Annotated in this window: 85 protein-coding genes (1 of these 85 running past the window's edge); 51 read left to right on the forward strand and 34 right to left on the reverse strand. The window is 72.0% G+C overall.

What is annotated here, in order from left to right; genetic code table 11:
* The coding region (locus ACFPQ9_RS21565) for a maltotransferase domain-containing protein (RefSeq protein WP_380855425.1) at positions 1–689 on the reverse strand (689 nt) is incomplete at its 3' end.
* A 70-nt stretch (positions 690–759) separates the two neighbouring features.
* Positions 760–1065, reverse strand: coding sequence for a DUF5133 domain-containing protein (locus ACFPQ9_RS21570; RefSeq protein WP_380855428.1), 306 nt, complete (start codon positions 1063–1065; stop codon positions 760–762).
* 295 nt (positions 1066–1360) lie between these two features.
* Between ACFPQ9_RS21570 and ACFPQ9_RS21575 the strand changes: the two genes are divergently transcribed.
* Both ACFPQ9_RS21575 and glgX read left to right on the forward strand, forming a co-directional pair.
* Complete coding sequence (locus tag ACFPQ9_RS21575; RefSeq protein WP_380855431.1) at positions 1361–1873, forward strand: pep a2; 513 nt, start codon at positions 1361–1363, stop codon at positions 1871–1873.
* Complete coding sequence (gene glgX / locus ACFPQ9_RS21580) at positions 1870–4026, forward strand: glycogen debranching protein GlgX (protein WP_380855434.1); 2157 nt, start codon at positions 1870–1872, stop codon at positions 4024–4026. The genes ACFPQ9_RS21575 and glgX overlap by 4 nt, the downstream gene beginning before the upstream one ends.
* A 3-nt stretch (positions 4027–4029) precedes the next feature.
* Here glgX and ACFPQ9_RS21585 read toward each other — a convergent pair whose 3' ends face one another.
* Positions 4030–4830, reverse strand: coding sequence for a VOC family protein (locus tag ACFPQ9_RS21585; RefSeq protein ID WP_380855437.1), 801 nt, complete (start codon positions 4828–4830; stop codon positions 4030–4032).
* A gap of 167 nt (positions 4831–4997) precedes the next feature.
* On the opposite strand from ACFPQ9_RS21585, the gene ACFPQ9_RS21590 reads away from it, so the two are divergent.
* The gene (locus tag ACFPQ9_RS21590; protein WP_380855440.1) at positions 4998–5330 is read left to right on the forward strand and encodes an ANTAR domain-containing protein; all 333 of its coding nucleotides are present in this window, start codon (positions 4998–5000) and stop codon (positions 5328–5330) included.
* A 3-nt stretch (positions 5331–5333) separates the two neighbouring features.
* Here ACFPQ9_RS21590 and ACFPQ9_RS21595 read toward each other — a convergent pair whose 3' ends face one another.
* Positions 5334–6125, reverse strand: a complete 792-nt coding sequence (locus ACFPQ9_RS21595) for a SigB/SigF/SigG family RNA polymerase sigma factor (protein WP_380855443.1) — start codon at positions 6123–6125, stop codon at positions 5334–5336.
* A gap of 437 nt (positions 6126–6562) precedes the next feature.
* Here ACFPQ9_RS21595 and ACFPQ9_RS21600 point away from each other — a divergent pair, with 437 nt between their 5' ends.
* On the forward strand, positions 6563–7084 hold the full coding sequence (locus ACFPQ9_RS21600; protein WP_380855446.1) for a hypothetical protein: 522 nt from the start codon (positions 6563–6565) through the stop codon (positions 7082–7084).
* A gap of 27 nt (positions 7085–7111) precedes the next feature.
* On the opposite strand, the gene hemC is transcribed toward ACFPQ9_RS21600, so the two are convergent.
* Entirely contained in the window at positions 7112–8047 is a 936-nt protein-coding gene (hemC, locus tag ACFPQ9_RS21605) for a hydroxymethylbilane synthase (protein ID WP_380855449.1), read from the reverse strand.
* A 17-nt stretch (positions 8048–8064) separates the two neighbouring features.
* Positions 8065–9273 (reverse strand): MFS transporter, encoded by a 1209-nt coding sequence (locus ACFPQ9_RS21610; protein WP_380855452.1) that lies wholly within the window; start codon positions 9271–9273, stop codon positions 8065–8067.
* Positions 9274–9420: 147 nt separating this feature from the next.
* On the opposite strand from ACFPQ9_RS21610, the gene ACFPQ9_RS21615 reads away from it, so the two are divergent.
* On the forward strand, positions 9421–10428 hold the full coding sequence (locus tag ACFPQ9_RS21615; RefSeq protein WP_380855455.1) for an ArsR/SmtB family transcription factor: 1008 nt from the start codon (positions 9421–9423) through the stop codon (positions 10426–10428).
* A gap of 16 nt (positions 10429–10444) precedes the next feature.
* On the opposite strand, the gene ACFPQ9_RS21620 is transcribed toward ACFPQ9_RS21615, so the two are convergent.
* The 4 genes from ACFPQ9_RS21620 to ACFPQ9_RS21635 all read right to left on the reverse strand — a co-directional run bounded on the left by ACFPQ9_RS21620 (position 10445) and on the right by ACFPQ9_RS21635 (position 13892).
* Entirely contained in the window at positions 10445–11221 is a 777-nt protein-coding gene (locus ACFPQ9_RS21620; protein ID WP_380855458.1) for an NPP1 family protein, read from the reverse strand.
* 164 nt (positions 11222–11385) lie between these two features.
* Positions 11386–12369, reverse strand: a complete 984-nt coding sequence (ligD, locus tag ACFPQ9_RS21625; protein WP_380855461.1) for a non-homologous end-joining DNA ligase — start codon at positions 12367–12369, stop codon at positions 11386–11388.
* A gap of 74 nt (positions 12370–12443) precedes the next feature.
* The gene (locus tag ACFPQ9_RS21630; protein WP_380855464.1) at positions 12444–13130 is read right to left on the reverse strand and encodes a response regulator transcription factor; all 687 of its coding nucleotides are present in this window, start codon (positions 13128–13130) and stop codon (positions 12444–12446) included.
* A gap of 159 nt (positions 13131–13289) precedes the next feature.
* Entirely contained in the window at positions 13290–13892 is a 603-nt protein-coding gene (locus tag ACFPQ9_RS21635; protein ID WP_380855467.1) for a hypothetical protein, read from the reverse strand.
* Positions 13893–13980: 88 nt separating this feature from the next.
* On the opposite strand from ACFPQ9_RS21635, the gene ACFPQ9_RS21640 reads away from it, so the two are divergent.
* The 6 genes from ACFPQ9_RS21640 to ACFPQ9_RS21665 all read left to right on the forward strand — a co-directional run bounded on the left by ACFPQ9_RS21640 (position 13981) and on the right by ACFPQ9_RS21665 (position 18862).
* On the forward strand, positions 13981–14637 hold the full coding sequence (locus ACFPQ9_RS21640; protein WP_380855470.1) for a TetR/AcrR family transcriptional regulator: 657 nt from the start codon (positions 13981–13983) through the stop codon (positions 14635–14637).
* A 134-nt stretch (positions 14638–14771) separates the two neighbouring features.
* Positions 14772–15503, forward strand: a complete 732-nt coding sequence (locus ACFPQ9_RS21645; protein WP_380855473.1) for a response regulator transcription factor — start codon at positions 14772–14774, stop codon at positions 15501–15503.
* A gap of 136 nt (positions 15504–15639) precedes the next feature.
* A complete protein-coding gene (locus ACFPQ9_RS21650; RefSeq protein WP_380855476.1) occupies positions 15640–16872 on the forward strand; it encodes a cytochrome P450 in 1233 nt (410 codons plus the stop codon).
* A 58-nt stretch (positions 16873–16930) separates the two neighbouring features.
* Entirely contained in the window at positions 16931–17125 is a 195-nt protein-coding gene (locus ACFPQ9_RS21655) for a ferredoxin (RefSeq protein WP_380855479.1), read from the forward strand.
* Positions 17122–18300: an NAD(P)/FAD-dependent oxidoreductase gene (locus ACFPQ9_RS21660; RefSeq protein ID WP_380855482.1), complete on the forward strand. Its 1179-nt coding sequence runs from the start codon at positions 17122–17124 to the stop codon at positions 18298–18300. The genes ACFPQ9_RS21655 and ACFPQ9_RS21660 overlap by 4 nt, the downstream gene beginning before the upstream one ends.
* A 34-nt stretch (positions 18301–18334) precedes the next feature.
* Positions 18335–18862: a MarR family winged helix-turn-helix transcriptional regulator gene (locus ACFPQ9_RS21665; protein WP_380855485.1), complete on the forward strand. Its 528-nt coding sequence runs from the start codon at positions 18335–18337 to the stop codon at positions 18860–18862.
* Between the two features lie 57 nt (positions 18863–18919).
* Here ACFPQ9_RS21665 and ACFPQ9_RS21670 read toward each other — a convergent pair whose 3' ends face one another.
* On the reverse strand, positions 18920–20080 hold the full coding sequence (locus tag ACFPQ9_RS21670) for an MFS transporter (RefSeq protein ID WP_380856262.1): 1161 nt from the start codon (positions 20078–20080) through the stop codon (positions 18920–18922).
* Positions 20081–20167: 87 nt separating this feature from the next.
* On the opposite strand from ACFPQ9_RS21670, the gene ACFPQ9_RS21675 reads away from it, so the two are divergent.
* The 4 genes from ACFPQ9_RS21675 (at position 20168) to ACFPQ9_RS21690 (ending at position 24241) form a co-directional block, all read left to right on the forward strand.
* Positions 20168–20914 (forward strand): AraC family transcriptional regulator, encoded by a 747-nt coding sequence (locus ACFPQ9_RS21675; protein WP_380855488.1) that lies wholly within the window; start codon positions 20168–20170, stop codon positions 20912–20914.
* Positions 20915–21000: 86 nt separating this feature from the next.
* On the forward strand, positions 21001–21381 hold the full coding sequence (locus tag ACFPQ9_RS21680) for a DoxX family protein (RefSeq protein ID WP_380855491.1): 381 nt from the start codon (positions 21001–21003) through the stop codon (positions 21379–21381).
* Complete coding sequence (locus ACFPQ9_RS21685; protein WP_380855494.1) at positions 21378–21836, forward strand: peroxiredoxin; 459 nt, start codon at positions 21378–21380, stop codon at positions 21834–21836. The genes ACFPQ9_RS21680 and ACFPQ9_RS21685 overlap by 4 nt, the downstream gene beginning before the upstream one ends.
* Positions 21837–21904: 68 nt before the next feature.
* Entirely contained in the window at positions 21905–24241 is a 2337-nt protein-coding gene (locus ACFPQ9_RS21690; RefSeq protein WP_380855497.1) for a SpoIIE family protein phosphatase, read from the forward strand.
* 80 nt (positions 24242–24321) lie between these two features.
* On the opposite strand, the gene ACFPQ9_RS21695 is transcribed toward ACFPQ9_RS21690, so the two are convergent.
* Entirely contained in the window at positions 24322–24933 is a 612-nt protein-coding gene (locus ACFPQ9_RS21695; RefSeq protein ID WP_380855500.1) for a DNA polymerase ligase N-terminal domain-containing protein, read from the reverse strand.
* Positions 24934–25025: 92 nt separating this feature from the next.
* Positions 25026–25856: an aldo/keto reductase gene (locus tag ACFPQ9_RS21700; protein ID WP_380855503.1), complete on the reverse strand. Its 831-nt coding sequence runs from the start codon at positions 25854–25856 to the stop codon at positions 25026–25028.
* A 96-nt stretch (positions 25857–25952) separates the two neighbouring features.
* On the opposite strand from ACFPQ9_RS21700, the gene ACFPQ9_RS21705 reads away from it, so the two are divergent.
* Positions 25953–27017, forward strand: a complete 1065-nt coding sequence (locus ACFPQ9_RS21705) for a LacI family DNA-binding transcriptional regulator (protein ID WP_380856265.1) — start codon at positions 25953–25955, stop codon at positions 27015–27017.
* On the opposite strand, the gene ACFPQ9_RS21710 is transcribed toward ACFPQ9_RS21705, so the two are convergent.
* Genes ACFPQ9_RS21710 through ACFPQ9_RS21725 form a run of 4 tightly spaced genes read right to left on the reverse strand, consistent with a single transcriptional unit; the run spans position 26980 to position 31606 of the window.
* The gene (locus ACFPQ9_RS21710; RefSeq protein WP_380855506.1) at positions 26980–28380 is read right to left on the reverse strand and encodes a glycoside hydrolase family 32 protein; all 1401 of its coding nucleotides are present in this window, start codon (positions 28378–28380) and stop codon (positions 26980–26982) included. The genes ACFPQ9_RS21705 and ACFPQ9_RS21710 overlap by 38 nt on opposite strands.
* Positions 28377–29231 carry a carbohydrate ABC transporter permease gene (locus tag ACFPQ9_RS21715; RefSeq protein WP_030950959.1) on the reverse strand — a complete coding sequence of 285 codons (855 nt, stop codon included), beginning with the start codon at positions 29229–29231 and terminating at the stop codon, positions 28377–28379. The genes ACFPQ9_RS21710 and ACFPQ9_RS21715 overlap by 4 nt, the downstream gene beginning before the upstream one ends.
* A gap of 15 nt (positions 29232–29246) precedes the next feature.
* A complete protein-coding gene (locus tag ACFPQ9_RS21720; protein WP_380855511.1) occupies positions 29247–30200 on the reverse strand; it encodes a carbohydrate ABC transporter permease in 954 nt (317 codons plus the stop codon).
* On the reverse strand, positions 30197–31606 hold the full coding sequence (locus ACFPQ9_RS21725; RefSeq protein ID WP_380855514.1) for an extracellular solute-binding protein: 1410 nt from the start codon (positions 31604–31606) through the stop codon (positions 30197–30199). Before ACFPQ9_RS21725 ends, ACFPQ9_RS21720 begins: the two co-directional genes overlap by 4 nt.
* A gap of 175 nt (positions 31607–31781) precedes the next feature.
* On the opposite strand from ACFPQ9_RS21725, the gene ACFPQ9_RS21730 reads away from it, so the two are divergent.
* Positions 31782–33332, forward strand: a complete 1551-nt coding sequence (locus ACFPQ9_RS21730) for a glycoside hydrolase family 32 protein (protein ID WP_380855517.1) — start codon at positions 31782–31784, stop codon at positions 33330–33332.
* A gap of 127 nt (positions 33333–33459) precedes the next feature.
* Positions 33460–34434, forward strand: a complete 975-nt coding sequence (locus ACFPQ9_RS21735) for a TauD/TfdA dioxygenase family protein (protein WP_380855520.1) — start codon at positions 33460–33462, stop codon at positions 34432–34434.
* 20 nt (positions 34435–34454) lie between these two features.
* Here ACFPQ9_RS21735 and ACFPQ9_RS21740 read toward each other — a convergent pair whose 3' ends face one another.
* Entirely contained in the window at positions 34455–35333 is an 879-nt protein-coding gene (locus tag ACFPQ9_RS21740; RefSeq protein ID WP_380855523.1) for an alpha/beta fold hydrolase, read from the reverse strand.
* A gap of 354 nt (positions 35334–35687) precedes the next feature.
* Between ACFPQ9_RS21740 and ACFPQ9_RS21745 the strand changes: the two genes are divergently transcribed.
* Positions 35688–38375 (forward strand): AfsR/SARP family transcriptional regulator, encoded by a 2688-nt coding sequence (locus ACFPQ9_RS21745; protein WP_380856268.1) that lies wholly within the window; start codon positions 35688–35690, stop codon positions 38373–38375.
* Here the strand turns inward: ACFPQ9_RS21745 and ACFPQ9_RS21750 are convergent.
* A complete protein-coding gene (locus ACFPQ9_RS21750) occupies positions 38372–40648 on the reverse strand; it encodes a polyprenyl synthetase family protein (RefSeq protein ID WP_380855526.1) in 2277 nt (758 codons plus the stop codon). The two genes, ACFPQ9_RS21745 and ACFPQ9_RS21750, sit on opposite strands and share 4 nt — an antisense overlap.
* Positions 40649–40950: 302 nt before the next feature.
* On the opposite strand from ACFPQ9_RS21750, the gene ACFPQ9_RS21755 reads away from it, so the two are divergent.
* Positions 40951–52995: an amino acid adenylation domain-containing protein gene (locus ACFPQ9_RS21755; protein WP_380855529.1), complete on the forward strand. Its 12045-nt coding sequence runs from the start codon at positions 40951–40953 to the stop codon at positions 52993–52995.
* 29 nt (positions 52996–53024) lie between these two features.
* Here ACFPQ9_RS21755 and ACFPQ9_RS21760 read toward each other — a convergent pair whose 3' ends face one another.
* Positions 53025–54527, reverse strand: a complete 1503-nt coding sequence (locus tag ACFPQ9_RS21760) for a metallophosphoesterase family protein (RefSeq protein ID WP_380855532.1) — start codon at positions 54525–54527, stop codon at positions 53025–53027.
* A gap of 84 nt (positions 54528–54611) precedes the next feature.
* Positions 54612–55478: an MHYT domain-containing protein gene (locus ACFPQ9_RS21765; RefSeq protein WP_380855535.1), complete on the reverse strand. Its 867-nt coding sequence runs from the start codon at positions 55476–55478 to the stop codon at positions 54612–54614.
* A 261-nt stretch (positions 55479–55739) separates the two neighbouring features.
* On the opposite strand from ACFPQ9_RS21765, the gene ACFPQ9_RS21770 reads away from it, so the two are divergent.
* Positions 55740–56657 carry an arginase family protein gene (locus ACFPQ9_RS21770; RefSeq protein WP_380855538.1) on the forward strand — a complete coding sequence of 306 codons (918 nt, stop codon included), beginning with the start codon at positions 55740–55742 and terminating at the stop codon, positions 56655–56657.
* Positions 56658–56756: 99 nt separating this feature from the next.
* The gene (locus ACFPQ9_RS21775; protein ID WP_380855541.1) at positions 56757–57755 is read left to right on the forward strand and encodes an alpha/beta fold hydrolase; all 999 of its coding nucleotides are present in this window, start codon (positions 56757–56759) and stop codon (positions 57753–57755) included.
* Between the two features lie 12 nt (positions 57756–57767).
* Here the strand turns inward: ACFPQ9_RS21775 and ACFPQ9_RS21780 are convergent, their stop codons facing one another.
* The 4 genes from ACFPQ9_RS21780 to ACFPQ9_RS21795 all read right to left on the reverse strand — a co-directional run bounded on the left by ACFPQ9_RS21780 (position 57768) and on the right by ACFPQ9_RS21795 (position 61686).
* A complete protein-coding gene (locus ACFPQ9_RS21780) occupies positions 57768–58988 on the reverse strand; it encodes an MFS transporter (RefSeq protein ID WP_380855544.1) in 1221 nt (406 codons plus the stop codon).
* 2 nt (positions 58989–58990) lie between these two features.
* Positions 58991–59791: a DUF899 domain-containing protein gene (locus ACFPQ9_RS21785; RefSeq protein ID WP_380855547.1), complete on the reverse strand. Its 801-nt coding sequence runs from the start codon at positions 59789–59791 to the stop codon at positions 58991–58993.
* A 396-nt stretch (positions 59792–60187) separates the two neighbouring features.
* On the reverse strand, positions 60188–60943 hold the full coding sequence (locus tag ACFPQ9_RS21790) for a dienelactone hydrolase family protein (RefSeq protein WP_380855550.1): 756 nt from the start codon (positions 60941–60943) through the stop codon (positions 60188–60190).
* Positions 60944–61065: 122 nt separating this feature from the next.
* Positions 61066–61686, reverse strand: a complete 621-nt coding sequence (locus ACFPQ9_RS21795; protein ID WP_380855553.1) for an L-threonylcarbamoyladenylate synthase — start codon at positions 61684–61686, stop codon at positions 61066–61068.
* A 135-nt stretch (positions 61687–61821) separates the two neighbouring features.
* On the opposite strand from ACFPQ9_RS21795, the gene ACFPQ9_RS21800 reads away from it, so the two are divergent.
* Together ACFPQ9_RS21800 and ACFPQ9_RS21805 are read left to right on the forward strand one after the other, a co-directional pair.
* Positions 61822–63201, forward strand: a complete 1380-nt coding sequence (locus ACFPQ9_RS21800; RefSeq protein ID WP_380855556.1) for a DUF2716 domain-containing protein — start codon at positions 61822–61824, stop codon at positions 63199–63201.
* A 56-nt stretch (positions 63202–63257) separates the two neighbouring features.
* A complete protein-coding gene (locus tag ACFPQ9_RS21805; protein WP_380855559.1) occupies positions 63258–64790 on the forward strand; it encodes a helix-turn-helix domain-containing protein in 1533 nt (510 codons plus the stop codon).
* Positions 64791–64934: 144 nt separating this feature from the next.
* Here ACFPQ9_RS21805 and ACFPQ9_RS21810 read toward each other — a convergent pair whose 3' ends face one another.
* The 6 genes from ACFPQ9_RS21810 to ACFPQ9_RS21835 are packed head-to-tail and all read right to left on the reverse strand — an operon-like array spanning position 64935 to position 70388.
* Positions 64935–66167: a cytochrome P450 family protein gene (locus ACFPQ9_RS21810; protein WP_380855562.1), complete on the reverse strand. Its 1233-nt coding sequence runs from the start codon at positions 66165–66167 to the stop codon at positions 64935–64937.
* Complete coding sequence (locus ACFPQ9_RS21815) at positions 66164–67402, reverse strand: cytochrome P450 family protein (RefSeq protein WP_380855565.1); 1239 nt, start codon at positions 67400–67402, stop codon at positions 66164–66166. The genes ACFPQ9_RS21810 and ACFPQ9_RS21815 overlap by 4 nt, the downstream gene beginning before the upstream one ends.
* A 5-nt stretch (positions 67403–67407) precedes the next feature.
* Entirely contained in the window at positions 67408–68046 is a 639-nt protein-coding gene (locus tag ACFPQ9_RS21820; protein ID WP_380855568.1) for a GTP-binding protein, read from the reverse strand.
* Positions 68018–68380 carry a DUF742 domain-containing protein gene (locus tag ACFPQ9_RS21825; RefSeq protein ID WP_380855571.1) on the reverse strand — a complete coding sequence of 121 codons (363 nt, stop codon included), beginning with the start codon at positions 68378–68380 and terminating at the stop codon, positions 68018–68020. The genes ACFPQ9_RS21820 and ACFPQ9_RS21825 overlap by 29 nt, the downstream gene beginning before the upstream one ends.
* A complete protein-coding gene (locus ACFPQ9_RS21830) occupies positions 68377–68799 on the reverse strand; it encodes a roadblock/LC7 domain-containing protein (RefSeq protein WP_380855574.1) in 423 nt (140 codons plus the stop codon). Before ACFPQ9_RS21830 ends, ACFPQ9_RS21825 begins: the two co-directional genes overlap by 4 nt.
* A complete protein-coding gene (locus ACFPQ9_RS21835; RefSeq protein ID WP_380855577.1) occupies positions 68796–70388 on the reverse strand; it encodes an ATP-binding protein in 1593 nt (530 codons plus the stop codon). Before ACFPQ9_RS21835 ends, ACFPQ9_RS21830 begins: the two co-directional genes overlap by 4 nt.
* 322 nt (positions 70389–70710) lie before the next feature.
* Here ACFPQ9_RS21835 and ACFPQ9_RS21840 point away from each other — a divergent pair, with 322 nt between their 5' ends.
* From ACFPQ9_RS21840 to ACFPQ9_RS21880, 9 genes are all read left to right on the forward strand, one after another.
* Positions 70711–70947 (forward strand): hypothetical protein, encoded by a 237-nt coding sequence (locus ACFPQ9_RS21840; RefSeq protein ID WP_380855579.1) that lies wholly within the window; start codon positions 70711–70713, stop codon positions 70945–70947.
* 362 nt (positions 70948–71309) lie between these two features.
* The gene (locus ACFPQ9_RS21845) at positions 71310–73070 is read left to right on the forward strand and encodes a fatty acyl-AMP ligase (protein ID WP_380855582.1); all 1761 of its coding nucleotides are present in this window, start codon (positions 71310–71312) and stop codon (positions 73068–73070) included.
* Positions 73071–73296: 226 nt separating this feature from the next.
* Complete coding sequence (locus ACFPQ9_RS21850) at positions 73297–86946, forward strand: SDR family NAD(P)-dependent oxidoreductase (protein ID WP_380855585.1); 13650 nt, start codon at positions 73297–73299, stop codon at positions 86944–86946.
* Between the two features lie 60 nt (positions 86947–87006).
* Positions 87007–89376 carry a thioester reductase domain-containing protein gene (locus tag ACFPQ9_RS21855; RefSeq protein WP_380855588.1) on the forward strand — a complete coding sequence of 790 codons (2370 nt, stop codon included), beginning with the start codon at positions 87007–87009 and terminating at the stop codon, positions 89374–89376.
* Positions 89373–90512, forward strand: coding sequence for an alpha/beta hydrolase (locus ACFPQ9_RS21860; RefSeq protein WP_380855590.1), 1140 nt, complete (start codon positions 89373–89375; stop codon positions 90510–90512). The genes ACFPQ9_RS21855 and ACFPQ9_RS21860 overlap by 4 nt, the downstream gene beginning before the upstream one ends.
* Positions 90513–90576: 64 nt before the next feature.
* Positions 90577–91356 (forward strand): alpha/beta fold hydrolase, encoded by a 780-nt coding sequence (locus ACFPQ9_RS21865; RefSeq protein WP_380855593.1) that lies wholly within the window; start codon positions 90577–90579, stop codon positions 91354–91356.
* Between the two features lie 83 nt (positions 91357–91439).
* On the forward strand, positions 91440–91802 hold the full coding sequence (locus ACFPQ9_RS21870) for an ArsR/SmtB family transcription factor (RefSeq protein ID WP_380855596.1): 363 nt from the start codon (positions 91440–91442) through the stop codon (positions 91800–91802).
* A complete protein-coding gene (locus tag ACFPQ9_RS21875) occupies positions 91795–92451 on the forward strand; it encodes an SRPBCC family protein (RefSeq protein WP_380855599.1) in 657 nt (218 codons plus the stop codon). The genes ACFPQ9_RS21870 and ACFPQ9_RS21875 overlap by 8 nt, the downstream gene beginning before the upstream one ends.
* A gap of 167 nt (positions 92452–92618) precedes the next feature.
* Complete coding sequence (locus tag ACFPQ9_RS21880; protein WP_380855602.1) at positions 92619–94001, forward strand: glycoside hydrolase family 10 protein; 1383 nt, start codon at positions 92619–92621, stop codon at positions 93999–94001.
* Positions 94002–94057: 56 nt separating this feature from the next.
* Here the strand turns inward: ACFPQ9_RS21880 and ACFPQ9_RS21885 are convergent, their stop codons facing one another.
* On the reverse strand, positions 94058–94747 hold the full coding sequence (locus ACFPQ9_RS21885) for a lipoprotein (protein ID WP_380855605.1): 690 nt from the start codon (positions 94745–94747) through the stop codon (positions 94058–94060).
* A 93-nt stretch (positions 94748–94840) separates the two neighbouring features.
* On the opposite strand from ACFPQ9_RS21885, the gene ACFPQ9_RS21890 reads away from it, so the two are divergent.
* Positions 94841–95632, forward strand: a complete 792-nt coding sequence (locus ACFPQ9_RS21890) for a maleylpyruvate isomerase family mycothiol-dependent enzyme (protein ID WP_380855608.1) — start codon at positions 94841–94843, stop codon at positions 95630–95632.
* Between the two features lies 1 nt (position 95633).
* Here the strand turns inward: ACFPQ9_RS21890 and ACFPQ9_RS21895 are convergent, their stop codons facing one another.
* Positions 95634–96260 carry an NADPH-dependent F420 reductase gene (locus ACFPQ9_RS21895; RefSeq protein WP_380855611.1) on the reverse strand — a complete coding sequence of 209 codons (627 nt, stop codon included), beginning with the start codon at positions 96258–96260 and terminating at the stop codon, positions 95634–95636.
* Positions 96261–96546: 286 nt separating this feature from the next.
* Here ACFPQ9_RS21895 and ACFPQ9_RS21900 point away from each other — a divergent pair, with 286 nt between their 5' ends.
* On the forward strand, positions 96547–97185 hold the full coding sequence (locus ACFPQ9_RS21900) for a class I SAM-dependent methyltransferase (protein WP_380855614.1): 639 nt from the start codon (positions 96547–96549) through the stop codon (positions 97183–97185).
* A gap of 709 nt (positions 97186–97894) precedes the next feature.
* Positions 97895–98587 (forward strand): ScbR family autoregulator-binding transcription factor, encoded by a 693-nt coding sequence (locus ACFPQ9_RS21905; protein WP_380855617.1) that lies wholly within the window; start codon positions 97895–97897, stop codon positions 98585–98587.
* Between the two features lie 144 nt (positions 98588–98731).
* Here ACFPQ9_RS21905 and ACFPQ9_RS21910 read toward each other — a convergent pair whose 3' ends face one another.
* Positions 98732–99298 carry a TetR family transcriptional regulator gene (locus ACFPQ9_RS21910; RefSeq protein ID WP_380855620.1) on the reverse strand — a complete coding sequence of 189 codons (567 nt, stop codon included), beginning with the start codon at positions 99296–99298 and terminating at the stop codon, positions 98732–98734.
* A 471-nt stretch (positions 99299–99769) separates the two neighbouring features.
* Here ACFPQ9_RS21910 and ACFPQ9_RS21915 point away from each other — a divergent pair, with 471 nt between their 5' ends.
* The 15 genes from ACFPQ9_RS21915 to ACFPQ9_RS21985 form a co-directional block, all read left to right on the forward strand.
* A complete protein-coding gene (locus ACFPQ9_RS21915; RefSeq protein ID WP_380855622.1) occupies positions 99770–100426 on the forward strand; it encodes a response regulator transcription factor in 657 nt (218 codons plus the stop codon).
* 138 nt (positions 100427–100564) lie between these two features.
* Complete coding sequence (locus tag ACFPQ9_RS21920) at positions 100565–101029, forward strand: nuclear transport factor 2 family protein (RefSeq protein ID WP_380855625.1); 465 nt, start codon at positions 100565–100567, stop codon at positions 101027–101029.
* Positions 101030–101218: 189 nt separating this feature from the next.
* On the forward strand, positions 101219–101803 hold the full coding sequence (locus ACFPQ9_RS21925) for an NADPH-dependent FMN reductase (protein WP_380855628.1): 585 nt from the start codon (positions 101219–101221) through the stop codon (positions 101801–101803).
* A gap of 43 nt (positions 101804–101846) precedes the next feature.
* Positions 101847–103004: an acyl-CoA dehydrogenase family protein gene (locus ACFPQ9_RS21930; protein ID WP_380855631.1), complete on the forward strand. Its 1158-nt coding sequence runs from the start codon at positions 101847–101849 to the stop codon at positions 103002–103004.
* Between the two features lie 2 nt (positions 103005–103006).
* A complete protein-coding gene (locus ACFPQ9_RS21935; RefSeq protein ID WP_380855634.1) occupies positions 103007–103984 on the forward strand; it encodes a DUF6081 family protein in 978 nt (325 codons plus the stop codon).
* A gap of 70 nt (positions 103985–104054) precedes the next feature.
* Complete coding sequence (locus tag ACFPQ9_RS21940) at positions 104055–105638, forward strand: MFS transporter (RefSeq protein WP_380855637.1); 1584 nt, start codon at positions 104055–104057, stop codon at positions 105636–105638.
* Positions 105639–105751: 113 nt separating this feature from the next.
* Complete coding sequence (locus ACFPQ9_RS21945) at positions 105752–106402, forward strand: antibiotic biosynthesis monooxygenase family protein (RefSeq protein ID WP_380855640.1); 651 nt, start codon at positions 105752–105754, stop codon at positions 106400–106402.
* Positions 106403–106802: 400 nt separating this feature from the next.
* Complete coding sequence (locus ACFPQ9_RS21950; protein ID WP_380855643.1) at positions 106803–108899, forward strand: hypothetical protein; 2097 nt, start codon at positions 106803–106805, stop codon at positions 108897–108899.
* Positions 108896–109600 carry an O-methyltransferase gene (locus tag ACFPQ9_RS21955; RefSeq protein ID WP_380855646.1) on the forward strand — a complete coding sequence of 235 codons (705 nt, stop codon included), beginning with the start codon at positions 108896–108898 and terminating at the stop codon, positions 109598–109600. Before ACFPQ9_RS21950 ends, ACFPQ9_RS21955 begins: the two co-directional genes overlap by 4 nt.
* A 305-nt stretch (positions 109601–109905) precedes the next feature.
* Entirely contained in the window at positions 109906–111396 is a 1491-nt protein-coding gene (locus tag ACFPQ9_RS21960; protein ID WP_380855649.1) for an FAD-dependent monooxygenase, read from the forward strand.
* Between the two features lie 73 nt (positions 111397–111469).
* Entirely contained in the window at positions 111470–111799 is a 330-nt protein-coding gene (locus tag ACFPQ9_RS21965) for a TcmI family type II polyketide cyclase (RefSeq protein WP_380855652.1), read from the forward strand.
* A complete protein-coding gene (locus tag ACFPQ9_RS21970; RefSeq protein WP_380855655.1) occupies positions 111796–113067 on the forward strand; it encodes a beta-ketoacyl-[acyl-carrier-protein] synthase family protein in 1272 nt (423 codons plus the stop codon). Before ACFPQ9_RS21965 ends, ACFPQ9_RS21970 begins: the two co-directional genes overlap by 4 nt.
* Entirely contained in the window at positions 113064–114278 is a 1215-nt protein-coding gene (locus ACFPQ9_RS21975) for a ketosynthase chain-length factor (protein WP_380855658.1), read from the forward strand. Before ACFPQ9_RS21970 ends, ACFPQ9_RS21975 begins: the two co-directional genes overlap by 4 nt.
* Positions 114279–114354: 76 nt before the next feature.
* Positions 114355–114624, forward strand: a complete 270-nt coding sequence (locus ACFPQ9_RS21980; RefSeq protein WP_380855661.1) for an acyl carrier protein — start codon at positions 114355–114357, stop codon at positions 114622–114624.
* Positions 114625–114840: 216 nt separating this feature from the next.
* Positions 114841–115343, forward strand: partial view of an SDR family NAD(P)-dependent oxidoreductase gene (locus ACFPQ9_RS21985; protein WP_380855664.1) — the 5' portion only. The gene runs 283 nt beyond the window's last position; 503 of the gene's 786 nt are visible here — the first part of the coding sequence; the start codon lies at positions 114841–114843; the stop codon falls past the right edge of the window.

Here is a 115343-nt window from a genome sequence, read left to right on the forward strand (position 1 = left end):
TCGAAGGTGCCGTGCGGCCGTTCCGCGGTCCCCTCGGAGCGGGGGAAGAACTCGTACCAGGAGCCGTACAGGGCCCGCTCCCGCTCCACCAGCAGCGGCAGCGGATCCGACGCGGTGACCAGATCCCGCAACGGATAACGCCCCAGCACCGCGTCCACGTTCGCCGCGAACGCCGCCGCGAGCCGTGACACGGGCGGCAGCGAGTCGTCGCGCAGCGCTTCCGAGGCGGCCAGCACGGTCGCCCGCTCCGTCTCGTCGGGCACACCGGCGGCGGCACGCTCGTACAGTTCGCCGCCCTCCTCCAGCACCAGCCCGACGTCGATCCCGGCCGGCACCTTGATGCGGGCGGTGCGCCGCCACGTGGCCACCGGATCGCTCCAGGCCTCCACATGGAAGGTCCAGCGGCCCATCGCGGACGGGGTCACCTTGGCGCCCCAGCGGTCGATGCCGGGGGCCAGTTCGTGCATGGGTGTCCAGGGGCCGGGACGGCCGTCCGGGTCGGTCAGCACGACATTGGCGGCCACGGAGTCATGGCCCTCGCGGAACACGGTGGCGGTGACCTCGAAGGTCTCGCCCACGACCGACTTCGCCGGATGCCTGCCGCACTCCACGGCCGGGCGTACGTCCCGTACCGGGATACGGCCGATGGTCCCGGTGCCGGCAACGGCTTTGCTCTTGGTCCTGCCCATGGTTCACCTCCACCGTGCTCGAGGCCGGGCACAAGGCCCGGCCGGGGGTTCGATCTTCGCCGGAAGCCGACTACCTTCCGGCATGGAAACGCCGCCGCCGCGATCTCGGCGGTCCTCTCCGGGCGGAGACGCTCGCCGTGCGGGGCCGTTCGTCCTGCTCCCGGAGATAGGCGGCCGGTGTGATCCGCAGAAACCGCTCGGCGGCGTCCACGGCCTCGCGGGCGCAGCGCTTCCCCATCAGCACACAGAGGGTGTAGCCGGTGTCCTCGAAGGTGGCACGCACCGTGAGGTCGGCCGGGGCCGCGAGCATGGCTCGTTCCCAGGCCCGGTATCGCCGCAGTTGCCGGGCGACTTCGGCTTTGGCCGGTAGCAGCATTGGCCCGTTCACCTTCCGGGCTCGATGAGCGTTTCCCGTCCGTCGGGCGGAAACCCGTGCGCGCATACGCACGGGTTCCGTTACGGGCATCGAGGTCTTCACACATGGTGCACGGTTGACGACGCAGCGTCCTGTTGGATCTTCAACTACCTCAGGTGTGTGCTCCTGTTGCACGAATGGCGTACCGCCCCCACCCTGGAGTGACTCAGAAGCGATCAGCGCTCACGCTCCGTCATCGGGGCCCCGTCCCGCAGGGGCGAGGAGAGCGGGAGCTTTCGCGGTGAGGAGGTAAACGGTGAAGACCGCAGTGCCCTGCTACTACCACCTCGACGTGGAAGTCAGCCCCGAACGGGTGGGTCAGGTCAGCCGAATTCTGGCAGCCCACCTCCGGTACTGGGACCTGGAGACGCTTGTCGAGCCCGTCCGCAACGGCGCGGAGATGCTGCTGCGGGCCATCGACGAGCACGCTACGGACAAGAACATCTCGATCGAGATGTGGTGGAACGGCCAGCACCTCATCACGGCCGTCGGCGACAACGACCGCGCCCTGCGCCCGGACCACGAGCTGCGCGCCTGCCTGCGGCACATCGCCCTGGTCAGTGACGGGTGGGGCTGCTGCGCCACCGAGTCCGGCAGCAAGGTCATCTGGTTCTCGCAGCGTGCCCGCGCCGGCGAACGCGCCCCGCTCGTACCCACCGCCCCCGCGCCCAGTCTGCGCGAGGCCCGCGGCGTCCCCCGCGACGTGCCCGCCACAGCCGTCGCGCCCGCGGCGGGCATCCGGGACGGCGTCCTGGAGGAGGCTCGGTGACCGGACGTCGGCGCCGCGACGACAAGAGCCGAGGGGTGTCCGCCTGGAGCGGGCACCCCTACCCGCTGGGAGCCGCCCACGACGGCCGGGGCACCAACTTCGCCCTGTTCAGCGAGGTCGCCGAACGCGTCGAGCTCGTCCTCGTCGACGACAAGGGCCGGCACAGCGCGGTTCCGCTGACCGAGGTCGACGGCTTCGTCTGGCACGGCTATCTGCCCGGCGTCGGCCCGGGGCAGCGCTACGGCTACCGGGTGCACGGCCCCTGGGACCCGGGCCTGGGCCACCGGTGCAATCCGGCGAAGCTGCTGCTCGACCCGTACAGCCGGGCCGTGGACGGCCAGGTCGACAACCACGCCTCCCTCTTCGAGCGCGCCCCGGGCGCCCCGTCCCCGGCGGACAGCGCCGGGCACACCATGCTCGGCGTGGTCACCGAGCCGTACTTCGACTGGGGCGACGACAGCCCGCCGAGACGGCCGTACGCCGACACCGTCATCTACGAGGCGCACGTGCGCGGTCTGACCCGCACTCACCCCGACGTCCCGCCGGAGCTGCGCGGCACCTACGCCGGGCTGGCGCACCCCGCGATCGTCGAGCACCTCACCTCCCTCGGCGTGACCGCCGTGGAGCTGATGCCGGTGCACCAGTACGTCCAGGACGGCGTACTGCTCGACCGCGGTCTGTCCAACTACTGGGGCTACAACACGATCGGCTTCTTCGCCCCGCACAACGCGTACGCCGCCCACGGCACCCGCGGCCAGCAGGTCGACGAGTTCAAGACGATGGTGAAGGCGCTGCACGCGGCCGGCCTGGAAGTGATCCTGGACGTGGTCTACAACCACACCGCCGAGGGCAACGAGCGCGGCCCGACGCTGTCCTTCAGGGGGATCGACAACGCCTCGTACTACCGTCTGGTGGACGGCGACTGGGCGCACTACTACGACACCACCGGCACCGGCAACAGCCTGCTGATGCGCCACCCCTACGTGCTCCAGCTGATCATGGACTCACTGCGCTACTGGGTCACCGAGATGCACGTCGACGGCTTCCGCTTCGACCTCGCGGCGACCCTGGCCCGGCAGTTCCACGAGGTGGACCGGCTCTCGGCGTTCTTCGACCTGATCCAGCAGGACCCGGTGATCAGCCGCGTCAAGCTGATCGCGGAGCCCTGGGACGTGGGGGAGGGCGGCTACCAGGTCGGCAACTTCCCGCCGCTGTGGTCGGAGTGGAACGGCAAGTACCGGGACGCCGTACGGGACTTCTGGCGCGCCGAGCCCGGCTCGCTCGGTGAGTTCGCCTCCCGCCTGACCGGCTCCTCCGACCTGTACGCGCACAGCCGGCGCCGCCCGCGCGCCAGCGTCAACTTCGTGACCGCGCACGACGGGTTCACGCTGCGCGACCTCGTCTCGTACAACGACAAGCACAACCACGACAACGGCGAGAACAACCGGGACGGCGAGAGCCACAACCGGTCCTGGAACTGCGGTGCGGAGGGCGAGACGCGCGATCCGGCGGTACTCGGGCTGCGCGCCCGTCAGCAGCGCAACTTCCTCGCCACGCTGCTGCTGTCGCAGGGCATCCCGATGCTCTGCCACGGCGACGAACTCGGCCGCACCCAGCGCGGCAACAACAACGCCTACTGCCAGGACAACGAGGTCTCCTGGGTGGACTGGCGGCTCACCGACGACCAGCGCGCGCTCGCCGACTTCACCCGCCACGTCATCGGCCTGCGCGCCGCCCACCCCGTCCTGCGCCGCCGGCGCTTCTTCCAGGGGGAGACCCCGACCCACCCCGACCAGCCGCTGCCCGACCTGGTCTGGTTCCTCCCCGACGGACGCGAGATGACCCCGAACGACTGGCGCCGACCCGACGCCCACGCGGTCGCCGCCTTCCTCAACGGAGACGCGATCGCCGAGCCCGACTCGTGCGGGCGGCCGGTCGTGGACGACTCGTTCCTGATGCTGCTCAATTCCTACTGGGAGCCGGTCGAGTTCCAGCTACCGGACGAGACGTACGGAGAACGGTGGACGACCCTGATCGACACCTCGGAACAGCAGGGCACCTCGGACGAGGCCGAACACAAGGCAGGCACGGCGTTGTTGATCGAACGGCGAAGCCTGGTTCTGCTGTCCAGGCCCTCGCGCCAACGCCGCTGACCGTCACCTCTCACGGCGGGACGTGACCGTGAACTGCGCCCCGTCCGGATCCCGCAGCACGGCCTCGTCACTGCCCATCGACAACACACTGCCCCCGTTCAGCTCGGCGGTCCGCGCGCACTCCGCCACATCCGCCACCGCGAAGTGGACCTGCCAATGCGGACGGATCGTCGGATCGGGCGCGGACCCCACCGCCCCCGATTCGATGCGCGCCACCGCGTCACCCCCGCTGCGCAGCACGACCTCGCCGCCCTCGTAGTGGACCTCGCAGTAGCCGGGCCCCTCGGTGGCCCAGTCGAGGACCTCGCCGTAGAACATGGCGGCGTCGAACGCGTCGCGGGTGTGCAGGCGGATGAACGTCGGCGCGGCCCGCCGCCAGGTCTCCCAGTTGGAGATGAGCTCCCCCTCCCAGATACCGAACGTCGCGCCGTCGCGGTCCGCGAGCAGCGCCGCCCGCCCCGGCGGCAGGGAGAGCGGCCCGACGGCCGCGGTGCCGCCGCGTTCCTGCACGCGGGCGACGGCCTCGTCCGCGCTGGGTACGGCGAAATAGGGAGTCCAGGCCACGGCCATCTGCCACATCGAGGCGACCGCGGCGATCCCGGCCACCGGCACGTTCTGCACCAGCGCGACACGGAAGCGGTCACCCAGCTTGGCCGGCCGCCAGCGCCACCCCAGCACGGCCGTGTAGAACGTCTGGGTGGCCTCCAGGTCACGGCTGGTCAGGCTCACCCAGCAGGGTGCTCCGAACACGGAGTGTGTGGACACGACCTCGGCCGTGCTCCTGGGGGTTTTCGTGTTGTTCATGGCAGTCGCGTCCTGGTCTCGCCGCACCGGCGGCCACCGGTCTGCTCCCAGTGTCCGACCGGAACCGCTCCCGGGCCTGTCGAGTACCCCCGCCGGAGTGCCGAAACGGCCGATGTCCGTCCATGGGTTCACTGGCACCCGACCGGCGAAGAGACGAGGATGGAGCCGTGGTACCGGTACCGAGCGAGCCCGCCGACGAGACCGACCGGATTCTCGAACTGGAAGAGGAAGTCGACCAGCTCAAGGAAGCGGTGGTCTCGCACGCCGTCGTCGACCAGGCGATCGGCATGATCGTCGCGCTGGGACGGGTGTCGCCGGACGCGGGCTGGGCGGTGCTGAAGGACGTCTCCCAGCACACCAACATCAAGCTCCGCCGGGTCGCGGAACTTATTCTGGTCTGGGGCAGGGAGGGCGAGATGCCGCCCGAGATCCGCTTCGAGCTCGAGGAAGCCCTGGAGCGGCACGGCCCGACGCAGATCCCGGGGACGGCACAGGAGTAGGGCTCACCGGGCCTCGGCGAGCAGTTCGTCACGCAGATGCGCGAAGCAGCCGCTGAGCAGCCGGGACACATGCATCTGCGAGATCCCGAGCTGGAGGGCGATGCGGCTCTGCGTCATCCCGCCGAAGAACCGCAGGTAGAGGATCGTCCGCTCGCGCTCCGGGAGCCGTTGCAGGCACGGCTGGACGGAGACACGGTCGACGACCACCTCGTACGCCGGATCCGGGCCGCCGATCGCGTCCCCCAGCGCATAGCCGTCCGTCCCGGGCATCTCCGCCTCCAGCGACAGCGCGGAGAAGCAGTCCAGGGCCTCCATCCCGGTGCGCACCTCGTCCTCGCTCAGCTGCGCGTGTTCCGCTATCTCGGGAACCGTCGGAGCCCGCCCCGGGGTCTGCTGCGACAGCTCCTTGGTGGAGCTGCGCACCCGGTTGCGCAGGTCCTGGACCCGGCGCGGCACATGCAGCGTCCACATGTGGTCGCGGAAGTGCCGCTTGATCTCACCGGTGATGGTGGGCACCGCGTACGCCTCGAAGGCATGGCCGCGGGCCGGGTCGTAGTGGTCGACGGCCTTCACCAGGCCCAGGGCGGCCACCTGGTACAGATCCTCCAGGGTCTCGCCGCGGCCCTTGAACCGGACGGCGATCCGCTCGGCCATGGGCAACCAGGCCTGAATCAGTTCGTCCTTGAGTACCTTGCGCTCCGGCCCTTCGGGGAGTCCCACGAGCCGGGCGAACGCTTCGGCGGTGTCGGGGGCGTCGTCGTGCGGGTGCTGCTTCGTTCTGGTGGTGGCACTCATCCGTGCGCACCTCCCTCAGCAGGTGCTGGCTGGACAGCCATGGGAGGCGCGCACTCGGACCTCGTGGAGGACACCCCAGGGGCCTGGTGGGCCGGCTCCCACGGACGTGCCTCCTGTCCGAAGCACATAAAAACGTATGCCCGCCCGGTCGGAACCTGAAACACATTTCGTGAATGCGACTACGTGTTACAAGGCCAACCCGCTCAGCTACCCCCGCCCATTTCGCGCTCGGCTTCGCCGGCGCGGAACAAGGTGCGCGGAACGTGATGTGCGGCACGTGGGAGACCGCCCGCGCACGTCCCGGAGGGCGATTGTTCCTGCCCACGGCTTGATCGGTGATCAAGAGGGCGAATGGGCTGGCCACAGCGCATTCTGCTCATTTGACAGTGCACTGAGCGCAAAGATAGGAAGCAGCTCTCTGGGTCGAGAGGTGGATTGTGTACGAGCCGAACGTGGTCGGGGACTGGCACGAGTACGACGAGCATGCCGGTCTGCGTGTCCGCGTCCACTGCCTGGAGGCCGCCGAGCCGCCGCGGGGACGGGACGACGCCGCCGAGGGGCTGTCGTACTTCAGGGTTCGGGTCACCGTCGAGAACCGCGGCGACCGGCACCTCGGCATCCACCTCGAGGACGGCCAGATCGACGTGCGGATCGGCCGCGACGGCGAGGCCGCGTTCATGGACTGGCGCAACTCGCAGTTCATCGAGGGCTTCGACGTCTACCCGCTGCGCCGGGCCACCGCCGTGCTCTACGCGGCCGGCCCCGAGGCGAGCCTGAGCCAGGTCGACGTGCAGATCCAGCTGCGGGTCGAGGAGGAGTGGGCGGACCGCCGGCTGTGGACCGGCGGCGTCGGCCTCCAGGAGGGCTCGGCCGGCGCCCACGCCGCCACCCTGCGCGACGGCCTCGCGCTCCAGGTCAGCAACTTCCTGCGGGAGCAGGCCGAGGAAGGCACCGCCTGACGGACGTCAGGTCGGTGCCCGCCCGGCTCAGTGCGGGATGCCGTCGATGATCTCGCGGGCGCCCTGACGCAGCAGCGCGACCGCGACCGACGTGCCCAGCGTGGCCGGATCCAGTCGGCCGGCCCACTCGTGCGCGTTCAGCCGCGTCTTGCCGTCCGGGGTGAACACACAGGCCCGCAGGGACAGTTCACCACCGCGGTCCACGCGCGCGTACCCGGCGATCGGGCTGTTGCAGTGGCCCTGCAGGACATGCAGGAACATGCGCTCCGCGGTGGCCTCGCGGAACGTGTCCGGGTCGCCGAGGCCGCTGACGACGTCGATGAGTTCGGCGTCGTCCTCCCGGCACTGGAGCGCGAGGATGCCGGCGCCGATGGGCGGCATCATCACCTCGGGGGAGAGGGTGTCGCTGATCACGTCGGTGCGGCCGATGCGCTCCAGGCCGGCCACCGCGAGCAGCAGCGCGTCCGCCTCGCCGGCCGCGAGCTTCTCGAGGCGCCGGTTGGCGTTGCCGCGGAACGGCACGCACTCCAGGTGCGGGTGGGTGGCGGCCAGCTGCGCGACCCGGCGAACCGAGGAGGTGCCGATCCGGGTTCCGGCCGGCAGCTCGTCCAGCGTGAGCCCGCCGGGGTGGATCAGCGCGTCGCGGACGTCGTCCCGCTTCAGGAACGCGGCGAACGTGGTGCCGGCCGGCAGCGGCCGGTCGGCGGGGATGTCCTTCACGCAGTGCACGGCGAGATCGGCCTCGCCCGCCAGCAGGGCGGCGTCCACCTCCTTGGTGAACACGCCCTTGCCCTCGACCTGGGCCAGGTCGCCCATCCACTTGTCACCGGTCGTCTTCACGGGCACGACCTCGGTGCGCAGGCCGGGGTGCAGGGCCGCCAACTCGGCGCGGACACGCTCCACTTGGGCGAGCGCCATCGGCGAGTCGCGGGAGACGATACGGATCAGTTCAGGGGCGGACATGCCGCCACGATAGACCTTCACACGTCCGCACTCGTACGGCACCGCCCGATTCGCGCCCGGCTGAGAGCCCGCGCTCGTGCCGGCCGCGCCTGCACCACCAGCGCGGCCAGCGTGAACAGCCCTCCGGCCAGGAAGGTGCCGCGCACCCCGGCCACGGGAAGCAGCGCGCCCCCGAGCAGAGCACCGGCGGCGATGCCCACGTTGTAGGCGGCCGAGTTGGCGGCGAGTGCGGTCTCGGTCCGGCCCGGCGCGACCCTCAGCGCCTGGTTCTGCGTCGCCATGAAGACGGTCGAGACCGAAGCGCCCAGCACCATGATCAGCACCACGCTCGCCGCCGGGACATGGCCCGTCGCCCACAGCCCGAGCAGCGCCACCGTCTGGGCCGCCACCGGCACGGTCAGCGTGGCCCGCGGGAACCGGTCGAGGAGCGGCCCGGTCACCGCGACGCCCGCCAGCGCCGCCCCGCCGAACGCGAACAGCACCGCACTCACCGCGCCCGCGCCGAACCCGCTCACCTCGTGGAGGAACGCGACGACATAGGTGAACCCGGCGAAGGCACCGGTCACCGACAGCGCGGTCACCGCGAGCACGACACGGAACCCGCGCCGGTCGGGAGCGGCACCGTACGCGGCATGACCGTCCTGCGGACGGGACGTCGGCAGCAGCGCGGCGATCGTCACCAGGGAGACGAGCGCGAGCACCCCGAGCAGGACGAAGGGGGTGCGCCAGCCGGTGTGCCCGCCCAGCCAGGTTCCGGCCGGAACGCCGGCCACCGTGGCAAGGGAACCGCCGACGGACAGTGCCCCGATCACACGCCCCCGGCGCTCGGGCGGGAACATGCCGACCGCGACCGGCCCCATCACCGACCAGAACACCGCCTGCGCCAGCGCCGTCGCGACGCGCGCGGACAGCAGCACCCCGTACGACACTCCGCTCAGCGCCGACACCCAGCTCGCCACGGCGAGCAGCCCCAGGATTGCGGCCAGCAGATGGCGGCGCGGCACCGAGCGGGTGACCTGGACGAGCGGCAGCGAGGCGGCCGCCACGGTCAGGCCGTACCCGGTGACCAGGGCGCCCACGGCGGCGAGCGACACCCGCAGATCGTCCGCCATCAGCGCGAGCAGCCCGACCGGCAGGTTCTCGGTGGTGTTGAAGGTGAACGCCGCCAGCATCAGCGCCGCGACGACGGCAGCGCGCCGCCACGGAGCCGGAGATGTGCCGCCCATCCGACCGCCTTTCCGACAGGGGGAGTCGGGGGTCAGCGTGCGGGGCCGCGACCGGCGCGCTCTACTCTTTCGGTCCAGGACGAATCCCTTTCGGTCCCGAGACTCTCTTTCGGTCCGGGACGAATCGCCGCTCACGACGGGGGTCGCATGCCGCTCGCCCTGCACCTCGGCACCGACGACCTGACGCGCTGCCGGTTCGCGATCTCGCCGCTCTGCCAGACCCATGAGGTGCTGCGGATGCTGCGCCGGCCGGCCCGGCACGGCTACCACCGCACCTGGCTGCGCCGTATGCGCCGTACCCTCGCCGGCCTCGACCTGACACCCCTGTGGCTGTTCGTCCCACCCGTCCGCGGCTACACCCCCGACTTCCTGGGCGCGCCCCCGGACGACCCGTACCCGTCCTTCGACGACGAGCTGGCACGGATGCGCGCCACCGACCCGGCCCTGGCCCATGCGGAGATGACCCGTTCCCTGGCCTGCGTCCCCGGCCTCGCCGACTCACCCGCGGGGCGCGCCGCGCTCGACGACCCCGCCGCCACCGTACGGCGCCTGGCCGACCTCACCGAACGGGCCTGGCACGCGCTGCTCGCCCCGGACTGGCCGCGGCACCGCTCGGTGCTGGAGGCGGACATCGCGCACCGCTCGCGCCGGGCGGCCGACGGCGGCCTGGATGCGCTGCTCACCGGCCTGCACCCGGCCGTCGACTGGACCGACCACACGCTCACCCTGCGCCGCTACGGCGAACTCGCCGACGCCCAGCGCCCGGACGGCAGGGGAGTGCTGCTGATGCCGAGCGTGTTCGTGTGGCCGGACGTGGTGAGCGGCTTCGCCCGGCCCTGGCAGCCGACGGTCATCTACCCGGCCCGTGGCATGGGCCGCCTGCACGACGCCCCGGCACCGCGCCCGGCGGGGGCGCTCGCCCGGCTGCTCGGCCACCAGCGAGCGGCCGTCCTCACGGGTCTCGCCGTACCCGCCACGACGACGGATCTGGCCCGCCGTCACGGCCTGGCCCCGTCCACCGTGTCGGCCCACCTGTCGACGCTGCGGGACGCCGGGCTGCTGGAGTCCCGCCGCCAGGGCAACCACGTCCTCTACGCACGGACGCCCCTGGGCGACACCCTCGTGGAGGGGGACGTCGGCCCAGGGGTGCGGTGACCGGGACGCCCGGGGATCAGGCGTTCGGGTCGAAGGAGATGCCGGACGGCTTCGCCGACGACAGATGGGACGCGAAACTGCCGTCCTTCAGGCCGAAGTTGGCGCTGCCGAAGTTGTACGCGACGAGCTTGTCGCGTACGCCCGCCGGGTAGCCGTTCCAGCCGACCAGCGGCGTGTACTGCCAGGTGCCCTTGTGGTTCTCCGGCGGCTCGTCGTTCGAGTTCGCCAGCCGGAAGCAGTGCGTGCTGATGCCGTCCTTGTGGTAAACGATCTTGGCGTGTGTGCCGTCGAAGCGCACCGAGGACGCGGCGTGCACCGTGAACGAGCCGTGGTTCGACGTCGACACGTACTGGACCGCGTTGTTCTGCACCCACACCACGACGTGCTCCCAGTCGTGCCGGTGCCCGCCGATGCTGCTGCCCGCTATCGCCTGGTCCTTCTCGAAGTACAGGCCGTAGAGGTACGCGCACCAGCCGTTGTTGCACTTGTAGCGCGAGTAGCTGTTGGTGTTGTCGAGGTCCGAGGCGTCACGGCACTGGCCGTTGAGTGCGCCGGTCGGGTTGAGGCCGCCGTTGACGGTGCCGTCCGGGCCGATGGCCGGGGTGGAGTAGCACCCGTCGGTGTCGTAGTCGAAGGCCGGCTGATACGTCCGCTCGGCCGACTCGGCGTTGCCGGGCAGGGCACCGGGCGGTGCGGCGAAGGCGGCGCTGGGGAAAGCGATGACAAGGGCGGCGGCACCGGCGAGCCCGGTGAGCCATCTCTTGCTGTGGGTGCGGAACGACTGTGACGCCACTGCGTCCTCCTCCTGGAACGGCGCAGCCCAACGGCTATGGGGGGATGGGGAGTTCAGGATCCCGGCGTTTCACATCGGTGCCAAGAGGCACGGGCGTACCGCTGGTAACGATCAGCACAACAATTGGCGCCCGGCACAGGTGCCTTGGCCGGCGAGGCACACCGTCAGGCGCTGTCCTCCGGCAGCCAGGCCGCCGACTTCTCCGGCGTCAGGTCCGGTCGCAGCCGTAGCCAGGACGGCTGGCGCAGCAGCCCCGACCGGGTACGGACGCTGTAGCGCACCTCGCCGACCAGCCGGGGCAGCACCCAGTACGCGCCCGCCACCCGGGGCACCGGATCGAAGGGGCACTCGTCCGTCGCCACGGCCCGCATCAGCTCGGCCAGCTCGGTCCGCTCCGCCTCGCTCCAGCCGGTGCCCACCCCGCCGACGTACCGCAGCCGACGGTCGGCCGCGAACTGCCCGACCAGCAGGGCGCCCGGCAGACCCGTGAGCCGGCCCTTGCCGGGCAGCCAGCCGCCCACGACGACGTCCTCGCTGTGCATGTTGCGGATCTTCACCCAGGCGCGGGAACGCACCCCGGGCTCGTACAGCGAATCCAGCCGCTTGCACACCAGCCCCTCCAGGCCGTGCTCCCGGGTGGCCTCCAGCGCCTCCGCCCCATGTCCCACCACGGCACCCGGCGTCGACCAGAACGGCCCGTTCAGATCGAGGTCCTCCAGCCGCCCGCGCCGCCGGGAGTAGGGGACCTTCAGCAGGGAGCGGCCCGCCAGGTGCATCACGTCGAACAGCACAAGATGCGCGGGCGTCTGCGCGGCCATCCGGGCGGCCCGGGCGGGCGAGTGCGCCAGCCCCATCCGGGACTGGAGCAACTGGAAGTCGGCGCGCCCCTGTTCGTCCAGGGCCAGGATCTCCCCGTCCAGCACGGCGGGTGAGCTCCCGAGGCTGTCGCCCAGCGCCCGCAGTTCGGGGTAGGCGGCCGTGATGTCCTCGCCGGAGCGGGCGCGCAGCAGCAGGGTGCCGTCACCCGCCAGATAGACCACCGCGCGCTGGCCGTCCTGCTTGGTCTCGTAGGCCCAGCGCGCGTCCTGGGAGGTGGGCGGGAGTTTGCCGGAAGTGGCGAGCATGGGAGGGATCAGCGGCAGGCTCACGGGTCAGTTCTCGACACGCCCGCCCGCCGCCACGCGCACCGGCCGCCGATTTCCCCTGAACGGCGGGCGTGGCGTCACTCGCCCCCGTTCGGCGGAACGGCCCGCACCAGACCCGACTGATAGGCCATGACGACGAGTTGGGCACGGTCGCGGGCGCCCAGCTTCGTCATGGCGCGATGCACATGGGTGCGTACGGTCAGCGGGCTGACGTAGAGCTTCCCGGCGATCTCCTCGTTGGAGTGGCCCTCGGCCACCCAGGCCATGACCTCCCGCTCGCGGGCGGTGAGGGCGGCCAGGTGCTCCGGAGCGGCCGACTGGGCGCTCTCGGCGGGCGAGGACAGGAACCGGGCGATCAGGGTGCGGGTCGCGGTCGCGGAGAGCAGGGACTCGCCGGCGGCCACGGTGCGGATGCCGGCGAGCAGCACGTCCGCGGTGACGTCCTTGCCGAGGAAGCCGCTCGCCCCGGCCCGCAGCGCCTGCGCCACGTACTCGTCGATCTCGAACGTCGTCAGGATCAGCACCCGTACCGCCGTGAGGTCCGGGTCGGCGCAGATCGCCGAGGTGGCCGCGAGCCCGTCGGTGCCGGGCATCCGGATGTCCATCAGGACCAGGTCGGGGCGGTGGACCCGGGCGAGCTCGACGGCCTCGGTGCCGTCGGTGGCCTCGGCGACCACCTCCATGTCCGGGCAGGAGTCGATCAGGATCCGGAAGGTGGCCCGCAGCAGGGCCTGGTCGTCGGCGAGCAGTACACGGATGGTCATGGGTGGTGCTTCTTCCGGCTCCGGATCATGGGTCGGCCCTCAGCCTCGCGCCGGCGGCCCGCCGTGTCGTCGTCCGTCCGCCGACAATCGCCCATACTCGGAACGCAGTATGCGCCCGGTCCGGGTCATCCCCGAGCAGGACGGCCGGTGGCCCGGCGCTCACCACACGCACGGCAGCTCCACGTCGATCACCGTCGGTCGGCCGGCCGGATTCGACACCCGTACGGTCCCGTCGAGCGCCGCGCCCCTCCGCCGCACCCGAGCAGACCCGAGCCACCGGACTCGTCCACCCCGCCCCGGCCGTCGTCGGTGACACGGATCCGCAGTCCTCTCCTGCCGGCGCAGCTCGGCGCCGTGCGCGGCGATCGCCTCGGCCCGGGTCACGGTCAGCTGCTCGACCCGCGCCGCCGGCAGCGCATGCGGAGACGGCCGCAGCACCGTCGTCGACCAGTTCGCCGCCAGATCCGCCAGGCGCACGATCCACGGCAGGACGACGGCCCGCCGGTGCAGCAGCCCACAGCCCACGCCGTCCACGACCAGGGCGACGGGCCACAGCGGCAGCGCGAACAGGACCAGAGCGCCGTAGACGTAGTAGGCGGCCATCCAGCGCAGATCGGTGAGCATGCCGGGATCGCGCACGGCGGTGCGCAGCCGCTCGGTCAGCGGGCCGTCGATGGTGCGGTGGGCCTCGGTCTTCGGCAGCAGCCGGCAGTCGACCACGGCGAGGGTACCGACGGCGGTGCCCGCATCCCGTTCAATCAAGTGACTTAGATTGTACGGAGACGAAACCGCGGCGGCCCGAGGGACTGGTCGCCGAAGCGCGGTGCCCAGTCCCGGTGCGGTGGTGATCATGGCAGGCAGGACACTGCGGGAGGAGCAGGCGGGCGCGACCCGAGAGCTGCTCCTGACCGCGGCCGAGCGGCTCTTCGCCGAACACGGTGTGTACGCGGTGTCCAACCGCCAGGTCAGCGAGGCCGCCGGACAGGGCAACAACACCGCCGTCGGCTACCACTTCGGCACCAAGACCGACCTCGTCCGCGCCATCGTCCGCAGACACTCGACGCCTATCGAGGAGATCCGCGCACGCCTGGTCGCCGACCTGACGGACGCGGACGACGTGCGCGGCTGGGTGGACTGTCTGGTCCGCCCCTCCCTCGAACACCTCGCCGCGCTCGGCAGCCCCACCTGGTACGCGCGGTTCTGCGCGCAGGTCGCCGCCGACCCGGCGCTGCACCGGATCATGGTCGAGGAGGCCCTCACCTCCCCGTCCCTGCAGACGATCATCGACGGCCTCAACCGGTGCCTGCCCGACCTTCCGTCCGAGGTCCGCGCCGAACGCGGCGAGATGGTCCGCCATCTGATCGTCCACGTGGCCGCCGAGCGCGAACGCGCCCTCGCCGAGCACACCCCCACGCCCCGGGCCACCTGGGACGACGCCGCCACGGGCCTCACCGACGCGGTCGTCGGCATGTGGCTGGCCCCCGCGACCCCCGGAGCACAACCGTGAAACCGACCCTCGACGGACGGAGCGGGTTAAACACCGGTTCGGCAGCGCCCCCAGGGGGCGCGGGGCTGTATCGAACTGCGGCTCCGCCGCGGGGCGCGACCAGCCACGACCGCCCCGCAGACCACCGACAACCCATGGCGGCACTGCCGGCGGAGCGCCCAGCGGAGCGTCTCGCCCGGGGCGCCGGCCAACATCTCCTTGTCGTCGCCGGCGAAGCCGACCTCGCCGAACTCCTCACGACCACACTGGAGTTGGCGGGCTACCGGATCAGTCTCACCGGCACCGGCGCCGATGCAGTCGCGCGCGTCGCCGCACGCCGCTTCGACCTGGTCGTCTTCGACACCGACGTATCGGACCACGGGCACTTCGACCGGGAGCGCCGGCCCGAGCTGCCGTACCGTCCGCCCGTCCTGCTGCTCGCCGAGTGCGACTCCCTGGACCGGCTCGTGCCCGAACTCGGCCCGGGGAGACGCGACTACGTCACCAAGCCGTTCCGGGTGGCCGAGGTCCTGGCCCGGATCCAGGTCCTGCTGCGCGACGCCCGTCCCGGCCGGGCCAGGGGCAATCCACTGCGCCACGGCGACCTCGTCCTGGACGACACCGTGTGCCGGGCACGACGGGGCACGCGGGCGCTGGACCTCACGCCCGCGGAGTACCGGCTGCTGCGCCATCTCCTGGTCAACTCCCACCGGGTGCTGTCCAAGGAGCAGATCGGCCGTTATGTGTGGGGCGACCATCGCGGCGACAACGCGATCGAGCAGCTCGTGTCCCGACTGCGCCGCAAGGTGGACCGGGACGCCCCGGCACTGATCCACACACGCCGCGGCTTCGGCTACTGGCTGGGTGGCGCCGACGCAGCCTCCTGAGCCGGTGGCGATCGTGTGATCCGGGCCACGTCAGCCTCCTGTCAGGGAACTGACCGGAACGCGTCAGACCGCTCTGTTTGCATGTGCTCATCGAAGCCCCCCACAGCCATCGAAGCCCCCACAGCCGAGGTGAACCATGGCCGACACCCTCACCGGTCGCACGTCCGAGGCGCCGGACGCCGTTCCCGAGTTCCCCATGCCCAGGCAGTCCCGCTGTCCCTTCGACCCGCCGCCCGCGCTGAAGGACCTTCAGCGGGAGGGCCCGCTCGCCAAGGTGCGGCTGTGGGACGGCAGCGAGTCCTGGCTCGTGACCCGGTACGCCGAGCAGCGCGCCCTGCTGGGCGACCCGCGCGTCAGCGCCGACACCGACCGGCCGGGCTACCCGACCAAGGCCAGTCCCGAGGGCGGCGAGGGCAAGCTCAGCTTCATCATGATGGACGACCCCGAACACGCGAGGCTGCGCCGGATGGTCACCGCGCCGTTCGCCGTCAAGAAGGTCGAGGCGCTGCGGCCGGCCGTGCAGCGCATCGTGGACGGCCTGATCGACGACATGCTGGCAGGACCCGCCCCGGTCGACCTGGTGGACGCGTTCGCCCTGCCGCTCCCGTCGCTGGTCATCTGCGAACTGCTGGGCGTGCCCTACGAGGAGCACGACTTCTTCCAGGAGCACACCAGAACCATGGTCCGCACGACCGCCACGCCAGAGGACCGCGGCGCCGCCGGCCGTGAGGTCGCGGGCTACCTCGCCGGAGTCGTGGGCAAGCGGATCGCCGAGCCGAAGGACGACCTGCTGTCGAGCATCGCCGGCCGGGTCACCGCCGGTGAACTCACCCATCAGCAGGCGACCGAGATGGCCCTGCTCCTGCTGATCGCCGGCCACGAGACCACCGCGAACATGATCGCGCTCGGCACCCTGGCCCTGCTCCAGCACCCCGACCAGCTCGCCCTCCTGCGCGAGTCCGACGCCCCGAGGCTCGTCGCCTCCGCTGTCGAGGAACTCCTGCGCTACCTGCACATCACCCACCTCGGCCGGCGCCGGGCGGTGACCGAGGACATCGAGATCGCGGGACAGGTGATCAGGGCCGGCGAGGGCGTCATCATGGTCAACGAGATCGGCAACCGCGACCCCGAGGTCTTCGCCGACCCCGACCGCCTCGACATCACCCGCGACGCCCGCCGCCACGTCGCCTTCGGCTTCGGTGTCCACCAGTGCCTGGGCCAGCCGCTGGCCCGCATGGAGCTCCAGGTCGTCTACGGCACCCTCTACCGGCGCATCCCCACGCTGAAGTTGGCCGGCGACCTGCGGGACGTCCGCTTCAAGAACGACGCGTTCATCTACGGCGTCCACGAACTGCCCGTGTCCTGGTGACCCTTCCTCACCCGCGCACCACGAACCACACCCACGTCCGAGGAAAGGAAACCGCATCATGAAGGTGGAGCTGGAAGCCGACAAGTGCGTCGCGTCCGGGCAGTGCGTGTTCGCCGCGACGGAGGTGTTCGACCAGGACGACGACGGCATCGCGATCCTGCTCGACGAGCGGCCCGCCGCCGAGCACCTGGACGGGGTCCGCGAAGCCGTGGCGATCTGCCCGGCCGCCGCGATCCGGCTGGTCGACCAGTGAGGCGGATCGTCGTCGTGGGTGCCGCGGCCGCCGGACTCGCGGCGGCCGAGACACTCCGCCGCGAGGGCTACGACGGCACCCTCACCCTCATCGGCGACGAACCGCGTGCCCCCTACGACCGCCCGCCCCTGTCCAAGCAGGTGCTGTCCGGCGAATGGGAGCCGGGGCGACTGCACCTGCGCACCCCCGACCACCTCGCCGGACTCGACCTCGACCTGCGCCTCGGCGTTCCCGCGACCGGCCTGCGGCTCGCCGACGCCGAGGTGGAACTGGGCGACGGTTCGGCGGTGCCGTACGACGGCCTGATCATCGCCACCGGGGTGCGTCCGCGCCGACTGCCGGGGGACGGCGGGCATGTGCTGCGCACCCTGGACGACGCGGTGCGGCTGCGGGACCGGCTGGTGCCGGGTCGGCGGCTCGTCGTGGTCGGTGCCGGGTTCCTCGGGGCCGAGGCCGCCGCGGTCGCCCGGCGGCTGGGCTGCGAGGTGACGCTCCTGGAGCCCGCTCCCGTGCCGCTCGCCCACGCTGTCGGCACCCAGGTCGGGCGGATGCTGACGGACGCCCATCGGGAACGGGGCGTGGACCTGCGCTGCGGCGTCACGGTGACCGAGGTGACCGGGCACGGGGTGCGGCTGGCCGACGGTGAACTCGTCGAGGCCGACGAGGTGTTGACAGCCGTCGGCTCAGTGCCCAACACCGAATGGCTCGCCGGCAGCGGGCTCACGGTCGGCGACGGCGTCGTCTGCGACGAGTACTGCGCGGCCGCACGCGACGTCTACGCCGCCGGGGACGTCGCCCGCTGGCACAACCCGCTGTTCGACCGCTCCCTGCGCGTCGAGCATCGCACCAACGCCGCGGAACAGGGCATGGCCGTTGCCCGCAACCTGCTGCGTCCCGGGGCACGCAAGCCGTTCGCGCCGGTGCCGTACTTCTGGTCCGACCAGTACGGCATGAAGATCCAGGCGTACGGCTACCTGCGGGGGCACGACGAAGCGGCCGTGGTGCAGGGCGATCTTGCGGAGCGACGGTTCGTCGCCGTGTACCGCACCGGGGAGCGGGTGGCCGGGGCGCTCGCGGTGCGGATGCCGCCCAGGGCGATCCGGCACTGGCGCCAAACCATCGCCACCGGTGTGAGCTGGCGGGAAGCGGTTCATATCGATGCAGGCGCAAATTAATTGAGTTACGCAATGAGATGGTAAAGTGGCGGGCATGTCCACCACACCGCTCCCCGAACTCCCCGACAGCCCCGCGTCACCGGAAGTGGTCGAGATCGAGCGCGCGCTCACCCGAATCACCTATCTGAGTACGCGCGCCCGGCAGCACGAACGGCTGATGGCACTGGCCGGGGTGCCGCTGGACCGGGCGGCCGTGGCGCTGCTGCGTCAGGTCGCCGACTCGGAGCCGTTGCGGCCCGGGGAGCTGGCCGCCCGGCTGGGTGTGGAGGCGTCGCATGTCACGCGCACGGTGCAGCAGTTGCAGAAGTCCGGCTATGTCACCCGCGTCCCGGACCCGCAGGACCGGCGGGCCCAGCGCATCGAACTCACCGAGTCCGGCGGGCGGGCCGTCGCCCGGGTCCGTGACGCGGGCGCACGTGGCATGCAGCTGGCCCTGGCCGACTGGACGCCCGAGGAGTTGCGGCAGTTGGCCACGCTTTTCCATCGCATGGTCGACGACTTTCTCGCGCATGCGAGCGACGACGCTGAGCAACAGCCGACGGCGGCTGCGGGGAGCGCCTGAGCCTGCCGTCTCCCGTCTGCGCCGCCGCCGTGGTTGATCGCGCAGTTCCCCGCGCCCCTAGGGGGTTGTCGAACTGTTGGTGACCTTGCTCGGCTCGTGGCGGTTCGTCTCTGGTGGGGTCGGCTCCCGTAGGCCGCTCAGGAGCAGCCGTCCCAGCGCCGGCAGCGCGATGAGCGGGACGAGTGCCGTGTGCAGTGACGTGGCGTCGGCCAGGGCGCCGATCGCCGGTGCGGCGAGACCGCCCACGCTCACGGCCAGCCCCAGCGTCACCCCGCTCGCGGTGCCGACCCGCCGGGGCAGATAGTCCTGGCCGAGGGTGATGTGCAGCGAGAACGGGACGTACAGGCCCGCCGACGTGAGCGCGATGAACAGGTACACCGCCGGACCGGGCACGAGAACGACCCCGGCGACCGCGAGCACGGACAGCGTGTACGCCTGGCGTACGACCCTGAGCCGCCCGAACCGCTCGGCGAGCCGGCCCCCGGCCACGGTCCCGACCGCCCCGCCCGCGTAGAGCACGAACAGCGCGGCCGTGCCGGCCACGTCCCCGCCGCCGGTGCGCTGACGGACGTACAGCGAGACGAACGCGCTCAGGCCGACGAACACGATCGAACGGCACATGATGGCGCCGGACAGGCGCAGGAAGGACGGCCAGTCGTCCGTCCCGGCACCCTCGCTCCCGGACGGGGCAGCGGCACGGACCCCCGTCGAGCGCACGGCCGCCGCGCACAGGGCCGCGCCGGCCACGGCAGGCACGACCAGCAGGGGAGAGGCGCCCAGTCCACCGGCGGCGACCACCGCCGCCACCAGCAGCGGCGCCAGGGCGAAGCCGACGTTGCCGCCGAGGGAGAACCAGCCCATCGCCGTATGGCTGCCCCGTGCCGCGGCGCGGGCCGCACGGGCCGCCTCCGGGTGATACGCGGCGACGCCGATCCCGGACACGGCCGCCACCGTCAGCGTGAGCGCGTAGGAATCCGTGACACCGCTCAGCGCCACCCCCGCGCCGCCCGTCAGCGCGCTCAGCGGCAGCAGCCAGGGCATCGGCCGGCGGTCGGTGAGCGCCCCGAACAGAGGCTGGACGACCGACGAGAGCAGGGAGGCAGCGAGTACGACGCCCGATGCGGCGGCATAGCTGTAGGCGCGCTCGGCGACGAAGTAGGGGACGAGGGCGGCGACGGCACCCTGGTACACGTCCACACAGGCGTGGCCCAGGGACATCAGCGTGATGGCTCGACTGCGTTTCTCGGACACCCTGCGATCGTCGCCGCGCCCGCTGCTGGCCCGCTTCCGATAATCTGCCGAAGTGTGTCGAACATCCGCCACACGCCGACCGCGCCGACCCGCGCCGAGGTCCTGACCGCCGGGGAACGCATCGACGCGCACCGGCACGACGACCACCAGATCGTCTACGCGGGCTCCGGCGTCCTCGCCGTCACCACCGACGCAGGCACCTGGTTCGCGCCCGGCAACCGCGCCATCTGGGTCCCCGCCGGCACCACGCACGCCCACCGCGCCCACGGCCACCTCGACCTACACCTGGTCGGTCTGCCCGCCGACGACAACCCGCTCGGCCTGGACGCCCCCACCGTCCTCGCCGTCGGGCCGCTCCTGCGCGAGCTGATCCTCGCCTACACCCGCGACCCCGACGACGACAGCCCCGAACGCCGCCGCCTGCTCGCCGTCCTGCGCGACCAGTTGCGCGCCTCGCCCCAGCAGCCCCTACGGCTGCCCACCGCCACCGACCCACGCCTGGCCGCCGTCTGCGCGCTCGTCCACGCCGACCCCGCCGACGCGCGCGGCCTCGCCGCGCTGGGCGCCGCGACCGGCGTCGGCGAGCGCACCCTCAGCCGGCTCTTCCGTCAGGAGTTCGGCATGACCTTCCCGCAGTGGCGCACCCAGTCACGCCTCTATCACGCGCTGCGTCTGCTCGCCGAGGACATGCCCGTCACGACCGTCGCCCACCGCTGCGGATGGTCCTCCGCCAGCGCCTTCATCGACGTCTTCCGCCGCTCCTTCGGATACACCCCCGGAACCCACAACCGCCGCGCGTAGCAAGGCCGATGAACGCACAGGGGCGGATGCCGGCCGGAGACCTACCCTCCGGTAGCATCCGACGGCAGGCCATCCAAGGAGGATCCGTGCCCCGGTCCCGACGCTCGCCCCTGCTCCTCGCCGGCCTGCTGGCCACCTCAGGAGTCGCTCACTTCGCCGTCCCCCGCCAGTTCGATGCCGTCGTACCGCGCTCCCTGCCGGGCAAGCCCCGGACCTGGACCCACGCCAGCGGCGTCGCCGAGCTCGCGCTCGCGGCCGGGCTGGCACTGCCGCGCACCCGCAAGCCGGCCGCGCTCGCCGCCGCGGCCTTCTTCGTCGGCGTGTTCCCGGCCAACGTGAAGATGGCCGTCGACTGGCGCGACCGCCCCGCGCCCCAGAAGGCGCTCGCCTTCGGGCGGCTGCCGTTGCAGATCCCGCTCGTGCTGTGGGCCCGTGGCGTCGCCAAGAACCAGGAGGGACGGGTATGAGCGCCCAGCTGAAGGTCGGTGACAAGGTGGAGGACTTCGCTCTGCCGGACGAGACCGGCACCGAGCGCAGCCTCACCGAGCTGCTCGCCGAGGGACCGGTGGTGCTCTTCTTCTACCCTGCCGCCCTCACCGCCGGCTGCACCGCGGAAGCCTGCCACTTCCGTGATCTCGCCGCCGAGTTCGCCGCCGTCGGTGCCCGGCCCGTGGGCATCAGCGGGGACGCCGTCGAACGGCAGCAGGAGTTCGCCACCCGCCACACCCTCGGCATGCCGCTGCTGTCCGACGCGGACGGGTCGGTCCGGGAGCGGTTCGGGGTGACGCGCGGCTTCTCGCTGGCGCCCACCAAGAGAGTCACTTTCGTGATCGGCCAGGACCGCACCGTCCTGGAGGTGGTGCGCAGCGAACTGCGGATGAACACCCACGCCGACCGGGCCCTCGCCGCCCTGCGCAAGTGAGCGCGGCACGTCCGTGACGCCGGGCTTCGCGGTTGATGCGGTCCGGCTCAGGACTCATGCTGGACGACATGGAGCGCGTCTCCGCCGCGGCGATCCTCGATGCCCAGGGTGTGGTGAAGGGGTGGAGTGAGGGTGCCCGGCGGCTGACCGGCCGTACCGCCGAGGAGGTCGTGGGACGGCCCGCGCGGGACCTGCTCGCCGAGGAACCCGCGCCCGCGGCCGTGGCCGCGCTCACCGGCCGCGTCCTCCTGCGCCACCGCGACGGCTCACAGGTGCCCCTGGAGCTGCGGGCACACGCCGTGCTCGGCGAGGACGGCACACCCGACGGCTTCGTGATCACCGGTGAACCGCCCGGCGCACGGGAGCCGGACCTGGGCGCGGAGGCCTTCCAGCAGGCGTCGATGTCGATGTCGGTCTTCGACACCGAGCAGCGCTACCTGCGGCTCAACGACGTCGCCTGCCAGGTCATGGGCGTCTCCGAGGACGTACTGATCGGCCGACCCTTCCCGGAGACCGTGGAGGACGCCCGGCACAGCCGCGGCTTCCTCTGGCATCTGCGCCAGGTCGCCGAGACGGGCAGACCGGCCCGCTACGAGAGCTTCACCGGCGCCCCGGCCCTGAACCGGGACCACGCCTGGAGCATCGAGATGTGGCCGGTGCGGGACGCCTCCGGCGCCGTCCGGGGCACCGCTCTCGCGGCGTTCGACAGCTCCGACCAGTACTGGGCGCGGGAGCGGCTGGCCCTGCTGAACGAGGCAGCCGCCGCCATCGGTACGACCCTTGACGTGGTGCGCACCGCGGAGGAACTGATCGGGATCGTGGTACCCCGGTTCGCCGACTTCGCCAGTATGGACCTCTTCGACTGGGTCCTGGACGCCGAGGAGCCCCCGGCGCTCACCGGCACCGACATCGCCCTGCGCCGGGTCGCCCACGGCTCCGGCACCGAGGGCACCCCGGAAGCCGCCGTGCACCTCGGCGAGGTGGACATCTATCCGCCGTTCTCGCCGCCGGCCCGCGCGATCCTGGAAGGCCGGGTGATCCAGAGCCAGGCCGGTGAGCCCGCCTTCATGCGGTGGATCGAGGAACGCAACGCCCGCGGCCCGGCCGGCCGGCGCCACCGGGTCGGCGCCCACTCGATGATGGCGGTGCCGCTGCGGGCCCGCGGCACCACGCTCGGCGTCGCGGTGGCCGTGCGGATCAACCAGTCGGACGACTACGGTCCCGACGACGCCGTCTTCGCCGAGGAACTCGCGAGCCGAGCCGCGGTCTGCGTCGACAACGCCCGCCGCTTCGCCCGCGAACGCACCACCGCCCTGGCCCTCCAGCACAACCTGCTGCCCCGGGGGCTGCCCGGACAGGCGGCCGTCGAGGTCGCCCACCGCTACCGGCCCTCCGGATCGCAGGCCGGCATCGGCGGCGACTGGTTCGATGTGATCCCGCTGTCCGGCAGCAGGGTCGCCCTCGTCGTCGGCGACGTCGTCGGACACGGCATCCCCTCGTCGGCAACAATGGGCCGGCTGTGCACGGCCGTGCGCACCCTCGCCGACGTCGACCTGCCGCCCGACGAACTCCTCACCCACCTCGACGACCTGGTCACCCATCTCGCCGGGGACGACTCCGAGGAGGTCGCCGAGCTGGGCGCCACCTGCCTGTACTCCGTGTACGACCCCGTCACCCGCCGTCTCGGCCTGGCCGCCGCCGGCCATCCGCCGCCGGCCGTCGTCCTGCCCGACGGCACCGCACACGTCGTCGAGATGAACGCCGGGCCGCCCCTCGGAGTCGGCGGACTGCCCTTCGAGGCCATGGAGATCGAGCTGCCCGAGGGCGCCCTCGTCGCTCTGTACACCGACGGTCTCATCGAGGACCGCGACCGCGACATCGACCACGCCACCGCCGAACTGTGCCGGGCCCTGACCGCGCCCGCCGAGACCCTCGACGCGCTGTGCGACGGCGTGCTCAAGGCCGTCCTGCCGGAGGACCCCAGCGACGACGTGGCCCTGCTGGTCGCCCGCACCCGGGCCCTGGGCGCCGACCGCATCGCCACCTGGGACGTACCGCCCGACCCCGAGCACGTGGCGACCACCCGGCAGGCGGCCACGGACCAGCTCACCGCGTGGGGGATGGACGAGGCGGCCTTCGTCACCGAACTCGTCGTCAGTGAACTCGTCACCAACGCCATCCGGTACGGCGCTCCGCCCATCCAGCTCCGGCTGATCCGTGACCGCACCCTCATCTGCGAGGTCTCCGACGGCAGTTCGACCTCGCCGCACCTGCGCCGGGCCCACGCCTACGACGAGGGCGGGCGCGGACTGCTGCTCGTCGCGCAGCTCACCCAGCGCTGGGGCAGCCGGCAGACCGGCAGCGGCAAGACGATCTGGGCGGAACAGCAGCTGCCGCCGGTCTGATCACTCTCCCGAAGTATGTAGTCGGTGTCACCGACGGTCTCCTGACTGATCGTCCGGCCGCTCACACCCGGCCTGTCCGTTCACCCCTCGTCGCCCTCCACGGCCACCTGCGCGAGCGTCCGTCCGGTGCGCACCGAACGGGCCCGGTGCGGATCGGGCGTGCCGTGCCCGCGGGCCCCGCTCTTGCCGGCCTTCACCAGCAGCCACGCCTCCCGCTCGCCGTCCCGCTCCTCGCGGAACCGGGTCAGCGCGTACTCACCATGGAGTTTGGATCCGCTCAGCCGGAACGTGGCGTGACCGCGCTCCAGCGACTCGTCGAAGTCGACGGGCCGCCCCGACCGGTCGTGGCTCAGCGGCTCGTACGTCCCGCTGTCCCAGACGATGACCGTGCCGCCGCCGTACTCGCCCTCCGGGATCACGCCCTCGAAGTCCTCGTACTCCAGAGGATGATCCTCGGTGGGCATCGCGAGCCGCTTGTCCCCGGGGTCGCCGGACGGCCCCTTCGGCACCGACCAGGACTTCAGTACGTCGTCCACCTGGAGCCGGAAGTCGAAGTGCAGGGTCCGGGCGTCATGGATCTGCACGACGAACCGGGGCCCCTCACCTCCGGCCGCCCCGCGCCCCTCCGGCTCACGCGTCCGGCCGAAGTCACGTTTGCCGCGGTACTCCCGCAGCCGGTCCCGCTCGCCCACGCGTGCCTCCTTCCCGAGCGCCCCGGGTACCCCGCGAGGACGCTCGCGTACCGCGGGGCGCCGAGTTCCTTCCCGGCGCCCGCGCGGCCGGCTCAGAACTCCTCGTGCGTCTCCGGGTCCCCGCCGAGCCGCCGATGCGCCCGGTCGGCGAGGGCCGCCATCTGCGTGGCGTCCAGGGTGAAGCCGAAGATGTCGAGGTTCGCGCGCTGCCGCTCCCGGTCGGCCGACTTCGGGATGGGCAGCGCGCCCAGCTGGGTGTGCCAGCGCAGCACGACCTGGCCGGGCGTCACCTTGAGGGTTTCGGCGATGCCCTTGACGACCGGGTCGTCCAGAAGGTCGGAGCCGCGCCCGAGCGGGCTCCAGCTCTCGGTGACGATGCCCTTGCCCTCGTGGAAGGCGCGCAGCTCCGCCTGCGGGAACAGCGGGTGCAGCTCGATCTGGTTCACGGACGGCAGGACGCCCGTCTCCCGCTCGAGGCGCTCGATGTGCTCGGGCGTGAAGTTGGAGACGCCGATCGACCGGACCAGCCCGTCCTCGCGGAGCTTGATCATGGCCCGCCAGGAGTCGACGTACTTGTCGACCCGGGGGAGCGGCCAGTGGATCAGATACAGGTCGACGTACGTGAGATCCAGGCGGCGCCGGGACTCCTCGAAGGAGGCCAGGGTCTCCTCGTAGCCGTGGTGCCGGCCCGGGAGCTTCGTCGTCACCACCACCTCCTCGCGCGCAACCCCGCTCGCGGCGATGCCCCGGCCCACCCCCGTCTCGTTGCGGTAGTTCGTCGCGGTGTCGACGAGGCGGTACCCCAGATCCAGGGCGTCTGCCACCGCCTCTTCCGCCTGGGCGTCGTCCATCGGCCAGGTGCCCAGGCCGATGCCGGGGATCGTCGTACCGTCGTTGAGCGTGTGCAGCGGAATGCTGATCACTGTCGGACCTTCCCTCGACTGTGCCGTACACCCAGCGTCACGGATAAGGTGAGGATTGATCAACCGGACGGGTGGGGGATGAGGGCGGGCGACGGGATGGGCGGCACCGAGGAGAAGCAGGCAACGGGATCCGGGCGTCCGACGTCACGGGACGTCGCCCGGCTCGCCGGGGTGTCGCACACGGCCGTCTCCTTCGTCTTCAACGGCCGCGCCGAGGGCAACCTCTCGCCCGCCACTCAGGAGCGGATCCGCCGCGCCGCCGCCGAGCTCGGCTACCGGCCCGACCCGGTCGCCCGCGGCCTGCGCCGCCGCCGTACGGCCGTGATCGGCCTGGTCACCGACGAGATCGCCTCCTCACCCTTCGCGGGGCGGCTGCTGCGCGGCGCCATGGAGACCGCCTGGGACAGCGACCATCTCGTGCTGACCATCGACTCGGGCGGTGATCCGGCCAAGGAGGACGCGGCCGTCGCCGAGCTCCTCGACCGGCGCGTGGACGGCATCATCTACGCGGCCATGTCGCTGCGCCGGGTCCGCGTCCCCGAGGGCCTGCACCGCACCCACTCGGTCCTCGCCAACTGCCTCCCCGAGGACGACTCCCTGCCCGCCGTCATCCCGGCCGAGCGCGCGGGCGGCCGTACGGCGGCCCGGCTGCTGCTGGACGCGGGGCACCGCCGGGTCGCCATGGTCGGCGGCCAGGACGACATCGCCTCCGTCGACCGCCTGCGCGGCTTCCGGGACGCGCTGCGCGCCGAGGGGATCAGCGTGCCCAAGGAGTGGGTCGTGCGCACCGGCGGCGAGATCTCCGGCGGGTACGAGGGCGCGATGCGCGTCCTGGACGGCGTCCCCGCCGACCGGCGGCCCACCGGGATCTTCTGCTACAACGACCGGGTCGCGGCGGGCGCCCTGCACGCCGCGACCCGGCTCGGCATCGCCGTCCCCGGCGAGCTGTCGGTGGTCGGCTACGACGACCAGGAACACATGGCCGCGTTCCTCACCCCGCCCCTGACCAGCGTCGCCCTGCCGCATCGGGCGATGGGCGACGCCGCGGCACGTCTGCTCCTCGACGCCATCGACACGGGCCGGACGCCGCCCGCGACGGTACGGCGTCTGGCCTGTCCGGTGATCAGCCGTGCGTCGGTGGGACCAGCTCCCAGCCACTGACCGTGGCCCCGGCACCGGTCACGAGCAGCTCGGCCACGTCGTCCGGCCGCCGGTAGACCCGCTCGGTGACCATCGCCCGGTCGCCCACGAACAGCTCGAACAGGGAGCCGTCGACGAGGATCCGCACCTCGTCGGCCGGCGCCCGCACCACGATCGGCCCCGCTCCCTCGGATCCGGTGCGCGGCCAGTCACCCCGGTCCAGCGTCACCGTGCCCTCGCCCGGGTCCACGAGCACCGTCAGCTCCGCGCCCGAGGCGGACCGCAGCAGCCGCACGCCGGTGCGGCCGGACGCGGTCACCGTCAGGTCGTACGCATCCGGCAGCGCGGCAGGCGTGCCCGCTGCCGTCACGAACGGCTCGGCGGCACGCAGCAGTTCGAGCTCCGGCGCCGGGAGGACGCGCAGGGAACCGTCGGGACGCACGTCCACCACGCGCGGCGCGGTCAGGACCCCCGCCCAGCCGGCCCGGTCGACCTCGGCCTGTTCCCGTGCCTCCCAGGACCAGCCCCACAGCAGCGCCCGGTCGGGTTCCTGGAGGACGGCGGGCGCGTAGAAGTCCCGTCCCTGGTCCAGCCGTCCCACGGCGCGGGCCTCGAAGCGCAATCCGTCCTCGCCGACAGCGATCAGACGACCCGTCAGATAGCCGGTGCTGCTGGGGCTTCCGTCCCACAGCGACAGCACCAGCACCCACGTACCGTCCGCCGCCCGCAGAAGCTGCGGGCACTCCCAGCCCACCGCCCCGTCGCCGAAGGCGTGCGCGGCCACGGGGTCGGTGCCGTCGAGCAGCACCCCGGCGAATCGCCAGTCGGTGAGGTCGTCACAGTCGTACAGCAGTACCGACGGCGTCCCGTCCGCGTGCCCGGCGCCGACAGCCGCCCAACGCCGCCCGCCGTGGGTGAACACGAACGGGTCGCGGAACATCACCACGTCCAGGCCGGCCGGCGGGCCGGTCACGACCGGCGCGGGCAGGGGCCGCCAGTCGGTGAGGGTCTCGTCCTCCGGCATCAGCGCCCGCGCGAGACAGATCGAGCCGACGCCGGTGTGGTGCCGGTCGACGCCGGTGTAGACGGCCGTCGGCACACCGTCGTCGTCGACGACACACCCCGACCAGCAGCCCGCCTCGTCCGGGCCGCCGGGTGTCGGGGTGAGCGCGATCGGATGGTGTTCCCAGTGGACCAGGTCGGCGCTGGAGACATGACCCCAGTGGACGTTCGCGTGCACGGGGGCATCCGGATTGTGCTGGTAGAAGAGGTGGTGGCGGCCCCGCCAACGGAAAGGACCGTTCGGGTCGTTGATCCAGTTGGCGGGGGGACGGACCCGGAAGCGCGGGGCGCGCGGGTCCGTGCACTGAGCTGCGAGGCTCAACGGTTGACTCCTGCGGACGTGATGCCCTCGCGGAGAGGGCGCTGACCGACGACGAACACGGCGACGGCGGGGATCATGGACAGCACGACACCGGCGAGCACCACCGAGATGGAGCCGGTGCCGAGGTTGCCCTGGAGGGAGACCAGGCCCAGCGGCAACGTGTAGTTCTGGGCCGAGGTCTCCAGGATCAGCGGGCGGAAGAACTCGTTCCAGTGGTAGTTGAAAGCCAGCACGCCGACGATCGCGAGACCGGGCGCGGCCAGTGGCGCGTACACGGACCGGAAGATCCGCCAGGGCCCGCAGCCGTCCAGCATGGCCGCCTCGCCCAGGTCCTTGGGCATGCCCAGGAAGTACTGGCGCATCAGGAAGGTCCCGAACGCGGTCGGGAACGCCGGGACGATCAGACCGAGCAGGGTGTCGGTCAGGCCCATCGACTTCAGCACCAGGAACACCGGCACGATCGTGACCTGGAGGGGCACCATCATGGTCGCAAGGACCAGCCCGAACAGGGGCTTCTTGAACCGGAATTCGAGGCGGGCGAAGGCGTATCCGGCGAGGCCGGCGGTGATCATCTGACCCACGGCGATCAGCGCGGTCACCAGGGTCGAGTTGAGGGCGAGCAGCCAGACGTCGATCTGGTCGAAGACCCCGCTGTACGCCTCCGTGGACGGGCTCGTCGGGATGAGGCGCGGCGGCAGGTCGAATGCCTCGGCCGGGGTGCGCAGGGACGTGGAGACGGTCCAGATGACCGGGCCCAGCGTCAGCAGCGCGCACACCGCGAGGCCGGCGATCCGGGCCCACGGCGCGAGGGAGTGCCGGGTGCGGCTGAGGGAGAGTGTCGCTTGGCTCATGAGAAGGTCACCGGCTCACTGGTAGTGGACGAAACGCCGGCTCAGCCGGAACTGGAGGGCGGTGACCGCCATGATCAGCACGAACAGCAGCACACCCACCGCCGAGGCAGCACCGAAGCGGAGCTGCTCGAACGCGCTCTCGTAGATGACCATCACGACGGTGCGGGTGGCGTCACCGGGACCGCCGTTGGTGAGGACGTAGGGCTGCTCGAAGACCTGGAGCGCGTTGATGATGCCGACCACCGACGCGACCAGCAGCGTGGGCGAGAGCAGCGGCAGGGTGATGCCGAGGTGCTTGCGCAGCCCGGTCGCCCCGTCGAGGGAGGCGGCCTCGTGGATCTCCTTGGGGATGTTGTTCAGACCGCCGACGAACAGCAGGAACGAGAACCCGAACTGCTGCCATACATAAACCAGGATCACCGTGGCCATCGCCGCGTTCTCCGACGTCAGCCAGGGCACCGGGGCGACCCCGACCAGGCCGAGCAGCCAGTTCACGACCCCGAAGTCCTGGTTGAACAGGTACTTCATCACCACGGAGATCGACGCCGCGGACAGCACCAGCGGGAAGAAGAACGCCGACCGGAACACCGACCGCAGCCACACCGGCATCCGCCCGTTCACCGCCAGCGCCAGCACCAGGGCGATCAGCAACTGGAGCGCGACCGCGAACACCATGAACAGCAGCGTGTTGCCGAAGGAGACCAGCACGGTCGAATCGGTGAAGACCTCACGGTAGTTGGCGGCGCCGGCGAAGCTCGGGTCGTCGATGACGTTCCAGTGGAACAGGCTCAGCACCACGGAGCCGATGATCGGGACGACCGTGAAGACGACGATGCCGACGATCGTGGGCGCGAGGAACAGCGTGGCCAGCAGGCGGGTGCCGCGGTCGCGGGCCGAGCGGCGGGACGCGGGGGCCGGTGGCGCGGCCGGCGGCTGCGGCCGTACGGCCGGTATCTGGGTGTTCGTCATACGTCACGCTCCATGGCCTTCTCCAGATCGCCCTGCATCCGGCGCAGCGCGGGACCCACCGAGCGCCGGGAGGCCAGTGCCGTACCGGTGTGTTTGAGCAGCACCTGCTCGACCTCGGCGACCTGCGGCGGCGCGGGGATCGGCCCGGTGTCGGGGAACTTGTCGAGGGTGTCGTAGAAGACCGGCCAGTGCTGCGGGCCCGTCTCCTGGTACCGCTCTGCGGTGAGCATCGAGCGGCGTGCGGGCGTGGTCTGGTTGGTGGAGAACAGCCGCGTCAGGGTGTCCCTGCGGGCGGCATACTTGATGAACTCCCAAGCCTCCTCCTGCCGCTTCGAGGTGCGCAGCAGTGCGTAGCCGGCGGCGCCGAACTGCATGCGCTGGGTGCGCCAGCGCGGGAAGTACTGCACGTCGAAGGAGTCCGCCTCCATCCCGGCCAGGTGCAGACCGCCCGCCCAGAAGCCGCCCGCCGGGGTGACGCCGACCCGGCCGGTGGAGAACACGCCGATCAGGTTCTGGCCGTTGCCGCCCTCGGGCCGGGTGCACAGGCCCTCCTGGACGAGGGAGGCGAGATAGTCGTACGCCTCCTCAACGCGGGCGTCGGTGGCCTGCGGTGTCGTCCACCGGTAACCGCCCCCGCGGCCCTCCCGTGCGGCGGCCGGGTAGAAGGAGTCCCACAGCCAGTCACCGCCCGGCGCCTTGGACTCGGCCAGCAGATTGGTGTCGTTGGCGAACAGCCACGGCACCACACCGCCCCACAGCCGGTTGGTCCAGAAGTACGGGGTGAACTGGGAGCCGCTGGCCCGTTTCATGTCCCGCAGCAGCGCGGTGAAGTCGTCGCGGGTCCAGTCGGCGGCGGGGAAGCCGGCGCCCGCCCGCTTCAGCACCTGGTGGTTGAGGTACATGTCGGCCGCGTTGAACTCGACCGGCAGCTGGTACAGGGAGCCCTCGTACATCATCGACTCCACCAGGGAGGGGTGGACGTCGGCGAAGTACTCGCGCAGCTCCTCGGCGTCCCGCTTCACCCAGTCGTCCAGCGGGACTCCGAGGCGCTGCGCGAACAGCTGGACGCCTTCGGTTGCGACGTACACCAGATCGGGGGCCGTGCCCGCCGCGATCTGGGTGAGGATCTTCGCGAAGAAGTCGGACCAGTCGACGGCCTGGACGGCGTTGATCCGCAGCTTGATGTCGGGGTGGACCTTCTTGAAGCCCTCGGTGAGGGTACGGATGGCCTCCGGCCCGTAGGCGGGGCCGAGTGTGGCGACGACGAGCGAGCCGTCGTTCCGGCCGGGGATGTCGGCTCCGGTGAGCCGGTCCCAGCTCGCGGCGGTACCGGCGAGCGCGGCGGCTCCCGCGCCGTAGGCGCCGTACCGCAGCAGGGTGCGGCGGGTGGGATGCGAGTCGGTCATGCAGCGGGCCTAACTCGTGTTAGTCGAGTAGTGATGCCCAGATGATGGGAAGCCCGTCACGGCCCTGTCAAGAGTCGTGAACCCCTTGACCTTTAACGAGTTAGGTCGCAAAGTCCTGGTCCACATGAGCCGCCCTCCCGACGCCTGACGCGTCCGACGAGAGGAACGATGTGTGATGCCCGCGATGACCAGGAGAGCCCTGCTCGCCGGCTCGGCAGCCGGGGCCTCCGGCGCCCTGTTGCCGACCGCGTCCCCGGCCGCCGCGAAGCCCAGGAAAGCGGCCGCCACCTGCGCGAGCTACCGGGCCGAGTACCACTTCACGGTCCCCGACCAGTGGAAGAACGACCCGCAGCGCCCGGTCTGGATCGACGGCGAGTACCACTACTACTACCTGTACAACCCGGACTATTTCACCGGCGGAACCACCGCGGGCACGGCCTGGCGCCTGGCCACCACGACCGACCTGGTGACCTTCCGGGACCGGGGGATCGCCGTACCGAAGGACACCACTCCCAACGGCGACGTCTGGTCCGGCTCGGCGGTGATCGACACGGAGAACACCGCGGGCTTCGGCGCGGGCGCGGTGATCGTCGTCGTCACCATGGCCCCGGACGAGGTGACCCAGGCGCAGTACCTGTACTACTCGACCGACGGCGGCCGCACGTTCCGCAACCACGGCACCGAGCCCGTGCTGCCGAACCCCGGTGTGCGGGACTTCCGCGACCCGAAGGTGATCCGCGACGAGGAGCGCGGCCGGTGGGTGATGACGCTCGCCGAGAACGACAAGGTGGGCTTCTACCACTCCATCGACCTGAAGTCCTGGACGTACGTCAGCGGCTTCGTCAAGGGCGGCATCGGCGTCCTGGAGTGCCCGGACCTGTTCCGCATCACCGCCGACGACGGCACCGTGACGTGGGTGCTCGGCGTGAGCGCGAACGGCAAGGGGACCGGGCTGCCCAACACGTACGCCTACTGGACCGGCTCCTTCGACGGCACCACCTTCACCGCCGACGCCGACGACCCGCAGTGGCTCGACCACGGCTGGGACTGGTACGCCGCCGTCACCTTCGAAAGCCATCGCGCGGACGGCTCCGTCGACCCGTCCGTCCGCTACGCGATGGGCTGGCTGAACAACTGGGACTACGCGAACATCACGCCCACCATCGACTGCGACGGCTTCAACGGCACCGACTCGATCGTCCGGCAGATCACCCTGAGACGCTCCGCCTCCGGGACGTACCACCTGGCCTCACAACCGGTCGCCGCGCTGGACGACCACGTCTCCCGCACGCTGCACCTCGGCGACCTGGAGGTCTCCGGCAGCCGGGTGCTCGATTACCGGGGCACCACCTACGAGGTGACCTGCGAGATCACCTGGGACCGACTCACCGGCGCCGGCCTCCAGCTACGCCGCTCGCCGGACGGCAGCCGCCACGTCGACGCGGGGATCTACGGCGACTACGCCTTCCTCAACCGCCGCCCCACCGTGAACCCGGACGCGTCCGGCCGCTGGCAGGAGAGCCACAGCCCCTTCGACCCAGCCGCTCGCAGCGTGCGGCTGCGCATCCTGGTCGACCGCACGTCCGTCGAGATGTTCGTGGACGACGGCCGACACACGCACTCCTCGGTGGCCTTCCCCTATCTGCTCGACACCGGGCTGGCCCTGTTCACCATCGATGGCACGGCGGTCTTCCGGGACGTGGTGATACGGGAGTTCTCGCTGTGACGCGGTGCTGAAGGCTGCCCGGGTGCCCGCCCACGAAGGCCCTGTCGCCACGCCCGCCGAACGCTGTCACGATCTTCCTGGAACCGGCCCGCACCGGAGCCGGCCGGGCGACCGACGGAGCGTGCGGATGACGAGGGACAGGGCCACCGCGGACGGGGCGGAGCAGACCGAGGGGATCGAGGTGCGTCCGGTCGCCGGGCACATCGGTGCGGAGATCACGGGCGTCGACCTGGCCGGTGAGCTGGACGACGCCGCGGTCACCGCGATCCGGGCGGCGGTGCTGCGCTGGAAGGTCGTCTTCTTCCGGGGACAGCGGCTGGACCACGCCGGGCATGTGGCGTTCGCGCGACGGTTCGGGGAACCCGTCGTCCTGCGCAAGCGGGGCAGCGCCTCCCCGGCGGACTTCCCCGAGATCGAGACCACCGCCGACCGGCTGGAACTGGGCGGGAAGTTCGGCATGGAGCACGACGAGTGGCTGCGGCGGCGCCGGCACACACTGCTGCGCGGCTGGCACTGCGACCACGGCGCCCGTATCGACCCGCCCGCCGCGACGATCCTGCGCGCCGAGACCGTACCCCCGTACGGCGGCGACACGACCTGGTCCAACCTGGCGGCCGCCTACGCCGGACTGTCCGCCCCGGTGCGGGAGTTCGTGGACGGCCTCCGGGCCGAGCACCGCCTCGGCGTCGGCTACCAGGCCCGGCCCGGCGACGACGCCTACGTCCGCCACCTGCTCGACCGTCAGGTCGCCTCGCTGCACCCGCTGGTCCGCGTCCATCCCGAGACGGGCGAGCGCGTGCTCTACGTCAACGGCTACTACGTCGAGCAGATCGACGGCCTCTCGCGCCCCGAGAGCGCCGCGATCCTGGAGATGCTGCTGGAGCAGGCGGTACGGCCCGAGTACACGGTCCGCTTCCGCTGGGAGCCCGGCAGCGTGGCCTTCTGGGACAACCGGGCCACCATCCACCTGGCGCCCAGCGACAACGCCCACCTCGACTTCCCCCGGATCATGCACCGCGTCATGCTCACCGGGGACGTGCCGGTGGGCGTGGACGGCAAGCCGTCGGAGCCGATCGTCGGGACCGAGGTGGGGCGCTGGTAGCCGGCTCCGCCGGGCGGAGGTCAGCGTGCGAGCAGTTCCCGCAGGGCCTTCGCGATGTCGTCCGGGGCCTCCTCGGCCATGAAGTGGCCGCAGGTGACGGTGGCGTGCCGCAGATCCGGTGCCCAGGCGCGCCACAGCCCGGCGGCGTCGAAGCCGAGTGCCGCGCCCCAGTCCTGCTGGAGCACGCCGACCGGCATCCGAAGCGTGTTCCCCGCGTCGCGGTCGGCCCGGTCGTGCTCGATGTCGATGCCGGCGGAGGCCCGGTAGTCCGCGACGATCGAGGGCACCGCCTCGCGGCAGGCCGTGAGATAGGCGGCGCGGATGTCGTCCGGGACGGCATGCCGGTCGTGGGTCCAGAGGTCGAGGAAGTGGCCGAAGAAGTCGTCCGGGGCGGCACCGATCATGCGCTCGGGCAGGCCGGGCGGCTGAGCCATCAGGTACAGATGGAAGCCCACGGCCGCGGTGACGCCGTGCATCACCTCCCACATGTCCAGGGTGGGCAGGACGTCGAGACACGCCAGGTGAGTGACCGCGTCGGGATGGTCCAGTGCGGCACGGAAGGCCACGAGGGCGCCACGGTCGTGCCCGGCCAGGGCGAAGCGCTCGTGCCCCAGTTCGCGGGCCAGGGTCACGATGTCCGCGGCCATGGTCCGCTTGGCGTAGACGCCGCCGTCGGTCTCCGCCGGCTTGTCGCTGGCGCCGTAACCGCGCAGGTCCGGGCAGATCACCGTGTGGTCGGCGGCGAGATCGACGGCCACGTGCCGCCACATCAGATGGGTCTGCGGAAAGCCGTGCAGCAGGACGACGGGCGGCCCGGAGCCGCCGACGGCCGTGTGCAGGGACACTCCGTCGGCGACGGGGACGCGGTGACGGTCGAAGCCGGGGATGACAGGGGACACGGTGGCTCCGCTCCTTCCGAGTGGCGGGATCCTGTTCCTCGATCCTCCCCGGGCCGGATGAGCAACGAATGAGCGACGAATGGGCAGCGGAGCGCCGTGCGGGCGGGAGTTCAGCACGCGGCCGACGTGATCGGGGAAAGCCGCGGCGGCCTATCGTGGAACCTCCACGGGGGTCACCCGTTCCGCGGTGGCCTGGTGGCCTGGTGGCCTGGTGGCCTGGTGGCCTGGTGGTCTGGTGACGCGACGGTGGCGAGGGGGGAGGGCGGAGGGCGGGTGGCAGACGTGAGCCTGGGAGACGTGGGCCCCTGCCTCGGCGTACTCGGACCGGTGACCGCCTGGGACACGGACGGCGACATGATCGCCCTGAAGGGGCCGAGGCACCGTTCGGTGCTGGCCCGGCTGATCGTCGCCCGGGGCCGCGTCGTGCCCGTAGCGCATCTGGTCGACGACCTCTGGACCGACCCGCCCGCCGACCCCGTGGGCGCGCTGCGTACCTTCGTCGCCGCCCTGCGCCGTGCCCTCGAACCCGCCCGCCCGCCCCGCACCCCGGCCCGGCTGCTGGTCACCGAGGGCCCGGGCTACGCCCTGCGCGTCCCCACCGACGCGGTCGACGCCTGGCGGTTCGAGCGGGCTGTCACCGACGCCGCCGAGCTGCCGCCCGAGACGGCGACCGCGCGGCTGGACGAAGCGCTCGGCTGGTGGCGCGGGCCCGCCTACGCGGAGTTCGCGGAACAGCCGTGGACCCGGGCCGACGGCCGCCGCCTCACTGAGCTACGGCTGCTCGCCGAGGAACTACGAGCCGAGGCGCTGATGTCCCTCGGCGAGGCCGACCGGGCCGCCGTGGACCTTCGCGCACACGCTGCCGAGCACCCGTGGCGTGAGAACGCGTGGCGGTTGCTCGCCCTGGCCCTGTACCGCACGGGTCGCCAGGCCGACGCGCTGGAGGTGCTGCGCGGGGCACGCACCCTGCTCGCCGACCAACTCGGCATCGATCCCGGGCCCGGGCTGCGCGCCTTGGAGGAGGACATTCTTCGACAGGCCGACCATTTGGCTCGGGGTGAGCAGGGTCGTTGGGGAGCCCGACTTGGTCGGGGCGACCGGCTTGGTCGGGGCGACCGGCTTGGTCGGGGCGAGCGACTTGGTCGGGGCGACCGGCCTGGTCGGGGCGACCGGCTTGATCGGGGCGAGCGACTTGATCGGGGAGCCCGATTCGATCGGGGCGAGCGTCGTGCTTCGGGGGACCGACTTGGCCCTGGCGGCCGTGGTGCTTCGGGTGACCGACTTGGCCCTGGCGGCCGTCGTGCTCGTGGCGATCACCTTGCCGGGGCTGGTGATGACGTCCAGCCCGATGGCGTCGCTCGGGCTGACCGGGCTGACCGGGCTGCCGGGGCCGGTGACGCCGCCCAGGCCGATCGCCCCCCTCGGGCCGACGACCTTGCCCGGACCGGTGACCTCGCCCCAGCCGACCACGTTGCCCGAACCGGCGACGCCCCCGCACCTGCCAACCCCGCCGGCCGGGTCTGGGAGCAGGTCGCCGCCGCCTACGACCGCACCGTCGCCCCCGACGCCCGCGCCCGTCTGGAGTCCACGACCGGTCTGCTGCGCAACCTCGCGGTGACCGGCGGCAGCGGACTGCTGGCCGCCCGCGAGCACCGGGTCGCGGCCGTCGCCGCCGCCGAGGAGCTGGGCGACCCGGAACTGACCGCCCGGGTCATCGGCGCCTACGACGTCCCGGCGATCTGGACCCGCCTCGACGACCCGGAACAGGCGGCACAGGTCGTCGCCGCTGCCGAGCGCACACTGACCGCCCTCACCACCCTGTCCTCCGGGAAGCCGCCGATCTCGCCGGGCGACTCCGCCATGTCTGCGACTTCGCCGGGCAACTCCGCCGAGTCTGCGGATTCGCTGGGCGGCACGGCTAAATCTCCGACCTTGCCGGGCGGCTCCGCCAAGTCTGCGGATTCGCTGGGCGGCACGGCTAAATCTCCGATCTCGCTGGGCGGCTCCGCTAAGTCTGCGGATTCGCTGGGCGGCACGGCCAAATCTCCGACCTTGCCGGGCGGCTCCGCCAAGTCTGCGACTTCGCCGGGCAACTCCGCGAAATCCCCGACCTTGCCGGGCAACTCCGCCAAGTCCCCGACCTCGCCGAGGCACTCCACCACCCCCGGCGCCCACGACGTGGAAAGAGCCCGGCTGCTTGCCACGATCGCTCTGGAATCTCGTGGTACCCGGCTCGCTCGTGGTCCGCAGGCCGCGCGGCAGGCCGAGGAGATCGCGCGTCGGCTGGACGATCCGGCGCTGCTGGCGTTCGCCCTCAACGCCGGTTTCATGCAGTGCTTCGAACGCACCGGACTGGCGTCCCGTCGGGACGGGATCGGCGCCGAGTTGGTCGCGCTCTCCGCCCGCCACGGCCTGTCCACGTTCGAGACGCTCGGCCACCTGGTCCGCGTCCAGGCCCGCAGCGCGCTCGGGGACTTCACCACGGCCGACCACCACGCGGTCGCCGCCGATGCCCTGGCCGCACGGCACGAACAGCCCCTCGTCGGCGTGTTCACCCGCTGGTACGCGGCCCTGAGACTGGACGCCGGAGGCCGGGCACCGGTGACCGAGGTGGAGGCGGCCTACCGGAGCGCGGCCGCCCTGCTGAACGGGGCAGGCATGCCGGGCCTGGCCCACGGTCTGCTCCCGCTCGCGCTGCTGTGCCTGCGCCTGCGGCACTCCCTGCCGCTCGACGTCGACGTCGACGTACGGACGGACTGGGGGCCCTACGCTCCCTGGGTGCACCCCCTGCTCCTGCTCGAACGGGGCGGTCGTACCGAGGCCGCCCACGCCCTGAACGCCACGCCCGAACCACCGCGCGACCTCCTCCAGGAGGCCCTGTGGTGCCTCACCGCGCGGGCGGCGGTCTCTCTCGGCGACCGCCGGATCATGGCCCGCGCGCACGCCGCTCTCACTCCGGCGGCGGGCGAACTGGCAGGCGCGGGAAGTGGGTTGCTCACCCTGGGACCGGTCGCGGAGTACCTGGAGTCGTGTGCCGGCTAGCCCGGGACGTGGTCGTTCTCGGGCCCCCGGTGGGCCGCGTACCAGCCGAGGGCGCGCGCCATCGCCTTGTGAGGTGTGTGCGGAAGCAGCGGATCGAGGACCTCCCAGGTCCGGTCGACCATGCCCCGTGCTTCCTCGAGGCATGCCGTGAGAGCCCCGCAGGACATCAACAGCTCGGCGGCGTCCGCGACATCGGCCTCCGAGCGGACCTGGAGGGCCCGGTGCAGCCGGCGGCGGTCGGGTGCGTCGAGGAGGCCGATGGCGTGGGCCACCGGGTAGGTGACGGCCCCGTTGATCAGGTCCAGGGCGGGCGTACGGACGACGACGCCCTGTCGGTACGCAGCGGGCGTGGCCATGCCGTACAGGTCGGCGACGTCGTCGCTGATCTGGTAGGCCAGCCCGACGTTCTCGAAGTAGTCGCAGATCGCGGCGAGTTGGGCGACGTCGGCGCCGCCGAGGATGGCGGCGACCTCGGCGGTGCTGCGCACCAGCATCCCGGTCTTGAGGCGGTGGGTGGTGCGGATCTGCTCCAGCAGCGCGGTGGGGTCGCCGGACTCGATGGCCTCGTCGAAGGCGGAGTGATGCCCGGCGAGGTCGAGGGCCTGCCCCGCGTGAGCGGCCCGCATGGCCCGCAGATACAGCTGGTAGACGCGCAGCATGGTGGCCGCGTCGGCCTGCGGAACGCGCTGGAGCAGCGGGTCGAAGGTGTAGTAGCCGAGCGTGCCGGCGGTGATCGCGGCGGCGGTGCCGAACACTTCGTGGACGCTGGGCAGCCCGCGCCGGGTGGTCGAGCCGTCCTGGACGTCGTCGATGACCAGGGCCGAGGTGTGCAGGATCTCGGTGGCGGCGGTGAGCGGGCGGTAGGGCTCGGGGTCGGTGTCCAGCAGACACAGGACGCTGCCCGCGACGTAGGCGCGCCAGGATCGTCCGGGCTTGTTCAGCAGGTGCAGCACCGGCGCGGCGAGGGCCTGGTGGAGCCGGGCGTGGGCGGTGGCGTCGAGCCGTGTCCCGTCGTGCGTGCCCGCCAGGAGGTCGACGCCGGTGATGTCCGCAGCGGTGTCCGGATAGACGGCGGCGGCCTCGGCACGGGCGATGCCGTGCCCCCGGCGCATATAGCCCTCGATGTCGTCGATGGTGTTGTTCGGGATGGTCCGCAGCACGGCCGTGCCCGTGGCGGGCAGGCCGTCCATGGTGCCGCGCGCGGTGGCCGGGCTCTCCCAGAAGGCCCTGCCGACGATGAACGTACGGACCTCGTGGGGGGTTCGGGGTGCGGTGACGTCCAGATGCAGTTCGAGGTCCGGGACGCTCAGCCGTACCGCGGTCGGGTAGGTGTTGAGCGTGGCCAGCGAGGTCCAGTGGCGCAGCGGCTCCCAGGACATCGCGTGATGGCTGACGGCGCCGTCCGGGGCGACGGCGGTCGCGCGGGCGAGCACCGCCGAGTCGGTGTCGGGGGACTCGGGGAGCTGTGCGGTGGCGCTGATCTCCCAGCCGTTGTCGAGGTGCAGGCCCGCCCATGTCCAGGTGTGCGCCGCCGGGACCGGCGTCCGCGGACCGGAGTCGTGGCCGGTCCGCCGACCGTGCTGGAACCAGGCCTGGCCCGCCACCCGCTTCGTCGTGCCCTCGCCGGTACGCAAGGTCCCCCGCACGTCCAGCCGGGGCAGGAACAGCGACGCGAACCCGGCCGCGCCGTCTTCTCCCGCGGAGTCGCCCGCCGGCTCGGCCTCCGTGGCAGCCGGCTTCACCGGCGTCAGAAGCAGTTCGAAGTGCGTCTCCTCCCGAAAGGACAGACGGAAGGTCCCGTCGTCCTCGCGACGCAGACTCGCCACATCGCCCACGCGGAGGTCCAGTCCTTCGGGCGACGCGGTCACCGGCCCCCGCAGCAGCCGGTCGGGAAGCATCGGGCCCTGCGCCAGAGCCTCGGACAACGCCCTGCGGACCCGCGGGTCCAGCAGCTCGTCGGAGTCGATCGTGCGGCGCAGCGCCCGTAGCGCGGCCGGAGTGATCCAGGTGCCGCAGGAGTTGCCGTCCGGACCGCGGTGCAGGACGTACAGGCGGTAGCCGGGCTCGTCGGCCGGGTCGCCCGTGTCGCGGTGACGCAGCAGGCCGACCGCCCATGTGTGGTCCGCGCCGTCCTCGTCACGCAGATGTCCGGTCAGATACCAGCTCTCGGCACCGGCCGACGGGTGCGCGCCGCCGAAGTGCGGCGTGCCGGGGGGTGAATGCGGTGTCGGGGTGGAGGGCTGCCTCTGGGCGGAGGACGCGGGGGTGATCACCCCCGCACCCTAGAAGCCCGATACATGCCACTAGGTGACCAATGCGCAGATTCTCGCCTCATCGGATGAACCAGGGCACCGATCAGGAGCAACGCCGTCCCTGCGAAACCCTCGGCGACGTCAATGCACCCACAACGCCCCGCGGACACCCCCTCACCTGGACGATCGATCGCTTCGCCGGTGAACCGACCGACGAACCTCGTCGTCGTACAAGTGAATGATCGACAACGCTCCTGGCGGGTACCGTACGCCGACAGGGCGCGCCCGCGGGCCCTCGCCCCGTGCGACGAGGAAGGAAGCGCATGCCGACTCCCGGGCCCCGTACCGCCGTCACACTCCTGGACATCCTGCTGCACGCCGCCGAGGACACGCCCGGCCAGGTCGTCGTGCACGTCCGAGGAGACGGCACGGAGCACACCGTGACCTTCGCCGACCTGCGCGACGACGCACTGCGCGTGGCCGGCGGCCTGCACGCGGCGGGACTCGAACCCGGCACCCCCGTCCCTCTCCTCGCCGGACTCGGCGAGGATTTCCAGCCGATGTTCTGGGGAGCGCTCGCGGCAGGACTCGTGCCCGTACCGCTGGCGCCGGAGGCCCGACGCGCCGAACCGGTGTGGGAGTTCCTCGGCAGGCCCGCCGTCCTGGTGGACGACGCCACCGAAGACGTGCTCGCCGAGTTCCCGGGGCCGGTGCGAGCCCTGCGGCTGACCGAGTTGCGCACGGCACGCCCGCCGCGCGAGCTGCCGTCCCGGGCGCCCCACGACCTCGCGTTCCTCCAGTTCTCCTCCGGCAGCACCGGCGCCCCCAAGGGCGTCGAGCTCACCCACGAGGCGGTCCTCGCCAACCTCCGCCAGATCCGCACGGCCATGGCGGTCACGTCCGACGACGTGGTGGCGACCTGGATGCCGTACTTCCACGACATGGGCCTGATAGGCACCCACCTCGTCCCCATGGCGGCGGGCCTGAAGCAGATACGGCTCGAACCGCTGACCTTCGCCAAGCGTCCGGCCCTGTGGCTGGAGACTGTGGCGCGGCACCGGGCGACCCTGCTGTCGGCCGCGAACTTCGCGCTGGCGCTCGCGGTGCGGCGGGTGCCGGACGGCGTATGGGCCGGGCTGGACCTGACCTCCGTACGTCTGATGCTGGTGGGTGCCGAGCCCATCGCACCGCGCGTGTGGCGGGAGTTCACCGCGAAGGCCGGTGCGGCGGGGCTGGACGCCACGGCCATGCTGCCCGTGTACGGGCTGGCCGAGGCCACGCTCGCCGTGACCGTGCCCCCGCTGGGGGAGGTCGCCGCGCCCCTGCGACTGGACCGCGGGGCACTGAGCCGGGGGCGGGCGGTCCTCGCCCGGCCCGGCCCGGACGCCGTCGAGTTCATGGACGTGGGCCGAGCCGTACCGGAGTGCGAGATCCGGGTGACTGATGGTGCGGGCGGCCCGCTCGGCGACCGGCGGGTCGGTCATGTCGAGGTACGCGGACCGCAGGTGGCACGCGGCTATCACCGCACTCCCGAGGCGAGCGCGGCCGCCTTCCCCGACGGCTGGCTGCGCACCGGCGACCTCGGATTCCTGAACGACGGCCGCCTGTGTGTCACCGGCCGCCACAAGGACGTCGTCTTCGCCGGTGGCCGCACCTTCCACGCAGCCGACCTGGAGGAGACGACCGCCGCCACCCCTGGACTGCCGGAGGGAACGGTCGCCGCGATCGGGTCCCCCGACCCGGACACCGGCGGCGACCGGGTCGTGGTGTTCGTGCAATGGGCACGGCCCCGCCCGGCCACGGCACTTCCGGTGCTGGACGCGGCGACGGAGCGCATCCGGGAGACGCTGGGCCACGACGACGTACGGGTGCTGCCGCTGCCACCGGGCGCGTTTCCCCGCACGACGAGCGGCAAGCTGCGGCGCGCGCTGATGCGGGAGCGGTTCGAGGCGGGCGCCTATGCCGGGGTCGAGGAGCGGTTGGCGGCGGCGCGGGACAAGGCGGCGATCGGGCGGAAGGAAGCCGGGCCGCGTCGACGGTCCGCCGAGCGGCGTCCCCGGTCGTCCGAAGTGAGGCCGGAGGCGTCCGAGCCGCGCTCGCGGCGCGACGTCGAGGACACGATCCGGGAGATCTGGGCAAAGGCACTCGACCTGCCGGCGGCGGACATCGACCGGAGCGCACGCTTCTTCGCCCTCGGCGGCTCCTCGCTCAAGGCGATGGCGGTCCTCGCCGGGATCGAGGACGCCCTTTCCCTCACCGTGGAGCCCCGCGCGCTGCGTGACCACGACACCGTGGCCGGGCTGGCCGACCATGTGCTCGCCCAGCCGACCGCCCGTGACAGGCACTCGGGTGGCGCCGCGACGCGGTCCAGCGAGGGTCGCGCCGAGAACGGGCCGTTGGCCGTACTCGGCATGGCCTGCCGCTTCCCCGGCGCCGAAACACCGGAAGAATTCTGGGAGTTGCTGGTCGCCGGCCGGGACACGGTCACGGCCGTACCGGACGACCGCTGGGCGAACGGGCAGGGCAGCACCCCCGGCTTCCACGGCTCCTTCCTCCGCGAACCCGCGGAGTTCGACGCCGCCTTCTTCGGGATGGACGACGAGGAGGCCCGTGCCACCGACCCGCAGGCGCGGATCTTCCTGGAGCTGGCCCACGAAGCGCTGGAGCGCGCAGGGTACGCGGGAGCGCGCCGGACCGGCCGCAAGGTCGGCGTCTTCGCCGCCGTGGGAGACAGCGGATACCGCGAGATCCTCGCCGCGACCGCCGACGGCGACCTGACCGCCCATCCCGGTGCTCTCAACGGCAACCTGCCCAACCTGATCGCCGCCCGCCTCTCCCAGGCACTCGACCTCGACGGCCCCGCCCTGGCCGTGGACACCGCCTGCTCCTCCGCGCTCGTCGCGCTGCACCTGGCGCGGCGCAGTCTTCAGAGCGGCGAGTGCGATGTCGCCGTGGTCGGCGGTGTCCAGCTCGCCCTCACCCCGACCGGCCACCGTCTGCTCGCCCGCGCGGGCGCCCTCTCCCCGACGGGAGGCAGCCGCCCCTTCGGGGCCACCGCCGACGGGATCGTGCCCGGCGAGGGCGGCGCGGCCCTCGTCCTCGTCCGCCTGGACGACGCGCGGCGGGACGGCGATCCGGTCCTGGCGCTGGTCCGGGGGACGGCCGTCAACAACGACGGCCGCTCGCTCAGCCTGCTCGCCCCCAATCCGCGCACTCAGCGCGAGGTCATCACCCAGGCCTACGACGAGTGCGGCGTCGACCCCGACGCGGTGACGTACGTCGAGGCGCACGGAACCGGCACTCCGGTCGGCGACCCGGTAGAGGCTCAGTCGCTCGGCCATGCCTTCCCGCCCCGCACGGACGGTCCGCCACGCCTGCTCGGTTCGGTCAAGGCCAACCTCGGACACCTGCTCAACGCCGCCGGTATGCCGAGCCTGGTCAAGACGGTCCTCGCGCTCCAGCACCGGCGGATCCCGCCCACCCCGCACCCCGCCCCGACCGCTTCCTACCTGCAACGCGTCGCCCCCGGTTTCCGACTCGCCACCGAACAACAGGAATGGCAGGCCCCCGGACCCCTGGTCGCGGGCGTCAACGCCTTCGGCTTCGGCGGCACCAACGCCCACGCCGTCCTGGAAGAGGCACCGGCACGGACCACCGCCCCCGGGCCCGACTCCGACGGTCCGCACCTGCTCACGCTGTCCGCCCACAGCGCCGACGCCCTTCGCGCGGCCACCGCCGACCTGGCCGCGCATGTACGCCGGCACCCGGCGCTGCGGGAGTCGGACGTCTGCGCCACGGTGAACACCGCCCGCGACGACAGCCCTCACCGTCTCGCCGTCGTCGCCGACGGTGACCTCGCCGACCGCCTCCACGCCGTCCGAGCGGCCGACTTCACGGTCGCCAGGTCCCGTCCACGGACCGTGTTCCTGCTGCCCGGCCAGGGTGCCCAGCGGCCCGGGCAAGGCCGCGATCTGTACCGGTCGGCGCCGGTGTTCCGGGAGGTCATCGACGAGGCGTCGTCGCTGACCGGGCCGGTCCTCGGGCGTTCGCTCGCCGACTGGTGCCTCGATCCCCGGACGGACCCGAGGGAGCTGGCCAGGACGGAGGTCGCGCAGCCGCTGCTCGTCGCGTTCGGGGTGGGTCTGGCACGGCAGTTGGCGCGATGGGGCGTGCCGGCCGACGCGGTCGCCGGGCACAGTGTGGGCGAGATCGCGGCGGCCTGTGTCTCCGGCGCGTTGACCCTCGCCGAGGCGGTCGGATTCGCCGCGGAGCGTGGGCGGCTGGTGGGTGAACTGGCCCAGCCCGGCGCCATGGCCGCGGTGCGCGGCGACGAGGAAACCGTCGCCGAATTCCTCGGCTCGGTGAGCATCGCCGCCGTCAACGGGCCCGGACAGGTGGTGATCTCGGGCACCGAGGACGCCGTCGAGCAAGCCCTCGCGGAACTGACCCGACGCGCCGTGGCCACCCGCAGACTGCGTGTCTCGCATGCCTTCCACTCGCCACTGCTCGAACCGGTCCTCGATCCGCTGGGGGAGGCCGCGAAGGCGCTGACGGCCCGGCCGGGAGCCGTACCGATGCTGAGCACGGTCACCGGGGAGTGGCGGCCCGGCCTCACCCCCGCGTACTGGCAGGCGCACGCCGTCCGGCCCGTGCGGTTCGGGCCGGCCGTGGAACGGCTGCTCGACGAGGGCTACGACACGTTCCTCGAACTCGGTCCTGGCGACACTCTGGGCGGGGCGGTCCGTACGGTCGTCGGCGCGCGGGGTGGTGTGGACGCGACGGTGCTGTCCACAGGAGCCGCTTCCGGGACGGGGCGCGGCGCGGGCGACACGCGGGCCCTGCTGGAGGTGGCCGGGCGGCTGTGGGCACGGGGCGGGGCCTTGGACCGGACGGCCCTGGCCGCCACGGCATCGAGGGTGCCGGTGCCGACGTATCCCTTCGAGCGCACCCGTCACTGGCCGCGCAGGCCGGGCGCGGGGCCGTCGGTGTGCCGTCTCGACTGGCGGGACGCTCCGCTCACACCCGCCGAAGGGCCCCGAGTGGCGCGGCTCCTCGGCGGCGCCCCCGGGCTCCGGCGGGCGTTGTCCGAGCGGCTGGTCGAGCGTGGCGTGACCGTAGTGGCGGACGACTCCGGTACAGGGGAACTCCCGACGCAGGCTGACACGTTGGTGTGGCTGGGCGGCGAGGAGGCTGCAGGCGACGGCAGCCTGTCGGCCCTGGACGCCACGACCAAGACTGCCGTCACATCACTGCGCCACGTCCTCGACCTGCTCTCCGCCGGGTGCTCCCGCCTGCTGGTGGTCACCGAGGACGCGTACGCCATCGGTACGCCGACGGAACAGCCGAACCCTGCCCAAGCCCTCCTGCACGGCTTCACACTGGCGCTCCCCGAGGAACACCCGGGGCTGGCCGCCCGAGGCATCGATCTGTCCTCGGGCGAGGGACGCGCCACCCAAGTCGACGCCCTGGAAAGGGAGTTGTACACGGCCCACGAGCCGGGCGCGGAGACCTCCGTCGCCTGGCGCTCCGGACGCAGGCTCAGCCGTACGTCCAACGCCGTGGCGGACGGTTCGCCGGCATCCGATGAACTACCGCCGGACGGCACCTACTTGATCACCGGTGGCGCCGGCGGGCTCGGCTCGGCGCTGGCACTCGACCTGGCGGGTCGAGGTCCCTGCGAGCTGATCCTGACCGGACGTTCCGAGACCATGCCCGACGACCTGCTCGCTGAACTCCGTGCCCGAGGCGCACGGTCGGCCCGCTACCACGCGGCCGACGTGTCCGACGAAGCCGCCGTCGACACGCTGTTCGCGGGGCTGCCGTCGCTGGACGGCGTCTTCCACGCCGCCGGTACGGTCCGGCCCGGCACGCTCCGCTCCAAGTCCGACGGGGAGATCGAGCAGGTGCTCGCCGCGAAGGTGCGCGGCACGGTCCTGCTCGCGGAGGCACTGCGTCGGCACGGCCAGAAACCGGCCGTATGCGTCGCCTTCTCCTCCGTCTCGTCGGTCCGGCCCGGTCTCGCGGGCGCACTCGGCGACTACGCGGCCGCCAACGCCTTCCTGGACGCCTTCGCCTCCGCCGAGCGCGTATCGGGCCGGCCCTGGCAGTCGATCGGGTTCGGGCCCGTCTCCGACGCGGGACTGGCCGCCGGCTCACCGGTCGAGTCACGCCTGCGTGCCCGGGGCCTGAGCCCCATGACCACGCAGACCGCCGTCGCGGCCTTGCGGGCAGCCATGGCCATGGACGCGGCGCACCTGCTGGTGGCGCCGGCGGAGACGCCCGCGTCGCCTGCGCCCGCGAAGACGCCCGCGCAGGCCCAACCGCACTCCGACGCGGCCCTGGTGAGCCGAACCGTCGCCACCGCACACCACCCGACCGCCACCTCGCCCCATGCCGAAGGAACCCCGACCGACCACCCCACCCGCACGGCCGACCTCATACGCACCCTGCTGGCGGACGCTCTCCACCGCGTGCCCGAGGACATCGGGGACGACGAGCAGTTCCTCATCCTCGGCCTGGACTCGCTCACCGCCGTCGACCTCGCGCGCCGGCTGGAGACGGAGCTCGGGCTTCCGCTGCCCGCAACGCTGTTGTTCGAGCACCGGACGATCGGCGAACTGACCGCCTACCTGGACACCCAGAAGCCCGAGGCTGCCCCACGCACGCCGCTCCCGGTCCACCGCGCCCAGGACGGGAACGTCCCGCGCCCCCTCACCCCCCTCCAACTCGCCTTCCTCACCACCGAGGCGCTCTACGAAGGCGTCACCGCCTACGGCTACATACGCCAGACCATCCGCGGCGTCCTCGACCCCGCCCTCCTCGGCCGAGCCCTGTCCCACCTCGCCGCCCGCCACCCGATGCTGCGCCTGCGCCTCACCTCGCACGACACACCACCGCGCCAGTACACCGCCCCAGCCGAGCCCACCGACCGGGCTCCCCACTGGTACGAGGTGCTTGAGCCGACCGCCGACACCCCACCTCTGCCCGACCTCGAACAACGCCTGTACAACCGGCCCTTCGACCTCACCACCGAAGACCCGGTCCGCGCCCTCCTGATCCGTGACGGTCACGACCCGCACCTTGCCCACCTGCTGCTCGTCATCCACCACAGCGCGGCGGACGGATTCAGCCTGAAGCTCCTGTGCGAGGAGCTCTGGTCGCTGTACACGACACTCGCCCAGGGGGACGGACCCCTCGAACTCCCCGCCCCACGTACCGAGTTCGCCGACTATGCGGCTCACGCCGCCACCGTCCGTGAGTCCGCGGCCTTCGCCCGGGACCAGCGGTACTGGCGCGCCCGCATCGCCGAGCACACCACGGCGCACACCACCCCGGCCCTGCCGTACGACGGCGACCCGGAGGCCGTCCCGGCGCCGCCGCTCACCCACCACCAGTCGACCGTCGATGCCGCGCTCACCGCCGCGCTGCGCGAGACGGCGGCCCGGCACGAAGTCTCCCTCTTCCACCTGCTTCTCGCCGTGTACGGCCGCTGCCTGGCGCGTTGGGGCGGACGGCGTGCCGTCGCCGTGAACGTGGCACGTGCCCGCCGTGAGGCACCGCTGCCCGGCATCGAACGTCTCGTGGGCCCGCTCGCCGACACCCTGCCGGTCCTCTCCACCGTCGACCCGGACGAGCCCGTGACCGCGCTGGCCGGGCGGCTGCGGCACATCTGGCACGAGGCGGAGTCCCACGCGACGCTCACCAGTCCCGACATCGCCGCGCTGCTGCCCGCCACCGGTCCCGCACCCCGCACGGTCGCTCCGGCCGGGTTCAGCTTCGCCCGCTTCCCCGTGAGCCACGGCCACGACTGGCCGGTCACCGTGACCCCGACCGCGGCGGCCACCGCCTCCGCGGCGACCCGGCTGGGACTGCTGTGCTGGGAGTCGGACGACGCCCTGCACTTCTCCTGGAACCACCCCGCGAAGCTCTTCCGCCCCGAGACCGTCGAACGCCTCGCCGCGGAGTACGTACGGGAACTTCGAGCCGCCGCCGAGCAACCCGCCCCCGCCGAGGGGCGCGGCAGCGGCGCAGGCATCGTCGACCGTCTGTGCGCCCGATTCCGGGCGACACCTACGGCGATCGCGGTGAACACCGGCCACGGCACGCTCACCTATGCCGAACTCGACACCGCGTCCGCCGCCCTCGCGAACCGGCTGCACGCCAGTGGCGTCCGCCCCGGCGATCTCGTCGGCCTGCTCACGGAACCCGGAGCGGACACCGTCGTGGGCGTGGTGGGCATCCTCCGGGCGGGCGCCGGCTGGGTGCCCCTGGACGCGACCCATCCCGTGGCGCGCCTCCAGGGGCAGGTGAGCCGCACCGGCGTCACGGCGGTGGCCTGTCATGCCGCGACCCGCGAAACCGTCACCATGCTGGACGGCATCACCGCGGTCACCACGGACGACCGGCCCCCGGCCGCACCCCCGTCGAGCACACCGCCTCTTCCCGACCCGGACGCCATCGCCTACGTCATCTTCACCTCGGGTTCCACGGGCCGCCCCAAGGCGGTCCCGATCACCCACCGGTCCATGCTCACCTACCTCGACTGGTCACTGACCACGTTCGGCTACGGTCCCGGCGACCACCTCGTGCAGACCGCGTCCGTCTGCTTCGACGCCTCCGTACGCCAGTTGCTGGCACCACTCCTGGCCGGCGCCACCGTCCACACCCTCTCCCGTGACCTCCTGCGCGATCCCGAGGCCCTCCTCGACCGGCTCGTCAACGACCGCATCACGGTGTGGAGTTCGGTGCCCACCCTCTGGGAACGGCTGCTGACCGCCGCCGAGACCCGGGCCGGGCGGGACGGCACACCCCCGGACCTGTCGGCGCTGCGCTGGGTGCACGTCGGCGGCGAGGCACTGCCCGCCGCACATGTGCGCCGCTGGTTCGACCTGGTCGACGCGCTCGGGGGAGCGGAGCACCGGATCTCCAACCTGTACGGGCCCACCGAGTCCACCATCAACGCCACCTGCCACATCATCGACACCCGCCCCTCCGACGACGTACGCCAGTTGCCCATCGGCCGCCCCGTGGCCGGCACCGAACTGGCCGTGGTCTCCGCGGACGGCCGTCCCTGCGCTCCAGGCGAGGCCGGTGAACTGCTCATCGCCGGGATCGGACTGACACCGGGCTACCTCGGCGACCCGCAGCTCACCGCGGCGGCCTTCGTCGAACGTGACGGTCGCCGCTGGTACCGCAGCGGCGACCGGGTACGGCAGACCCCGGACGGCGTACTGGAGTTCCTCGGCCGTCTCGACGACCAGGTCAAGGTCCGCGGCCACCGAGTGGAACTCGGCGAGGTCGAGGCCGCGCTGCTCACCCACCCTGACATCCCCCGTGCCGCCGTACTGCTCGTCGACGGGCGACTCGTGGCCTACGTCGAACCCCGGCCCGGCGCCGCCGAACCGGACACGCGCACGCTACGCGCCTTCCTGTCCCGCGTACTGCCGCCGTACATGCTGCCCGGACGCGTCCGCACTCTCCCGGCGATGCCCCTGACCGGCACCGGGAAGATCGACCGCAACCGTCTGGCGGGCGACGCGGAGGCAACAGGGACGAGCACGGACACGGACGGCTCCGCCGTGGCCGGCGGTCACGACACACCACCCGGACCGGAACCCGAGCCCACAACCCCGCCGGCCACACCGACCGAGCAGCTGGTCGCGCGGATCTGGTCGGACCTCTTGGGTGTGTCCGACGTCTCCCGCGAGGACGACTTCTTCGCACTCGGCGGCGATTCCATCCTGGTCCTGGAACTCTTCGACCGTCTGCGCGAGGAACTCCCCTCGGTCCCACGCCCGACGACCGTCTACACCCAGCGCACACTCGCCGCCCTCGCGGCGGTCCTCGACACCACCACGCCGGATCCGGCCCCCACCCCGGCTCGGCAGGCCTCGGACCCGTACCCCCTCAGCCCTTCCCAGCGGGGCTTCCTGCTCGCCGACTCCCTCACTCCCGGGTCGGACTCCGGCTGGCTCGCCAGGTTCCGGCTGAGCGCGAACCTGCGCCCTGACGTCCTCCAGCGTGCGGTCGACGTGCTGATGGCCCGTCACCCCATGCTGCGCACCGTCTTCCCCGCCGGCGCCCGGCCGCCCGTGCAGCAGGAGCTGCCGGACTCGCTGCGCCTCCCCGTCGAGACGGAGAGGCTCGCGCACCCCGACCTCCTGGAGTCGCGGATCGCCGAGGAGGCGCGGCGCCGACTGGAGCCCTGGGCCTGGCCGTTGCTCCGCCTGCGCCTGTTCACCCTGGCGCCGACCGAGCACGTGCTGATCGTCCACGCCCACCACCTCATCGGCGACGGGTTCAGCGCAGCCCTGCTCACCCGGGAACTGCTCACCACCTACGACCGTCTCCTGCACGGTCTGCCGCACGGCCTGCCGCCGATCCACAGCACCTTCCGCGACCACGTCGCCCGATCCGCCGTACGAGAGCGCCCGCAGGGCCCCGAGGCGGAGGAGTACCGCGCCCGGCTCCGCGCGCCGTACACACCGCCCGCACTGCGACGTCCGACCACCGCGGAGCCGCACGCCGGGCCGGCGTTCCACACCGCGGGCTTCACCCTGGACTCCACCGCTACCACCGCACTGCGCCGACTCGCCCGCGCCGCGCACCGCACCTTGTACGCACCGCTGCTCACCGCGTACTACCGGGCCCTCGCGGAACTCACCGGCCGGCGGGACCTGATGCTCGGGCTGGCCGTCACCGGACGCGAGGACTCCACGGCGGACGCGCATAGGGTCTTCGGGCCGTTCGCGGAGGCGGTGGCGCTGCGCCCTGCCCGGCCCGTGGGCGACGGCACCCACACCTTCGACGACGACTTGCGGCGGCTGGCCGCGGAGGCGGATCTGGCACGGGCCGAAGGGCCCAGCGAGGTGCGCACGGCGGCCGGACTGCCGTGCCACGCCCAGTTCTTCTTCACCTTCCTCGACTTCACCTCACTCGGCACCGCGGAGAGCGGCGGCCTGTCCCTGCACGCCGACGAGTCCGACAACTCCCTCGCCCCGCCGCCGCTGGGCACCGATGTGTTCCTGGCCGTGCGCCCGGTGGGGGACGGGGAGGGGCTGCGCGTGACCGTGCGGGCGGCCGCGGACGCCCTCACGCCCGGTGAGGTGACCGGGTTCGCCGAGGGTATGCGGAGGCAGTTGAGGGATGCCGTGCGCGGCCCGCGCGGACCGCGGCGCACTCGCCTCGACGCCGCGCTCGTCGGGTACCTCCCCGCTCCCCACCATCTCGCCGCCCTGGCCGGACTGCCGTACGACACTCCCGGTCTCGGGCGTGAGCAGATCCGGGGGCTCCTCTTCCCGGACGGGCGGGCCCGTCTGCTGGAGGAGACCGGGACCCCGCTGGGCGACTCCGGCTTCGTCGCGCTCCCGCTCTTCGCCGACGAACTGGCACCGACCGGCGAGCTGGCGGCCCGCACCGCCCGCGCCGTCGAGCACGCCGCCTCTCTCGGCGCCCGCTGTGTCTCCCTCGCCGGCATGATCCCGTCCCTGACCGGCTACGGCTACGACGTGCTGCGGGAGACCACGACCGGCGCGGCGATCACCACCGGACACGCGTCGACCACCGTGGCGGTCGTGAAGACCGTCGGTGCCGCGCTCACGGCGAAGGACCACCGCCTCGACGCGGTCACCCTCGCCGTCGTCGGCTGCGGTTCGATCGGCGTCTCGTCGCTGCGGCTGCTGCTGGCGACATCGCCCCGTCCGCCGGCCCGGCTGCTGCTGTGCGACCTGCCGGGGAGCACCGTCCGGCTGGAAAAGCTGGCGGCGGAGCTGTCGGCCGAACATCCGGGGATGCCGGTCGAGGTCGTCGGGTCGGGACGGAAACTCCCGGCCGCCGTCTACGGGGCCGATGTGATCGTCACCGCCGTCAGCGGTGCGACGCGCCTTCTGGACGTCGCTCGACTGCGCCCCGGCACGATCGTGGTCGACGACTCCTTCCCGCACTGCTTCGACACCGCGGGCGCCCTGGACCGGATGGACCGGGACCGGGACGTCCTGGTCGTCGGTGGGGGTCTGCTGTCCCTCGGCGCCACCCGCACCCGGCTCGCCGAGGACCTGCCCGCCGTGGCGAGCGCGGGCTTCGCCCTGCGGCCCGGGATCCCGGGCACCCTGGCCTCCTGCCGACTGGAGTCACTGCTGCACGCCCACCTCGGCGCGTCCGGCCGGTCCCCGGGCGAACTGCCCCTGATCCACGGCCTCGTCGATCTGCCCCGCGCTCTCGCCCACTGGGACGCGGCCGAGGCGGCCGGGATCCGGCCCGCCCCGCTGCACCTGCTCGACCGCGTCGTCGGGCCGGGCGACGGACTGCCGCCCGGCCCGCCGGTGAGCGCAGGCCCGGCGCCGGACCCAGCCGGGTCGCGAGGTCGGTGAGGATCCGCGCACAGCCGCGTCGTGCGCGGTCAGACCAACGGGATCGTCACCTCGTCCTCGACCGGCGGGTCCAGCTCCTGCGCACGGCTGCCGGTGGCGGCGTAGCAGCGAATCCGGACGGTCTCCGGCGTGACGTCCAGCCGGAGGAACTGCTTGAAGAACGGCGGGCTGTACGTCGCCGAACTCGGTGAGAACAACGACGTGTAGATCTTGCGCACCGGGAGGCGGAGACGGGCAGTGCGGTCGGGGCGGCGGCCGGCCCCGAGCAGCCCCGCCACCAGGCGGGTGCGCCAGGTGATGCGGGCGGTCTTCTGCTGGGCACGGGTGAGCGGCATCTCCAGGCGCTCGGCGACCACGGCCGACGCCTCGGCCTCGGTGAGGGTGAAGAAGCGGCGCAGGCGCAGACGACGGCCGTACAGCCTGCTGTAGAACGCCAGGGAGTCGCCGCGCAGCGGATAGCAGCGGAACTCCTTCTCGGTGACGTTCGCGACGTCGACCCGCGGGATGGTGTGCGTGGCGTGCATGAACGCGCCGCCGCCGCCCGAGACCACGTACTGGATCGTGCGGCCGTCCACTTGGACCGGGTAGCGCTGGTAGTTGTGGATGTCCCCGCCGATCGCGGCGACATAGCGGTGCGCCGGGTCTCGGACGATGGCGTCGACGGTGCCGCCGCCCTCGATGGCGCAGGGATGGTGGGCGCCGTCCACGTACAGGGGCGAGCCCGTGATGAGGATCTTCGGGCGGGGCCCCTGCGACACCTCGCGCAGCCATGCGCCCTGTTCGGCGTCGAGGGTGCCGAGCAGCCCGGTGTCGATGCCGATGATCCGCACCGGCCCGGCGTCGATCGCCCAGTACGGCCCGGGCTGCACCGCCTGTTGTGCGGCGGCCGACCTCAACTGCCGTGCCGCGTCCAGCCGTCGGCCGTCGCCCTTGCGCGGCTTGTGCCACAGCAGCCGCCGCAGCCAGGCCTTGCTGAGCACGCGCGGCGCGGGTTCCGGGGCGAGGGGCGGTGCGTCGTCGCAGAAGACGCGCATGAACGCGCCGAGGTCCTCGTACCAGTCGTGGTTGCCCGGTATCGCGTATATGGGCGCCTGGTAGTCCCGGTACGGCCGGAAGAACTTGGTGCCGTAGTCGTCGGCACTGCCGACCGGGTAGATCACATCGCTGGCGAGCACCGCGAACCGGGTGTCCTGACCGGCTTTGAGGAAGCCCGGTACGACGGAGTACTGAGGGTCGTCGCCCTCGCCGGTGTCGCCGATGACGAGGAACGAGAAACGGTCGGGGTCGTCGCGTCGGATCACCTTGTCGGCGGGTACGCCGGCGGCCGCCCGCTCGGCCACCCAGCGACTGCGGGTACGGCCCGTCGGGTCCCCGAACCAGGAGGCCAGGACACCGTTGCGGGCGGCCCACAGCATTCTGGGGTCGAGCCAGGAGATCTTCTCGACCTCGGTCGGCATCAGCCGCTTGTACGTGCCGAGTTCGGTGGCGCCCCAGCCGGCGCCTTCGGCGGTATCGCGAGAGGAGTCAGACACCGGAGCACCGTAACAATGATCTAGAGGACGCAGAGCAGGGGTTCGGGGGCGTGGCGCGCCGTCACGCCCACCGCATCGCCCCGTTCACCTCCTGCGAGCGTAGCTCTCCCGTCTTGACCGCGCCGTCCAGGCGGGAGTCTTCAACGCGGAGTCGTGTTCCGGCTGTTGGGCCGGTCCGGTGCGTTGGGGCGTTTCCTCGGGGGAGCCTGTCCTGCCCTCGCCGAGGACCAGGAGCGGGTCGAACATCACGACCACTCCGGCCAGGACGAGGAAGACGATCGGCCCCAGCAGCATGGGGAGCAGCAACGAGGTGGGCGAGTCACCGGCCCACGAGGCGCCGGTCGTGCCGTGCAGATGGACACTCACGGCCGCCATGCCGGTGTAGTGCATCCCGGAGACCGCCACGCCCATGACGAGGCTGGCCCCGAGACTGGTGAGGAAGCCGCGGATCGTGACGGCCGCCCACAGCGCGGCGGTCGCGGCGACGATCGCGATCAGGACCGACAGCACGACGGTGAACGCCTTGTACTCCAGGTCGCCGTCGAGGCGCAGCGCCGCCATCCCCAGGTAGTGCATGGCCGCCACCCCGAGCCCCGTGACGACGCCCGCGCTGCCCAGCGAAGCCCGGCCCGCGCCCAGATAGCCGACGATGAACACGCCGACGCCGACCACGACGATCGCCACGACCAGACTGAGGACGGTCAGTGCCGTGTCGTAGCGGATCCGGGTCTCCTCGACCTGGAACCCGATCATGGCGATGAAGTGCATCGTCCAGATCCCGGAGCCGATGGACGCGGCGCCGAGCGCCAGCCAGCCCGGCTTCCACGACTGTCCGCCCAGCAGGGACCGCACGATGCACCGCAGTCCCAACGCCCCTCCCAGGCAGGCCATCAGATAGGCCGCCACCGGGGTCACCGCACCGTAGCGGAACCCGTCAACCGTACCTTCCATGAAGCCAACTCCCCCCAGAGTCGTGGCCAGTTGTGGAGCAAGGTGTACGGGGCAACAGAGCGGGAAGCAAGCCTTTACCGCCGGTAGCCGTTGAACTCTGCACCACCATGGGTCGACTCCGGTCACACATGGGCGAGATTCGGCCACCGGGCTCGGACCGGCCTGCCGCGGCCACGAGTGGTGTCGGGCCCGCGGATGTGGCACAGATGGAGTGGAGGGACGGGGGCGGCACACGGCGGGTATCGGCGGGAAGGGCCGGACATGGAGGAGCTCGCGATCATCGAGGCGCCGTCCGTCCTGGGCCTGCGGCCGTCCGGCGTCCAGGACCTGCCGGCGGCCCTCCTGGAGGCGGGTCTGCTCACCGGTCTGCACGCGGTACGGGCCGGCCGTATCGCCCCACCGCCCTACGATCCGGAGCGCGACGCCGACACCGGCGTCCTCAACCCGCACGGCATCGCGGATTACTCCGTCCGGCTGGCCGACGCCGTCGGCGACGTCCTCGACGGCGGCCGATTCCCCGTCGTCCTCGGCGGGGACTGCACCGTCCTGCTCGGCAACCTCCTCGCCCTGCGCCGTCGCGGACGCCCCGGACTGCTGTTCCTCGACGGGCACACCGACTTCTACCAGCCCTCGGCGGAGCCCAACGGTGAGGCTGCCTCGATGGAACTGGCCCTCGCCACGGGCCGCGGCCCGAGCCTCCTCACCGACCTGGAGGGACGCGGGCCCCTGCTGCGGGACGAGGACGTGGTGGCCTTCGCGTTCCGCGACACGGAAGAATCCGCCGAGGCCGGGATGCAGCCGCTGCCACCCCGCCTGCACGCCCTCGAACTGGACGCGGTGCGCGCCTCCGGAACGGCCGCCGCGGCGCGCCGGGTCGTGGACCGGCTCACCGCGGGCACGAACACCGGGTTCTGGGTACACCTCGACGTCGACGTCCTGGACGACGCGATCATGCCCGCCGTCGACTACCGGCAGCCGGACGGGCTGACCTGGCACGAACTGGAGAGCGTCCTGAGCACGGCATTGGCCGCCCCCGGTGCCATGGGACTCGACGTCACGATCTTCAACCCCCGCCTCGACCCGGACGGCACGATCGCCGCCCGCCTCGCCGCATGCCTGCGCCGGGCTCTGTCGGCGCGCACGGAGAGGGGAGGGGGAGACCGGGGTCGTCGGGTCTGATGAATTTGCCGAACCGGCAACGAGGATCGCGACGCCTGTCCCTGCCGACGCAGGATGGCAGGGCCATACGCGCCGCCCCTGCGCCGCCCGGGAGGAAACATGCCGCACCCCGCCCCCGCCACGTCGACGGACCTCACACACCGTCTGGTCCCCGCTCCCGCGGGCAGGATCCACCTCGCGGAACAGGGGACAGGGCCGCTGGTCCTCCTCGTGCACGGGTTCCCGGAGTGCTGGTACTCCTGGCGCCACCAACTGCCGGCACTCGCGGCCGCCGGATACCGTGCGGTCGCCATCGACGTACGCGGATACGGCCGCTCCTCCAGGCCCGAGCCGGTGGACGCGTACCGGATGCTGGAGCTGGTCGAGGACAACGTCGCCGTGGTGGACGCCCTGGGCGAGCGCGAGGCCGTCATCGTGGGGCACGACTGGGGCGCGACCATTGCCGCCGGCTCCGCGCTCCTGCGCCCCGACGTGTTCCGCGCGGTCGGCCTGCTGAGCGTGCCCTACACCCCGCCCGGCGGCCCGAAGCCGAGCGAGGTGTTCGCGGGGATGGGCGGCCCGGAGGAGTTCTACGTCTCCTACTTCCAGCAGCCGGGCCGCGCCGAGGCCGAGATCGAGCCCGACGTCCGCGGCTGGCTCGCCGGCTTCTACGCCGCCCTGTCCGCCGACACCATGCCGGGCCCCGGCGCCCCCGACCCGCACTTCGTCACCCCGGGCGGCACCCTGCGCGACCGCTTCCCCGCCGGCCCTGCGCCCGCCTGGCTGGACGCGTCGGACCTGGACGTCTACGCGGGGGAGTTCGAACGCACCGGCCTGACCGGCGCCCTGAACCGCTACCGGAACATGGACCGGGACTGGGCGGACCTCGCCGAACACACGGGCGCCCCCGTCACCCAGCCCTCCCTGTTCCTCGGCGGTGCGCTGGACCCCTCGACCACCTGGCTCGCCGACGCGATCGCCGCCTATCCCACCACCCTGCCCGGCCTGAGCTCCTCGCACGTCCTCGACGGCTGTGGCCACTGGATCCAGCAGGAACGCCCGCAGGAGACCATCCGGCTGCTGACCGCATGGCTCGACTCCCTGTCAGGGACCGCCTAGCCGTCGAAGGGCTCACGCCTCCGCGGGCACCGGCCGCCTGATCAGATAGGCGGCTGCCGACGTCACCAGGAGCGTCATACAGGCGATGAACACCAGACCCGCACCCTCCAGACCCATCGGGCCGGTCAGCACCCCCACGCCGATGACCGGGAGCGAGATACCGCCGTACGCCACCACGAACAGCGTCGAAATGACGGCCGCGCGCCGGTCCGCCGGCGAGGCCGCGGCCACCGCCGACAAGGCCGCCCGGAACGCCAGCCCCTGACCGATCCCGCCGACGATCGCGCTCGCCACCACCAGCGCCAGCAGGTCCCACCACAGCGCTCCCGCCAGCAGGGCCAGCCCGACGAGCAGCAGCGCGCAGCCGAGCGGCAGCGACCGGCTCACCCCCACCCGGCCGACGGCCAGTTGCCCCGCGGTCGAGGCGAAGAAGGCCATCGCCACGACGAGTCCGCTCACGGCGTGGTTGCGTTCGTCCAGGGACTCCGCGAGGAAGGCCGGACTGACCGACGTGAAAACACCGAACAGCGCGAAACCCGCGAACGAGGCGGTCGCCGCGGGCCCGAAGACCGGCCGCACCGGCGGCGGCAGGCTCGGCCTCTGCGGCCGTACGGTGCCGAGTGACCGCCGCTCCCGAACCGTCTCCGGCAGCCTCAGCACGACCGCCGCCGAGCAGGCCACCAGGGCGAAGTGCACGGCGAACGGCAGATACAGCGGCCAGGGAGCGTACTGCGCCAGCACCCCGGCGAGCAGGGGACCGCAGCCCAGCCCGCCCATGTTGGCGGCGGTCGCGACCAGCGTGGCGCGGGCGGCGCCGTCGCGCGGCGCCAGCTCCATGACGTACGCCGTGGCGGCCCCGGTGAGCAGACCGGCCGACAGACCCGACAGCAACCGCCCCGCATACAGCCAGCCCAATGCGCTCGCCAGCAGGAAACAGACCGCACTCGCGGCCGCGCATCCCAGGGCCGAGAGGATCACCGGTCGCCGGCCGACGGTGTCCGAGGCGTTGCCCGCGACCAGCAGGACGCCGATGACCGCGAAGGCGTACACGGCGTACACGATGGTCACCGTCAGCTCGGAGAACCCGAACTTGTCCTGGTAGTGGCCGTAGAGGGGAGTCGGCAGCGTGGTCCCGGCCATGCCCACCGCGAACACCGCCCCGCCGAGCAGACAGTCCCGCCACGCCTGCCGCTCACCGAGTTCCGTCTCCCTGACGCCGTCCTGAACCGGCATCGTCACACGTCGTACTCGTCGGGCAGCCGCATGCCGGGCCCGCCGACCTGAAGGCCCAGAGGTTTTGCCCGACCCTTCGGCTCCTCCCACGCCTCCTGGCGGCCGAGCGCGGTGAGATCGAGGTACGGGTAGCCGTTGTGGAACTCCTCGATGCCACGGCCGTACGTGGAGTAGGTGTGGAAGACCTCGTCCCCGACGCGCAGGAACGCGCTGATTCCCGGATAGTCGCCGCGCATCTCCGGCGACCACGGCTCCCCGGCCTCGGCCAGCTCGGCCTCGTCGCGGTGGGACACCTGCACCGGTGCGACCCGTTCGTCGACGGTGGCGTGGAAGTCGTAGTTGAAGTCGCTGCCCGCCGAGGAGTACCAGGGGAACGTCCACCCCATCCGCTCCCGGTACGCGGCGAGCTTCGCGTACGGCGCCCGGCTCACCGCGGCCAGGGCGGTGTTGCGGACCTTCAGCTGCCGCAGCCGGGCCGGGATCTGATCGGCCGCCGAGGAACAGCTGGAGCAGCCCGTGTCACGGGGGTGCTCGGTGCCGTCGGCGTCGATGTCGTACGTCCACATGAAGTGGTGCACGACCAGCTGGGGCCGCCCCTCGAACAGGTCGAGCAGGCCGGCCTGTCCGTTCGGCCCCTCGAAGACGTACGGCTTGTCGACGCGGACCATCGGCAGCCGCCGCCGCTCGGCGTTGACCCGGTCGCGTGCCCGGGTGAGCTCCTTCTCCCTGGCCAGCAGCTCCTTGCGGGCGGCGAGCCACTCCTCGCGTGACACCACGTCGGGCAGGTTCGCCATCGAGGTCATCCGGATACTCCCCACACGTCTGGTCGCGCCGGCGGGCGATGCCGGCACCGTTCCAGCTTGCGCCTGCCCTTCCGGCGGCGCACGTGCGTTCAGGAGGGGGCGGCGGGGGACTCCGCGTCGCGGCGGCCATGAGCCGTACTCCGTTGCGCCGCCGTCGCAACCACTGAGGGCTGCCGGACACCGCCGACCGGGTGTACCCGGCAACCCTGCGTCCGCCGCGCACATCCCCTGCCACCGCCCGGAGACCGGCACGACGGAACACCACCGGGCCTTCGTCCGAGCGTCGCCGGTCTTTGTCCATGGGTCCGGTCCACGGTCGCCGTCATGGCGGGGGCGGCGGACCCGGCCGGGCCCGCGACGTGAGAGCCGGACAGGGCGTTGCGGCCGGCCGCGGACTCAGAACGTCCGCTTCAGCAGATCCAGAAGTGCCGCCCAGTGCCGCTCGTCCGCCTCGCGGTCGTAGGCGGAGGTGTCGGACTGCGTGTAGCCGTGCCCGGCGCCCGCGTAGACCTCGCAGCGGTGCCGGACGCCGGCCTCGGTGAGCGTGTTCTCCAGGCGCTCGATCTGCTCGGCGGGCAGGGACGGGTCCTGGTCGGCGTGCCCGAAGTACAGCTCGGCGGTGACGTGTTCGGCCACCAGGTGCGGGCTGTCCGGCGCCTCCGTCGCCAGCCGGCCGCCGTGGAAGCCGGCCGCCGCGGCGACCCGGTCCGGATACGTGCCGGCGGTGAGCAGGGACAGCCGGGCGCCCATGCAGTAGCCGGTCAGCGCGACCGGGCCGTCGACCGCCGCCGGGGCGTCGGCCAGCCACCGCAGATAGGCGCCGGCGTCCCGCATCGCCGCCTCGGGCGTCAGCTGCCGCATCATCGGCATGATGCTCTGGAAGATCTCCGGCCGTGCCGCCGGATCGATGAACTCGGGCAGGTCGACGACCGGGGCCCGCCCGGCCCGGTAGAACACGTTGGGCACCAGCACCGTGTACCCGGCCCCGGCGAGCCGGTCCGCCATCGACTCCAGTCGCGGTCGCAGTCCGAAGGCGTCCATGTAGAGCAGGACCGCCGGACGGGGCTCGCCGTCCGCGGGGTGGGCGAGATAGGCGTCGGCGATGCCGTCCTCGGTGGGGATGTCGACGGCGGTTCCCTGTACGGAGGTCATGGGGGTTGCCTCTCTGCGCAGTCCACGGCGAACGGGTCGCCGACCCGGTGGAGCCGGGCCGCGCACATGGTTTCATGCACCATCCAACAGCCCGCGGCACCCCCTCCCGCTCGGCGGCGGCTTTACTCGAACCGAGAGATGTCGCCGGCCCCCTCGCGCACGATCTCGGCCTCGCCACCCGAGAAGTCGATCACCGTCGTCGGTTCGGTGCCGCACTCCCCGGAGTCGACGACCGCGTCCAGCACATGGTCGAGCCGGTCCTTGATCTCCCAGCCCTGGGTCATCGGCTCCTCCTCGTCGGGCAGCAGCAGCGTGCTGGACAGCAGCGGCTCCCCGAGCTCCCTGAGCAGAGCCTGCGTCACCACGTGGTCGGGGATACGCACGCCCACCGTCTTCTTCTTCGGATGCTGGAGCATGCGCGGCACCTCCCGCGTCGCGGGCAGGATGAACGTATAGCTGCCCGGCGTCGACGCCTTGATCGCGCGGAACACGTCGTTGTCGATCCGCACGAACTGCCCCAGCTGCGCGAAGTCCTGGCAGACGAGAGTGAAGTGGTGCCGGTCGTCCAGTCGGCGAATCGCGCGGATCCGGTCGATACCGTCACGGCTGCCCAGCCGGCAGCCCAACGCATAGCAGGAGTCCGTCGGATACGCGATCAGCGCACCCGAACGGACACTGTCCGCGACCTGGGCGATGGTGCGCGGCTGGGGATTGTCGGGGTGCACATCGAAGTACTTCGCCATTCACCGAGCCTATGCCCTGCACGCCCCCACGGCGGCGCAGGCCGGGACAGCCAGGTCCGGCGCATACGGCCGTACCGGAGGGTAATTCGCTGGAATGCGGAATCCGGCTTCCACACAATGACCGCGAGGGGCGCGGTGAGGGGGCGACGACTGGTGGGAGTGCTGGCGCGGACGTACGACGAACGAGTGCGCGGCCATGTCCCGTGGCCGCCGCCCGTGGGAGCCGTCCTCGCCCAGGACGGCCCGCTGATCCGCGTGCACCACGGCACGCACGCGACCGTCCGGCACGCACCGTTGCCTGCCACGACCACCTCGACGCAGACGGCCACCCTGATCCGCCGGCAGCAGGAGGCGTGCGCCGAGCGGGACGAGCCCCTGGAGTGGCGGACCTACGGCCATGACGAGGTCTCACCCGACGAGTTCTTCAAGGCCGTCGGTTTCCGCCCCGGACCCGAGTCGTCCCTGCTGATCGCCGACCTGTCGGGCCTGAGCGTCGATGCGCGGCCGCCGCGCCGGCACCGGGTGCGCGGTATGCGCCACGGTGACCACAGGACGCGCGAGGTCGCGGAGCTGACCGCGTGCGGGGGACCGTACCGCAAGGCCTACGCCGAACTCCGGGCCGATCACGTGGGGCTCTACCACCGGACCCACATCCAACTGCTGGAGTCGGAGACGCGGCTGACCGGCGTGGGCTGGGCCGAGCACCTGGAGGGCACCGGCTTTCTCGCGATCCAGGGGATGACCGGACCACACCCCGAATTCCTGCCCTTGTGGGCGCGGTGGGCGTCCGCTTCCGTGCCGCCGAAGGGCATCACGCACGTCGTCGCCGAGACCGCGGACCTTGAGGTGGCGACGGCGTTGATCGCGGCCGGGTTCGAGGAGGTGTCCCGCGTTCGGACGTACCGCTGGGATCCGCCGGGATCGACCCCGGCCACCACTCGCCCGGTCCGGGCACTGCTCGCCGAGCCCGAGTACGACGGGCTTCTGCACGACTTCAAGGACAGGTTCTCGTTCAGGCCGAGCATCACCCACTACCCCGGTGTCGAGGAGCCGGAGGCCTCGGTCACCTGGCACGTGGGCGACATCGGCGACGCCGGAGGCCGGCGGTTCACCGAGCTCCCCGACGATCACCTCGTCCGGCGCGTGCAGGCGATCGTCGAGCGCGGCCTGCGCGCCTGTGTCCGCCCCGGCGAGCCGCTGTACTCGGCGGACTGGAACCACCAGGGATACGTCTTCGATCCCACCCGCGTCGGCGGACCGGGCCGACCGAGCTGGCCCGGAGCCGCCTGCTGGGCGGGTGACTACCACAAGTACCTCACCACGGATCTGCGGTTGGGCACCTTCTGGCATCCCTGGGAGGAATCCCTGTGCGTCTTCGGGGCCGATCTGCTGACCGAGGTCGAGGAGGACCTCACCGCGGTCCTGGGCGTCGTCATGCGCCGTAGCGGACGCAACGTCGGCAACGTCTGGACGTTCGAGTCGGTGGCCGGGCACCCTGCGGTCGCGGACGCGTGAGGTAACGTCCCCGACCGGTACGTGCTGGATGAAGTGCAGGACGAGGTGAAGGCCGAGTGGCTGGCAGAGAGGACGGGGACCGTCGGGCGGGGACGGGGAGCACCGACGGGTCGGCGTGGGCTCAGGAGTTGCTGGAGCATCTGCGGCCCCATGGGCGGGACGTCCGCCGGGTCGTGGCCTGGCTCGCCGACGCCGTGGAGGGCGCCGCGTCTCTTCAGGACGACATCGGCCGGCTCGTCGCGGGTACACGAGCGCCTCTGGACGAGGACCTCGTCGCGGCCGTCGCGGCCGGCCGGATCGCCTCCGCCGCCTGGGAGGGACAGGGGCGTCATCTGCGGCTGGTCAGGGTGACGTATCCGAACCCCTCGGCGGCGGGCGTGCTCGCCGTGTCACGCCGGACGCCCTTCGACCGGCGCACCTCCGACATCGTCACCCACACCGTCCAGGTCATCGAGCTCCTGCTCAAGGCGGACGAGACCACCGCCGCCGGACTCCGGCTCGAACAGGCCACGTCGGATCTGCGGCTGGCGATCCTGCAACTGCTGATGGTGGAGGACACCGTCTCCGCGCGCCGTGTCGCCGCGGGACTGTGGCCCGGCCTCCTCGACACCGACACCGCCAGTGTCCACGTCGTGGAAGGCACCGCGGAGGAGCGCGACACGGTCGCCGAGGAGTGCATCCACGTGACGGGCGAGCGGGCGCTCGTGGTGCTCTGCCCGGCGGTGGACGAGCATGTGATCGTCGTGACGCCCGGCGAGCCGGAGGCCCGGGAGCTGCGGGCACTGATCGGCGGGCGCCCCCGCACCTTCATCGGCGGCAGCGCCCGGAACAGCCTGGCCCGTACCGCCACCGCGTACGGACAGGCCGTCAGCGCCCTCGCCGTCGCCCACTTCCGCCCCGACAAGGCGGCCGTCTACGCCGAACGCACCCACCCAGAGCGCCTCATCGACCCCGTGGCCCTGCGCGAGTGGACCGGCCGGCTGCTGCGCCCGCTCGACACCGTGCCCCACCACACCCGCGCCGAACTGCTCGCCACCACCCGGCTCGGCCTGGAGTTCACCGCCGTCAACGCCGCCAAGGTCCTCGGCGTCAGCCGCAACACCGTCCGCGCCCGCATGGAGCGCGTCGAAACGCTGCTGCGCACGGACTTCGGCAATCTCACGGCCCGAGCCGTCGTCCATCTGGCGCTCAACATCCAGGTGAGCCAGGCCGACACACCGGCCGAGACCGACAGTTCGGACAAGACCCCCGTCTCGCTGTCCGGCCTGTTGTCGGGCCCCGCGATACGCACCTGGTCACAGGATCTCCTCGCGCACCTCGATCAGGACACCCGGGACCTGCGCCGCACCCTGCGCACCTGGATCGCCGAGGGCGCCAACGCCGAACGGACGGCGCAGACCCTCGGCGTCCACGCCCAGACCGTCCGCGAGCACGTCCGCAGCGCGGAACCCGTCCTCGAACGCCAACTGCTGGCCGGCGGCAGCGACCTCTACGAGGTCGTCCTGGCCCATCTCGCCCTGGACGACCCGGATCAGCCCGCCCTCCACGGGGCGAAAACGGGCCTTCCGGACTCACTTGTGCACGGGTGAGTGCCGAGGCGCCCTCAGTGGGCACCGACGCGATACCCAAGGTCTCCGTCGCAGACGTAAGTTCGACACTCCGCGGGGACACGACCGGAACGGGGGACCGGTCGCGTCCCCGCGCCTGAAGCCGTCATACGGGCCCGGCAGACGTCATCCGCGCAGCAGCACCGGGATCCTCTGCCAGCCGAACGCGATGAACGACGGCACCTGACGCAACTCCTCCTCGCGCGCGGCGAGCCGCAGGTCGGGGAAGCGGTCGAAGAGGGCCGGCAGCGCCGTCAGTGCCTCGACGCGGGCCAGCGGCGCGCCGATGCACCGGTGCACACCGATCCCGAACGCCAGATGGTCGTCGGCCCCGCGCGAGGCGTCGAACGAGTCCGCGTCCGCGCCGTAGTGCGCGGGATCCACCCCCGCGGCGGCGTACGTCGTGATGATGGCGTCCCCGGCCGCGACGGTCACGTCCCCGACCTCGATGTCGCTGACGGCGAACCGCAGCGGCAGCGACGCGATCGACGGGTGCACGCGCAGTGTCTCGTCGATCACCGCGTCCCAGCCGATCTTCCCGGACCGTACGTCGGCCAGCTGCTCGGGATGGGTCAGCAGGGCGACGACCGCGTTGCCGATGAGGTTGACCGTGGTCTCGAATCCGGCGCCGATGACCAGCAGCAGCGTGTACAGCAGCTCCTCGTCGCTGAGCCGGTCACCGTCCTCGTCGCGCACCCGGATCAGCTCGGTCGTCAGATCGTCCCCGGGGTGCTCGCTGCGATGGGCGATGAGCGCGGGCAGCACCGTGCCGATCTGCTCCTGCACGAACGCGGCGTGCTCCGGACTCGGGTCGGAGGTGTCCATGATCGCGGCGATGAGGGTGGCGGTCGCGTCCCGCAACTCGTCGGGGACACCGAACAGTTCGCAGATCATCCGCATCGGCAGCGGATGGGCGAACGCGGCCTTGAGGTCGACTTCCGCGTCACCCTTGTCGAGCGCGTCGAGCAGCTCCGCGGTGATCGCCTCCACACGCGGACGCATCACCTCCGTGCGCCGCTGGGTGAAGCTCGGCGCGACCAGCTTGCGCAGCCTGGCGTGGTCGGTGCCGTACGTCGAGAGCATGTTGACCACGCCGACCCAGCCCAGGATCCAGACCCAGGACGGGTGCTCGGCGATCTCCGGCCACAGCCGCCAGTGCCGCCGGGGATCCTTGCTGACCCGGGGGTCGAGGATGAGTTCCTTCAGCGTGTCGTAACCCGTGGGCGCCCACGCGGGGATACCGCCCGGCAGGTCCACGGGCACGATCGGGCCGAGGGCGCGCAGCCGGGCGCTCTCGCCGGGGATGTCTGCGCCGAACGGGTCGAGGGCGAAGCGGTCGGTGCGGTCGGACACGGTCACGAGTGAACTCCTGGCTGGTCGGGGGAGCGAGAGCTGAACCGGACGGGCAACGAGGTCAGCGAGCGGTGGAACGGGCCGGGCCGCCAGGTCAGGCGCTCCCGCGGCAGCACCGGCTCCAGATCGGGCAGCCACTGCGTGAGCCGCTCGATCGCCTCGGTGGCGATGAGCAGCGTGTGCTGCCGCACCGGACAGGCGTGCGGACCCGCCGACCACGACAGATGCGAGGCGTCCCGGGGATGGCGCTCCCCGGTGACCTCGCGCTCGGCGAAGTGGGCGAGCGCCCCGTACGAGACGACGACCGGCACCGCGGCCCTGATCCAGGCGCCGTGGAAGGACACCGGGCCGCGCGCGTAGTGGATGCCGTAGTTGGCCAGCGGGGTCTCGTGATGCAGGACCTCCACCACGGCGTCCGTCACCGGGCGGGCCCCGCTGGTGAGGGTGGAGTAGTACTGCGGGTTGCCGAGGATGCGGGAGAGTGCGTTCGACACCAGGTTGGCCGTCGGCTCGTGCCCGGCGCCCAGCGTCAGGAACACCTGCCAGGTGACCTCCTCCGGGGTGAGCCCGGCGGGGTGGTCGAGCAGCCGGCTCGGCAGGTCGTCGCCCCGCTGCTCGGACTTGGCCGCGATCAGCTCCAGTACGTAGCCGGCGAACTCCGTCTCGCCCTCGGCCGCTTCGGCGCCGCCCTCCATCATCTTGCCCAGCGCCACATTCAGCCGGTCGCTCTGGCTGTCCGGCAGCCCGAAGAGGCTGTTGAACACCAGCGCCATCAGCGGCCGGGCGAACTCGCCCACCAGATCGGCCTCGCCCTTCGGCCCGAACCGGCCGACCAGCACCCGCACCGCCCGGTGGACCCGGGCCCGCAGATCGTGCGGCTCGATCCGGTCGAAGGTGTCGATCAGCGAAGTGCGGTACCGGACATGGGCCGCCCCGTCGGCGAACAGGGTGTTGGGCCGCCAGCGCATCATGCCGAGGACCGGTGAGTCGTCGGCGACCGTGGCCTCCCACGGCCGCGGATCGTGCGAGAACGTCTCCGTGTCGTGCAGCAGATCCAGCGCCGCCCGCCGGTCGGTGACGACGTACGCCGGCACGCCCGGCGCCAACTCCGCCCAGCCGACCGGGCCCTGGGCGCGCAGGGCGTCGTAGTAGGGATAGGGATCCAGTGCGAAGCCGTCCTCCCACAGCCGCACGGGGGCCGAGCGGGAGAAGGCCTGCCGGTCGGGGGAGTGGGTGGTCATCCGGGTCACCGGTCCTCCGGGGCGTGACGGTCGATCAGGTGCTGGACCAGTGCGAGCAGCGCGTCGACGGACGAGTCGGCGTCGCGCGCGTCGCACGTCACCATCGGTGTGCCGGGCGTCAGGTCCAGGGCGGCGCGCAGCTGTTCCTCGCTGTGGTGCCGGGGCGCGTCCGGGAAGGCGTTGAAGGCGACCGCGTACGGCAGCCCCGACTCCTCCACCAGCCCCAGCACGTCGAACGACGCGTCGATACGGCGGCTGTCGACCAGGACGAGCGCGCCCAGCGCGCCGTAGGCGATGTCGTCCCACAGCGCCCGGAACCGCTCCTGCCCGGGCGTGCCGAACAGATACAGCACCACCCCGCCCGGCAGGCTGATCCGGCCGAAGTCGACGGCGACCGTGGTCGTCGACTTGTCCCGCACCCCGGCCAGATCGTCCAGTGGCGCGGACGCCTCGCTGATCGGTTCCTCGGTGTGCAGCGGCCGGATCTCGGAGACGGAACCGATCAGGGTCGTCTTGCCGACGCCGAACGGGCCGGCGACCAGGATCTTGACCAGTTCACGGGCCGTGTCGGGCAGGTGGATGTCCCCGGAGTCACGGGGCGCGTCGTCGGTGCGGCTAGGTGTGCTTGAGGGCGCGAAGGCCATCGGCCACTCTTTTCAGCAGGTCGGGGTCGAAGCGCTCGGCGGGCGGGATCGGCGCGCGGGACGACGCCAGCTCCCGGTCGATCAGCGCGCCCGCGAGAACGCGTACGGCGGACACGGGCAGCCGCAGCAGCGCCGCCGCCTCCACCACCGTGAGCGAACCGTCGTCCAGGGCGTCGAGGAGGGCGAGTTGTGCCGCGGGCAGACCGACGGGCGCGACCGTACGGGTGCTGGTGAGCACCGACAGCCGCTCCAGATGGGGGCGGCTGGGCCGGGCCACGCCGCCGGTCGACAGATACGCGGGGACCAGGGGGCGGCCGCCACGGCGGCCGGTCATGCCGACGCGCCGCCGTCGGTACCTCGGGGCGCGGCGGCCATCGCCTTCTCGCCCAATTTCGCCACCTGCGAGTGCACGCGGTGCGCCAGCATGTCCAGGCGCACCTCCCCGTCCCCGTACGCGGCGACACAGGAACCGTGGTCCGTCGGCACGATCAGCACATAGCCGTGGTCGGACTCGATCACGACCTGCCGCACCTCGGCACGCTCCCGGTCGGCGAACGCGGCGGCCGCCGTACGGCACGCCCCCTGCACGGTGCTGGTGATCGCGGCCACCCGCTCGGCCGACGGCTGGGTGAGTGCGTCCGTGTATCCGGTCACCAGGCCGTCCCGCGTGAGCAGTACGGCGGCCGCCACGTGCGGCACCTCCAGGATCGGTTCGAGCACCCAGGCCGTGTCTCCCGCTTCGCGGCTGGTCATCGAGCCGTTCCCCCTTCATGGTCGTGATCGTGGTCGTTCTGATCGGTGTCGCGCGCCTCGGCGGTGGGTTCACCGGTTTCGTTCCGTGCCGCCGCGGTGCCGGCCTGGAGCGCACCGAGCGCGGCGGCGGCCTGCTCGGGACTGCGCACCGCGGGTCTCGGAGCGGGCACGTCGTCGTACGCCGGGGTCATGCGGGTACGACGGCGCCGGCGCTGCGGGAGACCACCGGTGTCCCGGGGACCGTGATGCCCCGACACGGCGTCGGTGGCGTCCTCGTGTTCGGCGCCGTATCCGTGCGTGGTACCGGAGGGGTCGGCGGAGGGCCGGGTCGCGGTGGTTGTGGACGGCTCGGGTCGGGAGTCGGGGGGCGCCTCGGCGAGGGAGGCGGCAGTTGCCTCGTCCCGGGAGGCGGTAGAGACCTTGTCGCGGGGCGTGTCCTGCTCTCGCTCCGGGGACGCCTTTCGCGTCGCCTCGCCTCGGGACTCGCCGGTCCCTGTCGTCTCGGCCCGGGCGGCCGGGCGTGTGGAGCGTGGTGCGCTGGCGGCGGGCGGGCGCTCGGTGGGGTCGATCTCGCTGAGCAGATGGCTGTCGACCCGCAGCACGGCCCGCACCCCGCCGTACGGCGACGGCGAGGACAGGTCGACGGTCAGGTCGAACTGCCGGGTCAGCTGCCCGATCGCGGCGAGCCCCATGCGTGGTGGATCGCCCAGCTCGGTGAGGAGGATCGGCTCGGAACCGGCCACCAGCCGCTGTGCGCGGGCACGTTCGTCCTGCGTCATCCCGAGACCCGCGTCGTCGACGGTGACGCAGACGCCGTGATGGACATGCTCCAGGTTGACCTGGATGTCGGTGTCCGGCGCGGAGTGCCGCAGGGCGTTGTCGAGGAGCTCGGCGACGATGATCGCGACGGGCTCCACCGCGTGGGACACGAGCCCGGTGCCCGCGGCGAGGTGGTTGTGGACGCGGATCCGGTGGTAGCCCGCGAGCCGGGCATGGCCGCCGGTCACCGCGTCCACGAGATGCGACTCCTCGCGGGCGAGCCCGACCCAGGCCCCGCACACCACGGCGGCGACCTGCGCCCGTCGCAACGACTGCTCGTTCTCGTGGTCGAGTTGGAACAGGGTCTGCGTCAACTCCGGGTCGTCGTACTTCTGCTGAAGCCCGCGGAGCGCGTCCTGGAGCCGGTACAGAGCCGCCTGGATCTCACGGGTCGCCCCGCGCATCCCGGCCTGGGCGGCAGCGTCGATCCGGGTGCGCTGCGCGACCAGTTCCACGCGCAGCCCGTTCAGGACGTGTTCCAGCGCGGGTCCCAGCGGTGTCTCCGCGGTCCGCGGATGCAGCGGACCCGGAACGGGGACGTGCAGATGCGCGAGCTGCTGGGCGGCGGCCGGGACACGCCGGGCCGCCAGATGTTCGATCTCGGCCGTGAACGCTTCGACCGCGCCTGCGAGTTGGCGGCGCAGCGCGTCGATCTCGGCACGTTGCCGCGCCTGTTGTCGCTGTGCGCGCAGCAGCCCGCCGCCCAAGGCGAGTGCGGACAGCATGCCGACGGCGAGACCGCCGGTCGCCAGGTCCGGTAGTTCGATCATCGAATGGGGTCCAGAGGTCGGTTCGGGGCAGTCGGGCAGGGCTGGTTCCGAGGGCCGTCGGGCGAGCCGCTCGCAGCACAGTACACACCGTCATCGACTGATCTCGCACGGTCGACGGGTACTTCGCTCCGAAAGTGAAGGGACTCTGCTCACTTCTGCGCGGACTGTCTGAATTGCCGTACAGCAAGCCCGAGTTGGCCTTGATCGACCTCCTCGCGGACGCCGGTCGGGGTGCGGGAATGTCTGCTTCCATGCTGTGTGCAGGGCAGGTCGGCGGGTACTCGGACCGGGTCAGGAACGAGAACGCTGGGAGGAGGTCCGTGTGACCAGCGCCACGGAGACCGGTGGTGTCACCGGTACACAGGACAAGGACTACAACCTGATCTGGTACGTGGAGGCCTGCCTGAACAACGCGCTACGGCTGGAGACCTACATCGAGGACGCGGAGCGCGGCAAGGACACCGAGGTGGCCGACCTGTTCCGCAAGGCCCAGGCCGACAGCCGCAAGGGCGCCGAGCTGGGCAAGGCGCTCCTGCGCTCGCGGCTGAGCGGCGGCTAGAACCGGTCCCGCTCGCGAAGCCCGGACACCCGAAACACCGGGAGTGTCCGGGCTTTCGTCTGCAGGGAAGTCGTGAGACGCCCGGGGCGGGACCCCTGATGTGCCGAGTCGCTTTTGACACGTAGGGTTTACTTGCGTTCGACGCGTCGAACTCGGAGAGTTGCTATGGTGCTACTCACCGGTAGCAAGCCGGGCGGGGGGATGTCGGGGGTCGGCACGTCGGTGCCGTGATTCCTGGGCGGACCGTCGAGACGGAGGGTCGGCAAGGGGGCCGATCCGGCCGAGGCGTCCGCACCCTTCCAGCACCTGGCCTTCGAACTCCAGTTCGTTGCCCTTCGATGCAGACAGGTGAGACTCGCAACATGGTTCGCTCTTTGGTCGATCTGCTGTCCCAGCACGCCGCCCACCACCCCGACCGAACCGCCTACCGCTACCTCGCGACCGGCGACCGCGACGGCGAGATCCAGGAGATCTCCTACGGCCGTCTCGCCGAGCGGTCCCGGGCGGTCGCCGCCTGGCTCCAGGAGCGCGGCCTGGCGGGCACCCGTGCCATGCTGCTGTACCCGCCCGGCCTGGACTTCATCTGCGGCTACCTCGGCTGTCTCGCGGCCGGAGTCGTCGCCGTGCCCGGCGTCCCACCGCAGGGCCGCGCCCGGAACCACCGTGCCCTGACCCGGATGAAGCGGCTCATCGCCGACGCCGACGCCAAGGTGATCCTCGGCGGGCGCGAGGTGATCACCGCCCTGTCCGGCCTCGCGGAACACCTGCCCGAGCTCGCCGACATCACCTGCGTGGTCACCGAGGACATCCCCGACGAGACCGCCGGCTCCTGGCGCGAGCCCGAACTCACCGCCGACTCCGTCGCGTTCCTCCAGTACACCTCCGGCTCGACATCCGCCCCGCGCGGCGTGATCGTCACCCACGGGAACCTGCTGGACAACGAGCGGGTCATCACCGAGCGCATGGGCCACACACCGGACGTCATCGCGGAGCGCGGTCACGAGATGTTCGTCAGCTGGCTGCCGGTGTACCACGACATGGGCCTCATAGGCCCGGTCCTCAACACCGTGTACCTCGGTGTGACCGCCACACTCTTCTCGCCGCTGCACTTCCTCCAGCGGCCCGAGCGCTGGCTGACCGCGATCAGCCACTACCGCCCGCACACCAGTGGCGGCCCCAACTTCGCGTACGAGCTCTGCCTCAAGCACGCCACCCCCCGGCTCCTCGACGAACTCGACCTCGGCAGCTGGAAGGTGGCCTTCAACGGCGCCGAACCGGTCCGCGCCGCCACGCTACGGCGCTTCGCCGACACCTTCGCCCCGGCCGGCTTGCGCCGTGAGTCCCTTTACCCGTGCTACGGCCTCGCCGAGGCGACCCTGATGGTCACCGGCAGCACGGTCCACGCCCCGCCCACCCTGCTCCAGGCCCCGGAGACCGGCCCGCACGCCGGCCAGTCCGACGCCGCGGCCGTCAGTTGCGGCCGGCCGGGGCCCGATGTCACCGTCGCCATCGCCGACCCCGAGCGTGGCGAGGAACTCCCCGACGGACAGACCGGCGAGATCTGGGTGCGCGGCGCGAGCGTCGCCAAGGGCTACTGGCGCAACGCGCTCGCCACCCGGGAGACCTTCCGCGCCACCCTGACCGGCCACGACGGCCGCTTCCTGCGCACCGGCGATCTCGGATTCCTGCGCGACGGCGAGCTGTTCGTCACCGGCCGCCTCAAGGACCTCATCGTCATCGACGGGCGCAACCACTACCCGCAGGACCTCGAACTGACCGCCGAGATGGCCCACCCGGCCCTGCGCCCCGGCTGCACCGCCGCGTTCTCCGTCGACGGTGCGGGCGATGCGGGCGGTGCCGACGGCGGTGACGGTGGCGACGGTGGCGAACAAGCTGTCGTCATCGCCGAGATCGCCCCGGACGCGGCTTCCGAGGCGGAGAAGATCATCGACGTCGTCCGCAGCGGTATCGGCGAGGCCCACGGCCTGTCCGTGCGTGATGTCGTCCTGGTCCAGCCGGGCACCATCCCGAAGACGTCCAGCGGCAAGATCCAGCGCCGCGCATCCCGGGCGGCCTACCTGGAGGGCACGCTCGCCGTGATCCCCGAGCCGGCCGTGAGCTGAGACCCACCACGTGCCGTGACCCGGCATCCGCCGCTCGCCGTGCCCCGGCACCGGCGGTCGCCGTGACCCGGCATCCGCCGTCTGCCGTCGGTCGGCACGCCCGTCCGCTCGTCGTCCGTCGGCTCATCCGCCGTACGCCGGCCGGGACGGTCGTACCGGCGCACGAGCCCCAGGGGCCCTACGACCGCCCTGCCCTTTGCCCGAATCCACGAGGACACCTGTCTAGATGCCTGCGCACCAGTCGCCGAAGCAGTCCAACGAGCCGACCCTGACCACTCCGGAGGATGTGCGGGTCTGGTTGGAGTCGGCCGTCGCCGAGGCGGCCGGGCTGGACCTGACGGCCGTCGACCCGGACCGGCCGATCGCCGAATTCGGGCTGGGATCACGGCAGTTGGTGACGCTGGCGGCCGAGCTGTCCGCGTCGGCGGGCCGGACCCCGGACCCGTCCCTGATCTTCAATCACCCCACCATCGCGGCGCTCGCGGAGGCGGTGTTCGCGGACCCACCAGCGCCCGCGCCCGCGTCGACGACGGGCTCCGCGTCCGGCGCGGCGCCCACGCGGCCCGACGACGACATCGCCATCATCTCCATGGCCTGCCGGCTCCCCGGCGGCGCCGACGACCCCGAGGCGCTGTGGCGACTCCTGGCCGCGGACGAGGACGCCATCACCGAGGTACCGGCGGGCCGCTGGGACACCCGAGGGCTGCACGATCCCGACCCCGAAGCCACCGGCAAGGCGTACTCCCTGCGCGGCGGCTATCTCTCCGGTATCGACCGTTTCGACGCGGCCTTCTTCGGGATCTCGCCCCGCGAGGCCGCCGCCATGGACCCCCAGCAGCGGCTGCTCCTGACGACCGGCTGGGAGGCGATCGAGCGCGCCGGTATCGTCCCGGAGACGCTCGACGGCAGCTCCACGGGCGTCTACATCGGCCTGTACGACAGCGGCTACCTGGCCTCGGCCGCCCTGGACCAGCTCGACGGGCATGTCGGAACCGGATCCGCGTCCAGCGTGGCGTCCGGCCGTATCGCCTACACCCTCGGCCTCCAGGGACCGGCGGTCACCGTCGACACCGCCTGCTCGTCCTCCCTCGTCGCCCTGCATCTGGCGGCGGGGGCCCTCGCCGCCGGTGAATGCGACCTCGCGCTGGCCGGCGGTGCGACGCTGCTGGTGACGCCGCGCGGCCACGTCGAGTTCAGCAGGCTGCGCGGGCTGTCGCCGTCCGGGCGGTGCAGCCCCTTCTCGACGGACGCCGACGGCGTGGTGTGGGCCGAGGGCTGCGGCATGGTGCTGCTGAAGCGGCTGGCGGACGCACGCCGCGACGGCGACCGGGTCCTCGCCGTCCTCAAGGGCTCGGCGATCAACCAGGACGGCCGCAGCCAGGGACTGAGTGCCCCCAACGGCCCGGCCCAGGAACGCGTGCTGCGGGCCGCCCTCGACGCGGCCGGGCTCCAGCCGCACGACCTGGACCACATCGAGGCACACGGCACCGGCACCCCGCTGGGCGACCCCATCGAGGGTCGCGCCCTGTCCGCCGTCTTCGGCCCCGGTCGCCCCGCCGAACGCCCCCTCGGCGTCGGCTCCCTCAAGTCCAACATCGGCCACACGCAGGCCGCCGCGGGCATCGCCGGCGTCATCAAGACGGTGCTGGCCTTGCAGCACGAACGGATCCCGGCATCCCTGCACGCCGGGACCCCGACCGAGCACATCGACTGGGCGCACAGCGGCCTGCGCGTACTCGACGAGGCCCGCGTCTGGCCGAGAGACCCCGAGCGGGTCCGGCGCGCCGGCGTCAGCGCCTTCGGGATCAGCGGCACCAACGCCCATGTGGTGCTGGAGGAGGCCCCCGAGGACCGGCTCACGGCCCCCGCGGACCTCCCCGGCACGACCCTCTTCCCCCTCTCGGCCCGTACCCTGCCCGCTCTCCGCTCTCAGGCCGACCGGCTCCTCACTACCCTCGAACAGCAGCCGGAGCTGCCGCTTCCCGCCGTGGCCGCGACCCTCGCCCACCACCGCACCCACTTCGAGCAGCGGGCCGTCGTCCAGGCGAGCGACCGACACGAACTGATCACCGCCCTGCGCGCACTCGCCGAGGACCGACCCGATCCCGAACGGACCGCGGGCCCTCAACAGGCCACGCTGACCGGCAAGTTGGCGTTCGTCTTCCCCGGCCAGGGCTCCCAGTGGCCCGGCATGGCCCGTGATCTGCTCGATCGCGACCCCGTGTTCGCCGACGAACTCGACCGCTGTGACGCCGCCCTGCGCCCGTTCACCGAATGGTCGGCGACGTCCGTGCTGCGCGGCGACGCGGGCGCCCCGGACCTGGACCGCGTCGATGTCGTCCAGCCGGTGCTGTTCGCCGTGATGGTGTCGCTGGCCGCCGTGTGGCGGGCCCGCGGCATACGGCCGGACGCCGTCATCGGGCACAGCCAGGGCGAGGTCGCCGCCGCGTGTGTCGCGGGGGCGCTCAGCCTCAACGACGCCGCCGCGGTCGTCGCCCTGCGCAGCCAGGCCCTGACGGAACTGTCCGGCACCGGCACCATGGCCGTCGTCGCCCTGCCGCACACCGACGTAGAGGCCCGACTGGCCGCCCACGACGGCACGATCAGCGTGGCAGCCGTCAACAGCGGGCGCTCGACCGTGATCGCCGGCGCCGTCGACGCGGTGGACACCCTGCTCGCCGACCTCGACCGGCAGCAGGTCTTCGTGCGCCGCCTCGACGTCGACTACGCCTCGCACAGCAGCCAGGTCGAGGCCGTCCGCGCCACGATCCTCGACGAACTCGACGGCGTCACCACCTACCCGACCCCGGTCGCCTGGTACTCCACCGTCACGGGCGAACCGGTCACCGACGGACTCGAAGCCGACTACTGGTACACCAACCTGCGCGAACCCGTACGCTTCGCACCGACCGTCGAGCGCATGGTCGCCGACGGCTACCGCTGCTTCGTCGAACTCGCCCCGCATCCGTCGCTGCTCACCGCCCTGCGCACCGTCGACGAGGACCTGCTCGCGGTCGGATCGTTGCGCCGGGACGAGGACGGCCCCGCCTGCCTGGACCGCGCCGCCGCCGAACTCCATGTCCACGGACGCCGGATCGACTGGCGCCGCACGGTCTTGCCCACCGCTTGGGCCGACCTGCCGACATACGCCTGGGACGAGCAGCGCCACTGGATCGAGCCCACGGCCTCCGCCACCGCACCCGGCCTCTTCGACCGTGCCGCGCATCCGTTGCTCGGCATCCAGCTCCAGTCGGCCGACGAGACCCGCTGGACCTTCCGCAACGAGTGGTCCCCGGCCACCGCCGACTGGCTGCCCGACCACACCGTGTTCGGCCGGACCGTGGTCTCGGGCACCACCCAGATGGAGCTCTGCCGCGCCGCGCTCGCCGCGGCCCGCCCCGACTCCGCCGCCGACATCACCGGTCTGCTGCTCCTGGCCCCCCTCATCCTGCCCGCCACCGGCACGGTCGAGGTGTCCGTCGAGGTCGTCACCGCGGGGACCGCACCGGAGATCACGGTCCACAGCCGCCCACGCGGCCAGGAGGCCACCGACTGGACCCTGCACGCCACCGCCTCCGCCGCCGATCCCGCCGCCACGCCGGACGACCGGCCGCCGACCTGGCCCGAACCCGCCGACCCGGCCTGGCGCGACGACACCTACGAGCGTCTGAGCGAGCTCGGTCTCGGCTACGGGCCCGCTTTCCAAGGCGTACGACAGGTCACCGCGACCGCCGAAGGAACCCTGCTGGCCCGCCTCGCGCTGCCGTCCGTCGCCCGGGAACCGGACGCCCCCTATCCGGTGCACCCGGCGCTTCTCGACGCCGCCCTCCAGGTGGCCGCCGCCTTCGACACCTCCGACCGGCGCGTGCTCCTGCCGGTCGCGGTGGCCCGCTGCGTCCTGCCGCCCGGCGGCGCGACCGAACTGACGGCCTCCGTGCGCCGGACGGACCACTCCGGAGCCGGCGCCTCGGACCTCACCCTGGACGTCACGCTGTGGGACGCCGACGGCTTCCCCGCCGGCCGTCTGGAGGGCGTACGGCTGCGGGCCGTCGACCCCGCCGACCTCAACACCGGGTCGGAGCACGGGCGTCACCTGTACGAGGTGGCGTGGACGGCCGTCGCGGACGAACTCGCGGGTCCGCCGCCCGGAGCGGTGTGGGCCGTCGTCGGTGCGGGGGAGGATGCGGCAGCGGCCGTGGCCGGCCTGCACGCGGCGGGCGTCCGCGTCGGCGACGAGGGCGCCGACACGGTCGTACGATTCTGGTCTGCCCCGGACGCCGAACCTGCCGCCGCAGCCCATGAGTTGGCAGCGCAGGCACTCGTCGAATTGCAGGCGATGATCGCCCTCCAACCGGACGAGGCGCCCACGCGGACCCTTTGGGTGACTCGCGGAGCGGTGGCCGCCGCCGAGGCGGACACGGTTCCGGGGCTCGCGCAGTCGGTGCTGTGGGGTCTGGCCCGCAGTGCCCGTACCGAGCACCCGGACCTCGGGCTGACCCTGCTCGACCTCGACGGCGACGAACCGCCGCTCCTCTCCGCTGCCGCGCACGATGAGCCGGAACTCGCCCTCCGCGAGGGCCAGTTGCTCGCCCCCCGCCTGGTGCGTGCGCGTCCCGCGCCTGCCGAGAGTCCCGTGCGCATTCCCACCGACGGAACCGTCCTCATCACCGGCGGCCTCGGCGCGGTCGGCCGCCACATCGCCCGGATGCTCGCCGAGCAGGGTGTTCCGCGCCTCCTGCTGACGTCCCGTCAGGGCGCCGACGATCCCCGGGCCGCCGAGGCCGCCGCCGAACTCGCGGCTCTCGGCGCCGAGGCCGAGGTCGCCGCGTGCGACGTGGCCGACGCGGCGGCACTGGCGGACGTACTGGACCGCATCGGCGACGAGGCACCCCTGCGGGGCGTCGTGCACTGCGCCGGAGTCCTCGCCGACGGCGTGGTCGCGGAGCTCCAGCCCGACCGCCTCGCACGGGTGCTGCGTCCCAAGGTCGACGGTGCCGCCCATCTGCACCGGCTCACCGCCGGCCGTCCGCTCGACCTCTTCCTGCTGGTCTCCTCCGCGGCGGGCGTCGTCGGCAACGCGGGCCAGGCCAACTACGCGGCCGCCAACGTCTTCCTGGACCAGCTGGCCCACCACCGCCGCGCGCTCGGGCTGCCCGCGGTCTCGGTCTCCTTCGGCGCCTGGGCGGGGGAGGGGCTGGCCGCCGAGCACGCCGACCTGGAGCGGATGGCCCGTCTCGGACACCGGGCCCTCACCCCTGAGCAGGGCCGGGACCTGACCGCGCTGTGCCTGCGCCGCGACGCCGCCCACCTGGTCGCCTGGGCGCTGGACCTGCCCCGGCTCCGGGCCGCCGCACCCTCCGGCGCCCTGTGGCGCTCCCTTCTCCCCGCGGCCCACCTCGCACGGCAAGGCAGCCGCACCCTGGCCGACCGACTGGCCCGGCTGCCGGAAGCCGAACGGGCAGCGCGCGTCCTCGCCCTGGTCCGCGAGGAGGCCGCCCACGCGCTCGGCCTGCGCTCGGCGGAAGCCGTCCGCCCCGACCAGCCGCTGCGCGACCTCGGTATGGACTCGGTCACGGCCGTCGACCTGCGCAACCGCATCAGCTCCCGCATCGGCACCAAGCTCCCGGCCACCCTCCTCTTCGACCACCCCACGCCGACCCGCCTGGCCGAACATCTGCTGGCCAACGTGCTGTCGGTGACGAGGCGCCCCAGTGTCGAGGCCGCGCCGACGACGACCTCCTCGGACGAGCCGATCGCTCTCGTCGCCATGGCCTGCCGGCTGCCCGGCGGCGTAGACGACCCGGAGGGCCTGTGGCGCCTGGTCGCGGAGGGACGGGACGCGGTAGGACCCTTCCCCGCCGCGCGGTGGGACGTCGAGTCGCTGTACGACCCGGACCCGGACGCGCCCGGCAAGTCCTACGCCCGCGAGGGCGGCTTCCTCGACGACATCGAGTCCTTCGACGCCGGTTTCTTCGGCATCACCCCGAAGGAAGCGGCCGCCATGGACCCGCAGCAGCGGCTGCTGCTGGAGACGGCATGGGAGTCCCTGGAACGTGCCGGAATCGTGCCGGCCGACCTGGCGGGCAGCACCACCGGCGTGTACGTCGGCATGTTCGGCAGCGACTACCTGTCCGGCAGCCGGCTCGACCAGCTCGACGGATACGTGGGCACCGGTTCCGCCCTCAGCGTCGCCTCCGGGCGGCTCGCCTACACGCTCGGCCTGAACGGGCCCGCCCTCACGGTGGACACCGCCTGCTCGTCGTCGCTGGTCGCCGTCCACCTGGCGGCGCAGGCGCTGCGCGCCCGCGAGTGCGATCTGGCGCTCGCCGGCGGTGTCACGCTGATGGTCACACCGCAGACCTTCGTGGAGTTCAGCCGGCTGCGGGGGCTGTCCCCGACCGGGCGCTGCCGTTCCTTCTCCGACGCCGCCGACGGGGCCGTCTGGGCCGAGGGCGCCGGGATGGTCGTACTGAAGCGACTGAGCGACGCCCGGCGGGACGGCGACCGGGTCCTGGCCGTGCTGCACGGCACCGCCGTCAACCAGGACGGCCGCAGCCAGGGCCTGTCCGCGCCGAACGGGCCCGCGCAGGAGCAGGTGATCCGACGCGCCCTGGAACAGTCCGGGCTGCGGCCCGACGACATCGACTTCGTCGAGGCGCACGGCACGGGCACGACCCTGGGTGACCCGATCGAGGCGAACGCCCTCACCGAGGTCTTCGGAGCCTCGCGCACCGAGGGACGCCCGCTGTACCTCGGCTCGCTGAAGTCCAACGTCGGCCACACCCAGGCCGCTTCGGGCGTGTTGGGTCTCATCAAGGTCGTACAGTCCCTGCGCCACCAGACCCTGCCGCGCACCCTGCACGCCGACACGCCGAGCCGTCATATCGACTGGGCGGACAGCGGACTGCATCTACTGCGGGAGCAGGTCGGCTGGCCCGCGTCGGTGGAGCGGACACGGCGTGCCGGCGTGAGCGCGTTCGGGATCAGCGGCACCAACGCACATGTGATCGTGGAGGAAGCCGACCCGGCGGTCGGATCGCCGGAGACTGAACTACCCTCCGCAAAGCGCCTGTTCGTCCTGTCCGCCCGCAGCGAGACCGGTCTGCGCGGACAGGCCGCCGCCCTCGCGCACGACCTCGCCGCCGACGCGCCGGACATCGCCTACACGCTGGCCCGCCACCGCAGCCACTTCGAGCGGCGGGTGGCGGTCGTGGCCGAGGACCGGGACGAACTGCGCTCCGTGCTGGGCGAGTTGGCGTCCGGGCGGATCACCCTCCCGCCGCCCCGGGAGGAGCAGTCGGGCAAGGTCGCCTTCGTCTACTCCGGACACGGTGGCCAGTGGCCCGGCATGGGGCTCGACCTGATGGGGGAGTCGGAGGCGTTCCGTGCGGAGCTGACCAGGATCGACGACGCCGTACAGCGGCACGTCGGCTGGTCGGTGCTCAACGTGCTGCGGGCGCCGGAGGAGTTCTCCCCGCTGGAGCGCACCGAGTACCTGCAGCCGACCCTGTTCGCCGTCAACGCGGCGCTGACGGCCGCGTGGCGTTCCCTCGGTGTCACCCCGGACGCCGTGACCGGGCACAGCCTGGGCGAGATCGCCGCCGCGTACAGCGCCGGCGCGCTCACCCTGGACGACGCCGTCACCGTGGTGACCGGGCGCGCCCAGGCGGTCGCACCGGTCGCGGGCAAGGGCGGCATGCTCTCCCTGGACCTGCCGCGTCCCCGGGTCGAGGAACTTCTCGCCCCGTACGTCGGCCGGCTGTTCGTCGCCGCCGTCAACAGCCCGCACTCCACGGCGGTTTCGGGCGACGGTGACGCCCTGGCCGACCTGCGCCGCAGCCTGGACGAGCAGGGCATCGCGGCCCGCTCGCTGTCGACGCCGTTCGCCTCGCACACCCCGCTGATGGCCCCGCTGCGCGACGAACTGCTCGACCGTCTCTCCGGCATCCGCAGCACGCCCACCCCGACCCCGCTGTACTCGACGGTGCTCGCCGAACCGGTGCCGGGCGAGCGCCTGGACCCCGCGTACTGGTACGCGAACCTCAGTGAACCCGTGCGCTTCGCGGACACCGTCCGCCGCATGCTGGACGACGGCTACCGCTTTTTCGTCGAGCTCAGCCCACATCCCTCGCTCGGCTCGTCCATCGAGGCGGTGGCGGCCGACGCCGGGATCGACGCGGTGAGCGTCGGCTCGCTGCGCCGTCAGCGGGGTGGCAGGGACGTACTCCTCGGCAGGGTCGGGGAGTTGTACATGGCGGGCCACACGCCCGAGTGGCCCATGCTGTTCCCGGCGGGCCGCCGCGTCGACCTGCCGACCTACGCCTTCGCCCGCGAACGGCACTGGCTCGCCCCCGCCCCGGCCACCGCGACCGGCGGCTCCCCGCTCCTGGGTACGCACGTCGAGGCCAGCGACGAAGCCGACCGGCACCTGTTCCAGAGCGAGGTGGACCTGTGCGACAGCCGCTTCGCCTATCTGACCGACCATCGCGTGACGGGCGAGGTCTGGCTGCCCGGCGCCGCCTTCCTCGACATGGCGCTGGAGGCCGCCTGCGCGGTACAGGACGGAGGCGACGTACGGCTCGCCGACGTCCGGTTCCTCCAGCCGCTGCGCCTGGACGAGTCCCGGCCGACACGCCTCCAACTGGTTCTGCGTCCCGCCGCCGACGGCGCACGGGACTTCACCATCGCCTCCGCACCGGCTGCCGGCGAACGGCCCGTGACCTGGGAACGCCACGTCACCGGACGCATCACCGTCACCACCGCCGAAACCACCCCGGAACCGGGCGAGCCGCCGGCCGCGCTGCGGGAACGCTGCACCGAGCAGGTCGACCTGCCGGCCGTCTACGGCGCGCTCGCCGCCCTCGGCATCGAGTACGGTCCCGTCTTCCGCGGCCTGGAGTCCGGCCACCGCAGCCGGTCCGCAGGGCTTGCCCGGCTCGCCGAGAGGCCCGCCGCCGGCCATCTGCTCCACCCGGCCGTCCTCGACGCCGCCTTCCACACGGCCGCGCTGCCCGGCGACGCGCCCCGGGGAAGGGCGTTCGTGCCCGCCGGAGTCGGCCGCCTCCGCCACACCGGGCTGCGCACCACCCCCGTGTGGGTGGCGTGCGAGCTGCGGTCCGTGTCCGGCGACGGCGCGACACTCGACCTGCGCCTGTACGACGACAACGACCAGCTGATCCTGGAGGCGCGGGAGTTCGCGCTGGCCGCACTCTCCCCGCTCGACGGAGCACTCTTCGAGACCCGCTGGCAGTCCCGCCCCGTCGCCAACGACCCAGCCGAGCAGGGGAGTTGGCTGATCTTCGCCGACGAATCCGGCGCGGCGGCGGAACTGGTCGAGCGGCTGGGCAATTCCGTGCCGTACGTGATCGCCCGCAGGGGAGAGTCCTTCGCCGTCGAGAGCCCCGGGCACTACGTCCTCGACCCGGCCGACCCCGGTCACCTGGCACGCCTGCTCGACGAGGCCTTCGCGAGCGAACCGCCCGCGCGGATCGTGCAGATGACGGCCCTCGACGCGCCCGCCGTCGAGGACGACCGCACGGCCGAGGAAGCGGCCCGGCTCTGCTGTCTGAGCACCCTGCACCTGGTGCGCACGCTCGCCGACCGAACCCAGGGCGCGGCACCCCGCCTCTTCGTCGTCGTGCGCGGCAGCCAGGCGGCCGGCGACAGCACGCAGGTGACGCACCCTCAGCAGGCGCTCGGCTGGGGCTTCGGACTCGCGGTGGCGCAGGAGTACCCACAGCTGCGGACCACCCTCGTCGACCTCCCGCCCACGGACGGCGCCGACGCCCTGTGCACCCAGCTCCTGCACGCGGACGACGAACGCCTCGTGGCGCTGCGCGGGACCGAGCGCCTGGTGCCCCGTCTGACCCGCACCCGCCCCGACGACGGCGGCCACGGCGCGACCTCCCCGGACGGCGTATACCTGATCACCGGTGGACTGGGCGGTCTCGGCCGTGTCGTCGCCGAGCGACTGGTCCGCCGGGGCGCCCGGCGGCTGGCGCTGATGAGCCGCGGGACGCCCGGCGCCGACGCCCTGGGCTGGATCCGCCGGCTCGAAGAGCGTGGGGTCACCGTGCACCTGGCCCGCGCGGACGTCGCCGACCGCGCCGGCCTCTCGGCCGCCCTGGACGCCGTACGCCAGGAACTCGGCCCCATCGCCGGGGTCGTGCACGCGGCCGGTGTCCTGGACGACGCCACCATCGCCAACCTGACCGACGAGCGTGTCCTGCGGGTCCTCGCCCCCAAGGTCCTGGGCACCGCCCTGCTCACCGAACTGACCCCGGACGCCGCCGACTTCGTCCTGTTCGCATCCGCGGCCGGTCTGCTCGGCTCAGCCGGACAAAGCCCCTACGCGGCGGCCAACGCCTTCCTGGACGCCTGGGCCCACCATCTGTCCCGCACGGACCGGCGGGCGCTCAGCCTGGACTGGGGTGCCTGGTCGGGCGTCGGCATGGTGTCCGAGTCCGGCACCCGCGAAGCCGAGACCGCCCGCTCCGGCCTGGTCGCGTTCTCCGCGCAGGACGGCGGCGAGCTCTTCGAGCGGGTCCTCACCACGGCCCGCCGCCAGCTCGCACCGCTGGCCCTGGACCGGGAGATGCTGGCCCTCGACCCCGATGCCGCCCGCACCCGCCCGATCCTGGCCGACCTGGTCACCGTCCCGGCCGGCCCGACCGGCTCGGACGACCTGGTCAAGAAGGTGTTCGCGGCGACGACCGGCACCGAGCGGACCGCACGCCTGGAGGCGTATGTGCGCGCCAGGGTCGGCGAGGTCTCCGGCGGCGCGGTCCAGGTGTCCGCGACCACGGCCCTGAAGGAACTCGGCCTCGACTCCCTGATGCTGGTGCGGCTGCGCAACGCCTTCGCCCGCGAACTCGGCGTCGAACTCCCCGCCGCCACCGTCTTCTCGGCCGCCGACATCCGCGGCCTCGCCCAGGCACTCGGCACGGCTCTGCCCGAACGGGAGGCCACGGCGCAGGACGAGCCGGAGCACGTCACCGACGTCCCGGAGACCGAGACGCACCCCGCCACCCGCGACGTCGTACGACTGCTGCGCAGCGCCCAGCCCGCCATGCCCGACGCGGCCCACGCCGTCGGCCTGGCCGTACGCCTGACCACGCCGACCACCCGCGAGACCCTCACCGGCATCCTCGACCGCCTCACCGCACGGCACGCGGCCCTGCGCACGGCCATCGTGCCCGCCGCCGAGGGCGGACGGCAGCTACGGGTCGACCGCACCCTGCCGGAACCGCCGCTGCGCTGGACGGTCGTAGCGGACGGTACCGCTCTGGACGCCGCCGACGGGCTGCGCGCACTCCTGGAGCCGCCCTTCGACCTGGCCGCCCCGCCCCTGTGGCGGTTCGAGCTGCTGGACGGCGGCGAGCGCGGGCAGATCCTGGTCTACGGCGCGCACCACGCCGTCAGCGATCTCCAGTCGCTGCTGCTGGTGGCCGGCGAGATCGACGCCGAGCTGTCAGGCGACACTTTCGGTGAGACCGTCACCAACCGTGACGTCCAGCTGCTGATCGAGGCCCAGCGGACCGACGAGCAGGCCGACGCGAGCACCGACGCGGTCGACTGGCGTGCGGCGTTCGAGGGCAGTGAACGCCTCGACCTGTCCTTGAGCCGACCGCGCCCGCAGGCCCGCACGTACCGCGCGGGCAGCGTCACCGTGCCCATCCCCGACGGGCTCATGGACCGGATCTCGGCCGCCGCGAGCCGCCTGGCCGTCACACCCGCCGCGTTCTGCCTGGGCACCCTGACCGTCCTGCTGGCCAGGAAGCGCGAGCGTGAACGCTTCGTCCTCGCCGTGCCCGTGGACACCCGCATCCACGCCGACGCCTACGACGCGCTGGGTTTCTACGGTGTGCCCGTGCCCTTCCCCGCCGAAGCGAAGGCGAAGGAGCGTGTCGAGGAGGTGCTGCGCCGTACCGACGGGCGTCTGGAGCGGGTGCTGACCAAGGGCGCGATGTTCTCCGACGTGCTGCCGGTGCTGGCCCGAGGCGGCCTGTACCGGCCGAACGCGCCGCTGGTGGAGGTGTACTTCAACTATGTCCGCGCGGCCCGCGGGCTCACCGCCCTGGAGGTGCTGCCTGCCGGAACGGGCTACTCCGACCTCGACCTGATGATCACCATGACCCCGGACGCGGGCCGGATCCGCCTCGACCACAACCTCGACATCCTGGACGGGGCGACGGCCACCGAGCTGGGCGAGGAACTGCTGGGTCTGCTCGCGGAGACGGCAGAGGACCCGTCGGGCCCGGTACGGACGGCAGCGGCCCCCGCTGTGAGCCACTCGCTCGCCCTGGCCGCCACCTTCGCCCTCGGCAACCTGCCGCAGATGTGCGAGACAGCGGTCGATGTCTCGACGAACGACGGCGGTGTCACGACCGTCGCCGAGGCGCCGTACCACCACGTCCTGCCCGCCCTGCGCGACCCGTCCGGAGTCTTCGCCGACCAGGCCACGACCACGGGCGTCGTCCTGCTGCGGGCCACGGACCTGCAACGCTTCGGTCCGCTCGACGACCAGCTGCTGGCCGAACTGCGCATGGCCTACCCGGCCGCCCTGCGCGCGGTCGCCGAGCAGTCCCGCAAGCCGCTGATCGTCGGCTTCCTGCCCGCGGTTCGGACGGAGGACCGGCTCAGCCGCTGGGAACAGGAGGTCGCCGCCGAGCTGACCGACGTGCCGGGCATCGCCGTCCTCGGCCCCGACGACTGGACCCGCCACCACCCCGTCGACGAACCCTTCGACGAGCGCACCGAAGCCATGGCCCACCTCCCGTTCACCCCCGCCTTCCAAGCGGCCGTCGCCCTGCGCCTCGCCGAGGTCGTCCGTGCCGTACGACGCCCCGCACCGAAGGTGATCGCCGTCGACGGCGACGAGACCCTGTGGGGCGGCGTGGCCGGCGAGATCGGGCCCGAGGAAGTGGACCTGAGCGGGTCGCGGGCCCTGCTGGCGCGCCGGCTGCTCCAGTGGCGCGCGGCAGGGGCGCTGCTGGTGCTGGTCAGCAACAACGACGAGGACACCGTCCGCGCCGTACTGGACCGCCCGGACAGCCTGTTGAAGGCTGCGCACTTCAGCGTGCTCTCGGCGGCCTGGGGCCCGAAGCCGACGCGCCTGGCCGAGGCGGCCCACACGCTCAACCTCGGCCTGGACAGCTTCCTCTTCCTCGACGACAACCCGGCCGAGATCGCCAAGATGCGCGCCGCGCTGCCGCAGGTGCTGTCGGTGACCTGTCCGACGGCCCGCGAACTGCCCGCGTTCCTGGGCCGGTTGTGGCCATTGGTTCCGGCCGCGGCGACGGCTGAGGACGCCCTGCGGGCGCGGTTCTACGCACAGGAACGGGAGCGGGATGCCGTCCGTGAGCAGGCCGGCTTCGAGGAGTTCCTCGCGCAGCTTGAACTGGAGGTCGACGTCCGGGCCCTGTCCGATGCCGACGTGCAGCGCGCCGAGCAACTCGTGCGTCGCACCAACCAGTTCACGATGCGCGCCCGCTCCGCCGACGGCGGCGACGTCGCGCGCTGGCGCGAACACGGCGAGGTGTGGACGGCGTCGGCCCGCGACCGCTTCGGCGACTACGGCCAGATCGGCCTCCTCGCCGTGCGCCGCGAGGGCGACCAACTCGACGTGACGGCCTGGCTGATGAGCTGCCGCGCACTCGGCCGGGGCGTCGAGGAACGCCTGCTGCAATGGCTCGCCGACCGGGCCGAGGAACTGCACTGCGCCAAGATCCGGCTGACAGCGGAACGCACCCCGCGCAACACCCCGGCCCGCCGGGTGCTGTCGGCGCTGGGCGGTGGCGATCCGGACGACGACCACCTGGAGACGGTGGTCACGCCGGAGCACCTGAGGACGTTCCGCTCCTGGCGGCGGCCATGACGGCCCCGGTACCCGCGGACAACGACGACGAAAGGCACGGCAACACGGTGAAGGGCTCCCATGCGTGAGGTGAACGAGAACACGTCGGTGACCGCCGACCGACGGGCGACCGCGGAGGCGATCGAACGGGGTGGCATCGGTCTGACGGTCTCCGACCTGTTGGCCAGGGTCACGGGAGCCGCCGAGGCGCCGGTGAGTTCGGCCGAGCCGCCCGCGCGGCCCGAAGCCGCGGCTTCCGCGCTGCCGCCCCGCCAGCCCGCCGCTCCCGGTCCGCCACCGCGTGACCTCGACGAACTCGCCGCCGCCATCGCCGCCGTGGCGGGCCGCCATGTGCCCGCAGGACAGCTGGCGCCCGACGCCGACTTCTTCGACGCCGGCGGCACCTCCGTGAACGCGGTGGAGCTGGTCTCCGCGCTGGAGGACGAGCTCGGTGTGACGGTCGATCTGGACGAGGTGTTCGCCGATGCCCGGCCGGTCGCTCTGGCGAGGCGCGGCCTGTCAGATACGGCAGCCGTGACCGCCGTACCGGAAACGCCTGTGGTCGCCACGCTGCCCGCAGTGGTCCGACCCGCGCGGATCACCACCCCGTCGGACGTCACGGCCCGCCCCGAGGACCTCACCCAGATCCTGGCCGACCTGGCGCTGGCCGACCGTCTCCCCTTCGTCGCCTCGCCCGAGCCGCTGCCGCCGAGCCGCATCCTGCTGACCGGTGCCACCGGCTTCCTCGGCAGCCACATGCTCCTTGACCTGCTGCGGCACAGCGACGCGCACGTCTACTGCCTGGTCCGGGCCGCCGACGAGGAGGCTGCCGTGGCCCGGCTCGGCGAAGCGCTCAAGAACTACGCGCTGCCGTGGTCCTCGGAGGTCCGCCGCCGCGTCACCGTGCTGCCCGGCGACATCCGCCAACCCCACCTGGGCCTGTCCGACGACGTCTGGAACACCCTCACCCACGAACTCGACAGCGTCGTCTCCGTCGCCGCCGCCGTGGACTTCCTGCGGGGCTACCAGTCGCTGCGCGGCAGCAACGTCCTCGGCGCCCTCACCCTGGCCGAACTCGCGGCCACCGGGCGCCCCAAGCCGCTGCACCACATCTCCTCCATCGCGGTCTTCAACGAGGTCGGCATCCCCTCCATGGGCGAGGACGACCCCCTCGCCCACATCGACCGCCTCGTCGCGGGCTACGACCAGACCAAGTGGGCCGCCGAGGTCGCCCTGCGCCGCGCCCGCGACCACGGCCTGATCGTCACGGCGATGCGCCCCGGCGGCATCGGCGGCCACAGCAAGACCGGCGCCTACAACGCCCAGGACCTCAGCAGCGGTCTCATCTCGGCCTTCGGCCGCTTCCGCACCGTGCCCGCCTTCCGCTACCTCAACGCCGCCCCCGTCGACTGGGTCAGCCGCGTCGCGGTCGCCGTAGTGTGCGAGCCGGACGCCTGGGGTTTCGACTACAACCTCACCGGCGTCCCCAACACCCTCGACGACGTCGTACGGGACATGGCGTTCGGCGGCATGCACGTGCGCGTGCAGGACTGGGACGAGTGGCGCGTCGCCGCCCTCGCCCGCCTGGAGGCCGACCCGATCCCCGAACTCGCCTTCCTCAGCCGGGTGTTGCAGAGCCCCACCGCCCTGAAGCTGTGCGAGGCGACCCTGAAGGGCCCGGCCGCCGTCACCGACCGCACCACGGCCCTCGTCGAGGCGCTCGGGCTGCCGCCCGCCGCCCGCTACGACGCCCGCGCCCAGCTCAAGACGTTCGAGCGGCTCGCCGGCGACGGCCTGGCCCGCCTCCCGCAGAAGGACGACCAGCCATACCTGTGGTTCACCGAGACCACCCGTGGCGGCGTCGGCCCGGTCGACGGCAGCCCCGACACCCCCTGCTCGATGTCCCTCACCCTGTCCATCGCGAGCATGCACCAGCTGGTCACGGACCGCCGCGTCGACGTCCGCGGCGAGGTCACCTGCCCGGCCCTGCACCCCGAGCCGCTGACCGTGGCACGCGGCGACATCTGGATCCGCCCCGAGGAGGGCATCCCGCAGCGCCACGGCCTGCGGCACCAACTCCTGCGCTACCGCCTGGAGCTGACGGACTCCGACGGCGGCCGCTGGTGGCTGGAGGGCCACAAGTACGCGCGCGCCCGCCGCGACGTCTGGCGTCAGACCCGCGCCCTGACCGTGGAACTCGGCCGCGAGGGCGAACCGGCGAGCCTGGCCGGGGAGGTCGTCGTCCCCGCGGACTCCTACGTACGCGACCAGATCGACGGCATCAAGGTCGACCCGCGCCTGACCGGCCAGGAGAAACGCGCCGCCAAGCTCACCTGGCTCGCCTGGTTCGGCCTGGAGATGGGCCGCGGACTGGTCGGCCCCTTCGCCCGTGCCGCCGCCGACCTGCTCGACCTGCGCCGCACCCAGAACCCCACGGAGCAGCACCGATGATCTTCCGCACGACGAACCCCAGGGCCACCCGGCCCGCCCTGCGCAAGGTCAGGTCCACCACCGCCCTGCGCCCCCTGCACCACCGGCTCGACCCGGCGAAGGTCGAGGAGATCCCGTTCCGCGCGAGCGACGGCCTCCGTCTCGGCCTGACCCGCGTCGACCCCGGCGACCAAGACCGCCCCGCCGTCCTGCTCCTGCACGGGCACACCGCCTCGGCCGACATGTTCCTGCTGCCCGAGACCCGCAACCTGGTCGACGTCCTCCTCGACGACGGCTACGAACCCTGGCTGCTCGACTGGCGCGGCAGCTGCCGGCTCCCGTACAACGAGACCGGCGGCCGCTACACCTACGACGACGTCGCGCTCTACGACATCCCCGAGGCCGTCGCCCACATCCGCGCCCGCATCGGCGACCGCCCGCTCTTCGTGGTCGCCCACTGCATCGGCTCCCTCACCCTCTCCCTGAGCATGACGGCGGGCCTGGTCCCCGGCCTCGCGGGCGTCGTGTCCCAGGGCGTCTTCCTCACCCCGAAGCTCGCGGGCCGCACCTCCCTGAGCATGACCCTGGCCGGGGAACTGCTGAAGTCCCGCATCGACCACATCCCCGTCGACTTCCGCAAGGTCGGCCTGTGGTCGAAGTACACACCGCTGTTCGCGCTGGCCTCCCGCAAGGCGAGCTGCCCGGACCCCACCTGCCAGATCCTGCACAACTCGGCCTGGGGGACCGGAGCCTCGCTCTTCGTCCACGAGCACCTGACCGACACCACCCACGGCAGGCTCGCCGAACTCCTCGGCCCCGCCCCGCTGTGGATCCTGCCGCACCTGCGGCGCATCGAACTGGCCCGCACCGTCGTCCGCTGGCACGACACCGACCACCGCTACCGGGCGCTGCCGCAGAACGCCCTCGACGCGGCGGGCCGCATCGACACCCCGGTCCTGCTCCTGGCCGGCAGCGAGAACGGACTATGGCTGGACTCCCAGCAGCTGTGCCACGACGTCCTCGCCCGCCGGCAGCCGCAGCTGGACGTGACGTACACCGAGATCCCCGGATACGGCCACCTGGACACGTTCCTGGGCAGGGGAGCGGCCCTCGACGTGTTCGGTCACATCCTCGATTTCCTGGGCGAACGCCGATGACGGAGGCCCGGTCGGCCGGATACCGTACCGGTCAGTAACCAAGACGCATTCCAGGAGGCCACCCATGCCGCAGCTCGAAGTCGACGGCGCGACGCTGACGTACGACGACGAGGGCCCCCGCGACGGCGAGGGTGTGCCCCTGGTGTTCGTCCACGGCTGGACCGCCGACCGCCACCGCTGGGACCACCAGATGACCCACTTCGCCGAGCAGCGGCGGGTCGTCCGGCTCGACCTGCGGGGCCACGGCGAGAGCACCGGCGCGGGAGTGCGCAGGGTCGACGACCTGGCGCAGGACGTCCTCGCCCTCCTCGATCACCTCAAGATCGAGCGGTTCGTCATCGTCGGCCACTCGATGGGCGGCATGATCGCCCAGACCATCGCGCTCGCCCACCCCGAGCGGGTCGAGCGGATGGTGCTGGTCAACTCCATAGGGAAGATGGCCTACAACCGCGGGCGCGCCCTGCTGATGGCCGCCTCGACGCTCGTCCCCTTCAAGCTGTTCGTCGCCACCAACATCCAGCGCGCCTTCGCGCCCGGCCACCCGCGCGAGGAGATCCGCGAGTACATCCGCGCCTCCGCCGACACCCCTCGCGAGGTCGTCATGACGCTGTACGGCGCGATGCGCGCCTTCGACGTACTGGACAGGGCCAGCGAGATACAGGTGCCGACCCTCATGGTCCACGGCTACCACGACATCCAGCTGCCCCTCGCGCAGATGCTGCGCATGGCCAAGGCCTACCCGGACGCGGTGGTCCGCGTCCTGGACGCCGGGCACGAGCTGCCCGTGGAGAAGCCCGCCGAACTGACGACGGCACTCGACCGCTTCCTCACCCCGCACGCATAGGCGGAACCGGCCGCGGCGATCGGGCCGCGGCTCCCGCACGCGCTTTATTTAAGCATTGCCTTATATAAGTGGAGGCTGGCATAGTGAGGGCCGTGCACGCTTTCGATGTGCTGGGCGATCCGGTACGCCGCCGGATATTGGAGCTGCTCGCCTCGGGTGAGCAGGCGTCGGGCGACATCGGTGCCGTGATCCAGGACGAGTTCGGCATCTCTCAGCCCGCCGTGTCGCAACACCTGAAGGTGCTGCGCGAGAGCGGCTTCGCCTCCGTCCGGGCGGAGGGCACCCGACGGCTGTACGCCGTCGACGCCGCCCCGCTGCGGGAGGTGGACGCATGGCTGGAGAGATTCCGCGGTTTCTGGGAGCAGCGGCTCGACGCCCTCGGAACGGAACTCGCGCGGGGCAAGCGCGAACGCAGACTGGGAAGGGAAGCGAACGAGGATGAGTGAGATCGTCGACGAGTTGAACCGCCTGCACCGGCAGGTCGGGGTGCGGCAGGTCGATGCGGGCGAGGCCCGCACGGTGCTGCTGCGGCGCACCTACGACGCCGAGGCCGCCGACGTGTGGGACGCGGTCACGTCTCCCGAACGGATCAGCCGCTGGTTCCTGCCCGTCAGCGGCGAGTTCAAGGTCGGCGGGCGCTACCAGCTGGAAGGCAACGCCGGTGGCGAGATCCTCGAGTGCCAGGAGCCGAGCCGGCTCCGGGTGAGCTGGCTCTACGGGCCCGACCCGGGGTTCAGTGAGGTCGAGGTGCGGCTCACGCCGGAGGGCGAGGAGCGGACCGTACTGGAGCTGGAGCATGTGGCCGTGGTGCCGGAGGGCTTCTGGGGCCAGTTCGGTCCCGGCGCGGTCGGCGTCGGCTGGGACCTCGGGCTCCTGGGGCTCGCCATGCACCTCGCCGGCGGCGGGATGACCAAGGAGGAGAGCGAGGCCTGGCAGGTCTCGGACGAGGGCAAGGCGTATGCGACACGCTCGGGCGAGTTGTGGGGCGAGGCCTACGCCGCCTCGGGCGAGGACGAGCAGACAGTGGCGTCGACCACGGCGGCCACGATCGCGTTCTACACGGGCGCGGCCCAGGCGGACGGTGAACAGTCGTAGATCACATCGAAACATTCGATGAGGGTACGGGACGTTTGGGCAGGCATTCTTGAGCCAATCGCGTCCCGTGGATGTGGCGTCTGTTGACGACGGGAAGTCGTGTCCCTAGGGTCTGCCGCGAAATTCGGAAATGACTCCGAAACTTTCGACCCGCAGAAGGGGACGAGATGAGGACCCGCACATCCATCGATCCGCCTCCCGAGCGTCGCCCCCGGCGCTCACATGTCCGCACCGCACTGGCCCTCGGCATGTCCGGTCTGCTCGGCGCGGCCGGCGTCGGTGCCCTCACCGGCACCGCGCAGGCCGCGAGCACCCTCGGCGCGGCGGCAACCGAGAAGGGGCGCTACTTCGGCGCCGCCGTCGCCGCGAACCACCTCGGCGAGAGCGCGTACGCCTCGACGCTCAACAGCGAGTTCAACTCGGTGACCCCCGAGAACGAGATGAAGTGGGATGCCACCGAGCGCACCCGCGGCACCTTCACCTTCGGTTCCGCCGACCAGGTCGTGAACCACGCCCAGAGCCGGGGCATGAAGGTCCGCGGCCACACCCTGGTCTGGCACTCCCAGTTACCGAGCTGGGTCGCGGGACTCGGCACCGCCGACCTCAGATCGGCCATGAACAACCACATCACCCAGGTCATGCAGCACTACAAGGGCAAGATCCACTCCTGGGACGTCGTCAACGAGGCCTTCCAGGACGGCAGCAGCGGTGCGCGGCGCAGCTCGCCCTTCCAGGACAAGCTCGGCAACGGCTTCATCGAGGAGGCGTTCCGCACCGCCCGGGCCGCGGACCCGGCCGCCAAGCTCTGCTACAACGACTACAACACCGACGGCGTCAACGCGAAGAGCAATGCCGTCTACAACCTGGTCAGGGACTTCAAGTCCCGTGGCGTGCCGATCGACTGCGTGGGCTTCCAGTCCCACTTCAACAGCGCCTCGCCGGTCCCCTCCGACTACCAGGCCAACCTCCAGCGCTTCGCCGACCTCGGCGTGGACGTACAGATCACCGAGCTGGACGTCGAGGGCTCGGGCACCGCACAGGCCAACAACTACAGCAACGTGGTCCGCGCCTGTCTCGCCGTCTCGCGCTGCACCGGCATCACCGTCTGGGGCGTCACCGACAAGTACTCCTGGCGCGCCAGCGGAACACCCCTGCTGTTCGACGGCAACTACGCCAAGAAACCCGCGTACGGCGCGGTGCTGACCGCTCTCGGCGGCTCCTCCTCCGGAGGCGGCACACCCGGCGCCGCCTGCACCGCGACCTACAGCAAGGCCGAGGAGTGGAGCGACCGCTTCAACGGCAAGGTCACCATCACCGCGGGGAGTTCGGCCATCGGCGGCTGGAGCGTGAACGTCACCGTGTCGTCCCCGCAGAAGGTCTCCACCACCTGGAACGGCACACCCAGCTGGGACAGCAGCGGGAACGTCATGACGATGAAGCCGAACGGCAACGGCAGCCTGGCCGCCGGAGCGTCCACCAGCTTCGGCTTCACCGTCATGAAGAACGGCAACAGCGCGGCCCCGACGGTCGGTTCCTGCACGGCATCCTGACCGGTACCGGGTGGTCCGGGTCCGGCGCGGGCGCCCGCGCCGGACCGCCGGCTCACTCAGCCGACGCGCAGGGTCCGCTTGGCCAGTTCGTACGCCGGCAGCATCGCCCGGTGCTCGTCGGTGTCCATTCCGCCGAGGTGCAGGACGACGGGCCCCCGCTTCGTGGTGACGGCCAGCGCCGCCTCCTCCTTCGTCTCCTCCAGCAACTCGCTGGTGACGAGGTACTTCACCTCCGTGCCGGACAGGCCGCCCGCCTCGAAGGTGCTGTACTTCGCCTTGCTCGCGCCCTTCTCCGCCGCGACGAATTCCCGCAGCACGGCGCGTGCGTCGCCGTCACCGGGTTCGCCCGTCCAGACGCGGAGGAAACCGATGTTCCCGGCCGGCTTGGCGTCGACCTCACAGGCGGCCGTGACCGGGCCCTGGTGCAGAAGCGCGTCGGCGAGCTCCTGGGCCAGCTCGCTGTCGGACTCCTCCGAGCCGCCGGTCCCGGTGTCGATGGCCTCCGCCTCCCAGTCCTCGGCGATGTCGAAGGTGACGGGAAGCGGGCACGCCGACCCGGCCGCGCCGATCGTGCCCCCGCTCTTCACCGCCGTATCGCCTGCCTCCGCCGCAGCGTCGGCCGACGCCGAAGCGCTCGCCGACGTCCTCGCGTCGTCCTCCGCCGCCCCCGAACAGCCCGTCAGCACCCCGGCCAGCAAGGCCACCTGGGCCAGCCGACGTCTCGCGGATCCCGCCCTCACCAGCATCGTTGTCGCTCCCCTCCCCGATCTTGCGCAGGCGGCACACAGTATCCGAGGCCACCGACAGGGCCGATCGCAGCCCTGCGGCATGATGAGGCGATGACCTCGCTGACCTTCGAGCGCCACTGCGACGAGATCGTCTCCCAGACCGAGCGGCTCACGGCCCAGGTGCGCGGGGCGGACCTCACCACCCCGGTGGTTACCTGCCCCGGCTGGAACCTGGGCCAGTTGCTGCGGCACGTGGGCGGTGACCACCGCTGGGCGGAGGAGATCGTACGGACCCGGGCCACCGGTCCCGTCCCCGACGACCTGGTCAACGACCTCACCGCGTACACCGACGAGGACGAGTCCGTCCTGATCCCGTGGCTCACCGAGGGCGCGGCACGGCTCAGCGCCACCCTTCGCGCCGCCGGGCCCGATGCCCGGGCGTGGAACCCCTCGGAGGACCGGCCGGGGCCGGTGGCGTTCTGGGCACGGCGTATGACGTACGAGACCGTCGTGCACCGGGCCGACGCGGCCCTGGCGACCGCTGCCGGGTTCGGTCTCGACGTCGATCTCGCCGTCGAAGCGGTGGAGGAATGGCTGGAGTACTCCACCTTCCCCGAGGCGTTCGAGCCCCGGCCGGAGCTGCCCGATCTGCTCGGCGCCGGCCGTACGCTCCACTTCGACGCGACCGACGCGGGCGAATGGGTCGTGGACCTCACCGGCGAGCGGCCCGCCTGGCGCACCGGGTCCGACGGGGCGGCCGTGACCTCGCGCGGCCCGGTGGCCGATCTGCTGCTGTACTTCTACAAGCGGCCGGCGCCCGCCGTGGAGACGAAGGGCGACACCGCGCTGCTCGATCTCTGGCGGACTCGTGCGGGCTTCTGGCTGGAGGCGCCGGACGAGTGAGCTAGCCGGCGGATCGCGTGACCACCTTGATGTTGAAGGCGTGGGCGCCCAGGCCGCCGGCGATGCCCATGAAGAGCAGCGCGAAGTGCTCCTGCCCGCGTGCGGTGGTGATGCCCCCGATGTCCAGCTGGGACGACGGGGGCCAGCCGAGGTCGGTGAGCAGCCGGCCGGTGGTCCGCTTGGCCTCGGCGTCGTCGCCGGAGAGGAAGACCGTGCTGGGGCCGTCCAGACTGTCCGGGGCGATCATCACGGTGGAGTCCATCGTGCACAGCGTCTTGACGACCGGGGTCCGGGGGAACGCCTCCTGGATCAGTTCCGCGAGGCTGCTGTTGGGGTGCGAGAGCTCGGAGTAGTCGTCGGTGAGGCCGACGCCGATGTCGATCAGGGGCTTTCCGGCCAGCGCCGACGCGCCGATGGAGTGCAGTAGTTCCACGGAGGCCGTCCCCGGGGTGGCGTTGACGAGTACTTCCGCGTGGGCGGCCGTCGCGCTCAAGTCCGCGACCGGCAGCCCGAGTTCGGTTCGTTCCTGCGGCTTGCGTGAGCCCAGCAGCACGTCGTGCCCCGCGGCTCGCCAGCCGTGGGCCAGTGCTCGTGCGACGTTGCCGGTGCCAAGGAGTCCTATACGCATGGTTCGACGCTAGGTGGGGCCGAGGAGTGCGCGAATCGGGCCGTGGGCCCAGGTGGGACGGCACCAAGGTCGTAGTCCTGAGGTCCCGGTCGCCGCTGGTGTCTCCGGGGGACTCCGGGGCCCGGTGGTTTCTTCGGTGGTCTCTCCGGTGGTTTCTTCGGTGGATTTGCCGAACCGGCAAGGTCCTTTGTCGTTCTCGGCGGCGTCCCGCACGCTTCAAGGCGTGGATCGGACGGCCGTCGTGCCCGTCGGGTCCCGCCACGACACCTGCGCATCGGGAGACGCCATGACCGAGACCCACCCCCTGGACGCCGCCGAGTTCTGGGAGGCCCGCTACCGCGACAGCGGCCGGCTGTGGAGCGGGCGCCCCAACAAGCTGCTGGTCCGCGAAGTCTCGGACCTCGCCCCGGGCAGTGCCCTGGACCTCGGCTGCGGCGAAGGGGCCGACGCGGTGTGGCTCGCCTCGCGCGGCTGGCGGGTCACCGGCGTCGACATCTCGCACACGGCCCTGGAGCGGGCCGCCGGGCATGCCGTCGAGGCCGGTGTGGGCGACCGCGCCGTCTGGGAACGTCATGTGCTGGGCGAGACGTTCCCCGAGGGCTCCTTCGACCTGGTGAACGCGCAGTTCCTCCAGTCGCCGGTCGAGTTCGACCAGCGGCGCGTCCTGCGGCGGGCGGCGCAGGCCGTCGCGCCGGGCGGCACCCTGCTGATCGTCATGCACGGAGGCTGGCCGTCCTGGCAGAGCGAGCCGCCCTTCGACGCGCGGTTCCCGACGCTGGACGGCGTCCTCGACGAACTCGCCCTGCCGGAGACCGACTGGACCGTGGAGACCCTGGAGGCGGTGCGCAGCGCGAGCGTGTCACCCGAGGGCGTGGAGGGCTTCCGGGAGGACAACGTCTGGCGCGCCCGGCGGTGGAACGGCTGAACCGTTCGCCGGGGGGCGCCGGGCTGCTCGCCCTCGCGTCGTCGGAGCCGGCGCGTACGCCCGCTGCGGGCGGCTGTCCGAGCTCTACGCCGACGTACCGGCGGTGACGGCGCTCAAAGACGACGAGAGTCGGCTGGTGATGCCGTCTGCCCCACCCGGATCGCGAGCGAGAGGGCGGTCCGGGCCATATCGCCCACGGAGATCCACGACAGCCTGGCCCGCCCGCTGTCGATCCCGTGCCGGAACACGGTGATCATCCGGACGAGCGGAGCGCCGGTACGGCCCCACGTCACCGGCGCCGTAGAGCAGCCCGGGCCCGGTCTCTTTGACCGCGTGCTTATCATTCAGCGTTGTATAAAGTGGGTGGTCCTGTGGCCGGGCGGCGCTGATCGGATAGCGGTTCTCGGCCGGAGATCACGATCCGACGGGCAGTCCATCCAGCGAGGTCGAGCGGTGCACCAGTTGTCTGAAGACCGGATGGAACGCCATGTCGCGGTGCAGATCGGTTGCTTGCATGCCTTCCCGCCAGGGTATGCGGTAACCGAGTTCGAAGTAAGCTTGAGCCGCACGTAACATACGTACAGGCGGCACGTAACATACACATGAGTCGGTATGCTGCTCGGCCGGACCGTCTCGCACGGTGAGATGGACGCTGGGTAACGGCCGTTCCATCAGCACAGACACGCGCACAGACCGCGGAGGTACGCCCATGGTGACGCAGGAGCGAGCTCTCGCGACCCGGCGCATGATCTTGGAGGCCGCTGGATCCGTCTTCGCTGAAAAGGGCTACAGCGCCACGACGGTCGCCGACATCCTGAAGAAGCTGACCCTCACGCGCGGCGCCGTGTATTTCCACTTCTCCTCCAAGGAGGAGCTCGCGCGAGCCGTGCTCGCCAGTCAGGCAGATGTCCCGACCGTCGTCCGGGACCTGAAGCTCCAGGAACTCATCGACCTGGGTGTGGTGTTCGCATGCCAGCTGACCAGGGATCCCGTGCTGCAGGGCAGTGTCAGGCTGTCTCTGGAGCTGGACTCGGTCGGGCTGGACCGGAAGCTCCCCTTCCAGAGCTGGGTCGACCGCAACCTGCGCATTCTGGAGCAGGCCAGCGCCCAGGGTGAAGTGCGGCCACATGTGAACCTGGTGGAGACGGCCGAGCTGCTGTGTTCCTGCTTCACGGGAGTACAGCTGTTCTCGCAGGTCATGACTGGTTGGGTGGATCTGGATGCGCGGTTCAGGACGCTGCTGAAGCATGTGCTGTCCAACATCGCGGAGCCGTGGGTGCTGTTCCAGCTCGACCTGAGCCCAGACCGCGGTGTCAAGGTCGGGGCGGAGCTGGCCGCCCTGGCCGAGGAACGGGCGGCCGACGGCGAAGAGGACCCGGGGCGTACTGACCTGGCATGCTGACTTCCACGCATGTCCGGGGTTTCGAACAAGCCCCGAAATGCGGGGACCTGTCCGGTAGTTGCCCGGACCTGCCCGACGATCGCCCGTGCCGGCCCGTCGATTTCCAGGGTCTGTCCGTCGATGGCCCGGGCCCCAGCCGCCTGCTCAGTCCATGCGGCCCACCGAAGGTGGCAGCAGATTCCATACACCCCTGACGGTTGACTCGGCGAGCCACTGCTCGCCCTCGCGCCACAGGTACGCCATTCCCACGGTCAGGGCGACGACCGCGTGCGCCGTGTTCCCCGCTGTTCCGGAGCGAGGGAAGGGGTGCCGACGCTCCGCGACCTCGACGGTCTCCCGCACGTACTCCTCCCACTGCTGGACCAGGTTCAGCGTGGGTTTCCGGTCCTTCTCGCAGCTCAGCAGCACTCCCGCGCGGAAGGTGACATCCCGCCGATACAGCTCGGCGAACGTCTGCACGGCCCGCGCCAGGCTCTGTGCACCGTTCTCCCGTCCGCCGCTCGTCACTCCCGCGAACCGCTCCGCCGCCGCTGTTACCACGGCCTCCGCCAGGGCCTGCTTGCTGGGGAAGTGGAAGTAGAGGGCCCCTCGGCTCACTCCCGCGTGCATGGCGATCGTGGACAACTTCGCCTGCGAGTAGCCGTGTTCGGCGAATACCGCCGCGGCCGAACGAATCAGCTGGGAGCGGGTCCGGGTTGCTTTGTCGCTCAATGCGGGCTCCTCACATCCGTGCAGGTGGCTTGCAGGCGACGTCGAGTCCCGGATCGATCCGTGTGACCCCTGCAAGGTGCCGGAACTTAACATTCATCACTGTATCTTAATCTGCCTGTACAGGAGGTCTATTGGCCATCGGGCCGGTTGTTGGGCTGGCAGGCGTGGTCGATATGGAAGCTGATGTCGTAATTTGGCGGCGCCGTTCATGGCGGGCAGGGCGCGATTCGCGCCGCCGGCCGACATTGACATACGTGCGTGACGGTTTGTAGCCTCAGGGCGTTCGACCGGTTTACGGCGTGGCTGCAGGAGCGGGGGAACGACGACATGAGTCAGCCAGGCACGGTTCTGCACGAAACACACGACATGCATCACCGTCATCGCACTACCGACGCGCAGCGCGGCGCGTCGAGGGGAGTGGAGGGTTCCAGGTCGGGGGTGGACGTGGCTGTCGAGAGATGGCGTGTGCTCGTGGTCGAGGCCGACCCGCGCGCGCAGCGGGGAATTGCGCATACTCTCCGGCGGCAGGGCTGTGAAGTGGTCGCCGTCGGCAGCGGCGGCAAGGCGCTGGAGATGTACGAGCAAGCGGACCTGGTCCTGCTGGACCTGGAACTGCCGGACTTGCACGGCCTGGATGTGTGCGCCACGATCCGTGCCGCGGGGGACACGCCCATCATCGCGTTCACCTGTCGCAGCAGTGAGTGGGATCAGGTGCTCGTCCTCGAGGCCGGGGCCGACGACTGCCTCCTCAAGCCTTACGACCTACGGGAGTTGACCGCGCGGATCGGTGCGGTGATGCGCCGCAGTGCGCGCCAGGTCGGCGCGCAGCACGTCATGGAATGGGGGCCGCTGCGCATCGACATGAGGCTGCGTCAGGTCACGCTGCGCGGCAGGCACGTCGAGTGCACCCGCAAGGAATTCGACCTGCTGTGCCTGCTGGCCTCGCAGCCGGGGGCCGTCGTGTCGCGGCGCCGGCTCATGAGTCAGGTGTGGGGAGACCACTGGTCGCCGCCGAGTCGCACGATCGACACGCATGTGGCCAGCCTGCGCCGAAAACTCGGACCCGACGAGTGGATAACGACCATCCGCGGTGTCGGACTGTGCTTCCAGCCCGCCACCACCCACTGATCGCCTGAATTCCGAACCCTGGCTGCGACCTTTTCCCGATTCTTCCGAGCCTTCGCTGAGCTTTCTCTGTGTCCTTCCCGGGCCCTTCCTGAGCAGGCGGGCAGTCCTGAACCGTACACGTCAAAGGAATGCATATCCATGGCTGATCTCACTCCTGAGCGCGTCGGCGCCGCCTGGGCCTCCCTCGGTACCGGGGACCGTGCGCAGATAACGGAATTCTGGGACGAGAACGTGCGCTTCGAGGTTCCCGGACTGCACGCCTATTCCGGCTGGTACGAGGGCCTCGACGCGTTCCTGGAGTTCTTCGGGAACATGTTCCGGCTGTCCGGCGGCACGATGCACGGAGAGAACATCACGATTCTGGTGAACCCCGAGGCCGGCTACTCGGTCGACGTCAACCACATCTCGGCGGTGCGTGTGGGGGCCGAGGCGGACAGCACCTCCCCCTACGACACCTTCCAGATCGAGGCGCTGCACCTGCTGCGCTGGAACAACGGCCGCATCGTCGAGGGCCGTTGGACCGTACTCGGGGCCGGTGCCGAGACCAGCGCCCTGTGGTGGTCGCCGCGGGACGCGGCCGGCGCGCGCCGCCAAGTCGTCTGACGTCCTGCCACCCAGACACCGGTACGGCCGTGGTGGCCGCGGAGGCCACGGCCGTACCGGCTGCGGGTGCCGGCGCGGTGCGGCGGTGACGTGAGGACGGCCCGCCGCACCGCACCGCACTCCAAGAGGGCGAAGAAGTCCGGAAGTTCAGCAACCGCACACAGCACACCTTCGACCGTGAGGATCCCCATGTCCGAGGAACGTCTTCGAGTGGCCCTGGTGATCGGCAGCACCCGTGCCACGCGGTTCGGCCCCACCATCGCCAAGTGGTTCGCCGAAGAGGCCCGGCAGAACGACGACATCGAGCTGGACGTCGTGGACCTGGCCGACTACCCGCTGCCGGTCGCGGTGACCGAGGCCCCCGGGCCCGCGGACGCGGCGACGGCGGCGGCCCTCAGCGCACGACTGGAACGGGCCGAGGCCTTCGTCGTCCTGACGCCCGAGTACAACCACAGCTTCCCCGCCCCACTCAAGGTCGCGATCGACTGGAACTACACGCAGTGGCAGGCCAAGCCGATCGGCTTCGTCTCCTACGGCGGCCTCGCCGGCGGGCTGCGCGCGGTCGAGCAACTGCGCCAGGTCTACGCGGAGATGCACGCCGTCACCCTGCGCGACACGGTCAGCTTCCACGGCGCCCGCGCCACCTTCGACGCGGACGGAAGCCCCAAGGAGCCGGAGGGCTGCGCCGCCGCGGCCAAGACCATGCTCGACCAGCTCGTGTGGTGGGGCGTCGGGCTGCGCGAGGCCCGGGCCAGGCGCCCGTACCGCGCCTGATCCGCCCCGCTCGCCGCCGAGACGTCGATGAAATGAGACAGCCATGACCGGGATGCTCCTATCTCCCCGCACCACCTCGGACACCTTCGTGTCCGCCGCACGGGCCGCAGGTGTGCCGGCCGGTCACGACGCGGCCCGGGCCGACCGTGAACGGCGGCTCTCCGCCGATGTGGTGGCGGCACTGGTCGGGGCCGGCTTCAGCAGGGCACTGGTCCCGGCCCGCCACGGCGGCGTCGCCACTGACTTCGCCGCCCTCACCGAGGCCGTCGCCGCGGTCGGTGAGGGCTGCGCCTCCGCCGCCTGGATCGGCTCGCTGCTCGCCTACACCGCGCGCTTCGCCGCCTATCTGCCCGCCGAGGGACAGGCCGAGATCTGGGCGGACGGGCCCGACACCCGCGTGGTCAGCTCCCTGGTCTCCGCCGGCGCCACCGCGGTACCCGCCGACGGCGGCTGGCGGCTGACCGGGGCGTGGACCTACGCCAGCGGTGTCGAATTCTCCGACTGGGCCCTCGTCATGGCCATGGCTCCGGGGGCGGACGAGCATCAGCAGGCACGCTTCTTCGCCATACCCCGCTCCGCCTACCGGATCGAGGAGACATGGGACACCGTCGGCATGCGGGCGACCGGCAGCCACACCGTCGTCGTCGACGCAGTGACCGTGCCTGCGCACCGCACCTTCCTCATGGACGACGTGTTCATGGGCCGGGGCGCTGTCTCGGACGAACTCCGCCACTCCCAGCCGCTGTTCGCCGTCAACGGCCTCACCTTCGCCGCACCGGTCCTGGGCGCGGCCCGGGCCGCGCTGAAGCTGTCGGAGCGCGCCCTCACCGACAAGGCGGTCCGCGGCACCGAGCCCGCCGAGGCACAGCAGATCGCCCACGCCCGGGCGGCCGGCGAGATCGACGCGGCCGCGCTGCTGCTGACCCGGGCCGCCCAGAGCGTCGACCGGGCCCGGGCCACCGACGACGTCCTGGTGCGCAACCGACGGGACTGCGCGCTCGCCACCCAGCTGCTCCTCGGCGCCGTGGACGCCCTCTTCCGGGCCGGCGGCACGCGCAGGCAGTCCGCGTCCGACCCGCTCCAGCGCATCTGGCGGGACGTGAACTCCGCCGCCAGCCACATGGTGCTGCAGTTCGAGCCCGCCGCGCTGGCCTTCACCCGTGGCTCTCTCGACGCCGCCCGAGCAGGGAAGAGCTCCTGACCATGACCACCACAGACGCGATCGGCAGCGGCCTGCTCTTCCACGACGACTTCCGCAGCGGCTTGTGCACCACCGGCCCGGACGCCGCCTGGCACACCCAGGACACCGCGGGAGTCGAGGGCGGCGACGGAGTCGCCCACCCCTCGCGGCTCGGCCTCGCCGTGGTGCCCACCGGAGTCAACCCGCGCACCGGCGCCCCCGCCTTCGTCTCCACGACCGGTCAGCAGGCCGACGGCGGCGAGGGCACCCGGGACCACGTCAAGTGGACGGCCATGCCGAACCGTACGGCGGCGACCGGACTGCCGGGCTTCGACATCCCCACGACCGGCGCGTTGGTGTGCACCACCACTCTCGCGGTGTCCACGTACGGCACGGAGGACCACCCGTTCGGCGCGGCGGTCGCCGACCCGCAGGCCGACCCCCGGCTGGCCTGCGGCTCGATGATCACCGCGGACGTGGAGACCGCGTCCATCTTCGGCTTCTTCGTCACCAACACCAGCATCTACGCGAACTACGAGCGGCTGCGCATACCCGGCACGACGTACGCGGCGTACACCTACGCCGTCCCCGTCGCCCGACGGGCGCCAGGGGACCTCGACATCCTGCGGATCACCCTGGACCACCCGCGCTCCACCGTGACCTGGGCGGTGAACGGCACGGAGGTCCTCGCGGTGGACCGGATCGGACACCCGGTCCTGGACCGCGCCCACCAGCTGCTCGATCACGCCGGCGAGCCAGAGGACGTCGTACCGCGTCAACTGACCACCGGCGTAGGCATGTTCACCCTGCTCGACGGGGCCCTTGGTGCCGACCCCACCGGCCTGGTGCGGATCGACTCGTCGCCCTCCCACTACGTCGACCCGCGGCGCGGCGAGCCCTGGCCGCAGAAGTTCCTCGACGAACAGAGCACCGCCGCCAACCGCCTGTGGGGGCAGGGCGTCGCGCTGAACGTGCGCGACGTCTCCGTCACCACCGCCTGAGTCCGGCCCTGCCCCCAGTGGCCCCCGCACAACTCCGCCATCCCCCCATTGAATTGCAAAGGAATTCGTTGTGACCGCAGTAACGCCCGCCAAGGCGGGCCGCCGTGAGTGGCTCGGCCTGGCAGTCCTCTGCCTGCCGGCCCTGCTCACGACCATGGACCTGACGCTCCTGTTCATGGCCGTCCCCAAGTTGACGGCCGACCTGGACCCCTCCAGCTCCCAACTGCTGTGGGCCAGCGACATCTACGGCTTCCTCATCGCCGGCTTCCTGATCACCATGGGAACGCTCGGCGAGCGCATCGGACGCCGTCGCCTGCTCATGATCGGAGCCGTGTTCTTCGGGGTCGCCTCGGTGCTCACGGCCGAGGCCAACAGCCCCGAGATGCTCATCGCGGCCCGAGCCCTGCTCGGAATCTCGGCCGCCACCCTCGCCCCGTCGACACTGTCACTGCTGCGTGTCATGTTCCGGGACGAGAAGGAGAGCACGACCGCGGTCACCCTCTGGACCACGTCCTTCATGGTCGGCGGTGTCGTCGGCCCGATCGCCGGTGGCCTGCTGCTCGACCACTTCTGGTGGGGCGCGCCCTTCCTGATGGCCGTGCCGGTCATGGTTCTGCTGCTGATCGCCGGCCCGATCCTGCTGCCCGAGTACAAGGACCCGTCCGGCGGCCGCCTCGACCTGCTGAGCGTGGGCATGTCGCTGGCCGCGATCCTGCCGGCGGTCTACGGCATCAAGGAACTGGCCCACGACGGCTTCGAGACCTGGCCGACCGTCAGCCTGGTCGTCGGCCTGCTCTTCGGTGTGGTCTTCGTGCTGCGCCAGCGCGGCCTGTCCGTGCCCCTCATGGACGTCACCCTCTTCTCCCGCGCCGCCTTCTCGGTCTCCGTCGGCACCCTGCTGCTGACCACCGGCCTCATGATGGGCATCCAGTACCTGCTGGCCACCTACCTGCAGATCGCCCTGGGCATGACGCCGGCCGAGGCGGGCCTGTGGCAGCTGCCGGTCATCATCCCCGGCATGGTCGCCGCCGTGGTCGGCACCGGAATCTCCCAGAAGATCGGCACGCCGCCCGTGCTCATCGCCGGCCTGCTGATCGGCTCCGTCGGCTTCGGACTGCTGACCCAGATCGACGGTAACTCCGGCACGGCGCTGGTCATCACCTCGTCCGCGATCATGTTCATCGGTCTGGCCCCGGTGATGGCGCTCGGGATCGGCACCATCGTCCAGGCCGCTCCCGTCGAGCGGGCCGGCACCGCGTCCGCGCTGGCCTCCACCACCAATGAACTCGGCGGCGCGGTCGGCATCGCCCTCGTCGGCAGCCTCGCGACCGCCGTCTACGGCTCCACCCTCGAAGACCACCTGCCCTCCGGCGTCACCGGCGCGGCGCACGACGCCGCGCTCAACAGCGTCGCCGAGGCGGCCGCCGTGGCCGGTCAGCTCCCCGGCAAGGCCGGCGCCGAGTTGAGTGCGGCCGCCCACGACGCCTTCGCCCACGGCATGGAGATCGCCTCCTACGTCTCCATCGGCGTCCTTCTCGCGATGGCCGCGCTGGTCGCCGTACTGCTGCGCAGGGCGCTTCCCGCGCCGACCGCCCAGCAGCCGGCGCCGCAGCCGGTCGCCGCCGCCGAGGAGAGCCTGCCCTCCGGCGCGTAGCGCTCCGCGGGTGCCGGCCCGTCGTCTGCGGCGCCGTTGTGGCCGGCCGTGGCCCAGAACCGCCCACCGGTGCCGTCGAGGCGCCGGTGGGCCACCACAAGGAGGTTCCTCGTATGACGAGGATCAGCGTCAAGGACCAGTACTACACGCTGGTCAACATCTTCGAGACGTCGCCGGAGCACCAGAACCGGCTGATCGAGATCTGGCAGAGCCTCGGCCCCGCGGACGAGCGCAGCGGGCTCGTGTCCGTCAACGCCCACCTCAGCCACGACGGCAACTCCGTGATCAGCTATATACAGTGGCGCGACAAGGCCGCATGGGAGGGCATACTCAGCGACCCGGGCCGGCAGGAGCGCTTCAAGGAGGTCCTGACCTTCGCGACGTTCGACAGCATCCACTGCGAGGTCGTCCACACCCAGCGGAACCCGAAGCTGGGCGACTCGACCATCGAGATCTCGGAGCAGCAGGACGTCTTCACGGTCATCGAGGTGGCCCGCACCCGGTCGAAGTCCCAGCAGAACGAGCTGCTCGCCGTGGTGGCCCAGCCCAACATGGTGCTCGACACCACGCCCGGCTACATATCGCACAGCGTGCACCGCGACTTCGAGGGCGAGACGGTCGTCAGCTACTCGCAGTGGGAGAGCCAGGAGGCGTACGACGCATTCCGCGCCGACCGCGGCGCCCGGCCCGCCGCCCTGGACGGGGTCGCCCTCCGCGAGTACACGCTGCGGATCGCCTACATCACCGAGGCGACCGCGATCTGACGGTCCGACCGCGACCTGACCGCCGCGACCAGGGCCTGACCGGCGCGACCGGCATCCGACGATCCGGCGGTACGACACAGACCCTCCCGTACGCCCCTTGCACACCGTCCGTCACGGAGGGCGCGCCGGGTGTGTCCGGGAGTCCCCCAGCCCACTTGCGACAACGAAGGGAGGAGGTGACAGCCATGACCGAAGCCGCGCTGAGCGCTGCTCTGGAGGAGGTCCTCGCCACGTTCTCGACCGAGAACGAGCTGACCGAGAGCGAGTTCGAGCTCGCCCTGGGCAATGAGACCTGGTAGCCCAGGGTCCTCCTGTCACCGGCCCCCGCTGCCTCAGCAGCGGGGGCCGGTCCCTTCCCCCCAGCCCGAAACCCTCGTCGACCGATCAAGAGGAGCGCGCCGTGACCTCGTCCGCCGTGGCAGCCCGTCCCGACTGGCTACAGGATCCGACCCTCGCATGGCGTCCCGCCGTACGCGGCGTGGTGCTCTGCGCCCACCCCCATGACCTCGCCGGCTGTCTGGGCCCGAACGCCGTGGAAGCGGCCGTGGACATCGGCCCGCCCGGCGCCGGCTACGACCATCTGTGCGGCGTCCAGGAGCTGTTGGCCGTACTACTGCCCGCGGCGCGCGCCGCCCTGCCCGAGGTGCTGGAACGGTACGCCGATGTCCTCTCTCTGCTCACGCGGGCGGACGGACCGGACGGGCCCGGCGGTGAAGGGGGCGCGCGGCGGGGCCGGTTCGTGCCCGTGTCCGAGACCGCGTCCCTCGGCACCACCCGGCGCATCAGCCGGGAGTCCCACACCACGGCCGGCTGGATCGACCGCGCGGCCCGCTTCCTCGTCGACGCCCTCCCCGCGCTGGGCGAGCGGCCCGTCCTCGTCCTCGACGCCTTCGATCACTGGGACCGCATCTCGGTCCGCATCCTGTACCGGACCGTACTGATCGCCGACCTGCAGGGCCGGGCCATCACCGTCCGGGGGCTGGTGCGGGACGGCGGCACCCTGTTCCTGCAGCGGCTCTCCCGGCAGCGGGCGGTGCGGGTGTGCGGGGAGCTGCCGCCGGTGCCGGACTCGCCGCGCGTCGCTCCCGGTCTCGACGTCGAGCCGTGGCGCTCCGGCGGACCCGCCGGCCCGCTGCGCGCGATCGGTGACGCGATCGCCCTGCAGAACTTCGAGCGGGCCGACCTGCTGATCGCCGCGCATCTGGCGGCCGTCGGCGCCGAGGGCGGCCGGGCCGACGACCTGGCCGACCTGATCAGGCTCCAAGCCATCTCGGACGCCCAGACCGGGCGGTTCGACAGTGCCGTGGCGAAGCTGGAGCAGTCCCTGGAGGTGGCGGAGAAGCCCGAGTTGAGGGCCCATCTGAACTACCTTGTCGCGCTGCTCGTCACCAAGCGCAAGGACGACACGGACTCGGCGCGCACCTACTACCTGCGGGGCCTGGAGTGCATCGACGCGCTGGCCGAACCGGGTGTGGACGCGCAGGTGGAGAAGGCGTGGATCCTCAACGGCCTGGCGCTCGCCGCGGCCATCGACGCGCGGGAGGCCCAGGACACCGGGCGGCGGGACCAGTTGTTCCAGGCCGCGTTCGAACTGGAGTTTGACGCCTTTCGGCTGGTCCGCGAGATGCCGGGGGACAGCGCCTTCTACCTGCGTTACAACCTCAGCCACAACCTGGCCTTCCTGCTTCAGATCACCGGCCGGCACCGGCAGGCGGAGGACTTCCTGCGCTCCGTGTCGGCGACGATGCTCGGCACCGGGAGGTCCGAGTTCTTCGTGCCGCATCACTACGCGATCGCCGTGCTGCAGCTGCGCAGGGGCAGCCACGAGGAGGCCGCGGAGTCCTTCGGGGCGGCCGTCCGAGTCGCCGGAACGCTGCATGACCCCTTCCACCTGGAGAAGCTGCTCGCCGCCGCCGGGTACACGGACCTGCGGCGCGCCGACCACACGGGTGCCGCCCGGCACTACCGGGACGCGGCCCGCACCGCCCGCCGGCTCTGCGACGAGACGGCGTTCGCCCAGGACCTGGCGGGCCTGCTGTGGGCACTGACCCTCGGGGGATCCCGCTGGGACCGGCACACCCTGGCGGCGGCCCGGATCTGGTACCCGGAGGCGGCCGGCGCACACGACCGCGGCGCAGACCAGGAGGAGCTGACCGAGGCCCTGACCGCCGCGGGGGCGGAGGTCGCACCGCCGTCCTCCAAACTGCCCTCGTATCTGGCCGCCGTAGACCTCGAGGGTCTGCCCGAGCGCGACCTCAACCGCTTCCTGGCGGGCATCACGTCACGGGAGAACCCGGGGCGGCTGTCGGGGCGGGATGTGGCGGAGGGGGCGCCCGGTCCGGGGCAGGCCGGGGCGTCTCAAGCCGGGCCGGCAGCGGCGGACGGCCCGCCCGGCTCTCGGCGGGACAGGTCCGGGGCGGTGCCCGGGGCCGGGCCGGCCATGGTGGACAAGGTGTCGGCACCTGGGCGGCCCGTCGTCGGAGGTGGTCGGCGGTGACTTCGTTGCCGCGGCTGACCGGGACTCAGGCCGATGCGCTGGCCGAGCGGTTCCTGGAGCACTGTCGGGGGGCCGGGATCCTGGAGGCCGACGCCCCCTCCGTGTCCTGGCCGGAGTTCCATGCCTTCCGGGCTCGGCTGACCTCATCCTTCGAGGTGCCGACCACGACCCTCACGCCGCTCGCCGCACGCGTGCTCTACGGCCTGGCGGCCGCTCGCCGGCCCGCCACGGTGGCGACCCTCGGCTGCTTCGCCGGGAACCTCATGGCCTGGGTGTCCGGACCGGGCTTCGGCCCCGGGGCCCGCTATTCAGGCGGCCGGTCTCTCGGGCTTGACGTGGCCGCCGAGCCGGTTGCGCTCGCCTCGGCCAATCTGCGGCGAGCCGGGTTCGCGCCGGGCGCCGAGGCCGTGGTGGGCGATGCCTTCGATGCCGCGGAGCACAGCGCGGACGACCAGTGGGAGCTGCTGCTCATCGACATCGACGTGCCCGGCGCGCGCAAGTCCGGCTACGCCCGGCTGCTGGAGCGCTGGCTGCCCCATCTGGCGCCGGGCGCGCTGGTGATCGCCCACGACGTCTGCCACCCGGTCTTCGCGTGGGACCTGCGCGACTACGCGGCCTTCGCCAAGGAGCACGGGGCCCTCGCCACCACAACCCTTCCGGTGGACGACTGCGGCCTCGAAGTCAGCCGCTGGCCGGGCTGATCCCGCCGCCCGTGCACCGTCCGTGTGCCGTCGGTGTCCGGCGGCACACGGAAATCAATTCGGCGGAAACAATTCCGTCATATCCCGGTGTCACTTCACAAAAACATGACGCAACTTCGCACAGCCCTGACGAGGTTCCACCCGAATCTCCTTGAACCGGCCGGTCGGTTCGAAGGAGTATTTAGTCGGCTTCCGGAGGCGGAACAGCAGGCGGAACAGCAGTCCTGGCGGACGCCATATCCGAGGGCCATTGAAGGTCCATCGATCCTTGAAACGAATTACCCAGGACGACCGAGGAGAGTGGCATGAGCGCCGAAGTCATAGTCGTGGGAGCGGGTCCGGCAGGGCTGATGCTCGCCGGCGAATTACGGCTGGCCGGAGTTGAGGTCGTCCTTCTGGAACGGCTCGCCGAACGCACCGGTGAGTCGCGCGGGCTCGGATTCACGGCACGCACGATGGAGGTGTTCGCCCAGCGCGGGCTGCTCTCCCGGTTCGGTGAGATCGAGGTCAGCGATTTCGGTCACTTCGGTGGCCTGCCCGTCGACTTCAGCATCCTCGACGGCGCCCACCAGGCGGCGAAGACGGTGCCGCAGTCCCACACCGAGACGGTGCTGGAGCAGTGGGTCACCGACCTCGGTACGGACATCCGCCGCAGTCACGAGGTGCTCTCCGTCAAGGACGACGGCGACAGCACCCTCGTGGAGGTGCGCGGCCCGGACGGCGTGCACGAACTGCGCGCGCAGTACCTCGTCGGCTGCGACGGCGGCCGCAGCAAGATCCGCAAGGCGGTCGGCTTCGACTTCCCCGGCACCGCCGCCACGCTGGAGATGTACCTGGCCGACGTGCGGGGCCTCGACCTCGAGCCGCGCATGATCGGCGAGACCCTGCCCGGCGGCATGGTCATGGTCGGTCATCTGCCCGGCGACATCACCCGGCTGATCGTCTGTGAGCGCGGCAAGCCCCCGCAGCGCCGCAACGAGGCCCCGGCGTACGAGGAGGTCGCGGCGGCCTGGAAGCGGCTGACCGGCGCGGACATCTCGCACGGCGAGCCGGTGTGGGTGAGCGCGTTCGGCGACGCCACCCGCCAGGTGACCCAGTACCGCAAGGGGCGGATCCTGCTCGCCGGGGACGCCGCGCACATCCATCTGCCCGCCGGCGGCCAGGGCATGAACACGAGCATCCAGGACGCCGTCAACCTGGGCTGGAAGCTCGCCGCGGTGGTCCAGGGCCGGGCGCCCGAGGCCCTCCTCGACTCGTATCACGACGAGCGCCACCCGGTCGGCCGGCGCTTGCTGATGAACACCAGGGCCCAGGGCCTGCTCTTCCTGAGCGGGGCCGAGGTGCAGCCGGTCCGCGACGTGCTCTCCGAGCTCATCGCCTATCCGGAGGTCTCCCGGCACCTGGCCGCCATGGTGAGCGGCCTGGAGATCCGCTACGACGTCGGCTCCGGCACGCACCCGCTGCTCGGCCGGCGTATGCCGCGCCTGGAACTGACGACCGCCGCGACCTCACGGCCCACCACCAGCCTCGACCTGCTCACCGCCGGCCGCGGAGTGCTGCTCGACCTGGAGGACACCGCCGCACTGCGGGCGCGGGCGCTGCCGTGGGCCGACCGCGTGGACATCGTGACCGCCACACCGGTCGGCGTGGCCGGCGACAGCCCGCTCGCGGACACGGCCGCGATCCTCGTCCGCCCGGACGGCTATGTCGCCTGGGCCGCCCCCGGCAGCCATCACGACCTGCCCATGGCGCTGGAGCGCTGGTTCGGCCCCGCCCGGGCGGGGCGGTTGCGCTGACCCTTCCGATCCGCACGCCGGGACCGTTCCGGCCCCCCGGCACCTTCCTGCCGCGAAGGAGAAGAGAAAGACCATGCACAGCACACTGATCGTCGCCCGGATGGAACCCGGTGCGCGTTATGACGTCGCCCGGCTCTTCCAGGAGTTCGACGGCACGGAAATGCCGTACATCATGGGGACGAAGCGCCGCCAGCTCTTTGTCTACCAGGGTCTCTATTTCCACCTCCAGGAATTCGAGACGGACAACGGCGGAGAACTCATCGAAAAGGCGAAGACGGATCCGCGCTTCGTGCAGATCAGCGAGGACCTCAAGCCGTACATTCAGGCCTACGACCCGGCCACCTGGCGTTCGCCCGCCGATGCCATGGCCAAGTCGTTCTACCGCTGGGAAGCGTCCTCGTGACCGGTCGTCGTGTCGCCATCACCGGAATCGGAGTCCTCGCTCCGGGCGGAACAGGCGCCAAGAATTTCTGGAATCTGCTGAGCGAGGGACGGACCTCGACAAGGAGCATCACCTTCTTCGATCCCTCCCCCTTCAGGTCACGCGTCGCCGCGGAGATCGACTTCGATCCCGAGGAGCACGGGCTGAGCCCGCAGGAGATCCGCCGCATGGACCGCGCCGCCCAGTTCGCCGTCGTGGCGACCCGGGAGGCCGTCGCCGACAGCGGCATCGCCCTGGCGGACCTCGACCCCTACCGCACCGGAGTCACCATCGGCAGCGCGGTCGGCGCCACGACCGGGCTGGACCAGGAGTACCGGGTCGTCAGCGACGGCGGTCGGCTGGACCTGGTCGACCACCGCTACGCGGTGCCCCACCTCTACAACCACTTCGTGCCGAGTTCCTTCGCGGCCGAGGTCGCCTGGGCGGTGGGCGCCGAGGGCCCCTCGACGGTCGTCTCCACCGGCTGCACCTCCGGCCTCGACTCGGTCGGCCACGCTGTGGACATCATCCGGGAGGGCACCGCGGACGTCATGATCGCGGGCAGCTCGGACGCCCCGATCTCCCCGATCACCGTCGCCTGCTTCGACGCGATCAAGGCGACGACCCCGCGCAACGACGACCCGGAGCACGCCTCCCGTCCCTTTGACGGAACGCGCAACGGCTTCGTCCTGGGCGAGGGTTCGGCGGTGTTCGTCCTGGAGGAGCTTCAGAGCGCGCGGCGCCGCGGGGCGCACATCTACGCGGAGATCGCCGGCTACGCCTCCCGCTGCAACGCCTTCCACATGACGGGTCTGCGCCCCGACGGCGCCGAGATGGCCGAGGCCATCGGTGTCGCCCTCGACGAGGCGCGGGTCAACCCGGACGCGATCGACTACATCAACGCCCATGGCTCCGGCACCAAGCAGAACGACCGTCACGAGACCGCCGCGTTCAAGCGCAGCCTCGGCGACCACGCGTACCGGACGCCGGTCAGCTCGATCAAGTCGATGGTGGGCCACTCGCTCGGCGCGATCGGCTCCATCGAGATCGCGGCCTCGGCCCTGGCCATGGAGAACAACGTCGTTCCGCCCACGGCCAACCTGCACACCCCGGACCCCGAGTGCGACCTCGACTACGTGCCGATCACGGCGCGCGAGTGGCGCACCGACACGGTCCTGACCGTCGGCAGCGGCTTCGGCGGCTTCCAGAGCGCCATGGTGCTGGCGCGACCCGACAGGAGCATCGCATGACGACTCCGGTAGTGGTCACGGGCCTGGGCGTCGCCGCTCCCAACGGCCTGGGCACCAAGGACTTCTGGGCGGCCACGCTGAAGGGGGAGAGCGGCATCGGGCCCGTCACCCGCTTCACCCCGGACCAATACCCGGCGCGGCTGGCCGGCGAGGTGCCCGGCTTCGTCGCCGAGGACCACCTGCCGGGCCGGCTGCTGCCGCAGACCGACCGGATGACCCGGCTCGCGCTGGTCGCCGCCGACTGGGCCCTCAAGGACGCCGAGGTCACCCCACAGGAACTCAACGCCTACGACATGGGCGTGATCACCGCCAGCTCCTCCGGCGGCTTCGAGTTCGGGCAGAACGAGCTCCAGAAGCTGTGGAGCAAGGGTGGCCAGTACGTCAGCGCCTACCAGTCCTTCGCCTGGTTCTACGCCGTCAACACCGGCCAGATCTCGATCCGCAACGGCATGAAGGGCCCGAGCGGTGTCGTGGTCAGCGACCAGGCGGGCGGCCTTGACGCCCTGGCGCAGGCGCGGCGGCAGATCCGCAAGGGCACCCGGCTCATCGTCTCCGGCGCGATCGACGCCTCGATCTGTCCCTGGGGCTGGGTCGCCCAGCTCGCCGGCGAACGGCTGAGCCAGGAGGACGACGCGGACCGCGCGTATCTGCCCTTCGACGCGCTCGCCGGCGGGCACGTGCCGGGCGAGGGCGGTGCGATCCTCGTCATGGAGGACCTCGCGGCGGCCCGCGCCCGGGGCGCGCGGATCTACGGTGAGATCGCCGGCTACGGCGCCACCTTCGACTCCCGGCCCGGCAGCGGCCGGCCGCCCGGCCTCGGACAGGCGATCCGGGCCGCCCTCGCCGACTCCGGCGTCGAACCCGACGACATCGACGTGGTGTTCGCCGACGCGGCGGGCGTGCCCGCGCTCGACCGCATCGAGGCCGACGCCATCACGGAGCTCTTCGGGCCGCGCGGGGTGCCCGTGACGGCGCCCAAGACGATGACCGGACGGCTCTACTCCGGCGCCGCTCCCCTGGACGTGGCGGCCGCTCTGCTGGCGATCGAGGACGGCGTCGTCCCGCCCACCACCAACGTGCAACTCGCCCCGGAGTACGACCTCGACCTGGTCACCGGGGACCCGCGCACCGCCACGGTCCGCGCCGCGCTGGTGATCGCCCGCGGCCACGGCGGCTTCAACTCCGCGGTGGTCGTCCGTGCCGCCGGCTGAACCGCCGGCTCGCGACGCCACGGCACCGACAGCACACAGACCCTCGGCACCAACCCTCAGCATGGAGGAAACCCACATGTCCGACCGGATATTCACCCTGGACGACCTGCGCCGCATCCTGCTGGAGAGCGCGGGCACGGAAGAGGGCGTCGACCTCTACGGCGACATCGAGGACAGCGACTTCGAGGTGCTGGGCTACGAGTCCCTGGCGCTTCTGGAGACCGGCGGCCGTATCGAGCGCGAGTTCGGCGTCAGCCTCGACGACGTCAACCTCTCCGACATCACCACTCCGCGGGCCTTCGTGGCGGCCGTCAACGAGCTCCTCTCGGCCGACGTCGCCGTCTGACCCCCGACTCGGTCTGACCTCCCCCGATCAGACCGACGAAGCGGGCCGGGACGGGTTGTCCCACGCCCGCCCGGCCCGCTTCCGCCCGGCCCCCACCGTCCATGGGCCCGCATCCCCGACGACTTGTTCCGCGCAAGCAGCCGCGCACATGCCCGCGCACATGCCCGCGCGCATTCCCGCGCACATCTCGCGCAATTCCCGCGCAAGGAGACGCACATGACAGAGCAGAACGGCCGGGTCGCCCTGATCTCCGGCGCCACGAGCGGAATCGGCCTCGCCGTCGCCCGCCTTCTCGGCACCGCGGGCCACAAGGTGTTCATCGGCGCCCGCAACGCCGAGAAGGTGACGGAGACGGTGAAGCAGCTCCAGAGCGAAGGCATCGACGCCGACGGCAGCACCCTCGACGTGCGCTCCACGGACTCGGCACGCGCCTTCGTCCAGGCCGCCGTCGACCGCTTCGGCACCGTCGACATCCTGGTGAACAACGCGGGCCGCAGCGGCGGCGGTGTCACGGCCGACATCGCGGAGGACCTGTGGGACGACGTCATCGACACCAACCTCAACAGCGTCTTCCGCCTCACCAGCGCGGTCCTGAACACCGGCGGCCTGCGCCACAAGGGCTGGGGCCGCATCATCAACATCGCGTCCACCGCGGGCAAGCAGGGCGTCGTCCTCGGCGCCCCGTACTCGGCCTCCAAGCATGGCGTGGTCGGCTTCAC

Origin of the sequence: Streptomyces coerulescens (assembly GCF_042657965.1) — a bacterium.
GTDB classification, from domain to species: Bacteria; Actinomycetota; Actinomycetes; order Streptomycetales; family Streptomycetaceae; genus Streptomyces; species Streptomyces coerulescens.

Coding starts and splice junctions, on each gene's coding strand:
- ACFPQ9_RS21570 (WP_380855428.1), bottom strand. CDS start 1,065: ATGCTGCTACCGGCCAAAGCCGAAGTCGCCCGGCAACTGCGGCGATAC.
- ACFPQ9_RS21585 (WP_380855437.1), bottom strand. CDS start 4,830: ATGAACAACACGAAAACCCCCAGGAGCACGGCCGAGGTCGTGTCCACA.
- ACFPQ9_RS21595 (WP_380855443.1), bottom strand. CDS start 6,125: ATGAGTGCCACCACCAGAACGAAGCAGCACCCGCACGACGACGCCCCC.
- hemC (WP_380855449.1), bottom strand. CDS start 8,047: ATGTCCGCCCCTGAACTGATCCGTATCGTCTCCCGCGACTCGCCGATG.
- ACFPQ9_RS21610 (WP_380855452.1), bottom strand. CDS start 9,273: ATGGGCGGCACATCTCCGGCTCCGTGGCGGCGCGCTGCCGTCGTCGCG.
- ACFPQ9_RS21615 (WP_380855455.1), top strand. CDS start 9,421: ATGCCGCTCGCCCTGCACCTCGGCACCGACGACCTGACGCGCTGCCGG.
- ACFPQ9_RS21630 (WP_380855464.1), bottom strand. CDS start 13,130: ATGACCATCCGTGTACTGCTCGCCGACGACCAGGCCCTGCTGCGGGCC.
- ACFPQ9_RS21640 (WP_380855470.1), top strand. CDS start 13,981: ATGGCAGGCAGGACACTGCGGGAGGAGCAGGCGGGCGCGACCCGAGAG.
- ACFPQ9_RS21645 (WP_380855473.1), top strand. CDS start 14,772: ATGGCGGCACTGCCGGCGGAGCGCCCAGCGGAGCGTCTCGCCCGGGGC.
- ACFPQ9_RS21650 (WP_380855476.1), top strand. CDS start 15,640: ATGGCCGACACCCTCACCGGTCGCACGTCCGAGGCGCCGGACGCCGTT.
- ACFPQ9_RS21655 (WP_380855479.1), top strand. CDS start 16,931: ATGAAGGTGGAGCTGGAAGCCGACAAGTGCGTCGCGTCCGGGCAGTGC.
- ACFPQ9_RS21665 (WP_380855485.1), top strand. CDS start 18,335: ATGTCCACCACACCGCTCCCCGAACTCCCCGACAGCCCCGCGTCACCG.
- ACFPQ9_RS21670 (WP_380856262.1), bottom strand. CDS start 20,080: ATGTCCCTGGGCCACGCCTGTGTGGACGTGTACCAGGGTGCCGTCGCC.
- ACFPQ9_RS21685 (WP_380855494.1), top strand. CDS start 21,378: ATGAGCGCCCAGCTGAAGGTCGGTGACAAGGTGGAGGACTTCGCTCTG.
- ACFPQ9_RS21690 (WP_380855497.1), top strand. CDS start 21,905: ATGGAGCGCGTCTCCGCCGCGGCGATCCTCGATGCCCAGGGTGTGGTG.
- ACFPQ9_RS21705 (WP_380856265.1), top strand. CDS start 25,953: ATGGGCGGCACCGAGGAGAAGCAGGCAACGGGATCCGGGCGTCCGACG.
- ACFPQ9_RS21715 (WP_030950959.1), bottom strand. CDS start 29,231: ATGAGCCAAGCGACACTCTCCCTCAGCCGCACCCGGCACTCCCTCGCG.
- ACFPQ9_RS21720 (WP_380855511.1), bottom strand. CDS start 30,200: ATGACGAACACCCAGATACCGGCCGTACGGCCGCAGCCGCCGGCCGCG.
- ACFPQ9_RS21725 (WP_380855514.1), bottom strand. CDS start 31,606: ATGACCGACTCGCATCCCACCCGCCGCACCCTGCTGCGGTACGGCGCC.
- ACFPQ9_RS21730 (WP_380855517.1), top strand. CDS start 31,782: ATGCCCGCGATGACCAGGAGAGCCCTGCTCGCCGGCTCGGCAGCCGGG.
- ACFPQ9_RS21735 (WP_380855520.1), top strand. CDS start 33,460: ATGACGAGGGACAGGGCCACCGCGGACGGGGCGGAGCAGACCGAGGGG.
- ACFPQ9_RS21745 (WP_380856268.1), top strand. CDS start 35,688: ATGATCGCCCTGAAGGGGCCGAGGCACCGTTCGGTGCTGGCCCGGCTG.
- ACFPQ9_RS21755 (WP_380855529.1), top strand. CDS start 40,951: ATGCCGACTCCCGGGCCCCGTACCGCCGTCACACTCCTGGACATCCTG.
- ACFPQ9_RS21765 (WP_380855535.1), bottom strand. CDS start 55,478: ATGGAAGGTACGGTTGACGGGTTCCGCTACGGTGCGGTGACCCCGGTG.
- ACFPQ9_RS21770 (WP_380855538.1), top strand. CDS start 55,740: ATGGAGGAGCTCGCGATCATCGAGGCGCCGTCCGTCCTGGGCCTGCGG.
- ACFPQ9_RS21775 (WP_380855541.1), top strand. CDS start 56,757: ATGCCGCACCCCGCCCCCGCCACGTCGACGGACCTCACACACCGTCTG.
- ACFPQ9_RS21780 (WP_380855544.1), bottom strand. CDS start 58,988: ATGCCGGTTCAGGACGGCGTCAGGGAGACGGAACTCGGTGAGCGGCAG.
- ACFPQ9_RS21785 (WP_380855547.1), bottom strand. CDS start 59,791: ATGACCTCGATGGCGAACCTGCCCGACGTGGTGTCACGCGAGGAGTGG.
- ACFPQ9_RS21790 (WP_380855550.1), bottom strand. CDS start 60,943: ATGACCTCCGTACAGGGAACCGCCGTCGACATCCCCACCGAGGACGGC.
- ACFPQ9_RS21795 (WP_380855553.1), bottom strand. CDS start 61,686: ATGGCGAAGTACTTCGATGTGCACCCCGACAATCCCCAGCCGCGCACC.
- ACFPQ9_RS21815 (WP_380855565.1), bottom strand. CDS start 67,402: ATGACCACCCACTCCCCCGACCGGCAGGCCTTCTCCCGCTCGGCCCCC.
- ACFPQ9_RS21820 (WP_380855568.1), bottom strand. CDS start 68,046: ATGGCCTTCGCGCCCTCAAGCACACCTAGCCGCACCGACGACGCGCCC.
- ACFPQ9_RS21825 (WP_380855571.1), bottom strand. CDS start 68,380: ATGACCGGCCGCCGTGGCGGCCGCCCCCTGGTCCCCGCGTATCTGTCG.
- ACFPQ9_RS21830 (WP_380855574.1), bottom strand. CDS start 68,799: ATGACCAGCCGCGAAGCGGGAGACACGGCCTGGGTGCTCGAACCGATC.
- ACFPQ9_RS21835 (WP_380855577.1), bottom strand. CDS start 70,388: ATGATCGAACTACCGGACCTGGCGACCGGCGGTCTCGCCGTCGGCATG.
- ACFPQ9_RS21845 (WP_380855582.1), top strand. CDS start 71,310: ATGGTTCGCTCTTTGGTCGATCTGCTGTCCCAGCACGCCGCCCACCAC.
- ACFPQ9_RS21850 (WP_380855585.1), top strand. CDS start 73,297: ATGCCTGCGCACCAGTCGCCGAAGCAGTCCAACGAGCCGACCCTGACC.
- ACFPQ9_RS21855 (WP_380855588.1), top strand. CDS start 87,007: ATGCGTGAGGTGAACGAGAACACGTCGGTGACCGCCGACCGACGGGCG.
- ACFPQ9_RS21860 (WP_380855590.1), top strand. CDS start 89,373: ATGATCTTCCGCACGACGAACCCCAGGGCCACCCGGCCCGCCCTGCGC.
- ACFPQ9_RS21865 (WP_380855593.1), top strand. CDS start 90,577: ATGCCGCAGCTCGAAGTCGACGGCGCGACGCTGACGTACGACGACGAG.
- ACFPQ9_RS21875 (WP_380855599.1), top strand. CDS start 91,795: ATGAGTGAGATCGTCGACGAGTTGAACCGCCTGCACCGGCAGGTCGGG.
- ACFPQ9_RS21880 (WP_380855602.1), top strand. CDS start 92,619: ATGAGGACCCGCACATCCATCGATCCGCCTCCCGAGCGTCGCCCCCGG.
- ACFPQ9_RS21885 (WP_380855605.1), bottom strand. CDS start 94,747: ATGCTGGTGAGGGCGGGATCCGCGAGACGTCGGCTGGCCCAGGTGGCC.
- ACFPQ9_RS21890 (WP_380855608.1), top strand. CDS start 94,841: ATGACCTCGCTGACCTTCGAGCGCCACTGCGACGAGATCGTCTCCCAG.
- ACFPQ9_RS21895 (WP_380855611.1), bottom strand. CDS start 96,260: ATGCGTATAGGACTCCTTGGCACCGGCAACGTCGCACGAGCACTGGCC.
- ACFPQ9_RS21900 (WP_380855614.1), top strand. CDS start 96,547: ATGACCGAGACCCACCCCCTGGACGCCGCCGAGTTCTGGGAGGCCCGC.
- ACFPQ9_RS21905 (WP_380855617.1), top strand. CDS start 97,895: ATGGTGACGCAGGAGCGAGCTCTCGCGACCCGGCGCATGATCTTGGAG.
- ACFPQ9_RS21920 (WP_380855625.1), top strand. CDS start 100,565: ATGGCTGATCTCACTCCTGAGCGCGTCGGCGCCGCCTGGGCCTCCCTC.
- ACFPQ9_RS21925 (WP_380855628.1), top strand. CDS start 101,219: ATGTCCGAGGAACGTCTTCGAGTGGCCCTGGTGATCGGCAGCACCCGT.
- ACFPQ9_RS21930 (WP_380855631.1), top strand. CDS start 101,847: ATGACCGGGATGCTCCTATCTCCCCGCACCACCTCGGACACCTTCGTG.
- ACFPQ9_RS21935 (WP_380855634.1), top strand. CDS start 103,007: ATGACCACCACAGACGCGATCGGCAGCGGCCTGCTCTTCCACGACGAC.
- ACFPQ9_RS21945 (WP_380855640.1), top strand. CDS start 105,752: ATGACGAGGATCAGCGTCAAGGACCAGTACTACACGCTGGTCAACATC.
- ACFPQ9_RS21960 (WP_380855649.1), top strand. CDS start 109,906: ATGAGCGCCGAAGTCATAGTCGTGGGAGCGGGTCCGGCAGGGCTGATG.
- ACFPQ9_RS21965 (WP_380855652.1), top strand. CDS start 111,470: ATGCACAGCACACTGATCGTCGCCCGGATGGAACCCGGTGCGCGTTAT.
- ACFPQ9_RS21975 (WP_380855658.1), top strand. CDS start 113,064: ATGACGACTCCGGTAGTGGTCACGGGCCTGGGCGTCGCCGCTCCCAAC.
- ACFPQ9_RS21980 (WP_380855661.1), top strand. CDS start 114,355: ATGTCCGACCGGATATTCACCCTGGACGACCTGCGCCGCATCCTGCTG.